The sequence below is a fragment of the Faecalicatena sp. genome (genome assembly GCF_058819085.1).
In genome coordinates, this window is record NZ_JBZUUL010000036.1 from 1 (window position 1) to 115,343 (window position 115,343).

At 46.1% G+C, this 115,343-nt stretch carries 90 protein-coding genes and 2 pseudogenes (1 of these 92 running past the window's edge); 17 read left to right on the forward strand and 75 right to left on the reverse strand.

Going from position 1 to position 115,343, the window contains the following annotated elements; genetic code table 11:
• The 29 genes from nifJ to AC4OGX_RS16380 form a co-directional block, all read right to left on the reverse strand.
• Nucleotides 1-2,969 (reverse strand): pyruvate:ferredoxin (flavodoxin) oxidoreductase (nifJ, locus tag AC4OGX_RS16240; RefSeq protein WP_493331670.1); only part of this gene is annotated, 2,969 nt, incomplete at its 3' end.
• A gap of 186 nt (nt 2,970-3,155) precedes the next feature.
• Entirely contained in the window at nt 3,156-4,106 is a 951-nt protein-coding gene (gene lgt / locus AC4OGX_RS16245) for a prolipoprotein diacylglyceryl transferase (RefSeq protein ID WP_493331672.1), read from the reverse strand.
• A 50-nt stretch (nt 4,107-4,156) separates the two neighbouring features.
• Nucleotides 4,157-5,254 carry a redox-regulated ATPase YchF gene (ychF, locus tag AC4OGX_RS16250; RefSeq protein WP_493331673.1) on the reverse strand — a complete coding sequence of 366 codons (1,098 nt, stop codon included), beginning with the start codon at nt 5,252-5,254 and terminating at the stop codon, nt 4,157-4,159.
• A gap of 71 nt (nt 5,255-5,325) precedes the next feature.
• Nucleotides 5,326-5,979 (reverse strand): thiamine diphosphokinase, encoded by a 654-nt coding sequence (locus AC4OGX_RS16255; protein WP_493331674.1) that lies wholly within the window; start codon nt 5,977-5,979, stop codon nt 5,326-5,328.
• Nucleotides 5,972-6,634, reverse strand: coding sequence for a ribulose-phosphate 3-epimerase (gene rpe, locus AC4OGX_RS16260; RefSeq protein WP_493331676.1), 663 nt, complete (start codon nt 6,632-6,634; stop codon nt 5,972-5,974). The genes AC4OGX_RS16255 and rpe overlap by 8 nt, the downstream gene beginning before the upstream one ends.
• A 3-nt stretch (nt 6,635-6,637) precedes the next feature.
• On the reverse strand, nt 6,638-7,516 hold the full coding sequence (rsgA, locus tag AC4OGX_RS16265) for a ribosome small subunit-dependent GTPase A (protein ID WP_493331677.1): 879 nt from the start codon (nt 7,514-7,516) through the stop codon (nt 6,638-6,640).
• Nucleotides 7,517-7,519: 3 nt separating this feature from the next.
• Nucleotides 7,520-9,685, reverse strand: coding sequence for a Stk1 family PASTA domain-containing Ser/Thr kinase (gene pknB, locus AC4OGX_RS16270; protein ID WP_493331678.1), 2,166 nt, complete (start codon nt 9,683-9,685; stop codon nt 7,520-7,522).
• On the reverse strand, nt 9,679-10,422 hold the full coding sequence (locus AC4OGX_RS16275; protein ID WP_493331679.1) for a Stp1/IreP family PP2C-type Ser/Thr phosphatase: 744 nt from the start codon (nt 10,420-10,422) through the stop codon (nt 9,679-9,681). The genes pknB and AC4OGX_RS16275 overlap by 7 nt, the downstream gene beginning before the upstream one ends.
• Before the next feature lie 65 nt (nt 10,423-10,487).
• Complete coding sequence (rlmN, locus tag AC4OGX_RS16280) at nt 10,488-11,543, reverse strand: dual-specificity RNA methyltransferase RlmN (protein ID WP_493331681.1); 1,056 nt, start codon at nt 11,541-11,543, stop codon at nt 10,488-10,490.
• A gap of 54 nt (nt 11,544-11,597) precedes the next feature.
• On the reverse strand, nt 11,598-12,947 hold the full coding sequence (rsmB, locus tag AC4OGX_RS16285) for a 16S rRNA (cytosine(967)-C(5))-methyltransferase RsmB (protein ID WP_493331682.1): 1,350 nt from the start codon (nt 12,945-12,947) through the stop codon (nt 11,598-11,600).
• Nucleotides 12,948-12,973: 26 nt separating this feature from the next.
• Nucleotides 12,974-13,672 (reverse strand): zinc metallopeptidase, encoded by a 699-nt coding sequence (locus AC4OGX_RS16290; protein ID WP_493331683.1) that lies wholly within the window; start codon nt 13,670-13,672, stop codon nt 12,974-12,976.
• 90 nt (nt 13,673-13,762) lie between these two features.
• The gene (fmt, locus tag AC4OGX_RS16295) at nt 13,763-14,710 is read right to left on the reverse strand and encodes a methionyl-tRNA formyltransferase (protein WP_493331684.1); all 948 of its coding nucleotides are present in this window, start codon (nt 14,708-14,710) and stop codon (nt 13,763-13,765) included.
• Nucleotide 14,711: 1 nt separating this feature from the next.
• A complete protein-coding gene (gene def / locus AC4OGX_RS16300) occupies nt 14,712-15,188 on the reverse strand; it encodes a peptide deformylase (protein ID WP_493331685.1) in 477 nt (158 codons plus the stop codon).
• Nucleotides 15,189-15,310: 122 nt separating this feature from the next.
• Nucleotides 15,311-17,536 (reverse strand): replication restart helicase PriA, encoded by a 2,226-nt coding sequence (gene priA / locus AC4OGX_RS16305; RefSeq protein WP_493331687.1) that lies wholly within the window; start codon nt 17,534-17,536, stop codon nt 15,311-15,313.
• Between the two features lie 14 nt (nt 17,537-17,550).
• Nucleotides 17,551-19,011, reverse strand: coding sequence for a UDP-N-acetylmuramoyl-L-alanyl-D-glutamate--2,6-diaminopimelate ligase (locus tag AC4OGX_RS16310; protein WP_493331688.1), 1,461 nt, complete (start codon nt 19,009-19,011; stop codon nt 17,551-17,553).
• A 216-nt stretch (nt 19,012-19,227) separates the two neighbouring features.
• Nucleotides 19,228-20,274 (reverse strand): hypothetical protein, encoded by a 1,047-nt coding sequence (locus AC4OGX_RS16315; RefSeq protein WP_493331845.1) that lies wholly within the window; start codon nt 20,272-20,274, stop codon nt 19,228-19,230.
• Nucleotides 20,275-20,326: 52 nt separating this feature from the next.
• Nucleotides 20,327-21,097, reverse strand: coding sequence for a DeoR/GlpR family DNA-binding transcription regulator (locus AC4OGX_RS16320; protein ID WP_493331689.1), 771 nt, complete (start codon nt 21,095-21,097; stop codon nt 20,327-20,329).
• A gap of 29 nt (nt 21,098-21,126) precedes the next feature.
• A complete protein-coding gene (locus AC4OGX_RS16325) occupies nt 21,127-22,596 on the reverse strand; it encodes an FGGY-family carbohydrate kinase (RefSeq protein WP_493331691.1) in 1,470 nt (489 codons plus the stop codon).
• Between the two features lie 3 nt (nt 22,597-22,599).
• Entirely contained in the window at nt 22,600-23,421 is an 822-nt protein-coding gene (locus AC4OGX_RS16330; RefSeq protein WP_493331693.1) for a carbohydrate ABC transporter permease, read from the reverse strand.
• A 12-nt stretch (nt 23,422-23,433) separates the two neighbouring features.
• The gene (locus tag AC4OGX_RS16335) at nt 23,434-24,312 is read right to left on the reverse strand and encodes a carbohydrate ABC transporter permease (protein ID WP_493331695.1); all 879 of its coding nucleotides are present in this window, start codon (nt 24,310-24,312) and stop codon (nt 23,434-23,436) included.
• A 13-nt stretch (nt 24,313-24,325) separates the two neighbouring features.
• On the reverse strand, nt 24,326-25,618 hold the full coding sequence (locus tag AC4OGX_RS16340) for an alpha-L-fucosidase (protein ID WP_493331697.1): 1,293 nt from the start codon (nt 25,616-25,618) through the stop codon (nt 24,326-24,328).
• Nucleotides 25,619-25,669: 51 nt separating this feature from the next.
• Nucleotides 25,670-26,986, reverse strand: coding sequence for an ABC transporter substrate-binding protein (locus AC4OGX_RS16345; RefSeq protein ID WP_493331698.1), 1,317 nt, complete (start codon nt 26,984-26,986; stop codon nt 25,670-25,672).
• A 198-nt stretch (nt 26,987-27,184) separates the two neighbouring features.
• A complete protein-coding gene (ulaG, locus tag AC4OGX_RS16350) occupies nt 27,185-28,288 on the reverse strand; it encodes an L-ascorbate 6-phosphate lactonase (protein ID WP_493331699.1) in 1,104 nt (367 codons plus the stop codon).
• A gap of 256 nt (nt 28,289-28,544) precedes the next feature.
• Complete coding sequence (locus AC4OGX_RS16355) at nt 28,545-29,558, reverse strand: acyltransferase (RefSeq protein ID WP_493331701.1); 1,014 nt, start codon at nt 29,556-29,558, stop codon at nt 28,545-28,547.
• Nucleotides 29,559-29,570: 12 nt separating this feature from the next.
• Nucleotides 29,571-30,803 carry a Y-family DNA polymerase gene (locus AC4OGX_RS16360; protein ID WP_493331702.1) on the reverse strand — a complete coding sequence of 411 codons (1,233 nt, stop codon included), beginning with the start codon at nt 30,801-30,803 and terminating at the stop codon, nt 29,571-29,573.
• Nucleotides 30,800-33,397 carry an ATP-dependent chaperone ClpB gene (gene clpB, locus AC4OGX_RS16365; RefSeq protein WP_493331703.1) on the reverse strand — a complete coding sequence of 866 codons (2,598 nt, stop codon included), beginning with the start codon at nt 33,395-33,397 and terminating at the stop codon, nt 30,800-30,802. Before clpB ends, AC4OGX_RS16360 begins: the two co-directional genes overlap by 4 nt.
• 88 nt (nt 33,398-33,485) lie before the next feature.
• A complete protein-coding gene (locus AC4OGX_RS16370) occupies nt 33,486-34,502 on the reverse strand; it encodes a D-alanyl-D-alanine carboxypeptidase family protein (RefSeq protein WP_493331705.1) in 1,017 nt (338 codons plus the stop codon).
• Between the two features lie 96 nt (nt 34,503-34,598).
• The gene (locus AC4OGX_RS16375; RefSeq protein ID WP_493331706.1) at nt 34,599-35,741 is read right to left on the reverse strand and encodes a sensor histidine kinase; all 1,143 of its coding nucleotides are present in this window, start codon (nt 35,739-35,741) and stop codon (nt 34,599-34,601) included.
• A complete protein-coding gene (locus AC4OGX_RS16380) occupies nt 35,731-36,420 on the reverse strand; it encodes a response regulator transcription factor (protein WP_493331707.1) in 690 nt (229 codons plus the stop codon). Before AC4OGX_RS16380 ends, AC4OGX_RS16375 begins: the two co-directional genes overlap by 11 nt.
• 203 nt (nt 36,421-36,623) lie before the next feature.
• Here AC4OGX_RS16380 and pepT point away from each other — a divergent pair, with 203 nt between their 5' ends.
• Nucleotides 36,624-37,841 carry a peptidase T gene (gene pepT / locus AC4OGX_RS16385; protein WP_493331708.1) on the forward strand — a complete coding sequence of 406 codons (1,218 nt, stop codon included), beginning with the start codon at nt 36,624-36,626 and terminating at the stop codon, nt 37,839-37,841.
• 125 nt (nt 37,842-37,966) lie between these two features.
• Here pepT and AC4OGX_RS16390 read toward each other — a convergent pair whose 3' ends face one another.
• The 4 genes from AC4OGX_RS16390 to nudC all read right to left on the reverse strand — a co-directional run bounded on the left by AC4OGX_RS16390 (nt 37,967) and on the right by nudC (nt 44,280).
• Entirely contained in the window at nt 37,967-40,006 is a 2,040-nt protein-coding gene (locus AC4OGX_RS16390) for a hypothetical protein (protein WP_493331709.1), read from the reverse strand.
• Entirely contained in the window at nt 40,003-42,063 is a 2,061-nt protein-coding gene (locus tag AC4OGX_RS16395) for an efflux RND transporter permease subunit (protein ID WP_493331710.1), read from the reverse strand. Before AC4OGX_RS16395 ends, AC4OGX_RS16390 begins: the two co-directional genes overlap by 4 nt.
• Before the next feature lie 375 nt (nt 42,064-42,438).
• Nucleotides 42,439-43,293 (reverse strand): YitT family protein, encoded by an 855-nt coding sequence (locus AC4OGX_RS16400; RefSeq protein ID WP_493331712.1) that lies wholly within the window; start codon nt 43,291-43,293, stop codon nt 42,439-42,441.
• 147 nt (nt 43,294-43,440) lie between these two features.
• Complete coding sequence (nudC, locus tag AC4OGX_RS16405; RefSeq protein ID WP_493331713.1) at nt 43,441-44,280, reverse strand: NAD(+) diphosphatase; 840 nt, start codon at nt 44,278-44,280, stop codon at nt 43,441-43,443.
• A 160-nt stretch (nt 44,281-44,440) separates the two neighbouring features.
• Here nudC and AC4OGX_RS16410 point away from each other — a divergent pair, with 160 nt between their 5' ends.
• The gene (locus AC4OGX_RS16410) at nt 44,441-45,379 is read left to right on the forward strand and encodes a D-2-hydroxyacid dehydrogenase (protein ID WP_493331714.1); all 939 of its coding nucleotides are present in this window, start codon (nt 44,441-44,443) and stop codon (nt 45,377-45,379) included.
• On the opposite strand, the gene AC4OGX_RS16415 is transcribed toward AC4OGX_RS16410, so the two are convergent.
• Nucleotides 45,376-45,855, reverse strand: a complete 480-nt coding sequence (locus AC4OGX_RS16415; protein ID WP_493331715.1) for a signal peptidase II — start codon at nt 45,853-45,855, stop codon at nt 45,376-45,378. The genes AC4OGX_RS16410 and AC4OGX_RS16415 overlap by 4 nt on opposite strands.
• 10 nt (nt 45,856-45,865) lie before the next feature.
• Nucleotides 45,866-46,684 (reverse strand): hypothetical protein, encoded by an 819-nt coding sequence (locus AC4OGX_RS16420; RefSeq protein ID WP_493331716.1) that lies wholly within the window; start codon nt 46,682-46,684, stop codon nt 45,866-45,868.
• A 244-nt stretch (nt 46,685-46,928) separates the two neighbouring features.
• On the opposite strand from AC4OGX_RS16420, the gene AC4OGX_RS16425 reads away from it, so the two are divergent.
• The gene (locus AC4OGX_RS16425) at nt 46,929-48,632 is read left to right on the forward strand and encodes a S8 family peptidase (protein WP_493331717.1); all 1,704 of its coding nucleotides are present in this window, start codon (nt 46,929-46,931) and stop codon (nt 48,630-48,632) included.
• Nucleotides 48,633-48,651: 19 nt separating this feature from the next.
• Here AC4OGX_RS16425 and AC4OGX_RS16430 read toward each other — a convergent pair whose 3' ends face one another.
• The 8 genes from AC4OGX_RS16430 to AC4OGX_RS16465 all read right to left on the reverse strand — a co-directional run bounded on the left by AC4OGX_RS16430 (nt 48,652) and on the right by AC4OGX_RS16465 (nt 58,558).
• The gene (locus AC4OGX_RS16430; protein ID WP_493331719.1) at nt 48,652-49,923 is read right to left on the reverse strand and encodes a cation:proton antiporter; all 1,272 of its coding nucleotides are present in this window, start codon (nt 49,921-49,923) and stop codon (nt 48,652-48,654) included.
• Nucleotides 49,924-50,134: 211 nt separating this feature from the next.
• Entirely contained in the window at nt 50,135-51,607 is a 1,473-nt protein-coding gene (gene clpX, locus AC4OGX_RS16435; protein ID WP_493331720.1) for an ATP-dependent Clp protease ATP-binding subunit ClpX, read from the reverse strand.
• Between the two features lie 86 nt (nt 51,608-51,693).
• A complete protein-coding gene (gene ligA, locus AC4OGX_RS16440; RefSeq protein ID WP_493331721.1) occupies nt 51,694-53,658 on the reverse strand; it encodes an NAD-dependent DNA ligase LigA in 1,965 nt (654 codons plus the stop codon).
• A 92-nt stretch (nt 53,659-53,750) separates the two neighbouring features.
• A complete protein-coding gene (locus AC4OGX_RS16445; protein ID WP_493331723.1) occupies nt 53,751-54,518 on the reverse strand; it encodes a pseudouridine synthase in 768 nt (255 codons plus the stop codon).
• The gene (locus AC4OGX_RS16450) at nt 54,472-55,683 is read right to left on the reverse strand and encodes a DHHW family protein (protein ID WP_493331724.1); all 1,212 of its coding nucleotides are present in this window, start codon (nt 55,681-55,683) and stop codon (nt 54,472-54,474) included. The genes AC4OGX_RS16445 and AC4OGX_RS16450 overlap by 47 nt, the downstream gene beginning before the upstream one ends.
• 8 nt (nt 55,684-55,691) lie before the next feature.
• Nucleotides 55,692-57,104 carry an MBOAT family O-acyltransferase gene (locus AC4OGX_RS16455; RefSeq protein ID WP_493331725.1) on the reverse strand — a complete coding sequence of 471 codons (1,413 nt, stop codon included), beginning with the start codon at nt 57,102-57,104 and terminating at the stop codon, nt 55,692-55,694.
• A 24-nt stretch (nt 57,105-57,128) separates the two neighbouring features.
• On the reverse strand, nt 57,129-57,785 hold the full coding sequence (locus AC4OGX_RS16460; RefSeq protein ID WP_493331727.1) for a DUF4358 domain-containing protein: 657 nt from the start codon (nt 57,783-57,785) through the stop codon (nt 57,129-57,131).
• Nucleotides 57,782-58,558 (reverse strand): GDSL-type esterase/lipase family protein, encoded by a 777-nt coding sequence (locus AC4OGX_RS16465; RefSeq protein ID WP_493331728.1) that lies wholly within the window; start codon nt 58,556-58,558, stop codon nt 57,782-57,784. The genes AC4OGX_RS16460 and AC4OGX_RS16465 overlap by 4 nt, the downstream gene beginning before the upstream one ends.
• Nucleotides 58,559-58,968: 410 nt before the next feature.
• On the opposite strand from AC4OGX_RS16465, the gene AC4OGX_RS16470 reads away from it, so the two are divergent.
• Nucleotides 58,969-59,457, forward strand: a complete 489-nt coding sequence (locus AC4OGX_RS16470) for a DUF5721 family protein (RefSeq protein ID WP_493331729.1) — start codon at nt 58,969-58,971, stop codon at nt 59,455-59,457.
• A 78-nt stretch (nt 59,458-59,535) separates the two neighbouring features.
• Here the strand turns inward: AC4OGX_RS16470 and AC4OGX_RS16475 are convergent, their stop codons facing one another.
• Nucleotides 59,536-59,733, reverse strand: a complete 198-nt coding sequence (locus tag AC4OGX_RS16475; protein ID WP_493331731.1) for a hypothetical protein — start codon at nt 59,731-59,733, stop codon at nt 59,536-59,538.
• Nucleotides 59,734-59,903: 170 nt separating this feature from the next.
• Complete coding sequence (gene htpG, locus AC4OGX_RS16480; protein ID WP_493331732.1) at nt 59,904-61,955, reverse strand: molecular chaperone HtpG; 2,052 nt, start codon at nt 61,953-61,955, stop codon at nt 59,904-59,906.
• A gap of 279 nt (nt 61,956-62,234) precedes the next feature.
• Between htpG and AC4OGX_RS16485 the strand changes: the two genes are divergently transcribed.
• Entirely contained in the window at nt 62,235-62,735 is a 501-nt protein-coding gene (locus tag AC4OGX_RS16485; protein WP_493331733.1) for a GNAT family N-acetyltransferase, read from the forward strand.
• A gap of 54 nt (nt 62,736-62,789) precedes the next feature.
• Here AC4OGX_RS16485 and AC4OGX_RS16490 read toward each other — a convergent pair whose 3' ends face one another.
• From AC4OGX_RS16490 to AC4OGX_RS16560, 15 genes are all read right to left on the reverse strand, one after another.
• Entirely contained in the window at nt 62,790-64,010 is a 1,221-nt protein-coding gene (locus AC4OGX_RS16490; protein ID WP_493331735.1) for a hypothetical protein, read from the reverse strand.
• Nucleotides 64,011-64,373: 363 nt separating this feature from the next.
• Nucleotides 64,374-65,576: a S41 family peptidase gene (locus AC4OGX_RS16495; protein WP_493331736.1), complete on the reverse strand. Its 1,203-nt coding sequence runs from the start codon at nt 65,574-65,576 to the stop codon at nt 64,374-64,376.
• A gap of 78 nt (nt 65,577-65,654) precedes the next feature.
• Nucleotides 65,655-66,830, reverse strand: a complete 1,176-nt coding sequence (locus AC4OGX_RS16500; protein WP_493331737.1) for a murein hydrolase activator EnvC family protein — start codon at nt 66,828-66,830, stop codon at nt 65,655-65,657.
• A 9-nt stretch (nt 66,831-66,839) separates the two neighbouring features.
• Nucleotides 66,840-67,793: a permease-like cell division protein FtsX gene (gene ftsX / locus AC4OGX_RS16505; protein WP_493331739.1), complete on the reverse strand. Its 954-nt coding sequence runs from the start codon at nt 67,791-67,793 to the stop codon at nt 66,840-66,842.
• Nucleotides 67,783-68,469 carry a cell division ATP-binding protein FtsE gene (gene ftsE / locus AC4OGX_RS16510; protein ID WP_493331741.1) on the reverse strand — a complete coding sequence of 229 codons (687 nt, stop codon included), beginning with the start codon at nt 68,467-68,469 and terminating at the stop codon, nt 67,783-67,785. The genes ftsX and ftsE overlap by 11 nt, the downstream gene beginning before the upstream one ends.
• Before the next feature lie 31 nt (nt 68,470-68,500).
• A complete protein-coding gene (locus AC4OGX_RS16515) occupies nt 68,501-69,592 on the reverse strand; it encodes a PucR family transcriptional regulator (RefSeq protein WP_493331742.1) in 1,092 nt (363 codons plus the stop codon).
• Between the two features lie 273 nt (nt 69,593-69,865).
• Nucleotides 69,866-70,537 carry a WecB/TagA/CpsF family glycosyltransferase gene (locus tag AC4OGX_RS16520; protein WP_493331743.1) on the reverse strand — a complete coding sequence of 224 codons (672 nt, stop codon included), beginning with the start codon at nt 70,535-70,537 and terminating at the stop codon, nt 69,866-69,868.
• 60 nt (nt 70,538-70,597) lie between these two features.
• Complete coding sequence (locus AC4OGX_RS16525) at nt 70,598-70,783, reverse strand: alpha/beta-type small acid-soluble spore protein (RefSeq protein ID WP_216238977.1); 186 nt, start codon at nt 70,781-70,783, stop codon at nt 70,598-70,600.
• Between the two features lie 170 nt (nt 70,784-70,953).
• The gene (locus AC4OGX_RS16530; RefSeq protein WP_493331745.1) at nt 70,954-71,142 is read right to left on the reverse strand and encodes a PspC domain-containing protein; all 189 of its coding nucleotides are present in this window, start codon (nt 71,140-71,142) and stop codon (nt 70,954-70,956) included.
• Nucleotides 71,143-71,262: 120 nt separating this feature from the next.
• Nucleotides 71,263-72,210: a DUF4097 family beta strand repeat-containing protein gene (locus AC4OGX_RS16535; protein ID WP_493331747.1), complete on the reverse strand. Its 948-nt coding sequence runs from the start codon at nt 72,208-72,210 to the stop codon at nt 71,263-71,265.
• A gap of 1 nt (nt 72,211) precedes the next feature.
• Complete coding sequence (locus AC4OGX_RS16540; protein WP_493331749.1) at nt 72,212-73,042, reverse strand: DUF1700 domain-containing protein; 831 nt, start codon at nt 73,040-73,042, stop codon at nt 72,212-72,214.
• Nucleotides 73,039-73,359, reverse strand: coding sequence for a PadR family transcriptional regulator (locus AC4OGX_RS16545; RefSeq protein ID WP_493331751.1), 321 nt, complete (start codon nt 73,357-73,359; stop codon nt 73,039-73,041). Before AC4OGX_RS16545 ends, AC4OGX_RS16540 begins: the two co-directional genes overlap by 4 nt.
• A gap of 646 nt (nt 73,360-74,005) precedes the next feature.
• Complete coding sequence (locus AC4OGX_RS16550; protein WP_493331752.1) at nt 74,006-74,275, reverse strand: DUF1294 domain-containing protein; 270 nt, start codon at nt 74,273-74,275, stop codon at nt 74,006-74,008.
• A 93-nt stretch (nt 74,276-74,368) separates the two neighbouring features.
• The gene (addA, locus tag AC4OGX_RS16555; RefSeq protein WP_493331753.1) at nt 74,369-78,076 is read right to left on the reverse strand and encodes a helicase-exonuclease AddAB subunit AddA; all 3,708 of its coding nucleotides are present in this window, start codon (nt 78,074-78,076) and stop codon (nt 74,369-74,371) included.
• Nucleotides 78,066-81,413, reverse strand: a complete 3,348-nt coding sequence (locus tag AC4OGX_RS16560; protein ID WP_493331755.1) for a PD-(D/E)XK nuclease family protein — start codon at nt 81,411-81,413, stop codon at nt 78,066-78,068. The genes addA and AC4OGX_RS16560 overlap by 11 nt, the downstream gene beginning before the upstream one ends.
• Before the next feature lie 454 nt (nt 81,414-81,867).
• Between AC4OGX_RS16560 and abc-f the strand changes: the two genes are divergently transcribed.
• On the forward strand, nt 81,868-83,346 hold the full coding sequence (gene abc-f, locus AC4OGX_RS16565) for a ribosomal protection-like ABC-F family protein (protein WP_493331756.1): 1,479 nt from the start codon (nt 81,868-81,870) through the stop codon (nt 83,344-83,346).
• A gap of 164 nt (nt 83,347-83,510) precedes the next feature.
• Nucleotides 83,511-83,905 (forward strand): annotated as a pseudogene (locus AC4OGX_RS16570) (hypothetical protein).
• An 87-nt stretch (nt 83,906-83,992) separates the two neighbouring features.
• Here the strand turns inward: AC4OGX_RS16570 and AC4OGX_RS16575 are convergent.
• The 9 genes from AC4OGX_RS16575 to AC4OGX_RS16615 all read right to left on the reverse strand — a co-directional run bounded on the left by AC4OGX_RS16575 (nt 83,993) and on the right by AC4OGX_RS16615 (nt 96,910).
• Nucleotides 83,993-85,129 carry a Gfo/Idh/MocA family protein gene (locus AC4OGX_RS16575; RefSeq protein ID WP_493331758.1) on the reverse strand — a complete coding sequence of 379 codons (1,137 nt, stop codon included), beginning with the start codon at nt 85,127-85,129 and terminating at the stop codon, nt 83,993-83,995.
• Complete coding sequence (locus tag AC4OGX_RS16580; RefSeq protein ID WP_493331759.1) at nt 85,101-86,459, reverse strand: glycoside hydrolase family 1 protein; 1,359 nt, start codon at nt 86,457-86,459, stop codon at nt 85,101-85,103. Before AC4OGX_RS16580 ends, AC4OGX_RS16575 begins: the two co-directional genes overlap by 29 nt.
• A 24-nt stretch (nt 86,460-86,483) precedes the next feature.
• Nucleotides 86,484-87,902 (reverse strand): glycoside hydrolase family 1 protein, encoded by a 1,419-nt coding sequence (locus AC4OGX_RS16585; RefSeq protein WP_493331760.1) that lies wholly within the window; start codon nt 87,900-87,902, stop codon nt 86,484-86,486.
• Entirely contained in the window at nt 87,893-90,217 is a 2,325-nt protein-coding gene (locus AC4OGX_RS16590; protein ID WP_493331761.1) for an alpha-L-rhamnosidase-related protein, read from the reverse strand. The genes AC4OGX_RS16585 and AC4OGX_RS16590 overlap by 10 nt, the downstream gene beginning before the upstream one ends.
• A 23-nt stretch (nt 90,218-90,240) precedes the next feature.
• On the reverse strand, nt 90,241-90,573 hold the full coding sequence (locus AC4OGX_RS16595) for a PTS lactose/cellobiose transporter subunit IIA (protein ID WP_493331762.1): 333 nt from the start codon (nt 90,571-90,573) through the stop codon (nt 90,241-90,243).
• A 31-nt stretch (nt 90,574-90,604) separates the two neighbouring features.
• Entirely contained in the window at nt 90,605-93,175 is a 2,571-nt protein-coding gene (locus tag AC4OGX_RS16600; RefSeq protein WP_493331763.1) for a hypothetical protein, read from the reverse strand.
• 73 nt (nt 93,176-93,248) lie between these two features.
• On the reverse strand, nt 93,249-94,541 hold the full coding sequence (locus AC4OGX_RS16605) for a PTS sugar transporter subunit IIC (RefSeq protein ID WP_493331765.1): 1,293 nt from the start codon (nt 94,539-94,541) through the stop codon (nt 93,249-93,251).
• A gap of 23 nt (nt 94,542-94,564) precedes the next feature.
• Nucleotides 94,565-94,867 (reverse strand): PTS sugar transporter subunit IIB, encoded by a 303-nt coding sequence (locus tag AC4OGX_RS16610; RefSeq protein ID WP_493331767.1) that lies wholly within the window; start codon nt 94,865-94,867, stop codon nt 94,565-94,567.
• 129 nt (nt 94,868-94,996) lie between these two features.
• Nucleotides 94,997-96,910 (reverse strand): BglG family transcription antiterminator, encoded by a 1,914-nt coding sequence (locus tag AC4OGX_RS16615; RefSeq protein WP_493331768.1) that lies wholly within the window; start codon nt 96,908-96,910, stop codon nt 94,997-94,999.
• A gap of 226 nt (nt 96,911-97,136) precedes the next feature.
• On the opposite strand from AC4OGX_RS16615, the gene AC4OGX_RS16620 reads away from it, so the two are divergent.
• Both AC4OGX_RS16620 and AC4OGX_RS16625 read left to right on the forward strand, forming a co-directional pair.
• Nucleotides 97,137-98,039 (forward strand): helix-turn-helix transcriptional regulator, encoded by a 903-nt coding sequence (locus tag AC4OGX_RS16620; RefSeq protein WP_493331769.1) that lies wholly within the window; start codon nt 97,137-97,139, stop codon nt 98,037-98,039.
• A gap of 52 nt (nt 98,040-98,091) precedes the next feature.
• Nucleotides 98,092-98,697, forward strand: a complete 606-nt coding sequence (locus AC4OGX_RS16625; RefSeq protein ID WP_493331771.1) for a GyrI-like domain-containing protein — start codon at nt 98,092-98,094, stop codon at nt 98,695-98,697.
• Between the two features lie 80 nt (nt 98,698-98,777).
• On the opposite strand, the gene trxA is transcribed toward AC4OGX_RS16625, so the two are convergent.
• From trxA to AC4OGX_RS16640, 3 genes are all read right to left on the reverse strand, one after another.
• Complete coding sequence (trxA, locus tag AC4OGX_RS16630) at nt 98,778-99,089, reverse strand: thioredoxin (RefSeq protein ID WP_493331773.1); 312 nt, start codon at nt 99,087-99,089, stop codon at nt 98,778-98,780.
• Nucleotides 99,090-99,416: 327 nt separating this feature from the next.
• A complete protein-coding gene (locus AC4OGX_RS16635; protein ID WP_493331774.1) occupies nt 99,417-100,073 on the reverse strand; it encodes a Crp/Fnr family transcriptional regulator in 657 nt (218 codons plus the stop codon).
• A 673-nt stretch (nt 100,074-100,746) separates the two neighbouring features.
• Nucleotides 100,747-102,837, reverse strand: coding sequence for a penicillin-binding transpeptidase domain-containing protein (locus AC4OGX_RS16640; protein WP_493331775.1), 2,091 nt, complete (start codon nt 102,835-102,837; stop codon nt 100,747-100,749).
• A gap of 231 nt (nt 102,838-103,068) precedes the next feature.
• Between AC4OGX_RS16640 and AC4OGX_RS16645 the strand changes: the two genes are divergently transcribed.
• Nucleotides 103,069-103,530: a helix-turn-helix domain-containing protein gene (locus AC4OGX_RS16645; RefSeq protein ID WP_493331776.1), complete on the forward strand. Its 462-nt coding sequence runs from the start codon at nt 103,069-103,071 to the stop codon at nt 103,528-103,530.
• Nucleotides 103,531-103,624: 94 nt separating this feature from the next.
• Here the strand turns inward: AC4OGX_RS16645 and AC4OGX_RS16650 are convergent, their stop codons facing one another.
• Complete coding sequence (locus AC4OGX_RS16650) at nt 103,625-104,998, reverse strand: MATE family efflux transporter (protein ID WP_493331777.1); 1,374 nt, start codon at nt 104,996-104,998, stop codon at nt 103,625-103,627.
• Between the two features lie 762 nt (nt 104,999-105,760).
• Between AC4OGX_RS16650 and AC4OGX_RS16655 the strand changes: the two genes are divergently transcribed.
• Both AC4OGX_RS16655 and AC4OGX_RS16660 read left to right on the forward strand, forming a co-directional pair.
• On the forward strand, nt 105,761-106,819 hold the full coding sequence (locus AC4OGX_RS16655) for a hypothetical protein (RefSeq protein ID WP_493331778.1): 1,059 nt from the start codon (nt 105,761-105,763) through the stop codon (nt 106,817-106,819).
• Between the two features lie 142 nt (nt 106,820-106,961).
• Nucleotides 106,962-107,816 carry a helix-turn-helix domain-containing protein gene (locus tag AC4OGX_RS16660; protein ID WP_493331779.1) on the forward strand — a complete coding sequence of 285 codons (855 nt, stop codon included), beginning with the start codon at nt 106,962-106,964 and terminating at the stop codon, nt 107,814-107,816.
• 210 nt (nt 107,817-108,026) lie between these two features.
• On the opposite strand, the gene AC4OGX_RS16665 is transcribed toward AC4OGX_RS16660, so the two are convergent.
• Nucleotides 108,027-108,788, reverse strand: a complete 762-nt coding sequence (locus AC4OGX_RS16665; protein WP_493331780.1) for an ABC transporter ATP-binding protein — start codon at nt 108,786-108,788, stop codon at nt 108,027-108,029.
• Complete coding sequence (locus AC4OGX_RS16670; protein WP_493331781.1) at nt 108,785-111,331, reverse strand: hypothetical protein; 2,547 nt, start codon at nt 111,329-111,331, stop codon at nt 108,785-108,787. Before AC4OGX_RS16670 ends, AC4OGX_RS16665 begins: the two co-directional genes overlap by 4 nt.
• 226 nt (nt 111,332-111,557) lie before the next feature.
• Here AC4OGX_RS16670 and AC4OGX_RS16675 point away from each other — a divergent pair.
• The 5 genes and pseudogenes from AC4OGX_RS16675 to AC4OGX_RS16695 all read left to right on the forward strand — a co-directional run.
• Nucleotides 111,558-112,247, forward strand: a pseudogene (locus tag AC4OGX_RS16675) (ABC transporter ATP-binding protein); the annotation flags it as partial.
• Between the two features lie 28 nt (nt 112,248-112,275).
• Nucleotides 112,276-113,022 (forward strand): ABC transporter permease, encoded by a 747-nt coding sequence (locus tag AC4OGX_RS16680; RefSeq protein ID WP_493331783.1) that lies wholly within the window; start codon nt 112,276-112,278, stop codon nt 113,020-113,022.
• A 6-nt stretch (nt 113,023-113,028) separates the two neighbouring features.
• Nucleotides 113,029-113,787, forward strand: coding sequence for an ABC transporter permease (locus AC4OGX_RS16685; RefSeq protein ID WP_493331784.1), 759 nt, complete (start codon nt 113,029-113,031; stop codon nt 113,785-113,787).
• 98 nt (nt 113,788-113,885) lie between these two features.
• Nucleotides 113,886-114,560, forward strand: coding sequence for a response regulator transcription factor (locus AC4OGX_RS16690; protein WP_493331785.1), 675 nt, complete (start codon nt 113,886-113,888; stop codon nt 114,558-114,560).
• On the forward strand, nt 114,536-115,343 hold the 5' portion of the coding sequence (locus tag AC4OGX_RS16695; protein ID WP_493331787.1) for a sensor histidine kinase. 572 nt of this gene lie beyond the right edge of the window; only the first 808 of its 1,380 coding nucleotides appear in the window; it begins with the start codon at nt 114,536-114,538; its stop codon lies beyond the right edge, outside the window. The genes AC4OGX_RS16690 and AC4OGX_RS16695 overlap by 25 nt, the downstream gene beginning before the upstream one ends.

The window sequence follows — 115,343 nt, forward strand, 5'->3', positions numbered from 1 at the left end:
CCACTTGCTAATACGTGGTCAACACCGCCGAATCCGATATCGTAAGCCCATCCGTCACCACCGAAGATCCACTGTGACTTCTTAGCGAGGAAGTCTTTGTTCTTCAGTAAGTCAACTTTTTCTGCTCTGTCACATCCGCATGCTTCCAGAGCTTTCACTAATTTGTCTGTAGCTGTTCCGTTGGTAGCTCCGCATGAGAAAGTATCCAGGTATTCCTGTGCAGCAGCTTTTACGTCTGCATTCTCAGCTGTCTCAGCAAGCGCTTCAACTTCGCCTTTCAGTCTCTCTCTGATAGTGTTCTGAGCAAGCAGCATTCCATATCCGAACTCTGCGTTATCTTCGAACAGAGAGTTGCACCATGCCGGTCCTTTGCCTTCTGGTGTTACTGTGTATGGTGTAGACGGTGAAGAGTTACCCCAGATAGAGGAGCATCCTGTTGCGTTTGCAATATACATTCTCTCACCGAATAACTGTGTGATCAATTTAGCGTAAGGTGTCTCACCACATCCTGCACATGCTCCTGAGAACTCAAGCAGCGGCTGTTTGAACTGGCTTCCCTTAACGGTTGTCTCTTTGAACTTAGCAACAACTTCTGGCTTCACCGGAATCTCTGTACCAAAGTCAAAGTAATCCTGAGCGCCTGCGTTTGCTTCCATGTTCTCCATAACAAGTGCTTTCTCACCCTTCTTACCTGGGCAGACATTCGCACATGATCCACATCCTGTACAGTCATAAGCTGATACAGTGATTGCAAACTTCATTCCCGGCATACCTGTCATATCAAGTGTAGTAAGTCCTTCCGGAGCCTTTGCCATATCCTCTTCTGTCAGAGCAATCGGACGGATAACTGCGTGCGGACATACATATGCACAGCGGTTACACTGGATACAGTTCTCTGGCTTCCAAACCGGGATATCAACTGCGATACCACGTTTCTCGTATGCAGATGTACCGGATGGTGTAGAACCATCAACATATTCTTTGAATGCAGATACCGGAAGTGAATTTCCTTCCTGAGCATTTACCTTAGCCTGGATGTTCTTAACGAAATCTACAACATCTTTTCTTCCGCTCTCATCAACGTGCGGTGTTGTAAGGCCTTCGTCCGGAGCGCTCTTCCAGCTCTCTGGTACAGCTACTTCTACAACCTGCTTAGCACCGGCATCGATTGCATCGTAGTTCATCTGTACGATCTTGTCACCTTTTCTTCCGTAAGTAGCCTTAGCTGCTTTCTTCATCAGGTCGATTGCTTCTTCTTCCGGAATGATAGCTGCCAGTTTGAAGAATGCTGACTGAAGAACTGTATTGATACGTCCGCCAAGTCCGATCTCTTTACCGATCTTGATACCATCGATCGTGTAGAACTTAATGTTGTGGTCTGCGATATATGCTTTTACCTGTCCTGGTAAGTGTTTCTCAAGGCTTTCTGCATCCCATGGGCAGTTCAGAAGGAATGTTCCTCCGTCAACCAGCTCCTGAACCATGTTATATTTGTCAATATAAGATGGGTTGTGGCATGCTACAAAGTTAGCCTGTCTGATCAGGTATGTGGATTTGATCGGCTTCTTACCAAAACGTAAGTGAGACATTGTCACACCGCCGGACTTCTTGGAGTCATAGTCAAAGTAAGCCTGAGCGTACATGTCTGTGTTGTCACCAATGATCTTGATGGAGTTCTTGTTCGCTCCAACAGTACCGTCAGCTCCAAGTCCCCAGAACTTACAGTTGATCGTTCCTTCCGGAGTTGTAACAAGCGGAGCGCCTGCATCCAGAGACAGATTAGTCACATCATCGTTGATACCGATCGTGAATTTCTGTTTCTCTGTGTTGTGGAATACAGCAACGATCTGAGCCGGTGTTGTATCCTTGGAACCTAATCCGTAACGTCCTGTGAATACAGGAACTGCATCGAACTTAGAACCTTTCAGTGCAGCAACAACGTCCAGGTATAATGGCTCTCCAAGAGCTCCCGGCTCTTTTGTTCTGTCAAGTACGGAGATTCTCTTTACTGTGTCAGGAATTGCATTGATCAGTGCTTCTGCACAGAATGGTCTGTAAAGGCGAACCTTAACAACTCCGACTTTTTCTCCTGCTGCGAGCATGTAATCGATGGTCTCTTCGATCGTATCACAAGCAGATCCCATAGCAACGATTACGCTCTCTGCGTCCTCTGCTCCATAGTAGTTAAACAGCTTGTAATCTGTACCGATCTTAGCGTTCACCTTGTCCATGTAATTCTGAACGATTCCCGGAAGAGCATCGTAATATGGGTTACATGCCTCTCTTGCCTGGAAGAAGATGTCAGGGTTCTGAGCAGAACCTCTGTGGCATGGGTGGTTCGGGTTCAGTGCGTGTGCACGGAACTCATCGATAGCGTCCATGTTCACTAAGTCTTTCAGGTCTTCGTAATCCCATGTCTCGATCTTCTGGATCTCATGAGATGTTCTGAATCCGTCGAAGAAGTTGATAAATGGAATCTTTCCTTCCAGTGCTGCACAGTGAGCAACTGCTGTCAAGTCCATAACTTCCTGAACACTGGATTCGCAAAGCATAGCAGCACCTGTCTGGCGGCATGCATAAACGTCAGAGTGATCACCGAAAATTGACAGTGCGTGACTTGCGATCGCACGTGCGGATACGTTAAATACACCTGGTAATTGTTCACCTGCTACTTTATATAAGTTAGGAATCATCAGCAATAATCCCTGTGATGCTGTAAATGTAGTGGTCAAAGCTCCGGCTGCTAAGGATCCATGCACAGCTCCGGCTGCACCTGCTTCGGACTGCATCTCTGTTACCTGTACAGTTTGTCCGAAAATGTTCTCTCTGCCCTCGGTAGCCCATTCATCGATATGTTCTGGCATAACGGATGACGGTGTAATTGGGTAAATTGCTGCAACTTCTGTATACGCATAGGAAACATGAGCTGCTGCCTGGTTACCATCCATGGTCTTCATTTTTCTTGCCATTTTTTGTTCCTCCTTAAAATTACATTGTAAAATTAATTTTTTCACATGTGTTTTAATTATATCGCCAAAAAGTCCAAAAGTCTATAGAGGGGGTGACACTTTTTTGTTTATTTTCCCGTACATAAAAAGAGAAAACGCTGCCGGACCAGAACGTTTTCTCTCCTTATTATTCACTCTGCTTTTTGCTTACTTAAAAAGCCTGTCCTTCCCTCTCGGACGCTTCTTTCCCACCGGCTTATCAGGCATCGGCTCATAGACCCTGCCGCTGGCTGTCAAAAAGGGCATTCTTTTATGGTTCTTCCTGAGGTAAAGCAGCATCACGCCTGTTACTACGACGATCACACCTGCTAATACCTGTGATACAGGCAGGCCGATTCCCGGTATCAGAAGCTGATCCGTTCTCAGTCCTTCGATCCAGGCCCTGCCCAGCCCATATCCAAACAGATACAGAAGGAACAGCTCTCCTTCATATTTTTTATGTTTTCTGTAAACAAACAGAATCAGAAAGACCGCAGCGCACCAAAGGGACTCGTACAAGAAAGTCGGGTGCACCTGGATATAGCTGACCCCGTCGATCACCTGGATATGCTTACGCATCATTTCCGTCACATCACCGCTTCTGACTGCATCGAGCGGCAGCTGCATCGCAAACAGCCCATCCGTATACTCTCCGAATGCCTCTCTGTTAAAGAAATTTCCCCAGCGTCCCAGCATCTGCCCGTTCACAAGCGCCATCGCAATGGTATCGAATATCTGCGGTGCATTCAGGTGCTTCACTCTGGCACATATAATGACCGTGATCACTGCCGCTATGACACCGCCGTATATTCCAAGACCGCCCTCCCGCAGATTCAGGATTTCCAAAAGATTATCCTTATACATATCCCAGGAAAAGGCCACATAATAGAGCCTGGCCCCGGCGATCCCGCAGATCACTCCGATGATCCCCATATCCAGATAGTCCTCAGGGTTCTGCCGTGTGCGCTTCGCCTCAGACGCTGCAATCAAGAACCCGAGCAGGATAGCTGTCCCGATGATGATTCCATAGTAAGCGATCTCAAATCCAAAGACCGAGACCGATTTTCCCACATGCTCCAGATGAATGCCCAGATGCGGGAAATTAATATCATAATGCATACTGCATGCTCCTTCCAATCGGATCGAATTTCAAAAGGGTCAGACCCCTTTTATACGTTAAAGCGGAACAGTATGATATCTCCGTCCTGAACCACGTAGTCTTTCCCTTCCAGTCTGACAAGCCCTTTCTCTTTTGCCGCTGCATGTGTGCCGCACGCCATCAGGTCATCGTAGCTGACCACCTCCGCGCGGATGAACCCGCGTTCGAAATCTGTATGGATCTTGCCTGCTGCCTGCGGTGCCTTGGTTCCTCTTGTGATGGTCCATGCACGCACCTCCGGCTCTCCGGCTGTCAGGTAGCTGATCAGGCCGAGAAGGTGATAGCTTGCCTTTATCAGTTTTTCCAATCCTGACTCTTCTAAACCTAAATCTTCCAAAAACATCTTTTTCTCTTCGTCATCGAGTTCTGCGATCTCCTGCTCGATCTGAGCACATACAACGAATACCTCACAGTCCTCCTGTGCCGCATACTCACGCACAGCCTGCACACCCGCATTCGATGCGCCGTCATCCCCCAGGTCATCCTCGGTCACATTCGCCGCAAAGATGACCGGCTTATAGGTCAGCAGGTTGTAGCTCAAAAGCCATCCCTGTTCATCCTCATCATCCGTGGTAAAGCTCTTTGCCATCTTATTCTCTTCCAGATGTGCTTTGATACGCTCCAGAAGAGCAAGCTCCTTCGCCGCTGTTTTATCGTTCCTTGCCACCTTCGTAGTCTTAGCGATCCTTCTCTCCAGGATCTCCAGGTCAGAGAAAATAAGTTCCAGATTAATTGTCTCGATGTCGCGCAGCGGATCGATATTTCCATCTACATGGACAATGTTACTGTCCTCAAAACATCTCACAACATGCACGATCGCATCCACTTCACGGATATTTGCAAGAAACTGGTTGCCCAGGCCCTCTCCCTTGGACGCGCCCTTTACCAGACCCGCAATATCCACAAATTCAATTGCCGCCGGAACGATCTTCTTGGTGTGATACATCTCTCCTAAGACATCCAGACGCTTGTCAGGCACGGTAACAACACCCACATTCGGGTCGATCGTACAGAATGGGTAGTTCGCAGATTCTGCACCTGCCTTTGTCAGTGAATTAAACAGTGTACTTTTTCCCACATTGGGGAGTCCAACGATTCCTAATTTCATAACCTCTGATTCTCCTTATATTTCCAACATTATTTATTAACAAAATTACAAGATTCTTTGCTATTACTGCCCTAGTCCCGCGTCTCCATCAGCACCACGATCCCATAGGGGAACGTGATCTCCACTTCATCCCCTTCGATCTCGTTGCTCACACACAGACTGTCAAACGGGGTGAGTGCATGATAATTTAACGGATACTTTGCCCCCTTTAAGCTAAAGTTCTCCACGGTCCCGTTCAGCGGAAAAACGGAAAAATAAGGGCCAAAGGCCTCCTCCTTTTTCAGCACGAAATCCTGGTCCAGAAGACGGATCTGGTTATGCCTGTCCACGATCCTGGCATCCGCCCCCGCATCCAGGGCAATCTTTAAGCTCTGTACATTTGCCCATGCATGGTCCATCCTTGTCCCGGTCCCTCCCAGGATCAGGATATTCTGCCTGCGCAGATCCAGACATAGACGAAGTGCGATCTCCGTATCAGACGCATCCTTGACCGGATTAAATTCCCTGATCGGGACTTTCGTCTCTTCTTTATAATACGTGATCACATCCTCTGGTGCACTGTCAAAATCGCCTACGATATAATCCGGCAGGATCCCATGCTCATGCAGGAAGATAAGCCCTCTGTCCACACCGATAATAAATTCTGTTTCTTCATCCTTTAATATATCCAGGGCAAACTCCTCTTCCAAAAGCCCGCCGCTGACTATGACTGTCCGCCTACTCATATTCTTTAAAAATCTCCATAAATCCCTTTACATTATCATCGATACTGCCCTTAAACACAGCAGAGCCTGCCACGATCACATTCGCGCCTGCATCCAGCACTTCTCTGACATTACTGTGATAAATGCCTCCGTCCACTTCAATATTGGCATCCAGGCCCTTCTCATTGAGCAGTCCACGCAGCGTCCTGATCTTATCCAAAGATTCCGGTATAAATGCCTGTCCGCCGAACCCAGGTTCTACGCTCATGATCAGGAACATTTCCACCTCATCCAGGATCGGAAGCAGCTCCTCCACTGGTGTCGCCGGCTTGATCGACACACCTGCCTTCATGCCGCATGCGTGGATCTTATCCAGCACAGCCTGAATGTCTTCACACGCTTCCAGATGAACGGTCAGGAAATCTGCACCTGCCTCATGAAATGCTTCTACATAACGGATCGGATCTGTCACCATCAGGTGAACATCCATCACCTGCGGGCTGACTCCCTGGATCGATTTCAGGACAGGCATCCCAAAGGAAATACTCGGCACGAACATCCCGTCCATCACATCAAAATGGAGATACTCGGCCCCATTTTCGGATGTCGTACAAATCTGCTCACCTAACACTTTAAAATCTGCTGATAATATGGATGGTGCTAAAATTCTTTTCATAACCTAATACCTCTTCTTTTCCTGTAATTCCCGGTACATCTCCAGGTAATCCTCATATCTTACCGGGTGGATCTTTCCTTCTTCCAGCGCTTCCTTAACCGCGCAGCCAGGCTCATGGACATGATCACACCCATTGAACCTGCATTTCCCCTCGTAAGGGGCAAACTCACGGAAATAGTATTTCAATTCCCCTTTGTCAAAATCATTGACGTAAAGAGAACTGAATCCCGGAGTATCCATGATGTAGGAATCCTCATCTATTGTGATCAGTTCGGAATGTCTGGTCGTATGCTTCCCCCTGGCGATCTTCTTACTGATGCTCCCGGTCTCCATCTCTACCTCTGATTGGAGCAGATTGATCAGGGAGGACTTTCCCACACCTGACGGGCCTGCGATCGCTGTCGTCTTACCCGCAAGCAGGCCTTTAATGCACTCCACATTTTCCTGTTTTAAGGCACTGGTAAAGACCACTTTATAGCCGCAGGCTCTGTAGATCTCCTCCAGCTTTGCAAGCTCCGGTTTCGTTGCAATATCTTTTTTATTAAAACATAGTATGACCGGGATCTCCTTCGTCTCCATCATGACCAGAAACCGGTCCAGAAGATTGAAATGCGGTTCCGGTTCTGTCACCGCAAATACGACCAGCGCCTGATCGATATTTGCCACTGCCGGACGGATCAGCTCATTCTTCCTTGAGAATATTTCGATTATATTCCCTGTCTTCTCCGTCTCATCCAGCACCTCGATCTCTACATTATCACCGACAAGAGGCTTGATCTTTTCCTTGCGGAACACCCCTTTTGCCTTACACTCATAAACACCGGATTCTACTACATGAACGTAGTAGAATCCGGCAATTCCTTTTATAATCTTTCCCTGCATAAATTATTGACCTTCTGTACTATTCCCGGGATCAGTTCCCGGATCACTTCCTTCGCCATCCGGTACCTCAGGAGCCGGCGGTGTTACAGGTTCGGGCCCTTTACTTACAACAAAGTCTACATAAGACCCCTTCTCCATCTCACTTCCCACAGAAGCAGACTGGGAAATCACATACCCCGCCATCACACTGTTGTATTCATAAGATATATTTCCGACCTGCAGTCCTGCATCTATCAGCCTCTGTGTTGCCTCTGCCTCTGAGTATCCGTTAAGCCGCGGTACCTTCACCATCTCAATCTCGGGACCTTTACTAACTACATAATCAACAGCGGTTCCTTTTTTCACCTTCTTGCCTTCCGCGGTCTTCTGAGAGATCACCGTTCCGGCCTCCTGGTCATCGCTGTATTCCTCTGTCACATTTCCGCTCTTTAATCCGGCTCCGACAAGAGCTGCATCGGCATCCCCCTGGCTTAAGCCTGTGATCGACGGAACAGACACCTTCTCCGCGCCCTGGCTGACCACCATGGTCACCTTTGAGCCTTCTTTTACAGTAGCACCGGCACTTGGATCGGTGGAAATAACGGTTCCTTCTGCAACGGTATCACTATATTCTGATTTAAAGTCCACTACCAGAGTCTTATCTTCCAGCGTCTGCTGTGCTTCATTCTCAGACAACCCTACAACATTTGGTACGGTAGTTTCCTTCTCCTCTTTTCCTTTACTGATCACAACCTTGATCTCAGTATTCTTATTGACTTTTGTATCCTCTCCCGGGTCCTGACTGATGATCAGGCCTTTCTCATATGTGTCTGATGTCTTCTGGTCAACTACCTTTATGCCAAGCTTCTTCTTGTTTAAGACCTCTATAGCTTCTTCCTTAGTCATCCCTATTACATCCGGTACTTTGACCTTGGTTTCTGTCTGTGTCGTTGTGACCTCCGGTCCTTTTTTAAACAGACCGGCAGCCTTTCCAACCATAAAAAGAACGATAAATGCAATGATGACGGCAGCAACGATCATCAATATCTTCATGATCTTCTTTGTATTTGGATCTACATCGCCACTCTTTCTTCGCCCATTTGGGTAGTCATCATCATAGTCTCCGTCATAATCCCCATCGTCATCATCATAGTCGTAATCATCATCCGCATAGTCATCCTCTGCGTCATAATCGTCATCTTCATAACCATCGTCATAATCATCTTCATCATCATAACCATAGCCGTCGTCATAATCATCCTCGTCATCATAACCGCGTTCCTGAAACCGTTCCATCTCTTCTGTCGGCATGATAACCGTCTCATCCATATTGGTCGCATAAGGAGACAAATGCACAAAATCGCCCTCCGGGCTGACCAGTGATCTCTTTAGATCCAGAATCAGCTCCTGGCAGTTCGGATATCTCCGATCCGGATTTTTCTGGGTACACTTCATAATGATCTGTTCCAGGCTGTACGGAATGTCCGGTACTTCGACTGCCGGTGATACGATCTCCTCCTGCAGATGCTTGATCGCAACAGACACCGTGGAATCCCCGTCAAACGGCACATGTCCTGTCACCATCTCATACATGGTGATCCCGGCGGAATAGATATCGCTCTTCTCATCCACCACACTGCCTCTCGCCTGCTCCGGTGAGGTATAGTGGACAGACCCCATGACACTCGAACTAATGGTCTTGGTGGACGTCGTTGCCCGCGCAATACCAAAATCGGTCACTTTTACTTTTCCTTCCTTGGAAATGATGATGTTCTGAGGTTTGATGTCCCGGTGAATGATATGCTGGTTATGGGCAGCCTGAATACCAGTCACCATCTGAATAGAAATGCTGATTGTCTCTTTTGCGGTGAGTTTTCCCTTTTTCTCGATATAATCCTTTAAAGTGATCCCTTCCACCAGCTCCATGACCATATAATAAAGCCCGCGGTCCTGCCCCACATCATACACATTGACCACGTTGGGGTGCATCAGGCCCGCTGCTGCCTGTGCCTCACTTAAGAACTTCTGGATAAAGACTTCATCCGTGCGGTAATCACTCTTCAATACCTTAATGGCCACGTAGCGGTTCAGCTTATGGTCCTTGCCCTTATAGACATCCGCCATCCCCCCTGAACCGACGCGCCCTAAAATTTCATAACGTTTCCCTAAAAATACTCCTTCTTTTAACATATACTCACCTCATCCGCAAACGGCTCCACCAGGATAATCCCTATATTATCCGTACCGCCGTTTTCTTTTGCTGTTTCTACCAGAGACTCTGCGGCTTCCACAATGTCCCTGCCTCCCTGCACGATATGGAAGAGCTCCTCATCCTCTACCATATTACTGAGTCCGTCTGTACACATCAAAATGATGTCTCCCCGTTTCAGACGGTGCTCATAAAAATCTACTTCAACGCTGTCCTTTGCACCGATCGCCCTGGTAATGATATTCTTGTCCGGGTGGTGCTTCGCCTCCTCCGGCTTGATCCCGCCGAGGCGTACCATCTCCTCCACGAGGGAATGGTCTTTGGTCAGCTGTATAATGCCCTGATTGATCAGATAAAGCCTGCTGTCCCCTACATTCGCAAAGTACATCATCTGATTCACGATCGTGGCGGCCACGACTGTGGTCCCCATACCTTTTAGGTGCGGATCCTGTGATGCCTTCTTTATGATCTCCCGGTTCGCAGTCTTGATCGCGGCAACAAGCGCTTTCTCCACGTCCTCCTCGCCGCTTTGCTTTAATTCTCTTTGTAAAACTTCTACTGTATATTTTGAAGCATAATCGCCGGCCTGATGTCCGCCCATACCGTCAGCAACCACAAACAGGTTTGGGAGAGGTCCTAATGGATTATCTGTCGTATAGACATAATCTTGATTCACTTGTCTAACCATTCCTACGTCAGTAATGGAAAATGTCTTCATAGCATATCTCCTTTATTCACACCTTACCCTGCTGCATCACCGTCTATCCCATGAAAGGGCCTCTGTCACGAAATATCAGCAGTAGTTTCGTTTGTCTGCACATAACGTCGTCTGAGCTGTCCACAGGCTCCATCGATATCTGCACCCATTTCCCTTCTTATAGTAACATTTATTCCGCTTTTTTCAAGTTTATTTTTGAAATTCAACGCATTTTTCCTGCTCGGCTGCTCAAATGAACGCTCTTTTATCGGATTTACCGGAATCAGGTTCAAATGGCAGTTGCGCGGTTTTAAGATGGATATCAGCTCTTTTGCATCCTCATCACGGTCATTCACACCATGGACGAGGCTGTACTCAAATGTGATCCGCCTTCCCGTCTCACGAAAATATGCATCACACGCTTCTAACACCTCCGGCAGTTCATATTTATTTGCCACAGGCATCAATTCCTTCCGCTTATCCTGTGTAGCCCCGTGAAGCGAGAGTGCAAGCGTGATCTGTAACTGTTCCTTAGCAAGCTCCTTCATTTTCGGGACGATCCCGCAGGTAGATACCGTCACATTCCTCTGGCTGATATGAAGCCCGTGTTCATCCGTCAAAAGCTTGATAAACCTCAGGAAGCTGTCATAATTGTCCAGGGGCTCCCCGGTTCCCATGATCACCACATTGGAGATCCGTTCCCCGATGATCTTCTGGATCTGGTAGATCTGTCCCAGCATCTCAGAGGGAGAAAGATTTCTGACCAGGCCTCCGATGGTCGATGCACAGAAGCGGCATCCCATCCGGCAGCCCACCTGGGAAGAAATACAGACCGAATTGCCATGCTTGTACCGCATCAGCACGCTCTCCACAACATTCCCGTCATACAGCTGAAACAGAAACTTATTTGTTCCATCCAGGGCCGATTCTTGTCTTTCCAGCATTTTCACCGGAAGGATCACATACTCTTCCTCCAGCTTTTCCCGAAGCCCCTTTGAAAGATTCGTCATCTCATCAAAACCATCGGCCAGCTTCACATGAAGCCATTCATAGACCTGCTTTGCGCGGAATTTCTTCTCCCCAAGATCTTCCAGCTCATTCTGTAATTGCTCATATGTATATGCACGAATATCTTTTTTCATTCTAATCAGTGCCCTTCCCTTATCTTTCCCGGATCCAGCCCTTTGGCCGGATCTTTATCTTTCCCTCTGAAGCTTCGCAATAAAAAATCCGTCACTCTCATGTATTCCCGGCAGGAGCTGCAGGCATCCCTGCTTAGTCACACTGTCTTTCAGTTCATCACACAGGCTGTCTTGGACAGGCAGCAATGCAAAATTGGGATGCTTCTCCAGAAACCAGTGTACATTCTCTATATTCTCAGCCTTGTTGATTGTACAGGTGCTATAGATCAATGTGCCGCCGGGCTTCACATACTGCCAGACCACATCCAGGATCTGCCTCTGGAGCAAGACCAGCTCCTCCGCCTGACTGGCGGTCGTCTTATATTTCAGATCCGTCTTCCTTCCCAATACTCCCAGACCGGAACAAGGCAGGTCTGCGATCACAATATCGGCTTTCTGAAAGGAAGCTTCATCCGGCACAGCCGCATCCATCACCTCCGCAGAAATATTCTTAAACTGCATCCGGTCTATATTCTCCCTGATCAGCTGTACCTTATACTCTGTCAGATCCCGGGCCCTGACATGTCCGGTACCGTTTAACTTGTCTGCAAGATGGATGGACTTGCCTCCCGGAGCCGCACATACGTCAATGATATCGTCTCCTTCCTGCGGATCCGCGATCTCTCCCACCAGCATGGAGCTGATGTCCTGGACAGCGAAAAGTCCTTCCCGAAAGCTTTCCAGCTCTCCCAGATGATCATATCCGGTAATCATATATGCATAAGGCAGGTACGGATGTCTGACTGCCTTCACGCCTTCCTGCCTAAGCCTGGCCTCCAGGTCCTCAGGCAGAATCCGGCTTGTGTTTAAGCGGATCGTTACAGGCTTCTCCTTCTGGAAATCAGCCAGCATCCTCTCCACCGTATTGATGTCATACTCCTCAAGCCACAGATTTAAGATCCATTCCGGCATAGAATACGCAACAGACAACGCGGCCTTTTGCTCACTCGGATATTTCACCTGGTCCAGATTACGTGCCGTATTGCGCAGCACGCCGTTTACAAATCCTTTCAGTGTACCAAAGCCTTTCTTTACCGCCAGCTTGACCGCCTCATTGCAGACCGCAGAATCCGGCACACTGTCCATATATTTCAATTGGTAAACTGAGCACCGCAGGATATTGCGGATGACCGGCTTCATCTTTTTTACCTTTACCTTGGAAAACTGATCGAGGATATAATCGATTTCTATCATATGCTCAAGCGTCCCCTCTGTCACCCTTGTGATAAATGCACGCTCCTTCTTATCCAGATACTGATATTTGCCCAGCACATTCCCAAGTGCGATATGGCTGTAAATGTCATGCTCTGTCACATCCATCAAAATACCGAGCACGATCTCCCGCTCACTTAACGGTTTTGTCATGTTATATCCTCCATCTATTTCCCTTATTAGTCGTTTCTTCTATTTCCTGTCAGTATAAACAGCCTCAAGAGCTGTAAGATCATAGATGCCGCACTTGCCACATAGGTCAGCGCCGCCGCACCTAACACCTTTTTCGTTGCATCGACTTCCTCCGGATAGAGCATCCCCGTATTTTCAAGAACCCTCACAGCCCTCTTGGATGCGTTGAACTCTACCGGAAGGGTCACGATCTGGAATAATACCGCTGCCGAAAACAGCAGGATCCCCAGATTGATCAGCAGCAGTGAGGAACGGCTATTGATGACCAGCCCCAGGATGATCAGCGGCCATGCCGCCATCGAACCCAGATTTGCAACAGGGACTAATGCCCCTCTGATCTTTAACGGCGCATATCCCATATGATGCTGTACTGCATGGCCGCACTCATGTGCCGCCACTCCGATGGCTGCTACAGATGCAGACTGATAGGTCGCATCCGAAAGCCTTAATACCTTACTGCGCGGGTCATAATGGTCCGTCAGGTTTCCTGACACATGTTCTACCCGCACATCATAGATCCCATTTGCGCTGAGGATCTTCTCCGCCGCCTCGCGTCCGGTCATGCCCGAATGGCTGCGGACCTGTGAATAGCGGTTAAAGACGCTTCTCACCCTTCCGGATGCCGCAAGGCAGATGACCGCCCCTATTAATACAAGTATATATGTTGGATCATAATAAAAAAACATACGATTCCCTCCTGTCTTTGTAAGGCACATCCACGGGCAGATAAAGGGGCATTACACTCTTATGTCTAACTCCCTGGTGCCGGCTCCTTGTTAAGAGCCGCTTGTGAATACTGTGCCTGTTTCCAGTGTATATCCCCTCAGAAATGCACTTGTCTCCATTCTCTTCTTCCCAGGAATCTGCAGTTCATTGACTTTGAGCACACCGTCTCCGGTCTGCACATGAAAGAAATCCTTCCCCGTTTCCAGGACTGTCCCCGGCTCCTTTGCATCTGCTCTGGACACATCCTTAACGGCTTCTGCCCTCCAGATCTTAAGCACTTTATCTCCCCAGTGGGTATAAGCACTTGGCCAGGAATTCAACCCCCGTACCAGTCTCTCGATCTCGATGGCAGACTGCTTCCAGTCAATATCTCCCATTTTCTTATTCAGCATCTTTGCATAAGGGGTGGTTGTCTCCCCCTGATGTTCGAACACGGCTGTGCCGTCCTCCAATGCCTCTAATGTCTCCACACACAGCTTTGCACCTGCCTGTGCAAGCTTGTCATGCAGACTTTCTCCTGTTTCCTCTTTTGTGATAGGAACCTCTGTCTTTAAGATCATATCTCCGGTGTCCAGTCCCTCATCCATCTGCATCGTTGTGACTCCTGTCACCTCTTCGCCGCTTATGATCGCCCACTGGATCGGTGCAGCCCCTCTGTATTTCGGAAGCAGGGACGCATGGACATTGATGCACCCATACGGTGTCATGTCCAGGATCTCCTTGGGCAGGATCTGGCCGAAGGCTACGACAACGATCACGTCTGCCTGATAACTCTTTAACCTGGCCACACACTCCGGCTGTCTGACCTTTACCGGCTGGTATACAGGGATATCATGCCTCAATGCTGCCTCTTTGACCGGGGTGAACTGCATCTCTTTTCCTCTGCCCTTTGGCTTATCCGGCTGGGTCACAGCCAGGCAGACATCGTGTCCTGCTGCCACCAGTGCTTCCAGTGTTCCGACTGCAAAATCAGGGGTTCCCATAAAAATGACTCTCATCTTACTCTTCTTCCTCCTCATACTTCACATCATGAAGTCCGTCTTCCACTAAGTCCACATACAGATTTCCCGACAGATGATCGATCTCATGGCAGAATGCTCTTGCCAGAAGCCCCTCACCCTCCATCTCGAATTCTTCCATCTCCTCATTCAGCGCACGCACCTTCACATGATCCGGCCTGGTTACAGTCCCCCATTTTCCCGGCACGCTCAGGCAGCCCTCCTCACCGGTCTGCTCACCGCTCGTCTCGATGATCTCTGGATTGATCAGTACGATCGGCCCTTCGCCCACATCGATCACCACGATCTTCTTGAGCACACCGACCTGCGGTGCCGCAAGTCCCACACCAAACCTCTCATACATTGTATCAAACATGTCTTCAATCAGTACTCTTGTACGAAGAGTCATCTTTGTGACTTCCTTACACTTCTTTGTTAAAATCTCGTCTCCGATTTCTCTGATCTCTCTGATCGCCATAACAACCTCCACATTATTATTCTACTTTTTTCAAAATATATGAAAATACCTGGACCAAAAGCTCATGATTTTCATATCCTCATGAAAAAGCATGACATTTGGCCCTCAGTATGGTCTCCATTCTAAAACACATTCATCGGGTTAAAATCAAATTGGATCCTCATCTTTAAAAACCCCGGATTCACCTCGATGTACTGTTCCAGATAATTTTTCATCTTTATCAGTGTATCATATCTTTCCGCTTTCAGGTAGAGTACTTTCCGATAAACATCATTGATCCTTCCGATCCCCGGACTTGCCGGACCAATGATCTCAAGCGGGGCATCTCTCTTGATCCGAAGCGCATATTCTTTCAGATACCGGCAGCCTTTTTCCAGGAGCAGCTCGTCCTCACAGCTTACCAGCACTGCCAGCAGGTTCTCCGCAGGCGGATAGCCCATCAGCACCCGGTAGCGGATCTCCTCCTCATAAAACGCATCATAATCCTGCGCCGCCGCTGTAACGATCCCGTAATGCTCAGGGCTGTATGTCTGTATCACAGCCTCGCCCTTCTTCTGTCCGCGCCCTGCACGGCCCACAGCCTGGGTCAAAAGCTGGAAGGTGCGCTCCCCGGCCCGGTAATCATCCGAATACAGCGACATATCTGCCGCCAGAACACCTACCAGTGTTACATTGGGGAAATCATGTCCCTTCACGATCATCTGCGTCCCCACCAGAATATCTGCCTCTTCATTCGCAAATGCCGCCAGGATCTTCTCATGCCCGTCCTTCTGCCGGGTGGTATCCATATCCATCCTCAGCACCCGGGCCTGCGGGAACTGTTTCTTCACGATCTCCTCGATCTGCTGTGTCCCGGCCCTGAATTCCCCGATATGCCGGGATCCGCATTCTGGACAGACCGCCGGCTTTGGCTCTTCATATCCGCAGTAATGGCACACCATCTTCCCGCCCCGGTGGGAAGACAGGGAGACATCGCAGTGCGGACATTTGATGACATGGCCGCATTCCCGGCAGGAAATAAAACCTGCATAGCCCCTCCGGTTCAAAAACAGCATGATCTGCTCTCTCTTTTCCAGCCTGTCTGCCATCAGCTCCTGCAGCTTCAAGCTGAGAATCGACCTGTTTCCGCTTTTCATCTCTTCCCTCAGATCCACCGTATACACCGCTGCCATCTCCTGCTTCCGGGAACGGTTTCTCATCTCCAGCAGATGATATTCCCCGTTCCTTGCCCGAAACATGGCCTCCATGGACGGCGTTGCCGATCCAAGAACGACACTTGCATCCTCCATCTTGGCCCGCGCGATCGCTGTCTCACGGGCATGGTATCTGGGCACCTGCTCGCTCTTATAGGTCGTCTCATGCTCCTCATCGATCACGATCAGCCCCAGATCGGGAAACGGTGTGAACAGAGCCGACCGGGGGCCGATCATCACATCGATCTTCCCCTCCTTCGCCCGCATCATCTGATCGTAGCGTTCCCCGGCGGACAGTCTGGAATTCATGATAGAAACCCGGTCCCCGAAATTCCTGTAAAAACGGATCACAGTCTGGTATGTCAGCGCGATCTCCGGGATCAGTACGATCGCCTGTCTCCCCCGGGCCGCCACACGGCGGATCATCTCGATATATACCTCTGTCTTACCGCTTCCCGTCACTCCGTGGATCAGGTAGGTTCCTCGTCTTCCCTGCCCGTAGTCATCCCAGAACCTGTCAATAGCATACTTTTGTTCCTCTGTAAAAGTGATCCCATTTTCCTTTTTCACACCTTTGACCGGATTGCGGTAGACCTGTTCGGATTCCAGAACTACGATTTTCTGCTCCTCAAGCGCCCGTATCACCGTCAGTGTGATGTTCAGCTTATGGGAAACTAATTCGTAGTCCAGGACCGGTTCATCTAAAAGCGCAGCCAGAAGCCTTGCTCTGGCCCGCTGGTTCTTCTCCAGGAAGTACTCCAGCTTTTTTCTGCCCTCCTCTTCATTCAGAAGCAGGCGGACACGTTTTTTCACCTTGGCATTCTCCTTCTGCTTGATAGGAAGAACTGTCTTTAGTGCCTGGATCATGGTCCCGCCGTACTGCTCCTTCATCCAGGCCGCCAGTGCAACGAGCTTCCCTTCGATGGCCATGCCGCTTTGGGAAATGGAAATCAGCTCCTTCACCTTTGATTCTTCATAATGACAGGTATCTGAAAGCCCGACTATATACCCCCTGGTCTCACGGTTACCACGCCCAAATGGCACCAGAACCTCCATCCCAACAGAAAGTTCCCCTTCCAATCGGGAGGGGATCCTGTACTGAAAGACTCTGTCCAGTTTTTCATGTGTAATATCTACTATGATATCCGCATACATGTAAATGTCTTCACCTACTTTAATTCTTCCAGGATCTCACGGATCAGCACGCGTTCATCCATCGGATGCTTCACCCCTTTGATCTCCTGGTAATCCTCGTGTCCTTTGCCAGCCAGAACAATGACATCCCCTGTCTGCCCGTGCTCGATCGCATACTTGATCGCTTCTTTTCTGTCACAGATCTCCACGTATTTTCCTTTTGTCCTGCCGATCCCGGTCTTAATATCATCAATGATCGCCTGGGGCTCCTCGAATCTTGGATTATCCGAGGTAATGATCGTCAGATCTGCAAGGCGCCCTGACACCTCTCCCATCTCATACCTGCGCTCCTTTGAACGGTTGCCCCCGCATCCGAACAGGCAGACGAGCCGCGCCGGGTCATATTCTTTTAAAGTCGTCAAAAGACTTTCCAGACTCATGGCATTATGTGCATAGTCGATCATCAATGTAAAATCATCGGATACCTTGATCATCTCGATACGGCCTTTTACCTTCGCCACCTTCAGCGCCTTCTGGATTTTTTCCACCGGAACCTGGAAATGCCTGCACACAGCAATGGCTGTCAGGGAGTTATATACGCTGAATTTGCCCGGCACATCGATCTCCACATCAAAATCCATCAGCCCGGTCACATGATAAGCAACTCCAAGGTATCCGGGCCTGGATACCAGGTGTGTATCTACTGCCCTTAAATCCGCCTTCTCAGAAAAACCATAGGTCTCGGTCTGGCAGGAAGCCTGAGAAAATACATCTTTAAAATATTGGTCGTCAACGTTCGCGATCCCAAGCTTACACTGCTTAAACAAAAGACCTTTACATCTCTTATAATCTTCAAAATCCGCATGTTCATTCGGCCCGATATGATCTCTTCCCAGATTCGTAAAAATCCCGATCTCAAAAGGGATCCCTGCTGTCCGGTGAAGCATCAGCCCCTGGGAGGACACCTCCATGACAACACAGTCACATCCTGCCTCCACCATCTTCGCAAAATACTGGTGGATCGTATAGGATTCCGGCGTTGTATTCGCTGCAGGAATCGTCTCATCCCCGATGACTGCCTCAATGGTACCGATCAAGCCGACTTTATGGCCAACCTCCTCTAAAATGGATTTAATCATATAAGTTGTGGTCGTCTTTCCCTTTGTCCCTGTGATCCCAATGATCTTCATCTTATCTGCCGGGTAACCAAAATAAGCTGCTGACATCAGCGCCAGTGCGTATCTGGTATCCGCCACTTTGATGACCGATACATTCTCCGGCGCCTCAACCTCCTTCTCAACGATCACGGCTACGGCGCCCTTTGAAGCCACATCGGCAACAAACTCATGCCCGTCGACTACCGCTCCGCTGATACAAACAAAGGCGCTGCCTGCCTGCACTTTCCGGGAATCATTGATCAATGTCGTGATCTCTATATCTGCACTGCCCTGTACTACTTCATATTCCAAACGTTCTAATAACTCTGTTAACTTCATCTACACTCCTCCTGATTGGAAACTCCTTTTTCGGCATCCCTTCCGCCTGCTACTCCCAACAGGGCATGCCCAGCGGACTCTCTGGGGATATACTCTTATAGAATATCACAAACTCCTCCCTGATGCAAAGTATGAAAAGTAAAAGCACAGGATTCCTCCCGTGCTTTTTTTCCAGAGAACTTCATACCGGACTGTTCATTTTGTCCAAGATACACACTATTTCTCGAATATATACATTGCAACCTCGTTGATCTCGCGGTTTGTAGAGATTAAAATCTCTTTCCCATCCTTATCATATTTAAATACATTCGCAGGACCGCAGTCTTCATCCAAAATCGTCACTTCAAACTGCCCTTTCTCCTTATCAAATGTAAACAATAATAGGTTTCGGCTTCCTTTTCTATGTCCGATAATAACAGATGGCTTCCCCAGAAATTCACCTCCCCATATTGCATGAGCAAACTCTGCCTGGTCATAGCTGTATACTCTTTTGTACCCTTCATCTGTTTTTTTATAAATAAAAACGGTGTTCCCGTGGAAAGGGGAAATCGTGACCAATTCCTGTTCCCCGTCCTCATCTAAGTCCACCAGAACCGCATCGCTTCCCGCATCCTTTGTTAATTGTTCAATCTCCCAGTCTTTCTCCGGGAAGGATGGTGGTGTAAAGCGATAGACTCCGTCTTCACAGGATATGATACATGCTTCCCCTTTCTCCCCTTGTATTTTACAAAAACCGTGGTTTTTTAACAGCCCTTCCTTAATCACCGTAAGCTGCAGCTGATTTCCTTCATGAAAGCTGCTCAAATCGTCCGGCAGGACTCCTGCATAGACCTTCCCGGGCTTGGACCAGTCATCCTGATATTCATGTCCCGATTTCAGGGTACACGCAATCAGATAGTTCGTCCCGTTGCATGCTATGATCTCAAAACGGTGTACATGCGGCAGGTCTGCCAATGTCTTGATCCTCCAGCTTCCATCTGCTTTAGGAACAGCTAACACAATTTTTGCCTCTTTGGAATCATTAGGTGAATAAAACTTGTGTGTTGCCAAAAAAATGCCGTCACTGCCGGGTACCTGAACCATGCTCATAACGCCTCCCGGCTCCGTCCATACGGTGTTCTCCAAATTTCCTTCTTCATCAAACAGACAGCAGGGGGCATGCTTTTCTGCGGCAACCAGAATATGCCTTCTCCCCTGATATATAAGCGGTGCTATGGAATAACATTTTTCCAGATCTGAAATTACTTTTTTCTTTCTCCTCACGCTTCTCCTCCTGTAATTTTAAAACACAAGTATCAAACGCGGACTCTTTCTCCTAGAAATCCTCTTTATGCACCTGGTGTACTTTCACCCCCAGATTCTCCAATTCCTTTAAAATCTCTTCCGGTGCCTTCTCATCTGTGATCAAATGACCGATGCGCTGGACAGAAGAGGTCGTAAAGCTGCTGTTTTTCCCAATCTTTGTATGATCCGCCAAAACATAAACATCCTTAGTTGCATTGCGTATCATCAACTCATTGATTCTTACCTCGCCTGAAATTTCTGTTGTCACTCCAGAAACAGGAGAGATTCCTGAGCATCCCATAAAAGCCTTTTTCGGGAATACTGTCTGGAGATTCCTGACTGCAAAATCCCCCACCATTGCATTTTTCGGATAGCGCAGTTCCCCTCCTGTGATCAGGATGCTGATTCCCTCATAATAGTCCTTTCCGATCGCTTTTCCATTGTTCGTAATGACAGTCACATTATTCCGCTCCACATAATCCAGCATCTGTAATGCATTGCGGCTGGTATTAATGAACAAAGAATCCCCGTCCTCTACTAAGGCAGCTGCATATTTTGCAATCAGAGTCCGGTACATCTGTATCTCATCCTCCTCAGAGTATACAGGTGTAATCACCGAGGCTCCTCCATAAAACCTCAGAAGCAGCTTCTGCTCTTCCAGATACTGCAGATCTCTGCGCACTGTAATTAATGATACATTCAGTCTATCGGCCAGTTCATCCACCCTGACTGTAGGATTTTCCTTCATAATCTCCAGAATCTCATTCCTTCTGCCATCTACATATGCACGTTTTCTTTTCATACGCCACCTCGCCCGGATCACATATCCTTCTAGTATATCGTCTCGTATCTTTTTCGTATCTCAGCTATCCCTCTATACATCTTTGTTACTTCCTCATTCGGAAGCCATACTTTTTTCCTGACTGTCTTGTCATACTCTCCAAAAGCATCTTCGTACGACCTATAATTTCCAAGAGCCGTCTCTGCTGAGATCCAGGCTCCTATGCCTGTAACCTCACGTACTTCTGGCTGATCTATTATTTTCCCAAACATGTCAGAAAGGATCTGACCGTATGTCTGATTTTTTAAAAGACCTCCTCCTGCCTTTATATGCCTGCATTCTACACCCGTCAGCTTTTCCACAGCATCAACACAGTCCCATAGCTCTGCGGCGATTCCTTCTAAGAGGGCTCTTGCAAATTCCTCTTTTTTGTTTGAAAAGCTTAAATGTATAATACCGCCGCGAATCTTCGGATTCCAATCCGGGGTGCCTTTTCCTGCCAGTGACGGCGAAACAATGACCCCATTTGCACCTGGCGGCACTTGTTCACAAGCCTTCATAAATGTCTCATAGTCCTTCTCTTTCCCGTTCGCGAAAAATTCTTTCACGAACCACTCCACAGACCTTCCTGCACTCAGTACAGCCCCTTCTACGATCCACTTTCCCTTTATAGCCGAGACATTGCAATTCAGGCTCATATCCGGATGGAAGACCGGCCGGTCCGATATACCGATCGCATATGCACCTGTGCCAGAATTTACTTCTATGCTCCCCTGCCCGATGCATCCCATCCCCAATGCTGCACACTGCTGATCGCCTCCTGCTGAAATTACAGGAATATGCCCCTGCATCCCGAGAAGACCTAACACCTCATCTGCCGCTTCCCCCATTATCTCCCCCACATCTACAAGCGGGCATAATTTATCTTTCGAAAGTCCAAATAATCTTATCAGATCGTCAGACCATTCTATTCTGCGGATGTCAAACAGACTTGTCCTGCTGGCGATCGAGGTGTCTGTAGCAAATTCATGCGTCAGATGGAAGAGGATATATTCCTGAAATCCGACCAATTTATAGGCTCTTTCATACACATCTCTATTATTTTGCTTTAAATACATCATCTTGGGTGCAGAGAAAACCGGCGACAGCTTCATACCCGTGATCTGGTAAATCTCCTTCCACTGGGACTGAAAGCTGCTGCATATGCCGCCGCTTCTTCTGTCCTGCCAGGAGATCGCCGGTGCCAGAACCTTTCCATCCTCCATAACAGGTATGACGGAGGAGCGCTGTCCGGTGACTGAAATCGCCTCTAACCTGTTTTTTGTCTCTCTGAACCATTCTCCTGACAGCGTTAAGATTTTAAAAACATAGTTTAAGATTACTTCCGGGTCCTGCAGCGCTGTTTCTCCATCCAGAACCTGAACACAGTACTCATACTGGATACTTTTTCGGATAGTACCCGCATGGTCCAGGATAAGCCCCCGGACACTGGAGGTACCTATATCTATTACTAAAATCATAATCTATCCTTTCACAGAACCTGCTAACATTCCTTCCTGAACCTTTTCATGGAAGAGCAGGTAAATAACCGTTAACGGCAGTACTGCCAATACAATAGAAGCAAAGATCGGTCCCATCCTCACAGAAAAATCCCCCTTGAAATACATCAGGCTCCTGGAGACTGGATATTTTTCCGGCGATGATAACAAAATAACCGAAAATACAAGTTCACTGTATGCATATACAAATGAAATGATCGAAACTGTTGCTATGATCGGTTTTGATATAGGCAGTATGATCTTAAACAGAATCTGTATCATACTGCATCCATCGATCACCGCCGCTTCATCCAGTTCCCTGCTGATTCCCTTGATGTATCCGGTGATCAGGAAAATGGCCTGCGGAAGCTGGAACGTTGTATATGTCAGGATCAGCAGCCAGTATCTGTCATATCCTCCGAGATCTGCTGCAATTTTTGAGATCGGAATGATCGTAGTATGGATCGGGATCATAACCCCCAGCATAAACAACATAAAACAGGGAGTCAGAAACCGATATTTCATTCTTGCAAAAGTGTAAGACGCGAGCAGAGCCACGACCACTACCAATATCGTAGTACATATTGCCAAAAATAAGGAGTTGATGATGGCCCGGAGCATATTCGCTGAAAACAAGGCATCCTGATAGTTGCTGAAATGCCATGTTTTGGGCAGAGCGAACATACTTCCGTAAATATCATTATTTTCTTTAAAAGAGCAAAACACCGTGACGATCAAAGGATAAAGCGTAATCAGCGCCCACAGCCATGCAAAAACTTGGAATACTTTATTAGACATTCTTTTCATATTAATCGCCCCCTAATCATCCGATTTCAGGATTTTATTCAATCCCAGGCTCAAAGCCAGTCCTAACACCAGGATCACCACGCCCACCGCATTTCCTCTGCCGAAATTCTTAGAACCAAAGGCTTCCATATACAGAAGAGTTGCAGGCACCTCCGACGAATGGTTCGGGCCTCCGCCCGTCATTGTGAACACAAGGTCGAATGTCTTTAGACATCCACAGACACACAGTACGGAGAACACCTTAAATGATTCCTTCATCAGGGGCAGTGTAATATAAAATAATGTCTTTGTTTTATTGGCACCGTCTATCTTAGCTGACTCATATACATCGGAAGGAATTGACACCAGACCTGCCGCGAAGATCAGCATATTGAATCCGGCAAAGATCCATTCATTTACCAGTACGATGCAGATGACGTTCACTGTTTTTTCTCCCAGCCAGTTGACTGCCCAGGCAGACAGTCCTATTTTTTCCAAAAGCGAATTGACCAGCCCCCAGTCTGGCTGGAGCATATATACCCAGATCAGACCTACCGCTGCAACAGGAAGCATGACCGGCAGATAATATGAAACTTTGAAAAACCTTACACCTCTGATCTTTGACGTAATAATTTTTGCAAGCAGAAAGGAGAGCGGCATGAGTACCAAAAATCCTCCTGCCATAAAAATCAATGAATTGCGCAGTGAAAGCCAAAAATTTGGTGAATGGAAAATCCTTACATAATTATCCACACCGATGAATATTGGTTTCGCGCTCGCTATTCCGGTCCATTTGAAAAAGGACAGATATACAGCCTGGCATACTGGATATAGCAAAAAGACACATAACAGGGCCAATGCCGGCAGGATAAAAGCAATTGACCAGACTAATTTCTTACTTTTTTTCATCATACATCTGCCTTTCCTACTTTAATTCAATTTCTAAAACAGTATCTATCTCATTTTCTAATAAAAATGTACCCTGGATCGGTTCCTGGAAATTTATAAAAGTATAGCCTGGAAACAGTTCCGTCACCCATGGTTTTACAATCAGGACTTCTGAACCATCCGACACTCTCCTGATCTTTTTGATCTCAGAAGTTGGGATATTAAGTGCGATCGGTCCGATCTCCTGCTGCAGCAGATGTACATATACAAATCTGTCATTTCTTGTATAATATCCCCAGTCTGGTTTCCCTAATCCGGCTTTTCCACAGCCATATATGGACTTCCCGTAATCCTCAAACCATTCACTTAGATCTTTTAACACCTTGATGGCTGGTTTCGGGAATTTTCCCCGGGCATTCGGACCTATATTGACAAGCAGATTTCCTCCTTTGCTTGTACATTCCACCAGCTTTCTGACCAGACATTTTGCATCTTTATAGTTATATGGATTCGGTGTATAGCACCAGCTGTTATTCATTGTACAGCACGCTTCCCAGGGAAGATCCTGTCCCATGTCATCCAGAATCCCTTCTGGAGGAATGATCTGTTCCGGAGAGACAAAATCTCCGGCATATACCGTCGGATTTAATGTACTTAAACTGCCTTTTGCCGATGCATTACATTCCAACCTGTTGTTCATCACGATCTTTGGCTGTAATTTCCGGATCATCCTAACCAGTTCGGATGCTTTCCATTTTTCTCCCCGCATATCTCCGTAAGAGTTGTCAAACCAGAGAATGTCTATCTTCCCATAATTTGTACACAGTTCCCTTATCTGGTTATGCATATATTCCAGATATCTGTTAAAATCGTATTTGTAATCCTTATATTTTTCATTATCCCTCATCGGATGATACAGATCACCATAGTGATGATAGTCCGGGTGATGCCAGTCAAACAAGGAATAGTAAAATCCAACCTTCATTCCCTCTGCCCTGAACGCCTCGACGAATTCTCGCGCCAGATCTCTTTTACACGGTGTATTTGTTGATTTATACTCCGTATACTTTGAATCAAAAAGGCAGAATCCCTCATGATGTTTTACCGTCAAGATGGCATAACGCATTCCTGCCTCTTTTGCCATCCTTGCCCATTCTTTAGGGTTATAATCAACAGGATCAAATTCTTCAAAATACATTTCATATTCTTCTGCTGACAGCCGTTCATAAGAACGTTTCCATTCTGTCACGCCGTTAATGCAATAGAGTCCCCAATGGATAAATAAACCAAACCTGGCATCCATCATCCACTGTACATTTTTTCTATCCATCTTTGTCTCCCCCTAACGAAAAGGGGACCTCTTAAAAGATCCCCTGTATGATTATTTTACTTCTTCTAATGAAACGATCTCCTTACCGCAGTCCTCTGGTGAGCTATCCACAAAGAGTCCCTGTAGAGCAGTTCTTACTGTATTGAGCATATGTGTTTCCGGATCGACCTCCTGCATGTCTCCACGAAATACGGTTGCCTCTCCTACTATTTCTTTTACCTTTACAGTCATGTCATCGATCTTAGTTTCCGGATCTGACTCAAATTTTACAGGATAGATTCCTCCGTTGCTTGCTTTTTCAAGCCCCGCATAGTAATCCTTAGAAGTAAGATATTTTACAACCTCAACCGCTGCGTCATTTACCTTTTCGTCCCCGCTGTCTGTAATAGAGAAGCCCTGTCCTGAACCACCCTGTACATTTGTTTTTAAATCCTCTTTATCTGCAAAATAAGGAAATGCCGTTACATCAATAGAACCTTCTACATCGGTACCCGGAAGTTCTCCGACAAACCATGCTCCGTCATATCTAAAGGCACTCTTTCCTGATAAAAATGCTGCTTTCTCACCATTGTTATCTACACTGACTGGATTTTCTCCGAAATAGCCCTTTTCGTTCCATTTCTTTATGATCGCATACATATCCGTCATTTCTTTTGAATCATAGTTTACTTCTCTCGATGCAAGCTTATCACAGATCTCCCCGCCGTAAGCTTTATAGCACAGGTTGTTCAATAAATGTCCTGCCCTGAAATTACTTCCTTCCCCTAACTGGAACGGAGTAACACCTGCTGCCACTAAGGTATCACACACTTTCTCGAGCTCTTCAATCGTAGCTGGTGCTTCCAGATTGTTCGCACTTAAAATATCCTTGTTGTAGTACAGAAGGATCTGATACAGCATAACCGGAACGCCATAGGTGGCATCGCCGTCCTGCCAATTTGCGAATAGAGGCATAAATGAATCTTTCCATTCCGGGTCTTCTTTAAAATAAGGTTCCAGATCCAAGAGAACCCCGCCTTCAATATAATCCTTGATACCGGTTCCTCCATAGTTGATAAATACATTCGGCTGGGTTCCTGCACCAAACTGTGAGCTCAGTTTATCAAAATACTGCTGTTCGTCTGTCACGTTATCAGCAACAATTTTAATTCCATTATCCATCTCATTAAATTCATCAATCTTAGAATTAAAGTACTGGGATAATGTCTCCTCGCCTCCCCATCTGGATGTAAGACGGATCTCAATCGTCTCATCTTTCTTTGTTTCCTTTTTTTCTTCCTTTCCACTGCTTCCACATGCTGCCAGTGATAATACCATAGATGCTCCAAGTGCGACTGCAAGACTTTTCTTCCACATTTTCTTATTCATCTTTTCCCTTTCCTTTCACATACCTTATGAAATTACATGGCTTTATCTCTATTTATCTTAATCACCGTCAGAATCACAGTATTTAGTTCATAGACTCCCGGGTGTCTATGCTTCGTACTATGTCCTCCGAAAGTAATTCTTAATTTGTCTGACCTGCTTCCTGCAATTTACTTATCATATGTAGTACTTTTCATCGGTTTATAAAAGAGAGCGGAACGGTATGTTCTGAGGTGCCTCGAAACAATCCTCAAACCCTCTTCTATGATGGTATGCACGTTTATCACGGTCTGCAGGGTATATGTATTTTCCTCCTACTTCCCAGAAAAACGGATGAAACTGATAATCCAGCCTATCCTTTTTCATTTGATACAGCACCCTGATCTCATTAATGTCAGCCATAAAGTTTGTCCATACATCATAATGGATAGGAATCACTACTTTACAGCGCAGCGCTTCCGCCATTCGAAGTATATCAACAGAAGTCATCTTATCCTGCATCCCCACCGGGTTCTCCCCATAAGATCCGAAAGCCACATCGATATCATAGTCCTTTCCATGCTTTGCATAATAGATCGAATAGTGCGAATCTCCGCTGTGGTAAATATTTCCTCCGGGAGTCCCGATCAGATAGTTTACCGCTTTATCATCCATATCTGTCGGACATACCCCAGTCAGTTCTTCTCTGTCCTCCCCTTGAGAATCTGTCGTCACGATACAAGTACGGTCGAAAGAATCCAGAGCTGTGATTTCAATGTCTTTAATCTTTATCACATCACCCGGCTTCACTGTAATACATCTTTCTGCCGGTACTCCCCACTTCTGCCATAACTCCACAGACTTTTTAGGTCCGATGAAGGGAACCGGAATGACTTTTCCCTCCTGATCCACAGTCATCATGCCGCTTTTTATGACATGGGCTGCAAATTCTGCGCTCATATGGTCCTGGTGATAATGTGTGGCGAGCACAGCATCCACACTTTTCACTGCAAAAGGATCCAGTACAAAAGGGACTGCTCTTAAATTGGGCTGCATGTTCCTCGCTCCGCACATATTAGCCATCTGGTGTCCCGCCTTCATGTTCCCATCCCCATGAGTGCGCTTTCCGTTCCCACACCAAAGATCTACGGTAAGATTACAGCCGCCCGGTGTCTTGAACCATATCCCGGTACATCCCAGCCACCACATTGCAACTGTTCCCGGCTTAACCTCCTCATTTTCAATTTCCTCATTCAGCCAGGTTCCCCATTCAGGGAAAGTAGACATGATCCATTTTTCTTTTGTGATTTCATCAACTTTACTCATCCGGACACTCCTTATATGATTTTTATTATTCATCTATTCGAATCATATCACTTTGTTTTCATTTAAACAATGGGTTTTTATGTTTGTTTTCTATTTTATATGTTCTTTTTTCGTTTTTGATTGTTTTTATGAACGTTTCCCCATATTTTTCTGATATTTTAATAATAAACTCAATTTTGAACACAAAAAGTGCAGATAGAAGTTCTTTCGTTCTATCTGCACTTACAATATTATTTATGAGAATGATCTTTTACGTTTATGATATATATTTCCCAAACGGAAGTTTCCTGATAAAGTATATGCACACAAAGGACACTGCCAGAATCGCGATCGTCAGGACGGGAACCGCGATCCACGCTGAGACATCCTCCGGATCCACGAATTTCTTATACTGATCCAGAAAGAGAATGTGAATCAGATAGATTCCAAAGGAACAGGAGCACCATCTGTCGATCCACTTCCTTGTGTTTTCTTTCAGCTTCACATGCCCGCCTCCGATCTGCATGATCAGGACAAAGAAGGAAACGCCGCTGATGACGACAAGCGGGCAGCCATATTCCAGAAACCGTTCGTAATGATTGCCTTTTTCGTACGTTACCCATGCAGTCAGGATAATATTCAACGATGTACTGGCGAGAAAGATCCCGGCGATCTGCCAGATGCTGCGTGTGATCTTTTCCCTGTATTTACACACAAAATACCCAATGAAAAAGTAGAAGGTATAAATTTTATCGCCAATGATCGGCACATCGTAGTAAGCCTCCTCATGGAGAAGAGAAGAAAAGTAGAGAAATAAGGCTGCCACACTTCCCATCAGCAGGAAGGCTTTATCCATATTGGCACTCATTCCCCTGCACATGATCTGGAAAAACGGCAGCACCATATAAATCGGAATGGTGGCATAGAGATACCAGAGGTGTGGCTCTGTAGGCTCAAAAAAGAGCGATCTTAAGTCATAAGGAGTGTCCATATAGTAAACATTAAAAAAATAATAGACGATACTCCAAAATATCAGAACGATCAAAAAGCGCAGCAGACGTTCTCCATTTTTCCGCAGACGCTCCGTCCTTCCCAAAAGCAATGCCCCGCTGAGCATAAAAAAGCAGGGAACACTGACTCTGGAAACTGTATCCAGGATCAAAGAAAACAGATATTCGCCCCTGCTGATATCCACATACGCCCTGCAGTAATAATTTGTTACATGTATGATAATGACCATCACAAAGGAGATGGTTCTAATTAATTCCATATTATAATTCTTGGCCTTCATCTTAGTTTTTCCTTACTTATCTTCTTGTTCTTTTGGCCTTCCTGCACTTTTTTTCATCAGGCTGGCCTTCATAACGGCATCTTTTCCAAACCTGGTACGGATCTCCTCCATGGCCTGGTTCAGCTTCTTATGCTTTTCATCCGGCGGTTTCGGCAGCTCAATATCGAAAATAGAAAGCTGCACCGGTTCTGATGCATCCACCAGCTTTGCCGTGCGGATACCCAGCAGACGGACAGGCTCCCCGTCCCAGGTCTCTTCAAACAGCTGACAGGCCGTCTCATAGAGCATGTGATCCTCACTGGAGGGCTTGTCCAGCTGTTTCTGGTGGGAGACAGTATGGAAATCGTGATACTTGATCTCCATGCTGACCATATTCGCCTTCTGTCCGGCCTTCCTCAGCCTCCTTCCCACACTCGCAGCAAGCTCTTTGAACACCTCCATTGCCTCTTCTGCCGTCCGGGCATCCTCTGACAGTGTGGTGGAATTCCCGATCCCTTTCGCCTCTGCCTGCTCGGACTGAACATGGGAATCCCCTTTTCCATTCGCAAACTCCCACAGCATCTTTCCGTGGCTCTTCATATGGAGAAAGATCAGGTTCGGGTCGGCCTGTGCCAGATCCCCGATAGTATGTATCTCCAGCTTCTTTAATGTCTCCACACTGGAACGTCCCGCCATATATAGCTCTCCAATGGGGAGGGGCCACATCTTCACCTGTATCTCCTCCGGGAACAGGGTGTGCACCTTATCCGGCTTCTCAAAATCAGAGGCCATCTTTGCTAAAAGCTTATTGGAGGATATCCCGATATTCACGGTGAATCCAAACCGTTCCCTGATCCCGTCCTTGATGATCAGCGCCGCATCCACCGGAGAAGGAAACTTATCAGTGATCCCGGTAAAATCCATATAGCATTCATCCACGCTGACCTGCTCGATCTCTGTAGTAAAGCTTTTTAAATAGTTCATTAACTGATCGCTTTTCTCACGGTACATCTTATGGTCCGGAGGGACGCTTACAAGATTCGGACACTTACGAAAGGCATTCGCAACAGGTTCCCCCGTGCGAATGCCGTATTTTTTAGCAGGGATCGACTTTGCGAGCACCACGCCATGACGGGACTTTTGGTCACCGCCGATGATGGATGGGATCTCGCGCAGATCCTTAACAGCACCATTTTTCAATTGTTCTACCGCAGTCCAGCTTAGGTATGCGGAGTTGACATCAATATGGAAAATGATCGGCGTCATGAAATCAGCTGTCCTTTCACTCTTGCTTCTAATTTTCCGTCAACAACATCGATTAAGATCACGTCTTCTCTTCCTACGTTGCCTGCCAGGATCAGCTTCGCAGCCAGTGTCTCCACATTCTTCTGCAGATATCTCTTTAAAGGCCTCGCCCCGTACATCGGGTCATATCCGCCCTCCACGATAAAGTTCTTAGCCGTCTCGGTCAGTTCAATAGAAAGCTCCTTGTCTGCAAGCCGTTTGTTGACGTCAGTTACTAATAAGTCAATAATTGCATAAATATTGCCTTTCGTCAACGGTTTAAACATAATGATCTCATCCAGACGGTTCAAAAACTCCGGTCTGAAGTGGGCACGCAGTTCGTTCATGACCATGCTCTGGCTTGCCTCGTCGATCGTTCCGTCCTCCTTGATCCCTTCCAGAAGATAATTTGCCCCGATATTAGAGGTCATGATCAGGATGGTATTCTTAAAGTCCACGGTACGTCCCTGTGAATCCGTGATACGTCCATCGTCGAGCACCTGGAGAAGTACGTTAAATACATCCGGGTGTGCCTTCTCGATCTCATCAAATAATACAACTGAGTAAGGTTTTCTTCTGACCGCCTCCGTAAGCTGTCCGCCTTCATCATATCCCACATATCCCGGAGGCGCTCCGATCAGTCTGGATACCGAATATTTCTCCATATACTCACTCATATCGATACGGACCATGTTATTCTCATCGTCAAACAGGCTCTCAGCAAGCGCCTTTGCAAGCTCTGTTTTACCAACACCGGTAGGTCCGAGGAACAGGAAAGAACCGATCGGCTTGGAGGGATCTTTGATCCCTGCTTTAGAACGGATGATCGCCTCTGTTACCAGCTCCACGCCTTCGTCCTGGCCGATCACACGCTTGTGCAGCTCATCCCCAAGATGCAGAGTCTTGCTTCTCTCGCTCTCATTGAGCCTGGCAACCGGAATTCCGGTCCACCGGGAAATGATCTTAGCGATCTCCTCATCTGTGACTGCCTCGTGTACCAGGGATAATTCCTTTTCTTTTACCTTCTCCTCTTCTTCCTCCAGATGCTTTTGAAGCTGTGGAAGACGCCCATACTGAAGCTCTGCAGCTTTATTTAAGTCATATTCTCTCTGGGCTTTCTGTATTTCTTTATTCACCTGCTCGATCTCTTCGCGGATCTTTTGAACACGCTCTACAGACGCTTTCTCATTATCCCACTGAGCCTTCCTGCCTGCAAATTCTTCTCTCAGACCAGCCAGCTCTTCCTGCAGATGTTCCAGGCGTTCCCGGCTTAACCGGTCTTCTTCTTTCTTTAACGCTTCTTCCTCTATTTCAAGCTGCATGATCCTGCGGCGCAGTTCATCCAGCTCTGTCGGCATGGAATCCAGCTCCGTCTTAATCAGAGCGCACGCCTCGTCCACAAGGTCGATTGCCTTATCCGGCAGGAAACGGTCGGATATATAGCGGTTTGATAAAGTCGCGGCAGCTACCAGCGCGCTGTCTGTGATCTTCACTCCATGGAAGACCTCATACCGCTCTTTTAGCCCACGAAGGATGGAGATTGCATCCTCCACGGTCGGTTCCTCCACCATGACCGGCTGGAAACGGCGTTCCAGTGCCGCATCTTTTTCGATATACTGACGGTACTCGTCCAGAGTCGTTGCACCGATACAGTGCAGCTCTCCTCTGGCAAGCATTGGCTTTAACATGTTGCCCGCATCCATCGCACCGTCTGTCTTACCTGCACCTACGATCGTGTGCAGCTCATCTATGAACAGGATGATCTTTCCGTCGCTGTTCTTCACTTCCTCCAGAACCGCTTTCAGACGCTCCTCGAATTCACCTCTGTACTTCGCACCCGCTACCAATGCCCCCATATCCAGGGAGAAGATCGTCTTATCCTTTAGCCCTTCAGGGACATCGCCTCTGACGATACGCTGTGCCAGACCTTCTACGACCGCCGTCTTACCGACCCCAGGTTCACCGATCAGAACCGGATTATTCTTCGTCTTACGGGACAGAATACGGATCACATTACGGATCTCCTCATCCCGGCCGATGACCGGGTCAAGCTTCTGATCCCTGGCACGTTCTACCAGATCCTGGCCGTACTTATTCAATGTATCATAGGTTGCCTCCGGGTTATCGCTTGTCACCCTCTGGTTTCCCCTGACGGTAGACAACGCCTGTAAAAATGAGTTGCGGCTGATGCCGAATTCCTTATATAAGCCTTTCAGATCACGGCCTGCATACTTCAAAAGTGCCAGGAACAGATGCTCCACAGAGACATACTCATCTCCCATCTGCTTAGCCTCATCCTCTGCATGGATCAGCACATTGTTCAGATCCTGACCAACGTAGACCTGGCCGCCCTGTACCTTCGGACGCTTGGAAAGAGCTTCCTCCACACGGTTTTTAAATAAGGTTCCCTGGATATTCATCTTCTCCAGTAATTTCAAGATCAGACTGTCGTCCTGTGTCACTAATGAGTATAAAAGGTGCTCCTGCGCAATTTCCTGATTGCCGTAATCATAGGCCACCTTCTCACAATTCTGGACTGCCTGGAGTGAATTCTGCGTAAACTTATTTATGTTCATAGAAAGACCTCCTTTGTCGTTTCATGTGTTTTGTTCTACTAACAATATAACAATAACACCGACTATTAGCACTGTCAAGGCTCGAGTGCTAATTATTTATTAAAAATTTGTAAAGCTGCATAGCATCCTCAAAACGCATGTCTTCCGTGCTGCCCATAATAACACCTATATAGTGCTTATCATGAACCGTGAACGACATCACCAGACAGGCTCCCGCACTCGTACTCGTGCCGGTTTTCAGGCCAGTACAGTCAGGGATATAATAAGGGCTTTGGGATAAGAGCATCTCATTTGTATTTTCATATTCTGCGGTCTCTCCTGTTAACCATGTTTCACTGGAATACGCCATTCCTGCAATTTCGCTTATCAGCTCGTTTTCTAAGGCAGCCTGTCCGATCAGCGCGAGGTCGTACGCGGTGGTATACTGCCCGTCTGTATCATAACCGTCCGGAGAGATGAATTTTGAATCAAGAGCTCCAAGCTCTCTCGCCTCAGCATTCATTTCATCCGCAAATATTTCCAGGGCTTCGTCTATGCTCAGATCTTCATCCGAGGCGATCTTACGCCCCGTGTAAACAGCGAGCGCATAGGCTGCATCGTTTCCGGAGGGTAAAAGCATCGCGATCAGAGCCTGCCGCACACTCATCTGTGCGCCAATACTTAAATAAGCGCGGGAAGCATCCTCTGCGATCCTAAACACTTCCTTACCAGCCTTTAAAGTTTCTTCTTCGTCACAAAATTTCAGGACTGTGAGAGCACTTAGAAGTTTCGCGCAGCTGGCTGGTGCAGTAGACATCCGGCTCTCTTTTTCCCATAAGATTTCATTGGTATCTGAGCAGATTAAGATTCCCTTTGGAGCAGTCACCGGAATCGAACTCTGCCCGGCAGACTTGGCTGGGTGAAGCTGTGAAGACTGTGCCTGCTGCGCATCTTTGCCCACATCTTTTTGGAATCGATCATCCCGGATACTGCCGCCATAAAAACCAACGGCCAGCACAATGACCAGAACAACTGCCAGCCCAGAACAAATCAGAGCCCCTATCCTCCCCCTCCTGCGCCGAATCCTCCGTGCAGAAGTTCTTCTTTTCTTATTATTATATGGCATAAAGCACCTCCTTATCTGATAGCTTCATACTATCAAACGAAAAGGTGCCTTATGCTGAGAGTTCCTCAACAGTTTCTTGAGATTTTCTGTATTTTTTCATGATTTTACGGATACATTGTCTGCCGGGAGTATGACTCTCAATATGATCTGGCCGTCTTTACAGTCAGCCGTAATAGTGCCTCCATGAGCCTGTACGATCTCCCTCGCGATCGCCAGGCCAAGCCCTGCTCCTCCGGTCTTGGTCTGGCGCGCATTGTCCAGACGATAAAACTTTTCAAAGATGTGCTCAATGTCCTCCCTGCTGATCTCTCCGGCATTTGAAAATACAATGCTGACAGTCTGATCTTCCGCCGCAGCCAAAATACAGATCGGAGCTGCCCCTGCACTATAGTAAATCGCATTTTTCAGAAGATTGGTAAATACGCGGGCTATCTTCTGCGCATCCACATTCACCCGGATGGTGTGAGGAATATCCGTTTCCACCGTTTTCCCCGCCTTCTGAAAAAGCGGATAAGCCTCATCCACCACCTGCTCCATCAAATATGCCAGACTTACTACATCTTTATCCAATACGATCTGCTGGATATGGGCGTGTGTGATCTCAAAGAAGTCATTGATCAGTGTTTCTAATCGCAGCGCTTTATCTCTGGCAATTCTTAAGTAACTTTTCTGCTGCTCTGCCGTTATCTTCGTGTTCTCGACTAATAGATCCAAATACCCGATCACAGAGGTCAGAGGAGTCTTTATATCATGGGCAAGATAAACGATCAGCTCGTCCTTTCGCTTTTCGGCCTCTTCCTTTTCCCGGGTACGCTGTGTCAGGTCATCCTTTACCTGCTGCAGCTTTGCTTCAACAAAGCCGAGCTCTTTTGACATTTCAATTTTTCTCTCTGTTCCGTCCGCAAGTGTATTGATCCCGTCAATGATCTCGTCAAAATAGTGTGTAAATCCAGAGAGGAGAATACGGAAAAAGATAAGAAACAGAACAACGATTGCGAATCCCATAAGGTAAACATAGTTCTGCCGCACATAGTGCCAGTAAAGGATGAGACCTTCCTCCCATCCAACATCAAACAGCCGGCACAACAAATATGTGATCCCATTTCCTATAAACCCCTTTCCGGCAGACCGAATGAATAGCACTCCTAAGATCACGACTCCCACAACAAGCAGAGTCTGCATATACATTTTCCGAATGATCTGTTGATATGGTTTTTGACGCCAATTTCTATCTTTCAATTTTATACCCCACTCCCCATACAGTTTTGATATAGCGCGGCTGCTCTGTATCATTCATTTTTTCGCGCAGATGCCGGATATGTGTCGTGATGGTGTTTGTGCTTTTCTCAAAATATTCATCCTTCCAGATCCCGTGAAACAGTTCTTCGGCACTGACCACTTCCCCGCGATGCTCATATAAGATCTGTAAAATAGAAAATTCCGTTGGGGTCAGGTTAAGAAGGTTCCCATCGACATAACACTCATGGGCTTTCACATTCAAAACCATTCCGTTCTTTGTATAAGTATCTTCCCTCCGCCCCTGGGGCTGATCGTAACGCGTCGTTCTCCGAAGCTGAGCCTTTACACGTGCAACTACTTCCATCGGACGAAATGGTTTTGTTACATAATCATCTGCCCCAAAGGTCAGGCCCGTGATCTTATCCATCTCCTCATCTTTTGCGGTCAGCATGATAACGGGAAATAAGAACTGCTCCCGGATCTTTTTGCACAGCGAAAATCCATCCCCATCCGGCAGCATGACATCTAAAAGCGCAATGCTGACCGGTTCACTCGTAATCTTTTTCCACGCCTCCTCGACCGTAGCTGCTGTGGATACGGTAAAGCCCTCGTTCTGAAAATATACCCCCAGAAGATCGGCGATCTCCTTTTCATCATCTACCACCAAAATCCGCTCCATTGTTCTCCTCCTTTGCAAATATATCACGCACGATATTAATTTCAATTATAATCCTATTCTAAAACTTGTTTATTGGAAAACTATAAAGAAATTCTTGAGATTATATAAAGGTTTCTTTCGAATAACAGCCGGAAAAAGATTCCCCGCCCTTCTCCTATTGTGTTATAATAGTAATCAGCAATTTATAAAAAGGAGATGTCATTATGAGAGCTTATGAAAGACTTTTGAAGTACGTCGTTGTGCGTACACCGAGTGACGAGAACAGCGAGACCGTTCCCTCCTCATCCTGCCAGTTTGACCTGGCACATTTACTCGTGCAGGAGTTAAAAGACCTTGGGGTGTCTGATGCACGGGTAGACGAACAATGCTATGTTTACGGGCACATTCCTGCAACGAAAGGATACGAGGACAAGACTAAATTAGGGTTTATCGCCCACATGGACACCGTGTCCGATTTCTGCAGCCACGACATCGTACCTGTGGTAACTGAGAACTATGATGGGAAAGACTTTGTTCTGGGGACAAGCGGACGTACCATCAGCACTGATACCTTTAAGCACCTTCCTGATCTAAAAGGCCGCACCCTGATCACCAGCGACGGCACGACCATTCTGGGTGCCGATGACAAGGCCGGGATCGCCGAGATCATGACTATGATCGAGCGCCTGAATACGGAAAATATCCCTCACGGCCCATTGTCCATCGCATTCACTCCTGATGAGGAGATCGGTACCGGAGCCTCTCATTTTAACGTGGAAGAATTTGGTGCAGAGTTCGGATACACATTGGACGGAGACACCGAAGGCGAGATTCAGTTTGAGAATTTTAATGCCTGCAAAGCGCTTTTCGAGATCGAAGGCGTCAATGTACATCCCGGCTCCAGCAAGGATACGATGGTCAACGCAAGCCTGGTAGCCATGGAGATCAACTCCATGCTCCCATCCGGTGACACTCCGCGCGGCACAGAGGACTACGAAGGGTTCTTCCATCTGGTAAGTATGTCAGGTGAGGTCGGACACGCAGAGCTCAATTATATCGTCCGCGATCATAATGCCGCCACCTTTGAGGTCCGTCAGGAAACTCTGCGCCACATTGAGAAGCTGATGAACGAAAAGTGGGGAGAAGGAACCGTGAAGCTGACCATTACCCAGCAGTACCGCAATATGGCGGAGATCATCGACGGATGCAGACATCTGATCGATAACGCTAAGAAAGCATGCGAAAATGCCGGTGTTCCTGCGCTTGTGATCCCAATCCGCGGCGGTACAGACGGGGCTCAGTTAAGCTTTATGGGGCTGCCCTGCCCGAACCTGGGAACAGGCGGTCATGGATACCATGGACCTTATGAACATATCACAGCAGAGGGAATGGATCTGGCTACAGACATCACTGTTGAATTAGTAAAGATTTACGCTCAGTAATATGAACGGAACCCGATGGAGAACGATAGAAAGACCGTGTCTTTCAGAATGTTCACTCACGGGTTCCGTTTTTCATCATGGAAAACATACTCACTAAGTTCGGACGTCCGAACTCCTTCTCTTTTCTATGGCTGCTGAAACAGTCCGGTAAACTTTTCCCATACACTCTCCTTTGGTTCCTCAACTGCTTTCTCTGTCTTTTCCTTTTCCTTTTTGATTTCCTCGGTTGAAAGTACAAACTGCACGGATACGACATTCTTGTTCTTAGACGAGGTAAAGGATACAGGTTTAAAATCTGCGTTTGTATACTTCTCCATCATCTCATCAATTTTAGTCTTCATCTCTTCTGGCATCTTTTTGGTTTCTTGATTTAACGTGCCTAATCCATCTGCAAGCTGTGATACTCCCTTTGATAAGTCGCTGGCACCTCCATTGAGGCTCCCCACACCATCTAAAAGTCCCGCTGCACCATCGATACTCTGTCCCATTCCATAGGATAACCCTGCTGCACCATCGGCCAGATCTTGTAAACCGCCGTCTATTTTTTCGTATTCAGAGGACATCTTCTTGATGCCATCCATGTATTCTGACAGCCCCTGATGAAACCCAGCATACTTATCTGCCAGAGTACTGATGCCGTCTGCCAGCTTCGTCAGACTGTCAGGGGAGAGATCTTCCAGCGGTTCTAGCATTTCTGCCGTTCCCCGGATATTTTGGACTATGTCTCCTATACTATTTACTAATCCATCTATCTGATCTCTTACCGCCTGGTAAGTTCCCAGGAAAACCATAGCCGACTGATAGCTGCCCAGCATTTTTTCGTAGGCGGCCTGTGCCTCCGGTGATGCCTCACTGACGGCCTGTCCAAGCTCTCCTAGCTCTTCCTGTGTAAGCACCTGGACCGGATTAGAATCCAGAGATTCATTCAGAGTCTGGAATATCTGTACAAAGCCTGCCTGCATCCCTTCTAACCCATCCGCCAGACCGTTCAGTCCGGCTGGCAGTGCTGTGAGTGCTTTCAAATCCAAACTTCCCATATCTGCTGTTCCGGCTTTCAAGCCCTGCATGGCCTGGTCGATCTGTCCGGAACCGCTTAAAATTTCATCCGACAGAGCCGCAGCCCGATTCAATCCCTCCTGAAATTCCCCGGAACCAGAGCATAAAAGACTGGCACCGCCGCTCATCTCATCCGCTCCTGTTTTTAATTGAAGAACGCCGTCCTGAAACTCTGAAACTCCGCTTTTTAGTTCATCCGTTCCATGCTTAAGTGCCTCTGCACCGCCCTTTAGCTGCTGTGCCCCTCCATTCAGCTGTGAGATCCCAGAACTCAGCTGTTCCAGCCCTTCTGTGAGCTGGTCGATCTGGTTCACATCCAGCATATCCGCCCCTGCCGAAAACGGGACCGCAGCGATCGAGATCCCTTTCATGGCGAAGTCCTTTGCATCCAGCGTCACCTCCAGCCTCCCATTCTTTTCCGGCATGACAGTAAATGTGACCTGCTTGTCCGACCCGGCATTTGCAATTGTTGCATCCTTTGCCTGAATATTTTCACAGATCGAGGTATCCAAAGTCACGGTGACTTGGAGCATATATTTCTCATAGAATATAGGATCTGCCTTCTGATTTTTAGCGGTTAAAATGCTGATCCCCACCTTCCCCGCGGCCCCCGCAAGCTGTTGTGCACTCACCGTTTTTTTGTCCAGAGTGTAGCTCACCTGCACATTCCATGGGAGCTTTCTGCCCACCATGTTGCCCTGATAATAGAAACGGCCTTTTTCTGCCTGGGTGCTCACATGACCGTCCTCATATGACAGTTCTTTGGTGTCCGTCAGATTTTCCAGAAGAGAATACTCTCCATAATCAGAGACTTCTCCTGCCTTTGGAAGATTAAATGCATTCACAACATAGATCTCTTTTACCCGTCCGTCCGCGGCCAGGGATGAATATATGACCTCTTCCTTCGAAATCTGTGATTCCCTGATCTCCTTTTTGTCTAAAGAGGACTGTTTTTCACCTGTATTTTTTTCCTTGGCCGCTGCCTGTACATTCCAGATCCCTGTGGGAAGAGACATCATACACAGTGTGGATGCCAAAAGCAGCGGTAATCCGATACTAAATTTGTGCTTCCCCGCTCTGCGGCTTTGATTTTTGTTCCACTTCCTCATCTTTTCACCTCCCTGTAAAACGATGAATGATATGTTGTTACCCCGATCACACGATCCAGCATAAGCAAGAGGATGGGCAGGATCGCAGCTACCATGGCCAGAGAAAGAAATGTCCCCCGCCCCAGCAAAAGCCCCAGCTCTGCAACGATCGGATTCGATGAGGTAAATTTCAGGCAGAACCCCGCCGATGCCAGGATCAATGCGGAAGTCAGTATGGCGATCAGATTTCTGTTTAGAACCCCTTTCATTGCATCCTTCTTCCCCATTTCCTTTCTCCGGTTCATATAGTTGCTGGTGATAAAAATCGCATAATCGATAGTGGCACCAAGCTGTACCGTATTGATTACAAGAAATCCAATGTAAACGAGAGAGTTTCCTGCAAAATAGGGGACAGACAGGTTGATCCAGATTGCCGCTTCGATGATAAACAAAAGGATGAAAGGAAGCAGCAGTGACTTAAATGTAGCAAGCAGCACCAGCGCGATCGCCGCAATCGCGATCGTATTGACCAGCTTTGTATCCGAGGAGACGACCTCCTTCATATCATATAGATTTGCACTCTGTCCACAGGAATAGTATTCGCTATAATATTTTCCTGCTGCCTTTCTGACCTGGCTTACAAGAGCGAAGGCCACTTTTCCTTCCTCCTTTGTGTCCGTATCCACAACGATCCTGGCATAGTGCTTTGAATAAAAATTCCCGGAAATCTCAGGATCAAGATACCCCTGAGGGATCGTGCTGCCTACGCTGACTGCATAGGAAACTACGCTCTTTACATGCTCCATATCCTCAATATCCCTGCAGAGAAGAAGTTCTTTTGCGGGCTCCCCCTTCGGTACCAGCAGCACAATGGATGTTGACTGCCCGAACACCTGATTTATTTTTTTACTGTCCTGTCCCAGTTTCAATGCCGCATTCGCCTCTCCCATGCCATAGATAAAGTTGGAGCGGGCCTGTGCCCGGTAACAGGGAATGATCACCAATAGAACGAGAGCCAGAGCCGGAATCCCTGCTCTTAACAGGACACTGCCAGCCCTTTTCAGATCCGGGATCAGTTTTCTATGTTTTGTCTTATCGATCAATGGACAGCATAAAAGTGTCAGTGCCGGCAAAAATACCATAACAGACAGATAGCTAAAGATAATGCCCTTCACCAGGTTTAAGCCCAGGTCCGACCCGATCCCAAAGCGCATGAACATCAATGCCATAAAGCCAAACAAGGTAGTTGCAGCGCTGGCAGCAACGGATGGGAATGCCAGCTTCATTGCTTTTACCATTGCTAAGTCTATATCCTCATTGAGTTTTCGCTGTTCCTCAAAGTTATGCAGCAGAAAAATCGCATAATCCAGTGACACTGCCATCTGCAGAATCGGGCTGATCGCCTGGGTGATATAGGATATCTCACCCAGAAAGAGATTACTTCCCATATTGATCAGCACAGAAATCCCGATCGTTGCCAGAAAAAGAATGGGTTCGATCCAGGAGGTGGTAGTCAGAAGCAGGATAATAATGATGAGAGGGATTAGGATCAGCATTGCATTTGCAGATTCCTTCACCGATATTTTCTGGGAAAATGCATTGGATGCAGCATCCCCGTCCACAGCGTTATCCTCACCGATCAAACGACTGACTGCATTTGTGGCAGCCATCTCCATCCCCTTTTGGATCGTCAGTGTGAACAAGGCATTATGGTCTTTATAATAAGTCTCAACTACCGTCTGATCCTGTGTCTCTAAGGGTTCCTTTAAGTTCACGACATCATCCAGCCACATCACAGAGTCTACGCCGTCGATGTTTTTGAGTTTCTCTTTGTACTTCAATGCCTCGGGCACAGTGACCTGCTTTATCATGACCCGCTCATTCGGAACGGCCTCTTTAAATTCCTTCTGCATCACTTCCAGCGCAATCGTGGACTCGGCATCCTCCGGCAGATAATCGGCCAGGGTATAATTGATCTTTACTCTTGTCATCAAAACGGCGCATATACAGGAAAGCATGAGAAAAATCACTGTCACCAGCTTCTTATGTCCTGTCACCTTACGGGCTATTCGTTCCATTCAGCCACCTCCCGTCGCCTGGGGATATCCCTTGTTTTCCCGGGATATCCTTATGAAACCCATCAAACTTCCATGTTATTTTTCTGTTATTTTCTAAGTATCGATCCGTATTATATATATAATTTTACTCTTTTAGCGATAATGCGTCAATTATATTATTATTTGTCAGACATTTATTTCATCTCATCGATCCGTTTAACAGGTCTCCCTGGAATTTTAGCTTCCCCTTATGAGAACTTTCCCGGAACCAGTATCTTAGAATTTCCATCCGGACAGAAAAAAGGATGCGCCACCCTCCCACTGGAGGATGAAACGCATCCCATTCACAGCCCTGTTTCATTTCTATGCCCTGCTTATTTCCTTTTTTTCTGGCACTTACTCTTCTTTAAACCCTTCGCCGACTACCTCGTTAGATTCCATGATAACCGTAAAAGCAGACGGGTCTACCTCCTTCACGATACGGCGGATGGTATACATCTGTTTGTTATTGCAGGCACACATGACTACCTCTTTTTCGATTCCTGAGTAGCTGCCCCTGCCCTTAAGCAGCGTAGAACCTCTTCCTGAATACTGGTCGATCTTCTCGGCCACCTCCTGTCCCTTTTCCGTTACGATCAGGGTCATCTTTCCCGCATCAATACCATACATGATCTTGTCAATCACCACAGTCAGAAGATAGGTAATAATGAAACCATAGATCGTTCCGTCTACATCCTTAAAGATAATCCCACCGATCGCTACGATGATCGCATCTGTAATGAATACGATCTTCCCCAGCGTCAGATGCGGATGCTTCACCTTGACGGAAACGGTAATAAAGTCCATCCCTCCTGTGGAGGAGTTGTTCATAAAGATCAGCGCATATCCCAGACCAGAGAAAATTCCCGTGCAGATCGCCGCCAGCATCCGGTCCCCTGAATATACCGGAAACAAAGGAACAACATAGTCAATGATCAGTGACGTAATAATGACTGATCTGACGGAGCGCACAAAGAATTCCCGTCCAAGTGTCCGATAGCATCCGATCGCGATCGGAACGTTAAGCAGCATCGTCACCCATCCGATAGGCAGCCCGAATAGATGGTAAAAAATCAAGGCGATACCTGAGATTCCCGCCAGGGGGAAGGCCGCGTTCGCCGCAAAATTATAGATTCCTACTCCGATCAGGATACCTCCTGCCACATCAATAAAAATATCATAAGCCAATTTTTTTATATTTATTTTCTTCATCTGCCTCACCTCTCTTAAAATAGTTTTCCCCGATTAAGCACAAAAAAGAACACCTACAAATTATAAACTATAATTCGCATGTGCTCTTCTCTGTTTCTTAGTCTAATTCAAATCATAGCTTTTGTCAACACCCCCCGGACAAATATTTTATGATATTTCCCCGTTTTTGAACTTCATGATCATCTCATTGGTAAGGCTGTCCCTGGAAGGTTCTACCGGGATAACGTCCCTTTCGAACCACTCTGCCAGTGCCAGCTCCTCCTCATCCAATGTGATCTTATCCTCTCCATCCAGGTCGCAGTAAAATCCCATCAATACGGTATCGCTGAAAGACCACGGCTGGCTCTTATAATAACGGACGTTCTTCACTTTCAGTCCGACTTCCTCCATGACCTCCCTTTTCACAGTCTCCTCCACTGTCTCACCGATCTCCACAAACCCTGCCAGAAGTGCATACTTCTTGTAGCTTCTGCCCGCATATTTGCTCATCAGGATCCGGCTGCCGTCCAGGACGCCGATGATCACAGCCGGGCTGATCTTCGGATACTCCATGTTCCGGCACTGTCCGCAGAAGAGCATCCTCTCCTTTTCATCCTTTTTCATGATACCGCCGCAGCGGCCGCAGTACTTATGGTTCTTGTACCAGTTATAGAGCTGGTATCCCGTGATCCCGGCAAATGCACGGTACTGAGGGTCTGCTGCCCTGAAAACCTCTGTATTTTCCATCGTGAAAGGTGACAGACGCTCCCGGTTGATCTCATCCACCAGATAATAACGCTCACCATCTATGGCAAACAGATATGTATAATCCTCATATATCTCTTCGTTCAAATGCTCTATATCTCCGAATGTCGGATACTCGATCCCCTGGGCAGTCTTTCTCATCAATACGGCATGGTCCTCAAAATAAAGGGCTATACTGTCCTTTTCCGGCGGCACGGGCCTGTATTCATTACTATATTTATGTGGTGCAATATCCTGAATCATATCTTTTCCCTGCTTTCTTTATATTCTTCTCAATCATACCACACTTTTATGCCGGCTGGAACCCAAAATAAAGTCATTTGAGTCCCCTGCTGCATATTGACTTCCCACTGAAACTGTTGAATAATAAAAAGAAACTAGAAACAGATGAAAGGAGCCTCAAATGAAAATTGTATTTTTAGATGTAAAAACGATCGGGGAAGATATTGATCTCTCCTACTTTGACGAGCTGGGAGAGATCGTAAAATACCCATTTACATCCTCCGATGAAGTCCCTGAGAGGGTCCGGGATGCGGATGTCATTGTGATCAATAAGGTGGACATCAATGAGAAGACGATCCATACTGCGAAAAACCTAAAGCTTGTCTGCGTCACAGCCACGGGTACGAACACGCTTGATAAAGATTATCTGGATAAAAGAGGGATCGCCTGGCGCAATGTTGCCGGATATTCCACAGAATCTGTGGCCCAGCATACCTTTGCCATGCTTTTCTATCTTCTGGAAAAGCTCCGCTATTATGATGATTATGTAAAAAGCGGGCAGTATGTAGGAGATACGGTCTTTACACATTTTGGACAGCAGTTCCACGAACTTTCGGGAATGACGTGGGGGATCATCGGACTTGGCAGCATTGGCCGCAGAGTCGCAGATATTGCCGCCTTTTTCGGTGTAAATGTGATCTACTATTCTCCTTCTGGTTCTGCTCCTCAAAAAGGATATCACCAGGTAGATCTCGATACCCTGCTTTCTACCTCCGATATCATCTCCGTCCACGCCCCGCTGAATGAACATACCCAAGGCCTGATGGATCGAGAAGCATTTGAAAAAATGCAGCCGCACGCGATCTTCCTGAATCTTGGCCGGGGCCAGATCGTTGAGGAAGATGCACTTGCCGCTGCATTAACGGAAAATAAAATTGCTGCTGCCGGACTGGATGTCCTGTGCGAAGAGCCAATGTCAAAAGACAGCCCGTTCTTAAAGATCAAGGACAGTAAAAAGCTTTATATCACTCCCCATATCGGATGGGCAAGTGTAGAGTCACGAACCCGGCTGATGAAGATCATCGCCGGACAGATCAAAACGTTTTTCTCACTGACTTAACTCTTCTTTTTCTTACCCTTGAATAAAGAAGAGAGCATCATAAAGACACATCCTGCCATAATGAAAAAATCACCGAGATTATACGTGATTTCTGTGATTTTTTTCCATTTGGTACGGAAACCGACATAATCGATCACATATCCCCGTATCCACCTGTCAAAGGTATTGCTCCATGCTCCTGCCGCCATCAGAGAAAGCCCGATCTTTTTCAGATAATGTTTTCTCCTGACCAGCGTAATCAGCTGGTAGATCGTCACAAGAAATGTCATAATGGCAGAAGAGATCTTTACAAACTCTGGTTCTTTCTCCAGCAGATTCAGACAGAAGCCTTTATTGTAAACCTTGCGCAGGATCACCTTTCCGTCTTTAAATGTCCGCTCCTGTCCCTTTGTCATATATCCTTCCACATAAGATTTGACCGCGATATCAAGCAGCACAAGACTTAAGGTCAGACTCATTAAAACCAGGATTCCCATAATATCACTCCTATTCTTCTGTCATGCTTTTGACCTTTTCCTGTACTTCTCCAGCCATCTCCTTTACAGACTCCACAACATCTGCAGTCTTATCCTTCACTGCAGCTGCGGCGTCCTGTGTTCTTTCCTTCAACGCTTCCATAGCATCTGATGTCTTTTCTTTTACTGTATCTGCGGCATCCGCTGTCTTTTCCTTTACCGTATCTGCGGCATCCGCTGTCTTTTCCTTCACAATATCAGCGGCATCACATGCTTTCTCTTTCATCACATCTGTAACATCCTCTGTCTTGTCTTTCACGGTCTCTGCAGAATCTACAGTCTTCTCATGAAAGATCTCTGACGCTGCATCCACTTTTTCTCTGACCATGTCTGCGGTATTCTCTGCAGTCTCTTTGACCTTTTCAGCCATATCTGCAACCTTTTCCTTCACTGCGTCCGCATAATCTGTACTTTCTGCGCCGGACCTCTCCGGAGCCTTTGCACCGCAGTACGGACAGTAAGCCATCTCTTTGCCCACGGACTTTCCGCATCCCTCACAGGCCACATCTCCTTTTACTGCTGATATCTGCTGTTCGTATTTTTCGATGCTCTCTTCTCTGTTCTTCACTGCCTCACAGATTACGAAAGCCTCCTCCGCCACTTCTTCGCCGTTCTTAAAGAGATCATATACCATCCTTCCAAGCTCTGCATAATCCCTTTCGTTCCCGCGCTCCAATGCACGGATCTGATTCCTAAGACGCTGCACCTCCACAGCCTCACCAGCTTTGTTTGTCACTGTCTCCGCAGTCTCTCCGATCCTTCTGCCCAAATCTTCCAGAAATGATTTCATGTGTTTTAACTCTCCCTTCATATTTGAATCCTGACACTCCCTGAACTTTATTTATTCAGTATAACCTTGTACAGATTCCATATTTATATACATTATACCCTATAATAGGCCGACTTCAACCGATTTACGATTTATTTTATATTAATATAATAAATTAAAACATTCCCGCAATATCTGTACAGACGGTTATAAATTCTCTGGACAATTACATATATTATTTATAAAAAACAACAGGAACATACATATGGAGCAAACTTTATGCAGACAGCGAATCATTTCCGAGGATTACCGTGATTTTGTTGTTTCCAGGACACGGCCTCTGAACATCGGGGATATCCCGCCCGACCAGCTATGTGAACAGGCGGCTGACTTTGATTACCGCTGTGTCTATCTTCCGAAAGTCCTTGGGGATCCGATCAATCTGGATCGTTTTTATTACACTGCCATACCCAAATGTTATACCCTGCTCAGCATGGAAACTATGAACCAGGCCGGAATCCTTCCGATACAGAATTATCCGACACTGCAGCTGAAAGGAAATGGTGTCCTGATCGGTTTTATCGATACAGGCATTGACTACACCAATTCTATTTTTCGGAATCTGGACGGTTCCACACGGGTCATGGGAATCTGGGACCAGACACTCCAGGAGGGCACACCGCCTCCCGATCTGGCCTACGGTACGGAATATACCAAAGAAATGATCGATCAGGCACTGCGAACTGATGATCCAAAGTCAGTCGTTCCCTCAGAGGATACCGACGGACACGGAACCTTTGTGGCAAGCCTTGCTGCCGGGAGCGGCGAGCCCGCAGAGGAGTTTATCGGCGCCGCACCGGAGGCCTCTCTTGCCGTAGTGAAACTCAAGCCAGCCAAGCAGTACCTGCGGGACTATTATTTTATCCCCGATACGGCGCCCTGCTATCAGGAGACAGATGTTTTACTCGCACTTAGATACTTGAACGAACTGGCTGAAAGGCTCAACATGCCCCTGGTGCTTTGCGTGGCGCTCGGAACAAATATGGGCGGGCACATCGGCGTGCTGCCGCTGTCCAATGTGATCGATGGTTACGGAACTTCCGCAAACCGGATTCCTGTCATAGGGGGCGGCAACGAGGCTGACCAGCGCCATCATTTCTCTCATCCTGTCCGCAACGGTTCCCCGATGCAGACCGTGGAGATCAGAGTGGGAGAGAATGTGGAGGGCTTTACGATGGAACTGTGGACAGAGATCCCCAATGTGCTGTCGATCTCACTGATCTCCCCCTCCGGCGAAACCACACGGACCATTCCCCTTCAGACAGCTACAACCTCTGTTCTGGACTTTATACTGGACCGTACCCAGGTCTTTGTAAACTACCGGATCATCGTAGAACGCAGCACCTCGGAGCTGATTCATTTCCGCTTCCGTGCCCCCACCCCTGGTATCTGGAGACTGATCATAGAACCCGTGCGTGTGATCAACGGGCTGTACCATATCTGGCTTCCGGTCACCGAGTTCTTAAGCGGGGAGGTGTATTTTTTAAGTCCTGATCCCTACTACACCCTGACCAACCCCGCCAATACAGGAAGCAGTATCGTTGTCTCCTATTTTGACGGCAGCACCAACAGTATCGCACTGAGCTCCGGCCGGGGCTATACAAGAAACGAGCGGATCAACCCGGATATTACTGCGCCCGGGATCAATGTCAAAGGTGCTCTCCCAAGAGGACGCTTTGCCGTGCGCTCCGGCTCCAGCATTTCCACTGCCATTACTGCGGGGGCCGCGGCTCTTTTAATGGAATGGATCGTCTACCAGCTCGGCACACCGGGGATCGACTCGTACCAGATCAAGAGCCTGTTTATACTGGGAGCAGTCCGCCCGGACTTTATGACCTATCCCAACCGTGAATGGGGGTACGGACAGCTGAATGTTTATAATATTTTTGAGGAGATTAGGAATTTCTAATCATAAAAAAGGACGCCTGTCAGCGTCCTTCTCCACGTATCTCATCTGCATTTTCATAATAACTGGTAACCATCTCGTTCTCCGGGATCTGCTGCTCCGGTGCGGGGGCAGTCCCCGGCCGGAATACGATCTTTAGAAATACCGGTGTGATGATCGTAGTGATCACAACAACGATAATGACCGGACCCAGGAATGCGGAACCAAGAAGACCAAGGCTGGAGCCTTTGCTCGCAACGATCAGTGCCACCTCACCCCGGGAGATCATTCCCACACCGATTCGTTTTGCCTGATAGTTCTGATATCCACACACCTTTGCACCGAGTCCGCATCCCACCACCTTAGTGAGGATCGCCACGACCGTCAGTACCACTGCAAACCCTATGATCGCCCCGGACATTTCCGGCAGGACTACTTTCAGGCCAATACTTGCAAAAAATACCGGGGATACCAGCAGGTAAGAAATAGTATCAAACTTACTCTGCAGGTAAGTCGACCTCCTCACATTGGATATGATCAGGCCTGCAATAAAGGCACCTGTGATATCTGCGACGCCGAAGACCTCCTCCGCGATATACGCCATCAGCAGGCAGAATACAAAGGCAATGATCGTATGCCTGTGCATCTCCTTTTTGGCCGTATCCACCCAGTTTTTATACAGCCGGTAAAAAACAAATCCAACCACCCCTGCAAAAATGAAAAAGCCCACGATCTTGAGCATGACTGTTCCCAGCTTCACGGAAGAGTCTGCCATACTGGTCACGACCGTAAGAGCGATGATACCCAGGATATCGTCTATGATGGCCGCACCCAGGATCGCATTTCCCGAGCGGGTCTTTAACTTTCCAAGCTCCTTTAACGTCTCAACGGTGATACTAACAGATGTGGCCGTCAGGATAACACCGATAAATATATTCTGGAGAAAAATACTGGCAGCCGCATCGGATGTGATCATTCCCGGCCCATTAAAGAAATACGCCGCCGCAAAGCCGCCTGCCAGGGGTACGATCACGCCGCACAGTGCGATCACGAAGGAGGCCTTTCCACTTGCCCGCAGCTCCTTGATGTCTGTCTCCATGCCGGCACAAAACATCAGAACGATCACACCGATCTCCGCCACCTCATGGATAAATGATGTCTCGCTCAGAATCCCAAACCCTGCCGGTCCCAGGATCAGGCCTGCCAGAAGTGCCCCCACTACCTGAGGCATCTGAACTTTTTTGGTCAAAAGGCCCAGAACTTTTGTAAACAACAAAATAATAGCTAAATCCAACAAATAACTGTAGCTGCTCATAGCTTTTTTCCTCACATTCCTTACTCTCATTTATTCGAACAGTAATCAGAATACACCTTTTGCATCATTATTTCAAGCATTTTACGACCTTGTTTATGGAATATCGACAAAACCGTCAGGATACAGCCTTGGTAAGGTAATATAGGAAAAAGGCATGGGAAAACTCACCTCTTCCCATGCCTTATCTGGCATAAATAATATTACTACATATTTAGTTTAACCTTGGGATCGCCTGCCCCCGCAGCTGGATGATCGGACCTCCCACACCATCTATGTATTCTCTGGTAATGGTTACCTGGCCAATGCTGTCATCCTTCGGGATCTCGTACATGATATCCAGCATAAACTCCTCAATAATGGCACGAAGTGCTCTGGCACCTGTGTTCTTCTTCATGGCCTTCTCGGCAATGGCTTCTAATGCTTCATCATTAAATTCCAGATTCACTTCATCTAATGCCAGCAGCTTCTTGTACTGCTTGAGGATAGCATTCTTCGGCTCCTTTAAGATCTTGACGAGCATGTCTTTGTCCAGTCCTTTTAAGGTAAAGATGATCGGAAGACGGCCGATAAACTCAGGGATCATCCCGAATGTCCTTAAGTCCTCCACGGTTACCTTAGAGAGGATCTCCTTATCATGCTCATACTTGTCCTTTAATTCTGCATTGAATCCCATGGATGTCTTGTGTGAGAGCCTCTCTTTGATGATCTCCTCCAGATCCGGGAACGCGCCTCCGCAGATAAAAAGGATGTTCTTTGTATTCACCGTCGTGAGCGGTACCATTGCATTCTTACTGTTGGCGCCGACCGGGACCTCCACTTCACTTCCTTCTAAAAGCTTTAACAGCCCCTGCTGTACGGACTCACCGCTGACATCGCGCTGGCTGGAATTCTTTTTCTTAGCGATCTTATCAATCTCGTCGATGAAAATGATTCCCTGCTCTGCACGCTCCACATCATTATCGGCTGCAGCCAGAAGCTTGGAGACCACACTCTCGATATCATCACCGATATATCCGGCCTCTGTAAGGGAGGTTGCATCCGTGATCGCCAGCGGTACATCCAAAAGCTTAGCCAGGGTCTTGACCAGATATGTCTTACCGCTTCCTGTAGGTCCGATCATCAGCATATTGGACTTCTCGATCTCAATGTCATCCATCGTATCGGTGGCCACACGCTTATAATGATTGTACACTGCAACCGACATTGCCTTCTTTGCATATTCCTGGCCAACCACATATTCATCCAGCTGTGCCTTGATCCTATGAGGTGCCGGGATATTCTTGATGTCAAGCTTATGGAACTCTTTTGGTTTTTCCTTTTTCTTCTTGATCTTCTGGCTCTTTGGAGGCACATTATCCAGATCCGTCATATTTAAAAACTGTACTCCCGGCATATTGAACAGCTTACTATAATCTATGGACCCATTGGTCATAGCATCGAAGCTCTTCTGCATACAGTCGGAACATACGGTGATGTGATTCGGAAGATCGATCATCTTCCCGGCAACACTTTCCGGCCTATGGCAGATCAGGCAGTACTTCTCATAGCCTTCATCGTCCTGGTCCTTTGTCTCCCGGGCGGCTACAGAAGTATCCTTTTTCTCTTCTGCGGCCTTTGTGCCCTTTTCCTCTTCGTTCTCTTTTTCGTCTAATTCATCTATAATTATAAAATCTTTATCTGACATAATTCTCCCTTCTTTCCCACCAAACTATGTCTAACATTATAACGCAGATTCTCGTCATATACAAATGAAGTTTTTCTAAACAGTGCCTAAAGAGGCGCTTCCAGCATACGAAGGAACTCTTCCTCGGAAATGATCGGAATTCCTAAGTCACGTGCCTTTTTATTCTTAGAGGAGGTGGACTGCACATCATTATTGATCAGGTAATTGGTCTTGGATGTCACGGACCCGGTCACCTTTCCTCCCCGCGCCTCAATAACCTCTTTTACTTCATTCCTGTTTGCAAAATGCTCCACACTTCCCGTCACAACAAAATTCATATTTTCAAAGATCTGTGCTTCTCTTTGCACTTCTTCCTCCGGAATGTTCACTTCCTCCAGAAGTCTCTGAAACACCTCTCTATGCCTTTCCTCTGCAAAATAGTCAACGAACGCCTTTGCGATCACTCCTCCCACGCCGGAAATCTCGCTTAGTTCTTCCACTGTCGCATCAAACATCCTCTTAGGGTCATGATCCAGGGCTTTGCAGATCACTTTTGCGTTGGCCAGCCCAATATTCGCGATCCCCAGACTGTACACCAATTTGGGCAGGGTCGTATTCCTTGCGTTTTCCACACTGTTCATCAGATTCACATAGGATTTTTCACCAAATCCCTCCATAGTTTTGATCTGTTCCTCATAACGGTCCAGATGGAAAATATCTGTAAAGTCTTTAATGAAGCCGCGGACAATGAATTTTTCCAGTGTAGCCTCGGAAAGCCCCTCTATATTCAAGGCATCACGGCTTACAAACAGAGCAAAGGCTTTGATCTGCTTTGCCTGGCATTCCGGATTCGTACAATACAGTGTCTTGGTATCATTCTCCATGGAGATCTTTGTCGCACCGCCGCAGACAGGACAGGTACAGGGAATATCCTTTACCCCGCTGCGAGTCAGGTTCTCCGCGATCTGCGGGATGATCATATTGGCTTTATAGACCTGGATCTGATCCCCCACCCCGAGCTCTAGATCCTCCATAATACTGATATTATGCACACTTGCCCGGCTGACAGTAGTTCCCTCCAGTTCCACAGGCTCAAAGATCGCCACCGGGTTGATCAGTCCTGTACGGGACGGACTCCACTCGATCTGAATAAGCGTTGTCTCGCGGATCTCATCGGCCCATTTAAATGCAAACGAATCTCTGGGGAACTTGGCAGTGGTCCCCAAAGACTGTCCGTATGCGATATCATCATAGACCAGCACAAGACCATCGGATGGAAAATCGTTTTCCGCGATCCTTTCTGCAAACCATTCAACCTCCGCCTCGATGGTATCTTTTGTCACCCGGCGGTGCTCCACCACCTCAAAGCCCTGCTGCGCCAGCCATTTAAGCTGTTCATACCTGGAGTTTTGGAAATCAACGCCCTCTGCACGGACAAGGCTGAATGCGAAAAACCGTACATTTCTTCTGGCTGTGATCTCATTATTCAACTGTCTCACAGAACCGCTGCACAGGTTGCGCGGGTTCTTATACTTCGCATCCACATCTTCGATCTCAGCGTTGATCTTCTCAAAATCCCGATACCCGATCACAGCCTCACCGCGCAGGACTAATTCCCCTTTATACGGGATGTAAAGAGGCAGATTTTTAAACACCTTCGCATTATTTGTGATGACCTCTCCAACTTCTCCATTCCCTCTGGTGACTGCCTTTACCAGCGTTCCTCCCTGATAAGACAAAACGATCGTCAGACCGTCCAGCTTCCACGAGATCACTGCCTCATTAGAGCCTAAAAACTCCTTAAGGCGGGAAACCTCCTTTGTCTTATCCAGAGATAACATCGGGCGTTCATGACGTTCCTTCGGAAGCTCACTTAAAACCTCATACCCCACATTAATGGTAGGACTGGATGCAAGAGTCGTTCCCAATTCCTGTTCCAGTCCTAAAAGTTCATCGTATAGTTTATCATATTCAAAGTTGCTCATGATCTCCGTGTCTTCCTGCTCATACGCACGGCGTGCACGGTTTAAGAGCTCCACCAATTCCTGCATTCTTTTCTTCTTATCTGCCATAAATACTCTCCTGCCTGTTCTTTCTATCTTTTAAACTGCCATTTGCACGGCAATGCCTTCTTTCTCAAAATCAAGGCCGCATCACTGCCATCCTAAGACTCTTCCGGTCCTGATACGATCACCGTCTCATTCGAGGAATTCCTGATCAACTCGTAGAGCTTATCAAGCTCCTGATCCGTCAGCTTCCGATAGGTTCCCTCTTTCAGCCTTCCCAGTTCGATATTCATGATCCTGGTCCTTAACAGATCCTTCACCTGATACCCCAGAGCCTCACACATCCTGCGTATCTGACGGTTCAGTCCCTGGGTCAGGATGATGGTAAATGTATACTTCCCGATCTGTTTTACCGTACACGGTCTTGTCACAGTATCTAAAATCGCCACACCGGATGCCATCCTTTTCAGAAAGTCGGGAGTGATCTCTTTGTCCACCGTCACCTTATATTCCTTTTCATGACGGTTTCCGGCGCGCATCATTTTATTGATGATATCCCCATTATTGGTCATAAGAAGAAGCCCCCTGGAATCCTTATCCAGACGGCCTATATAAGTGATCCTGACCGGGTAATCCAGGAAGCGGATAATACTGTTACGCTCCCTGCGCTCTTCAGTACATACGATTCCCTTCGGCTTATTCACCGCCAGGACTACCATATCATCGCTGCGTGATACGACCCGGTTTCCCACCTTGACGGTCTGCCCGGGAGAAACTTTCATTCCCATGTCTGCCCGTCTTCCGTCGACTGTCACCTTCCCGCTCTCGATCAGACGGTCTGCCTCACGTCTGGAACACACTCCGGCCTCACTTAAAAATTTATTCAGCCGGACCGGCTCCTTCTTCTGTATGAACTCCTGTTTCATTCGATTGCTCACTGCTTAACACTCCATTTATATTATTATCCTGGAAAAATGTATTTCCATTGTACAGAAAGAGAACACTTGTAATATGATAGGTCTCCATCACATCCTGGATATTTCCCGTATAATACCTCGGGTCCAGCATCACGATCTCCCTGAAATAAGGAGTCAGAAACGGTACAAAGCTGTTCGCATAGGAATCCTTGATGACCAGAATACGTCCCTGCTCCTGGGACATCGTCTTAATATCGATCAACGCATTATTCCCGCCCAGAAATACCGCATACTTGTCTCTTGTCTTCAGCTTATCTGACTGATACAGGGAAGTTGTCTTGACCTGCTCATCCACATAATTGACGGTCACATCATTGTCCGCATCTTTTGGTACATAGATGTCGATCTCTTCCTTTTCTCCCATCCTGCATCCGCTCTTTGCCGCCAGAGTCCCGTTAAAATCTGTTGCCACCGGATAGGATACATAACCGCTTGAGACATCCTCATCGATTCCAAGCGCAGATGCCGCCTCCTGGAATGTGTAGAATGCTCCCAGTGTGGTCCAGTGATGGTCTGTCTTATAGTATATCTTCTCATCCTTATGCTTATTCATCGCCTTCACGGCATCGATCCACTGCACAGAATCGCCCAGCTCCTTTTTCACCTGGCTGATGCCTGCATTCTGGTCCGCCACCTTCGCAAAAGCAGGAAGCCTGTCACTGAGCACCTCTGCCGCATCCGGCACAAGGATCATGCTGACAGGGATCTCACTGTATTCCTGTGAAAAAGCTTTGATCGCATCCAGGTTTTCCTTGAGCGTGTCCTGCTGCGGCACTGCGATGTCCTCCAAAAGCTGTCCCTTTTTGCCAATGAACACACCGTTCTCCTCACGGCTGCCTCCCAGACGGTTCAGGGTGACTTTCACTTTTCTCAGGAAATTACGCCCGGCAAACTGGTCTGCCTGATAATTTTCATACTGTTCCATATAACTGCCTGACGCAAGATTCCCCACCGTCATCTTCGGCTTCTGTGTCAGCATCCGGTTCTCCTCCTCTGACTTCTCATGCGAAGGATAGAGAAGGTTTACCAGAATCAATATCAGAAGGCAGATGATGAAAGCCTTTCCTACAAAGCTCTCCACCCACCGTTTCTTTTTTCTTGTCTTATTGTCCATACTCCCACCTAAAATCTAAAATATAAAAATGGATTAAATGACTCAGTCACAAGGTACGCCACGGATATCAGAAAAATCCCGATATAGATCACTCCCGCCGTTATCTTGCGTGCTCTGACACTGCCCGGCATTGACATGATCTGCTTGAGCAGATTGATCCCAAACGCGGAGGATCCTGCGATGGCGATCAGATAAAGCAGCCAATGTGTAAAGATATAGAACAATGCCTGCTGATCCGCAAAACCGCTGGCTCCCGGTCCAAACATCACACTCAGATACTGCAGTGCGTAGCCAAGGCTCGGACTTGAGAAAAACACCCAGCCCACCAGTACGAGCACCATGGCATAAATATGCTGCACGATAGACGGCAGGCGCATCAGGGTCTTCCCCCATACATATTTCTCCAGCACAAGCAGTATCCCATAATAAAGCCCCCAGATCAGGAAATTCCAGGCAGCACCGTGCCAGAATCCTGTCAGCATCCAGACAATGAGCAGATTCATGATGTGTCTGGACTGGGTGCACCTGTTTCCGCCAAGAGGGATATACACATATTCTCTGAACCAGGTACTTAAGGAGATGTGCCATCTTCTCCAAAATTCCGTGATACTGGTGGAAATGTAGGGATAGTCGAAGTTCTTACGGAACTCAAAACCAAACATTTTTCCCAGACCGATCGCCATATCCGAGTATCCGCTGAAATCAAAATAGATCTGGAATGCATAGGAAATACATCCCACCCATGCTGTCAGTACAGAGAAGCTTCCCATCTGCTGACGCGCGATCTGTTCATATATCTGTCCCATCGAATTCGCCAGGATGACTTTCTTGGCAAGCCCGATCATAAAATACTCTGCACCAAGTCCGAACTTCCTTAAAGAAAGCACCCTTTCCTTCAACTGCTGCTCAATATCAATGTAGCGCACGATCGGCCCGGCGATCAGCTGCGGGAACATGGAAATATAAAGTGCAAAGTAGAGGATATTCTTCTGTGTCTTCGCCTCACCCCTGTATACGTCAATGATATAGGACATAGCCTGGAAGGTATAGAAGGAGATCCCGATCGGCAGCGGCAGGTCCCTGTATGGGATATTGACAGGCAGCACCGCATTCAGGCTGTCCATCAGGAATCCATAATATTTAAAAAATCCAAGCAGGAGCAGATTGACAGCAACTGCAAAAACCAATGCCCGCTTTTTTCGGCGCGGATCGTCCTGCTTCTCCTCAATATCCAGACCGCAGATATAATTCAGTACGATAGAAAGAATCATCAATACGATATAGATCGGTTCGCCCCATGCATAAAAAATCAGACTGGCGATCAACATGACCACATTTCTGAACTTTTGCGGGACAATATAATATAATGCCATGGTAACCGGCAGAAATACAAATAAAAAAGTCACACTGCTAAATAACATCTTTTAGCTTCCTCTCCCCATTTTCTATAGACTTTTTGCAAAGGCGTCCTTGTACGCTTCTGCCTTTGGAGCAACTGCCAGAAAAACAAACTTTCCCCTGACAGAAAGCTGTGCCTGCTCGATCAGCTTGACCTGCTCAGGCGCATACCCGTCAAAATCTTTTTTTCTATTCTCAAGCCTCTTTAGAACGGCATCCTTTACCTGCCGTACCTGATCCTCATTCTTTACCTTGATCAAAAGTACCTCTTCTGTGGACATACTGACCTCAGAGCTGTACAGCATCACGCCCTCATAGTCCGCACTGTTGAGGCCGTAATAGCGCTTAAGGCCCTGTCCTCCCACCGGTTTCAGGTTGCTCGTATCAAGAGATGCCTCCACCTTCTTTTCTACCTGGGCAAAGGTTTTCGTACTCCCGCTCGTAAAGATCATCAAGACCACGATATATGCGATGATCACAGCAGATACCACATATTTCAAGATCCCGGCACGTCCTGGCCTTCTTTTCTCCTCTTTATAACCCCTGTCTGTACTGCGGCCAATGCTTCCCGTGCTGCGCAGACTGTCCATATCATAACCGGGATACCCTGTATTTGAGATCCCCTCCATATCATGACTCAGATCTCCTGTACCTGGAATCCCCTCCATATCATGACCCAGATTTCCTGTATTACGTTCTATCATAATGAGGCCACCTCCGCCATATGATTCAGCCAGTATGGATAGAAAGCCGCCTTAAAATGGACCCCATCCTCCTCATAATAACTGTCTGAAACCAAATCTGTATTATCAATATAGGCGATCTGCCTCTTATCACATAAATTACGCAGAGCCTCGTTATAATCAGCCAGCTTCTCATATACCGGCTCTCTGTCGATCTCCTGCTGCTGTACCGGGAAAATAGAATTCACGAACAGCTTCGTATCGGGAAGCTTCTTATTCAGCTCCTCTAACAGTGCATCATACTGCTTTACAAACTCCTTCGTATCCCCTCTTGTGGCGATGATATCATTCATCCCATAGGAAAGGAAGATCACCTGCGGATTCAGCTTCTCCACCTTTGCGATCTGGTCGTCCAGCTCATCTAATTCCACACCGATCTTAGCGATCACGCTGGATGCATTGAGTATATCATACTCTGTAAATGCCTCTGAAATAGAATCTCCCATAATGACTGAATTTGCAAAAATCGCCTTATAGTTCCTATCCGTATCTTCCTTCTCCTGTTCTGCTGTCTTGTTCTCTGCTTTGTCCTTCTCCTCCAGCTTCTCGATCTTATTCTCAATAGCAGTCACATCGCTTTTCTCGGCCTGCTTAATGATCTTGATCCCCTTTGAAGTGTCAACTTTTCCCTTTCTGAGACTGCTTACTCCCTCTGCCACCAGAATGCCGATCACAACCACCCCGATCGCAGCACAGCAGTATTTCAACAATTTATGTTTATTTTTCTTCATCATCTATACTTACGCCTCTCCTGCCAACTCTGTTTTATAAGGAAAGGGCATAAAATTATAATGCCCTTCGGATACAATCAATTATATTCAACACAATTACAGACCGGACATTTATCGGGGATATCCGACAAAATCTCCCATCAGTTCACAATTTATCATACTTTTTTTGCCTGCAAAAGTCAACAATTCCAGGGGTTCGGAGACAAAATTTAAGAAAATCACAAAAACCCTTCATATTTTCATAAATTTTTATCCACATTCACTCTTACCGTACCAATGATTTATTCACACTCTTCTCCCCATTTTCCTCCCGGTTGTGCACATTTTACAGCTATCCCTTTGTCTTATTTTGTGTTACAATAAAATCCAGATTTTTACTATAGATTCAACGATACTCACGGAGGTTATTATATATGATCGCATTAAAACTTACCAGCGTCAAAGACTTCATGTCCCACCTGCTCTTATCCGAGACATTTGACAATTTTCTCTTCATAGAAGGCGAGATCGTCACCTTCAACACCTTCACGATAGACGGCTATATCCAAAAAGATTTTTTCCCGGAGGAAGATCCCCCCGGCGAATATTCCTTATGGAAAAGCTTAAGAGAGTACTGCTTCACACTGATAAAAGGCCGTAAGACTCCCCTAAGCTTCAAGTTCATATTCAGCCTGTCCCCGAAAAACATCGCCCGCCTGATCACCCAGAACTCCTTAGATTACTCCCCCGACCAGGTCCAGGGCCTCTACCTCAACATCCGCTACGACGGAACCACCCTCCAGTGCATCACCGGAACCTCCCTCAAAACCTTCACCATGGACAAATCCTTAGAACAGTCCTGGGATACCATGGTCCAAAAATACTTCTCCCAAAAACAAATCCCCTACGAGCGGGACCTCTAGTCCCGCCCGCAGGCGCCTTGCGGTGCCCTTCTCCTTCCCTGGATTTTAACACGGCTCACCCTCACCCTTCCCCGGGTTTTAGGACGGCTCCGCTCGTTCCAAAACCGTCCGTCTCCACCCGTCTGCCCCCCAGCCAAGTAAGAACCTTCCTGCCTGATGCACGCAGCCCGGCGCTCCCGGCAGGGATGCTGTCTGCGGGACATTGGATTTCGTGCCGTAGAGATCCTGAATGGAAAAAGAGCCCTGACCGGGGACAAAACTGTGATACCGAATCACAGTTTTGCCTGGACCCGACACGCGAAATTCATCAGAATTTCACGCGGCGTGTCCGGGCTGCCCCGGTCAGGGCTCTTTTTCCATTTAGGAGATCAAGGTACAAATCCCGTCCCGCAGACAGCATCCCTGCCGGGAACACCGGGCGTCCCTGTTTCTCACACTCAAGCTTCTTACTTCGTAAGCAGCATCATAATCTCGTTACTGCGCTTCACGAATGCAGTCATCTCCTCCGGATTCAGCGGTTTATGAGCCAGCATAGCCAGATCGTAAAGCTGTTTACAGATGATCGGCACACTCTTGCTGCGTTTATGCTCCACAACAAACTGTACCAGCGGATGATTTGCATTCAGGATCAATGTTGCCTGACTTCCGAACATTCCGGCATCCATTCCGCCCATGCCGTACATCTTCATCATTTCTTCCATACGTCTTGACTGCTCCGGAAGAACTGCCATTGATGCAACATTATCATCTTTGAGTTTCTCTACTTTGACATCCAGTTTATCATTACCAAGCTCCTTGCGGAAGATCTCAACCAGATCATCCGTGGTCTTCTTAAATGTTTCTTTTTCTTCCTCTGTCACTTCATCCTTTAAGGAATCATGCACATCGGCATCGATCCTCTGGAATCTGAGCTCTGGATTGCGCTGCTCCAGATAAGTGATAAATGCAGAATCAATATTGTGTGTCAGCAGGATCGCATCCTGTCCGTGTTCCCTGAACATGTTGATGTACTGGCTCTGCTGCTGTTCATTGGTCACATAGAAGATATCCGTCTTCTTCTCTTCTTTGTTCTCATCCGCATTTTCTTCTGCAGTTTCGTCTGCCGTCTCAGCCTTCTCTGTGTTCTCTTCTGCGTCCACAGAAGCCTCATCAGCATTTGCCTTGATACATTCCTCTAAGGTCATGTATTTGTGATCCAGGTTCTTGAAGAGGATAGAATCCTTTACCTTCTCCCCAAACTTCTCATCTTTGAGGCATCCAAACTTGATGAACGGACTGATATCATCCCAGTATTTCTCATAATTCTCCTTATCTGTCTTGAACATTCCGTTCAGCTTATCTGCAACCTTCTTGGAAATGTAATCTGCAACCTTATTGACAAATCCATCGTTCTGCAGTGCACTTCTGGATACGTTCAGCGGCAGGTCCGGACAGTCGATCACACCCTTTAATACCATCAGGAATTCAGGGATCACCTCTTTAATATTATCTGCGATAAATACCTGGTTGTTGTAAAGCTTGATCTTTCCTTCAATGGAATCATACTCTGTGTTGATCTTCGGGAAGTACAGGATTCCCTTTAAGTTAAACGGATAATCCATGTTCAGATGGATCCAGAACAGCGGCTCCTTATAATCCATAAATACCTTGCGGTAGAAATCAATATATTCCTCTTTCGTACATTCGCTCGGACTTTTTGCCCACAGCGGATGAATGTCGCTGATAGAAACAGGACGTTTTACGATCTTAGCCTTTTTCTTAGGCTCGCCCTCTTCGCCTTCCTTTGGCTCCTCTGTGATATGCTCTACCACCTCGTCTGTATCGAGAAGATCTGCTTCATCAATTGTCTCATATTCCGGCTCGGCATTTGCCTTGGACAGGAAAATCTCTACCGGCATGAAGGAGCAGTATTTCTCCAGAACTTCTCTTGCCCGATATTCGTTGGCAAACTCAAGGCAGTCGTCATTTAAAAACAGCGTGATCTCTGTTCCCACCTCTGTCTTGCTGCCTTCCTGCATCTCGTACTCTGTACCGCCTTCACTGACCCAGTGTACCGGCTTAGCCCCTTCCTGATAGGACAGCGTATCGATATGCACCTCGTCAGCAACCATGAAGGAGGAGTAGAAGCCCAGTCCGAAGTGTCCGATCATCTCATCCTCTGTTGTCTTGTCTTTGTATTTCTCCAAAAATTGTGTTGCACCTGAGAACGCGATCTGTGTAATATACTCTTCTACTTCATCTGCAGTCATACCAAGACCGTTATCGATGAACTTCAGAGTCTTTTCTTCTGGATTGACGATCACCTGAATCTTCGCCTTGTAATCATCCGGCAGATCATACTCGCCCATCATATCCAGCTTTTTCAGCTTTGTAATAGCATCACAGCCGTTTGATACGAGCTCACGCATAAAAATGTCATGATCAGAATATACCCATTTCTTAATAATCGGAAATATATTCTCACTGTCAATGGATAAGTTACCTCTTTTTGTTCCCATATATAACACTCCTTTTCATTATAGTACATAATATTGCGACCCAATTATCGTCTAGTAGATATTCTAATACACTGTATTTTAAAAGTCAATAAAAAATTAGCACTCTTTTAAAGTGAGTGCTAATAAAATTATTAAAAATATAAAAATTCTATAAACTAATTGGCTTGATTCTTCAAAGCTTCCCATTTTTAGCCTTACGCTCATATTTACGTTATCCTATAAAAAATGGTATACTGATTACACAAGACATCAAAATTTATACCTAAAAGGAGTATCATCATGACTGACACATTTCAGACGCTCAAAGTAGAAACTAATACACAAATCCAAGAAGTCGCCGCTTTGGCAGATATCATCTGGCATGAGCATTTCACACCTATCATTGGAATCGGGCAGGTCGAATATATGGTAGACAAGTTCCAGTCCGTACCTGCTTTAAAGACCCAGCTGGAAGATGGTTATGAATATTATCAGATATTTGATAACGGAGAATTCTGCGGATACTGCGGCATCCATCCAAAGAAGGGCAGACTGTTCTTAAGCAAGCTTTATGTAAAGAAAGAATACCGGGGCAGACATCTTGCCACAAAGGCATTCCAATTTCTGAAGGACTTATGTAAGGAACGCGGGCTGACTGCCATATGGCTTACCTGCAACAAGCATAATGACAACAGTCTGGCTGTATACCGCCACTTAGGATTTGAGACCATCGATACCCAGGAGGCGGATATCGGAAACGGTTATATCATGGATGACTACATCATGGAATACAGACTTTAGCAAATGACCGGGAACCTTTTTGGCCCCCGGTCATTGTACATCTCATAAAACTCATTATCTATACTGATCATAATAAGAATCATAGTCATTTGAGACAATGAACTCACTCGGCTTTAGTATCACCGCTGCATCCTGGGATGATACTTCCGTTCCTTTCGGTATGACCAGATTGCGATATGTAGCTTCATATCCGCTTTCTGATATCCATTTTGACCTCTTTAAATAGTTCAGCTCTTCATCCTCAAAATCTGTGTAGAGAGGTATCTTATACTCGATGGCAGACCATCCTCCGGCAGATTCGACATCATAGACCCCTTCCGGGAAATCCTCCCCTGCAACGACCTGCTCGCCCTTTTTCAGTAAGATCTCCTCAGTGAGCGGGTTTTTGACAGGGGGATTCATCGTATCATTCCTTGCATTCTCTGTTTTCAATTTGACCTTCAGATCCCCTGTTATTTCGAGCACTGCTCCTTCATAGATCCTGACATCCTCCCATTTATCTATTTCATCATATTCGGCATCTTTCCCAATGGACTGCCACAGATAAATGGAATTTTCCGGATCGTTCACCGTTGCCGAACCACTGCCATCGCTTAAGAGCACTTCATAGTTTCCCTCCGGGATATGTACTCCTCCCAGGTACTCACCGGGTGTCAATATTGTCTCATAGCTGTCTCCCTCTGCCGACAGCTCCCGCTGCACGAATTCATATGGATCGAACTTATCCACCGGTTGTACCGATTGGCTGACAGATTCCACACGGCTGGAATATGGATGCTCTAGTGCATATTTCCCAACAAAACCGATTACAGCAATAATTAAAGAAAGGACTACTCCCATAATTTTTATCATACCTGCTTTATTCGCCGGATCATTCCCTCTCTTTATTCTTGGAGCAGTCACAAATCCTTTGTTTGTGGCTTTGCTCCTGCCGCCCTTGTTACTGTATGCCCCTGAACTCCCCTTCTTTCCCGAACCGGATGTGCTCCCATAACCTTTTGCGCAGGCTCTGTTCAGATCAGCCTCTCTTGTCACACGTGCCTTCGCTAAATCCTCATTCTTTGCTGTATGCTTCCTTTCAACCTCAAGCCGCCTTGCTGCGCGTGCATTACCTGAATCTCCATTGGCCATTGGTCCTTCACTGTCCATCCAGTTCTCTAAGCTGCTGCTGTTCAAACGGTATGTTTTTTTCTCGATCCTTAAATTATCAAGTCCGCAGTCTATGCAGCGTCCGTCTGAAAGCCTGCCTCCACATAAATAACATCTCTTCCCCATACTTGCCATCTCCCACCTATTTTCTCATCATCTCACTTATTCTATATTCTTCTACTTCGACTGTATCAGTTTCTGCCCGATTGTTCAAGTAAAATCGACATATTCCCCGTATCCGTCTTCCCTGTTTCGCTAAGAACAAATCGGGCAGGCCCACTTCAATTGCCCATCCCCTCACTCATGGGGAGGCTTGCACACTTTGGCGCCGCCGCGAAAGGGGCTGTATACCTTATCGCGTCGTATACATTCCCCGGAGGGTTTTTATGATATAGGAAATTCCAGAGGAATATCCTATATTATAAAATAAGGCTGCCGTAATATGAGCTTTCTCATCCTTACGGCAGCCTTGCAAAAATCCTGCATCTGCTATTTCTGCTGCACAATCTCCAGAGCCTTCTCTAATTGATTGTCTGCATCCTGATTATCCGGGTCGGCTTTGTATTCCACTTCTACATCCGGTGTAATTCCCTTCTTGTGGATACTCCTTCCGCTCGGTGTAAAATACTCAGAAATCGTTACCTTTAAGCTGGTTCCATCCTGCAGGTCAAAAATCTGCTGAACGATTCCTTTCCCATAGGTAGTCATTCCTACGATCTGACCGACACCGTAATCCTGTACTGCACCGGAAAAGATCTCCGATGCGCTCGCACTGTATTGATTCACAAGCACCGCCAGAGGTTTTGTAAACTTATGATCCTCGTCATTGGTATACTCCACTTCCTCGCCGTATTTATCCTTTGTAGAAACAATGGTGCCCTTCGGCAGGATCAGCTTTAACATATCCACAGTGGTGTCCAGATTTCCTCCCGGATTCCCCCGAAGATCGATGACCAAGCCTGTCATTCCCTGATTCTCCAAATCTGTCAGAGCATTCTTAAACTGCTCATATGTCACAGAATCAAATTCCGTGATCCTGATATATCCGGTATTCCCCGATTTCATGGAATACTCGACCGTCTGTGCCTCTATCCTGCGGCGGGTCGCCCTGCACTCAACAGCCTCATGCTTTACGCCTCTGTAGACATGCAGCACGACATCTGTCCCTTCCTCACCTTTGATCCAGCTTACCACTTCTGTCAGGTCCTCGCCGCTGACATCCTTATCATCTACCTGATAGAGGATATCTCCTTCCTTAAGGCCGGATTCCTCAGCGGGTGAATCCTTGTATACTCCTGTGATCGTCACAAGACCTGTCGTAAGATCCTGGGAAAGAAGCGCCCCCACACCTGAATATTCGCCGGCGGTGGATTCGAAAAGCTCATTGGTCTGTTCTTCATTATAGTATACAGTATAAGGATCACCCAGGCCGCTTACATATCCACTGTACAGTCCATCCTGCAGATCCTTCTCCTTGATCTCGTCTGAATAGAGATACTGCTCATCGATCAGCTCCCCTATCATCTTCAGCTTCTGTTCTGTCTCATCGTCCGCTTCCGCCTGCACCGCCGGGGAATCCTTAGATAATATCTTCTTTTCCACGGCTCTTAATGCACAGCCGCCGACTGAGACGACAGATAGCATAATGAGGGCGCCTGACAGCGCCCCCTTTATAAAACTCTTATTCTCCATGCCTGTTCTCCAAATCCTGAGATTTTCATTCCGTAAGCCCCCACAGGACTCCTTTATCTTACATACATGTCAGCCCGTCTATAAATATCCCAGCGGGTCAACCGGTGAACCGTTGAGCTCTACCTGGAAATGCAGGTGCGCACCGAAAGAATTTCCGGTATTCCCCACATACCCGATCTGCTGGCCTCTGGAAACTGTCTGTCCCTGTGACACAGCAAGGGCGGAATGATGCATATACTTTGTCACCAGCCCATTTCCATGGTTGATGACCACCCAGTTTCCGGCACTGTCACTCCATCCCGCAATGACTACATAACCGTCTGCTGCCGCATATGTAGGTGTTCCTTCTCCTGCAGCCAGGTCAAGACCGTTATGGAAAGAGCTGTCAAAATCACGATAGCCGAAGGTACTGGAAATCACAGCTCCCGGACACGGATGAGTAAACTGTCCGCCTCCGCTGGATGTATTACCGCTGCTTGGTGGAACATAGCTGCCTGAGCCCCCTGAATTCTGGCTCTGCTGTTGCTGCTGAGCCTGCTGGGCTGCCTGCTTAGCTGCCTCTTCGGCCGCCTTCTGCTGCTGGATCTGCCTCTGGCGTTCCGCCTCAGCCTCCTTGATCAGCTTTTCAAGTGTCGCTGCATTCTCCCCGATCTGTTTATCCAGTCCTGAGATCTGGATATCCTTCTCCTCCAGCAACGCCTGAACCTCATTCTGTTTTGCGATCAAATCATTCTGAAGCCCTTCCAGTTCCGTATATTCTTCCTTGAGTGCTGCTTCCTTTTCCTCGACCTCTTTTACGATGTCCTGGAACTGCTTAAGCATATCTCTATCATATGCAGAAATCTGGGAAACATACTCCGCTTTATTCAGAAAGTCACCAATACTTTCACTTTCAAGCAGGATCTCGATCAGCTGGGAATTTCCGTTCTCATACATGAACTTGATCCGCTTCTTCATACTTTCATACTGGTCATTCTCATCGACCTTGGCCTGAACAAGATCGTTCTCCGCCTTTTCGATCTCGCCCCTTTTCTTATCCAGCTTTTCCTTCATCTCATTCATCTCACTGATGATGGTATTCAGCTGTTCAGAAAGAGCATTTTTCTCTTTCTCGGCCGCCTTTTTCTTTTCTTCCAGCTCCTGCGCCTTTTTCTTGGCATCATCCACCGTCGTTGCATTGACATTCATAGCCATACCAAGACTTAAAGCGATCACCAGTACCGCACTTATTATACTCCTCTTTCGTCTGTTCATAGGCGCCCCCTATACCTTTAAGTGCTTGCGTACAGTAAAGAAACTTCCGATGAAACCAATTCCCACACCAAGCAGTAAGCCGATCGGGAGAAGGAATTTGTAAACATAGGATGCCGGAAGGAACTCGATGATGTTATTCAGAATCTGGAACTTCGTCAGAACATACTCCACAGCCTTTCCATACAGTGCATACAATAACGCCAGCGGTATGATCGCACCGATCACACCCATGATCAGACCTTCAATAACGAACGGTGAGCGGACCACAAAATCCTTGGCACCGATATACTTCATAATTGCGATCTCTTCCTTACGCACGGTAATACCCATGGTTACTGTATTACTGATCAGGAAGATAGAAACGCCGAACAGGATAATGATGATGGCAATGGATACATATGCGACCAGCACATTCACACTGGAAAGCGTATTCGCCACAACATCAGACTTATTGACCTTCCTGACTCCGTCCAGACTCTTTGCAAACTTTACAAGATCCTGCTGGGTCGCTGCCAGTGATTTACTCCTGACGGAAAGGCTCGCCTTGTTATCCTCACTCGTCTTCATATAGACTTCATAGTTATCTGATCCTGCCAGAGGGTTGTCATTCTTAAATCCTTCTGCCAGGTCTGCATTGTCACCAAAATAGTCATTCTTAAACTTGTCCCATGCATCATCTGCAGAAACATAACTGACCTTTGCAACATCATCCCTGCCCTTTAATGCAGTTCCGATATCATCGATCTGCTTCTGTGTGACATCATCATCGAAAAATACCGTGATCGCCACGCCTTCCTCCGCTGTCTTTATAATATACTGAAAGTTCAGCAGGATGGAGAAGAACAGACCAAACAGGAAGATACAGGCTGACATCGTTGCAATGGATGCAAGCGAGAACATCTTATTTCTTCCTATATTCTTAACCCCTTGTTTTCCTACGTATCCTAATGTACTAATCCTCATCGAAATACCCACCTTTTTGTTCATCACTGACGATAACGCCTTGTTTCATCGTTATGACGCGCTCGTTCATCTCGTTTACGATTTCCTGGTTGTGAGTTACAACCAACACAGTTGTCCCTCTCTCATTCGCCTCCTTCAACAGACTCATGATCTCCCATGAATTCGTTGGATCCAGGTTACCAGTCGGCTCGTCGGCCAACAAAATAGCAGGTTCATTCACAATCGCCCTTGCAATCGCTACACGCTGCTGCTCTCCCCCTGACAGCTCCTTCGGGAATGACTTATACTTCTGAGCCAGCCCTACCAGTGAAAGCGCCGCCGGCACTTTCTTTTTGATCACACGCGGCGGTGTCTCTGTAACACGCAGTGCAAATGCAATATTTTCATAGATATTGCGGTCTTTCAGGAGTCGGAAATCCTGGAAGACTACTCCTAAGCCTCTTCTGTACTTCGCAATGTGACGATGTCTCATTCTGTTCAGGTTCTGCCCGTTGACGATGATCGTTCCTTCCGTAGGATCCAGCTCCTTCATGATCAGACGGATCAGGGTTGACTTACCTGAACCACTGTCACCTACGATGAAAACGAATTCGCCCCTCTCGATCTTAACGGATACACCGTTCAAGGCGGCATTGCCTTTAGAGTACTCCTTCGTTACATTTCTTAATTCAATCATATGCTCCTCCTAATTATTCATACCCCTGGTATTAGTATTCTAATGACTCCATATACTTCATGTACTTCACTACCATCAGAGCAATCTTGAAGGTGATCGCATCTTCAAAGACACGCAGGTCAAGACCTGTACTCTTCTGGAGCTTATCCAGTCGATATACCAGTGTATTTCTGTGAATATACAGCTGTCTGGACGTTTCTGATACATTCAGGCTATTCTCAAAAAACTTATTGATAGTCGTGAGTGTCTCCTCATCAAAGTCGTCCGGAGATTTCCCCTCGAAGATCTCCTTGATAAACATCTTACAAAGCGGGATCGGCAGCTGATAGATCAGTCGACCAATACCAAGCGTGCTGTATGCCACTATGTCTTTCTCATCAAAGAAGATCTTGCCTACATCCAGTGCAAGCTTTGCTTCTTTATAGGACTTGGAAACTTCCTTGATATCATTCACGATGGTGCCGTATGCGATGTGGATGTGCTCTTCACCGCTCTCATCCTTTAAGGTGTCCAGCATATCCTTAGCCATCTTCTCCAGCTCTCTGCCGCCGTCTTTCTCTGAAAGCTCCTTTACAACAATGATATTCTTCTCGTCCACAGCTGTAATGAAGTCCTTGGACTTCCCGCCGAGAAGGTTCCTTACATTGTCCAGTGCCACGCTGTCTTTTTCATGAGATGTTTCAATAATAAAGATAACACGTTTTACTTCTGTGTCAATATGTAATTTTTTAGCCCTGTTGTAAATGTCCACCAACAGCAGGTTATCCAACAGGAGATTCTTGATGAAGTTATCCTTATCAAATCTCTCCTTATAAGCAACCAGCAGGCTCTGCACCTGGAAGGCTGCGATCTTGCCGACCATGTAAACATCTTCGCTCTCACCGCCGGCAAGCAGTACATACTCTAATTGCTGCTCATCAAAAATCTTGAAAAACTGGTTTCCCTGAATCACCTGGCTGTCAGCAGGAGACTCTACAAAGGACAGGATGGCGCTCTCATATTCCTTCGCATCCTCAAACGTAGTGGCAAGTGCCTTGCCTTCTGTATCCAGCACGCAGAAATCAATCCTGGAAATTCCCTTTAGGCCTTCAATTGTGTTCTGAAGTATCTGATTAGAAATCATACTTTATCTCCTCCGCTCATCCGCTCATTTCCATGTGCATTTTTCACAAAGATTAGGTTGACATAAAATCTTGAACGCACATATATAAATTATATATTAATGCATAACGTCAAAAAAATAAAGAGGAAATCCACTATTTTTATGCATTTCCTCATATATTTTACAAAAAATTCATATTTATAAAACTATACATAGTTCACAAATTTTATTTCAGGGGGATTCCTGCCGGTCCTTTCCGTCTCCCGGATCACAGGCCTTGAAGGACACAGCCTGTCAGATTTCCTTCCTCTGCCGGCCTACCCGGTAACGGAATACCTTTTTCAGAAAAAAACGCCGTAGACAGCCTCTGCTGTGCTCCCCGTACATCCGGGACAGCGTTTTACCGCACCCGAGCCACATCCTGGCATTTAAAAGTGCGCTGTTCCTGACGATGAATTCCTCCTGCTGCGGCGAAGGCAGAACGGACAAGATGCAGTCTGTCTCCACACCGTTTACCTCATTGATGATCTCCTCCTCGGCTCTGCCCTCGGGATCCAGGATGCCATGTCCGACGATCACGATCCCTCTGTTATACTTTGCCAGAGCGGGCTCAAGGCTTTGAAGTTCCTGTTCAGAACCTGCGATCAAAAAGATCTTCTTTCGGTTCTTCTGCAGGAAACGGATGAACATTTTCAGAAAAAGCTCATTCGTAACATCCTTCAACAAGTTCCTATCTTCTACTTCTGCAGCCTCCAGTATCTCTTTCTCACCCGGAAGCACCAGATCTATCTCTTTTGTTTTCTCTATCCATTCAGGACTGTCCTGTCCCTGCATGAGCATATCCAATGTAACAATCTCGATCGTGTTGATGGACTCACTCTGCATATACTCAACGGCCGCCTGCATGGCAGCCTTTGCTGTGAAGCCGTCAATCTCCACATCAAAGATATTAATCTTCTTTTTCATTCACATCACCTATGCTTCTTCTCCCCAGGCGTATAATTGTATCAAAAAATCAAGGACTTTTCAACTCTTTCGCTTTCTTTTCGTAATCAGTCCTCCGATCCTCCCTGTCTCCTTGGAGGATAAAGACCGCCATCCTTCTGTGACTACTTTATCGAGAAGCCCCAGTTCCTCGGCAATTTCATACTTTAATTTTTCTTCCGGCTCCAGATTTTTCAAGTCGATCGGTTTTATTTTTTTTGTGGACATTTTTTTAACCTACCTTTCCTTTTGGTAGGAGTATTGCCCGAATAGGGGGAGACATTCACATAAGCTCATAAAAAATCCGCCGCACACGGACGTTTCCCAAAACGGCATCGCGGTGTACGGCGGTTGTTATTTCGATTCCCGCACTTTAATGCGGGTCTCCGTCAAATGATCTAGATCGGTTCATCCGGTATGATGATCGCTGCGATAAAATATGCCAGGATACCGGAACCTGTGCACCCTAAAAGAACCAGTAAGAGACGCACCAGGGTGGCATCTATGTTGAAATATTCCCCAACGCCTCCACATACTCCGCAGATCATACGGTTACTTCTGGAACGATATAATTTTTTCTGTGACATAATGACTCCTCCTTTTTGAAACCACATTTTGAATTTCATTTTGTTCTGTTACTCTTTATAACACAGGATGTGACGCTGTTTTATTATTTATTTTATGGACCTTGTTTTTAAAGGTTCTGCTTAAAGGTTCTTCGCAAAAGATACCTCCGCCGTTCCGATACTGCAGTCGATGGTCAGACTTTTCCCGGCGTTATTCGTGATTTTTTTATCCACTCCTAAGCCGCTGTATCTGCCACCGCCGAGCCGGATCTCTCCCATCCCGCTTTTCAATACATAATCATAGTCCTCTTGTGTACCAGAAAGGGTCAGGTCCAATTCTCCCACACCGCATTCGATCTCCGCACTGCGTGTAAAATCTCCGTTTAGCTTTGCCTGCCCGGCTCCGCAGTCGACATTCAGGTCCTTGGTCTGAAACCGCTTTACAACTGCTCTTCCGGCTCCTACATTCAGATCCATGCAGCCGGCCCTGATATTTTCAATCTCAATCTCCCCGGCACCGATCTTTAGAGAAACATCTTCTAACTCCCGGTCCTTTGGGATCTCAATAACAAGCTTTCCTGCATCCTTCCTGCCGATCCTCTTCCATAAAGCGCGGTCAAAATCCTCTTCGATCTTAAGTGTCCCTTCCTCCTGCCAGTATGAGATATAATCCCGGCATCCTTCGTAGATCCCGCTTGTATCTATTCTGATCTTGTCTCCGGCAGCTTCTCTTACAGCCAGCTTCAAATAATCGAGTTCTGCATCTACTTCCCGGATCCCTGAAAAATCAGAGAGATTCTCCTCGGCTCCATGTCCCTGGTCAGCCAGATCGTCATAATCGTCTAAATCCTCATACTCATCCAGATCTTCATACTCATCCCACTCATCCGGATCATCGCTCCAGTCGTACTGATCGTCCCAGTCGTTCTTAAGCCAGATTAAACCATGCTTATAATGCAGATCACTTCCGTATTCTCTTGCTGCTTCTGAGAATGTAGCTCCCATTGCGGCACCTGCGACACACAGAACAAGACCGGCCCCTAGGACAGAAGAACATATGATCCAAAAAATCTTCCAACCCTTTTTCATTTTATGACACCGCCTTTCTGTGGAACGGCCATCTTATGATCTCCACGATCATTCTGAAAATAGCCGGAAACATAACGATACAAAGTTTAACTGCTGCCACTGTAGCGATCAGGCCGATTATGAAAATGATCAAGCCTGAACCACTGGTCAAAAGCGCGATCGGAAGTGCTGACAATATCTTCGTAAGTCCCAGAATAAAAATCACAAATCCGATGATCATCAATGCCACGGCCCCCACGGCGATCCCTGCAAACAATCCGAATGCTGCAAAAACAATTCCTGCCACAACACAGACAAGAATAAGTAAAAGCGGCCATGCAAACGAAGTCACTGCCAGTGCGATCAGGATCACAAGTACGATCTTCAATGCCTTGCTTGTTCTGGGCTGCTCCTGATACTCATTGTCCGTCCCGTACGAATCATCTCTGTCCGTCTCATCTTTGTAAGATTTACTGCCATAAGGCCCGCGCTCATAGGAACTGCCTCTATATGATGAGTATCCATTCTGTGTACTGTGATAAGTATACCCTCCTTCTGCTCTTTTATAACGGTTGGGTCTCGGTACCGGATCTGCCCTCTGTTCAAATCTGGAATCGCTGTATCCATTCTCCGTAAACTCACCGCTGTCACTATCTTCTCCCTTGAGATCTGCCTTGATAAACGCCGCCACATTCTCAGGACTTCCCAGCTCCCTGATGACTTGTGCTTCGTTCTCCTCTCCGGCATCTTCAAAATAATCTGTATAAAACTTGAGCGCTTCCTGCCGCTCCTCTTCCGGAATTACCGCAAGCAGCACCTCCAGCCTCTCCATGAATTCCTTTCGATTCATCATATGGCACCTCCCTCAAAAATCTCATTGATCTTACCCGAATATTTCTTCCACTCTACCCTGTACAGGTTCAGCTGCACCATGCCCTTCTCGGTCACCTTGTAGTATCTTCTGTTCCTGCCGTCAAACTGCCTGTCATATACTTCCAGACACTCATCCTTCTGCAGCCGCCGAAGCACGGGGTACAGTGTCGACTCCGATACATCAATGGCCTTGCGGACATCCTGGGTGATCTTGTACCCATAAGTGCCTTCGTTCTCTCTGGAGACGACCGCAAGCACGATCGCGTCCAGCAATGCCGCACCAGTATTAAATACCATGTTATCACTCCTTTTATGATATGATCATACCTTAATCTGCGGCTTGCCGCAGACCCGCCCGCAGGGCATGAGTTACGGGATGCCCTTTGGGTATAAACGCTGTATCATTATCATGTCCTTAATGTTGTAGATTCATTGATATTGCTATTTGTTTAATATTGTTTTGTTTTCTATATTATATGTTGTATAATATCTTCTGTCAACCATTATTATAAACCTTAAGAGATTCTTTAGAAATGAGGGACGCCCGCCGTGAGATCCGGGCGTAAGTGCAGGGGAGTGTTTTCGAAAGCTTGACACTTGCGAAGAATTGCTAACAGTAAAAGTGCGGCGGAATGTGGAACCGCCGGGATTCACCGGATAATCCTGATGATGATCCGGCTCAGCCCGGCTAAAAATTTGTTTTGGAAAACAAATTTTTTCCTCATTCCGCCGCGCTTTTACTGCAAGCAATTCTAACGCGCGTTTTATGCTTTTGAAAACACTCCCCTGCACTTACGCCCGGACCTTACGGCGGGCTGGGAGGCTCAAAACGGGAAGGGAGAAGGGCTGAGTTTGTTGGGGGGATGAATGAAAAAAACGGGCATTCTATAAAAAGGGAAATATGAAAATGCGAATATATGTTTAGGCTAAATTAACCTTATCGCTAAGATAAGGTTAATTTGGCCGACAGGGCAAGCTGGCAGAGGAATATTAGGGGGATGCCTATTTTGAAGAGGGGTTTCTGGGTCTTATGGCGGAAAAAATGCATTCCGGCATAAGCTCCTATGCTGCCGCCGCAGAGGGCGAGCAGCAGCAGGGTCTTTTCGGGGATGCGCCACTGGCGGGTGCGGGCGCGTTTTTTATCGGCTCCGTAGATCAGGAATGTGACTATGTTTAGGATGACAAGAAAAATGAAGATATAGGTATGCAGCATAGGGCCTCCTTTTCTATGGTGTTCTTTTTTATTGGTTTCTTTTTGATGAGCTGTTATTGATACAAGGGCTAAGGGTGATGTATCAGCTAACGGTTATACTGTAATTTCTTGTTTTAAGGTGAAGGAATAGATGATTTTTTCTTTCACTTTTTTATCCAGCAGCTGCTCTAAGGCCTGGGCATAATAGTCGAGCTGGGCATGGTATTTTTCTTTGAGCTCTGCCGGGGTGCGCACATGGTCGGTCTTGTAGTCCAGGACCACTAATTCTCCGTTTTCCTCGAAGTAGACGTCTATGATTCCCTGCACCAGAATGGTCTCACCGCTTAGTTCTTCCGGGTAGATTTCTTTCGCATCCACACCGAGAACGAAGGGCTGTTCTTTTTTAAGCAGGTTTTTCTGTGCTGCCATGTGCATCCTTATTCCGCTTGGGCCAGATAAGAATGCGAGAATGTCCCGGGGACGGATGGACTCTGCCATGTCGTGGGCCAGGCGGCCTTCGTCTTCGAGTCGTTTGATCTCCGATCGTAGTGTTTCCTCTGTGTACTCTCTGGTGAAATCCAGAAGTTCCAACAGTTTATGGTATGCACTTCCCCGGGAAGCTCCGGTAAGAGCCGTCTCTTCTTTCAGAAATTCGGGCAGAAGCGGGACTACCTCCGGCTCTTCATACATTTCTTCGCCTGATTCTTCTTCCAGATAGGCCCGTTTCTTTAACTCGGAAACGGTAAATTTCAGTTTCAGCTTTCCTTCCTGCTCGTAGGGATATGTGTATCCCAGCTGTTCCTTAAGCTGTCTGCCAAGCTGCTCGTGGTGGATTTGCTTCGTATCCCAGTGCTCTAACACATCCCTTGCGATGGCCTCCGCTTTCCTGTCCGCGCTCTCATTGGCCGCCAGATTCCAGACATCTTCGATACGAACCTCTAAAGGGATCTCTTCTGTGATCCTTGGAATGAGCGGCAGCACCCAGTCCAGATAGCTTCTCGCCCCTGCCAGGATATGATAAGGAAGAGGTTCTGCCGTTCCTTTTTTTCCGGGGACATCTTGTGCGGCATACTGTTCCAGCACTGTCTGAGCATTGGCAAGCTGTCCTGTCATGATCAGTTTTTCCTTAGCCCTGGTCAGTGCAACGTAAAGCACACGAAGCTCCTCACCCAGATTTTCTCTCGTAATCTCCTCCTGGATCACTTTTTTCAGGATCGTCGGGATCTTTGTCCTTTTTTCCAGGTCGATGGAATCGATTCCCACACCCCACTCCGGGTGGATGACCAGACTGCCCTTTGTATCCTGGGTATTGAACTGTTTTCCCATCCCCGCCACAAAGACGATAGGGAACTCCAGCCCTTTACTTTTGTGGATCGTCATGATGCGGACCGTATCAGACTGTTCATCCGCGATATTGGCCTCACCGTAATCCACATCGTATTTCCGGAGCTGTTCTATATAACGCACAAAGTTAAATAATCCTTTATAACTGGTTCCCTCAAACGCGGATGCTTTTTCCACCAGCATCTCCACATTTGCCATGCGCTGTGCGCCTCCCGGCATGGATGCGATGTAAATGCCGTAACCTGTTTCTTCTATAATATACCAGAGCAGATCATGGATGGCTGTATAGGGGACCATCTTACGAAAATGCCGGAGCGTGGAAAGGAATTGCTGCAGCTGCGTACAGATCTTAGCATTGAGTTCTGCATTCTGTTCTTCTCCATCTAAATATGCATACTGACTTACTGCCTCATAAAATGGAATCTCAGGGAATGTATTCCTGATCTCGGCGAGCTCCTGCGCGTTCAGCCCCGCAAACGGTGAGGTCAGCACTGCCGTCAGCGGCAGCTCCTGCCTGAAATTGTCCAGGATACGCAGATAATCCAGCAGGATACTCACCTCGTAAGTCTCAAAATATCCCTCCTGGCTGCCTGCGTACGCGGGAATTCCTTCCTCTCCCAGCACCTCTGCAAAGGTATCCGCCCAGCCCTTGATGCTCCGGGTCAGAATGACGATATCTTTATACTGGGGAGCGCGGTATTTTCCCGTCGCCTTATCTAAGACGCGCCCGGCCGCCAGCAGCTCTTTGATCCGCTTTGCGACCGCCTTGGCCTCCAGCTCCTTCCCGGTCCTCATTTTCCCGGAAGTAAGCCCGCTTTCCGCGGAATCATCTGTGCCACCGGCATCCTCTGTGCTATTGGCATCCTCTTCCCTGGCTGACGATGTATCCACCAAAAGCAGCTCCGCCTGGTTGATGGAACGGCCTGTCCCGTCCACCTGAGGCTCATAAGCCGCCCCGGGGTATAAAGCCGCCTGCTCATCATAGAGGATACCGCCCAGTTCTTTTCTCATAATATGTTCGAAAATAAAGTTGACACTGCTTAGCACCTCTTTTCTGCTTCGGAAGTTTTTATGCAGGTCGATGCGCTGTTTTTCGCTGTCCTCCTGGCTGTAGGTATCGTATTTCTCCATGAACAGCTCAGGCCTGGAAAGCCGGAAACGGTAGATGCTCTGTTTCACATCCCCCACCATGAAAATATTATACTTCCCTCTGCTTACTGTAGACACGCTGGTCAGTATTGCCTCCTGGATCAGGTTGCTGTCCTGATACTCATCGATCATAACTTCTGCGAACTGTTCCTGATATTCTCTGGCAACAGGAGACGGAACCAGCCGTCCCTCTTCCTCCACGGTCAGGATCCTTAGAGCAAACTGCTCCATATCGTTAAAGTCGATCATATTTTTGCTCTGCTTTTTCTCCGAAAAATCCCTTGCAAACTGTTTGACAAGTCCGGTCAGCACCTCCATTGTACCCGCGGCAGCCTCCATATCCTTAAGGATCTCTTCCGGCTCCTCATAGAAATACATCCCGGTTAAGTCTTTCATCATTTTCTTGACTTTTTCACGCAGAGTCTTGACGCGGTCCCTTTTATCCACATCCACGGTCTCATCCTTCTTCGCAGAGAGCCGTTTCCACGAAGCCCCAAGCGCAGCCTGATACATCGCTTCAAACGACTCTGCCTTTGCGATCCTGGAAACAACTTCCATATCTGTCTCCAGCATATCGCCATACATATACGGGCCGTCCGGAAGGTCGCAGACCGCCAGGGCCTCTTCCAGGATCGTAAGCATATCCGCCGCTTTCTGGTGGACCAGTTCCTTCACCCGCTTCATGCAGGCGGACTCCCCGAACTCAGGCTCTGCCCCGCCATCCTCGCTTTTGTAACTTTGTGCACACTCATCGAGCCACGCATCCGGCTGTGGATAACTCCGGGAATATTCATACAGCTTGAGGATCACGTCCTCCATCTTCTTATCATTGCGGCCCGCGCCAAACTTTTCCACAAATTCCAGGAAGGGCACATCTCCATTTATATAGCATGCTTCCAATAATTCGTCTAAAACATCCTGTTTTAGGAGCTTAAGTTCTCCCTCCTCCGCGATCCGAAATCCCGGATCAATATCCAGCACATGAAAATGATCCCGGATCACGGACAGACAGAAGCTGTGGATGGTGGTGATCTGTGCACTGTGGATCAGGGTTGCCTGCCGCTGCAGATGAACATTCTCAGGCTGCTCTTCCAGTGACTTCTCAATGGCTTCCCGGATACGCTCCTTCATTTCTGCCGCTGCCGCCTCTGTAAACGTCACGATCAGGAGACGGTCCACATCCACCGGGTGCTCTGAGTCTGTCAGCATCTGGATGATCCTCTCTACCAGGACCGCAGTCTTTCCGGAACCTGCTGCCGCCGAGACCAGGATATTCCGGTTTCTCAGGTCGATGACTTTCTGCTGCTCTTTTGTCCACTTAACGCCCATTGTCCTGCACCTCCTTCATCTTCTCCACAACTTCCTCCTTACTCAATTTTTCCAGACTCTGATATTCATATCCCTCAAGTCCCGGCTCGAAACCGCAGATATCCCGGAAATCACAGAAGTCACAGCCTGTACTGTTTCCCATTTCAAAAGGCCTTGCATGAGCCTCTCCGTCCAGGATGCGCTGTTTTAGCTCCTGTTCCTTGCGTTTCGTATATTCCAGAAGCGTGTGAAATTCGTCCGGTGCTAGAACCTTGGAATAACGGCTCAGACTGCCGTCCTTATTTTTCCCTACCGGGATAAAGTTAGAATTCCCGGTCAGGTCCTTTTCCAGATGTCCGATCACAGCCTCATCTGCATTCACAAGCCCGTCCAGCTTTAGCTCTTTTAAAAGTTTTTCCTCCAGAAGAGCTTCGTTCTTCTCTTTATCCACAATCGGATCCTTCATGCGGTAATAAAAGATCCCCGCCGGAAGGATCTCCTGATCAGGATGCCGTCTCTGTTCAATATCCAGCGCCGCATTCAGATAGACCGGAAGCTGCATCTGCAGACCGTGATAAAACGAGGTGATGTCAAAGCTTTTCGCCCCGGTCTTGTAATCCGTGACCTTCACATATACCTTGTTCTCATCCTCACAGGTGTCGATCCGGTCAATCTTCCCGCTGCCGAACTTCATCTCATATCCGCTCGGCACAAAATCACCCTTTCTAAGCTGCTCCGTCAACGCCCATACCGAGCGGTGGATCAGCTTTTTGATCCTGGTGACCATATATTCATTGCGCGCACTGCTGAACAGAACCGTATTTCCATAGTCTACGATACTTTCCTCCACGCTCTCCTCGATCAGCTGCGTGCGCATCTCCTCCCCCATCTCGGTCCATGAGATCTGATTGATATCGGCCTTCTTAGCAAAACGCTCCATGGACTGATGGGCGATATTTCCTAAGTCCATCGCCTCAAACTGGTACTGCTCCCGCTCCGAAAGGCGCAGTCCATAAGTCAAAAAGTGAGCATATGCGCAGGATGCAAACCTCTCCAGCCTGGTGACACTGAATCTGGAGGCATCTCCATACATCAGTCTGGCCGCCTCTTTTGTCAGACGGTCCGGCTCTTTCCGAAAGAAGGCCGCATCCAGCATCTTCTCCCCAAGAGAGTTTTGCTTCTGATCTTTCACATACCAGGAAAATAATTCCTTCCACTCATCAGACAGTCCCATAGCGCGGCTGCGCAGGCCGTCGATCAGATATTCCATAGCCGTCTTTTTCGTCAATTCCTGTCCTGTAATACCAATCTGCTCCTCATCCACGATCTTAAGCAGAGGGAACAGCCGCCGGATATCCTGCACCAGATAAGCCGGGCGCAGACTTTTCCCGTCCGCGGAAACCTTGCTGAAAGAAAGTACCAGATAATGGGTCGGCTTCGTCAGGTTCATATAAAGGTAAAACTTCTGAATATAAGTCTTCTCCTTAGATCCCGGAGAGAGCGCGATCTTCTGTTTCGTAAAATGCTCTCTGTCCCGTTCGGACAGAAGCCCCCCCTGTCCTAATTTTCCCGGAAGGAGGGTATCGTTTGCCCCCACAAAAAACAGGGCTTTTATATCCTTGAGGCGGGTTCTCTCCACATCCCCGACGACCACCTGGTCCAGACTCGGCGGGATGACGCCGACCTTAGCCTCCTCCAGCCCGGCATCTAAGAGCTCACAGTATTCTTTCAGGGAAATCTTTTCCTCGCCAAGTAATTCTACGAATTTATCAAACAATTCGATCACGATCCGGTACACCTGAGCATACTCTTTTGCCAGGGCCAGCTCGCCCTCGGCCTGAAACTGCTCTTCCATTTCTTTCAGACGCACCTGGCACTGCTGCCCTGCAAGATACTCATAGACAGCCAGGGTAATGTCCTTTACCGTCTTCGAACGCTGCTTAAGCACAAACATCAGTGCATCGATATTTTCCACAAACCGCACCCGAAGTCCGTTCAGTACAGCGAGTTCTTCCTCTTCCACCCCGGTTGTGCGCCGCACCCAGGCGCCCTGCCATTTCTTATAGCCTTTCAGTCCCAGCGCCAGAACATAGTTCTCCATCTTGTCCACCTCATCACGGGTAAACCCGGTCATTCCCGTGCGCAGGAAACGAAAGACACTCTCGTAAGAAAAATTCTGCTCTGCCATGGCAAGAAGGCTCCTTAGATATTCCACAAATGCATTCAGAAGGATACTCTTCTTGTTGTCCATAAAAACAGGGATCCCATAGGTATCACAGGCTTTTTCCATGTGGACAGCATAGGCATTCAGGTCGCTTGAAATGACCGCGATATCCCGGTAACGCAGTCCCTTCTCCCGCACCAGATACCGGATCTTAGAAGCCACAAACTCCGCCTCCTTCTTCGGGTTCCTGGCTGCATGTACCGACAGAGCATCCTGTTCCTTTTCATACTGTCTCTTGGAATAACGGAACAGCTCCGATTCCAGAAAGCCCAGCACCTCATTTTCTCTAAAACGGTAAAAAGGCCTTTTATACAGGCAGACTGCGTCCTCGATCTCCACCCGGCACTCCTTCGCGATCTTCACCAGACTGGTGACCATCTGCTTGCTCAGCGCAAAAAGCTGATAGGGGTGCTGATAGACATAAGGGTCCTCCCTTTCGTCCATGACCGCCGTAATCATGACCTTTTGGCAGGCGCGCATCAATTCCCCCAGCAGCTGATTCTGCACCGGAGTGAACCCGGTAAAACCGTCCAGTACGACCACACTTTTTTTCAAAAGAGCAGACTTTGGCACTGCGGCGCTTAAAACATCCAGAAGCTCCTCCTTCGTGATGTATTTGTCCGCCAGATAATTTTCAAAGCCTTCGTAGACCTTGCGGATATCCATCAGCTTATAATGAAGGTAACTCTCCGGCTCTAGCTCCTCCATGAACTCGTCCAGCTTCTCGAAGCCGATCCCATACTGGGTGAACTCCGAGATCACGGACTTCACCTCGCTGATATACCCCTGCTTCTTGAGATTTCCACGCAGGACCTTTAGATCCTCCTCATAATCCCCCGCGATCTTGCGCAGGATCAGATTCTTACCCTCGTCATCCAGGACCCGCTTCGTATCTCCTCCGGTCTCCTCAAAGATCCGGTGCGCAAGCCTCCCGAAGCTTAACACATCAATGTTCATGATCCCGTGCTTCGGATGCATCATGCACAAGTCCTTCTGCGTCTGCATCGTAAACTGCTCCGGCACAAGCACAAGGTAATTAAGATCCGGATGCTTCATCGATTCCCCGATCACCGTCTGATATAAATAATGGGACTTTCCCGAACCGGAATTCCCGAAAATAAACTGTAATGACATGCGAACCTCCTGACAAATATTTAACAACCACGTGCAAAGGGGTCTGACCCTTTTGCATTTCTCCCTATTTTATCACACTTCCTCAAATTTAAAAATCCCTCATTGACTTCCAGTTTTTTATCTGCTAATATATCAACAGAATGAATAGATTGGAGATGAAAAGATGAGGAATTTATCCTGCTAATTATAACCGCATAACAAAACAGACTGACGAAAGGACTCTGTCCGTTTTTTTGTTGTGCGATCGCAGGAAGGTTCATCCTCTTTTCTTGACATATACTGTTATGATCTTGCCTCATGTGCGGGTGTCTGATTTTTTTGGCGCGCACTTATCCTAAGCAGGATGATAAAAGATGTGTAATAAGAAGCCGCAGGAATTAACTTTTCTGCGGCTTTTATTGTGCCTGTCACAGGACTTATTACACACCAAAAGACAGACAAGGAGGTATGCTATATGTCAAGAATCCAGGTAGCGGATTTAACCTTTGCTTATGACAGCAGTTTTGATTATATTTTTGAACATGTATCTTTCCAGATCGATACGGACTGGAAATTAGGCTTTATCGGGAGAAACGGGCGCGGGAAGACTACGTTTCTGAATCTCCTCTTAGGGAAATATGAGTACAGCGGGACCATTTCGGCCAGTGTGGACTTCGAGTATTTCCCGTATCCGGTAGAAAATCCGGATGATCTGACACTAAATATCGTGGAATCAGTCAATCCTCATGCCGAGACCTGGCAGATTTTTAAGGAACTGAATCTGATGGATACGGACCCGGAACTTCTGTACCGCCCTTTTTCCACTCTCAGCAACGGTGAGCGTACCAAGGTTCTGCTTGCCGCCCTCTTCCTGAAGGAAAATGCATTTTTACTGATCGATGAGCCGACGAACCATCTGGATGTCAATGCCCGCGAGAAGGTGGCCCGGTATCTGAATTCCAAGAAGGGATTCATCCTGGTCTCACACGACCGTACTTTTTTGGACAAATGCATCGACCATGTGCTGTCCATCAATAAGACCAATATCGAAATACAAAAAGGGACCTTCTCCTCCTGGTTTGCAAATAAAGAGGCCATGGATCAGATGGAAATGGAGCGCAATGCCCAGCTAAAAACTGACATCCGCCGTTTAGAAGAGGCCGCCAAAAGGACTGAGCGGTGGTCAGATAAGGTGGAGAGCACAAAAATCGGACAGCGTGTGGCAGGCCTCCGCCCGGACCGGGGACATATCGGCCATCAGGCCGCCAAGATGATGAAACGTTCCAAGTCCACCCAGAAACGTCAGCAGAATGCGATCGCTGAGAAGGAGACGCTGCTGAAAAATATTGAGACTATGGACGAACTGAAACTGAATCCGCTCACTTATCACACGGATCTGATCCTGTCTATGGAGGATGTGGGAATCTCCTACGGGAAAACGCCAGTATTTGAGAAACTCAGTTTTTCTGTGCGAAGGGGCAGCCGCGTCTGCCTGCGTGGGAAAAACGGCTGCGGCAAGACAAGTCTGATCAAACTGATCCTCGGTGAAAAGATCCCCTATACCGGCAGTTTTCATCTGGGCAGCGGGGTCAGGATCTCCTATATCTCCCAGGATACTTCCTGGCTGAAAGGCAGCCTCACTAAGTTTGCCAGAGAATATGAGCTGGATGAAACCATTTTTAAGGCACTCCTTCGGAAACTCGATTTTGACCGGGTACAGTTCGAGAAGAAAATAGAGGAATACAGCGAAGGCCAGAAAAAGAAGGTTCTGATCGCCAAAAGCCTGTGTGAGCCCGCACACCTGTTTATCTGGGATGAGCCGCTGAACTTCGTGGATGTGTTCTCAAGGATGCAGATCGAAAACCTTCTGCTAAAATATCAGCCCACAATGCTTTTCGTGGAGCATGATGAGGCATTTCAGGAAAAGATCGCAACACAGATCGTGAACCTATAAATGTTATACGTGTGCCAAAAATTCCGGTAACGATTCAGCCATGCGGTCGAGCCTGCATGGCTGAATTATTACACTTTCCTTTCCTGGAGATTTGAGGTAAAATAAACACTAGTATAAGGGACAAAAAAAGACCTGGATTTTTTATCTTTTGAGGAGGGGCCTAAATGCTGGGAGGAGAACCACAAAAGGAAAATGTCCTTTTTTTCACCTGCAGTCTGATCGAATACATTTCGTGGAAAACAAAGAACAAAAGATCAGATGTAGTAAATGCCCTTGGGTGGTCAGCGACGATTTTATAGAATCCGCCGGAATTAAAAACGGTACTTTTGATAATATCTCTTCTGCGAAGTATGTGATCCCGAGCCACTGGGATATCAGCAAGGTTTATAAACGTCTGATCCTTGGAATTGCCCAGGAAAAAGAGATGGATATCATTGATGCATTGTTTGCCGCCTATCATTCTTTTGTCAGCGACAAAATCGATGATTATAACAGCAGTTTTTATTATGATGCCCCACAGAATATTCTAAATGCTTTCTTATATGGAGTAATAGAATAGCACTGGAAGATATTTTCAAATCTATTGCACCGTTACCTCATAGCAGTGCTGACTGCTATGAGGTAATCGCCTGCCAATAAATTATAATCAAACTCTTAACGCTGAGAATGGTTCCGGACGAACACATCCCGATATAATTTTTTGACGTCCCCCCTTTTCCCCACACCTGTTGATTGCATCTATCACCTCAAAAATATGATAAGCAAAACTATGATCAAGTCTACTCTTTTTACCTTTTTTAATGGCCTCTGCCATCTCTGCTACTCCGATTCCTCTGTTGTTTTCGCTGAACTCTGACACAGGTTCAAGTATCTGTATACGCTTATCCTTTTCGATTCCATACATAGTAGGAATAAATGTAATCTCTCCTCCAAACCGGTTCGCATCACCTAATTTAAGTACCCCCTTTGTCCCATATATGACAAAGTTTGCAAGATCTACAAAATTCGTATCACCTTGAATAGAAAAAGTACCTGCCACGCCTGTTCTCATAGAGATGATTGCCGCAATCTGGCTCTCGTTTTGATAGAAATATTCCTGTCCATATCCTGATGATTTTGGATAAGTGTTTGTACGGACCGGTCTGTTATTTCTGGAAATAGCACTAATCTCATTTATGCCTCCCAGCAGGCTGCACAGTGCAGTAAGATAATAAACACCGTAGTCCTGACATATACCTCCTCCGGGCTGTCTTAAGTATCCCGCCATTGCAGCCAGACAATCCAGATCCCTATTAGCGGATATCGAAAACGAGTAGATATCTCCGAGCATTCCCTCGTCAATAGCCCGGCGTGCAGTTTGCAGAGCTGAACCTAGAAATGTCTCTGGTGCTGAACACAGATAAAGCCCCTTGTGTTCTGCCAGTTCAGACAATTCTTTTGCCTGCCAGAGTTCCTGCGCCATTGTTTTTTCAGTAAACACATGTTTTCCCTGGAGTAATGCAGCGCGTATTACGCTATAATGCTGTTTTATCCCTGTAAGAACAACCACAATTTCTATCTCTGGATCTGCAAGCATTTCTTCATAGGTGCATGCTTTTATTCCATATTGCTCTGCCTTTTGTTCTGCATGTTCTATATGCCTTGCACAGCAGGACACGACTTCAAGATTGGTGAATTTTTCTGTCATATTTTCCAGATAGATATCGCTGATCATACCAGTCCCAACTACACCCGCTTTCATAGCATCCTCCCTTTCAATTGAACTTGTCTGTCTCAATTCCATTATCTGCAATCACTTTTGCATACCATCCCGCACTTTTTTTAGGAATACGTTTACGCGTCTCATAATCCGTATAGAGCAGACCAAATCGTTTGTAGAATCCACCAGACCACTCAAAATTGTCTAAAAGAGACCAGACATAATATCCTCTGACATCAATTCCGTCTTTGATGGCACGATAAAGCCAATATAAAATTTTTTCAATATACTCAATCCGTTTCTGATCATCCAGTATGATTTCCAAATCTGTTTCACCCTCTGTGCAGTATCCGTTTTCTGTCAGATAAATCGGAACGTGAATCTTATATTTTTCAACGAGCATATGCAGAACATCATACAGTGCTTCCTGGTGATATTCTCTTCGATCCTGAAAGTTACCACCTTTCTTATCTTGGGAGCGCTTCTTTTCCGGCTTCTCTGCATCATCGATCAATCCATTATAGAAATTCAACCCATAAAAATCAACTTTCTGACATATTGTCTCGTAATCACCTTTTTCTATCTGTGGCATTAGATCATTCTCCTGCATATATTTCATAAGAATTTCTGAATAGCCTCCTAAAAAGAGCGGGTGAAGAAACATGCCATAACCCGTAATTTCATTTTTATAAAGTGCCATCTGTTCATCATTTTCCCTGCCTGGATGCGCCGGTTTGTGAGGCCATACATCGACCACAATACCAATTTTCGCATGATTCAGATGCTTTCCCCGGAACAATTTCACTGTCTCTCCATGACATACCATAAGATTATGGATACACTGTCTCGCATATTTTTCGTCTTTCAGTCCGGGCGCAAAAAAACCATTTGCATGTCCAACGTAGACCGCGATTGGTTCATTGAATGTCGCCCAGATATCCACATCATTTCCAAAGTTATCTAAGAGTACCTCCGCATACTCCAAAAACCATTTTATAATATTTCGATTCCCAAATCCCCCTTGAATCTGAAGTGCATATGGCAGATCCCAGTGATACATCGTAGCATTTGGAACGATCCCATTTTCTTTCAGACAGGAGATCAGTCTTCTGTAATAATCAATCCCTGCTTCATTGACCTTTCCTGTTCCCTCTGGAAGTATTCTCGACCAGGAAAAAGAAAAACGGTAACTTTTTATCCCCAGCTTTTTCATTTGTCTGACATCATCTTCATATAGGTGATACTGGTCACATCCTACATCTGGCAGATCGCCATTTAATATTTTCCCTGGTATATGGCTGAATGCATCCCATATGGACGGCCCCCTTCCATCTTCATACGCTGCTCCTTCTACCTGTGCTGCCGCTGTAGCAACTCCCCACAAAAAGTTTTCCGGAAATTCATATTTAGTCATTTTTCTACCTCCATAGCCTATTTTCTATAACACCTCTCCATTACTCTCAATTACTTTTTTATACCAGTAAAAACTCTTTTTTCTATATCTTTCCAGTGTTCCGCTCCCATCATCGTTCCGGTCCACATATATAAAGCCATATCGTTTCCGAAGCTCAGCAGTAGATGCGCTGACAAGATCAACACATCCCCACGCTGTATATCCAATCAGTTCTACTCCGTCTTTTACAGCTTCCCTCATCTGTCTGATATGCTCCCGAAGATATTCAATGCGATAATTGTCATCTACCGTTTTGTTTCCGGATTCATCCTCTACGAGTTCATCTACTGCCCCCAGACCGTTTTCTACTACAAAAAGCGGCTTTTGATATTTGTCCCAGAACTGATTGAGCACGTAGCGTAGTCCCTGAGGGTCGATCTGCCATCCCCATTCAGTTGCTTTTAATGTTGGATTCGTTGCTCCTGCAAGCAGATTTCCTGTTCTTTGAATCCCTTTTTTAGGATCAGCAGAAGCGCAGGAGCTTGAATAGTAGCTAAAAGCTATAAAGTCCACTGTGTTTTTTAGAATCCTTCTGTCCTCTTCTGTTATATTGATCCTGATTCCATATTCCCGGAAATAGCGTTTTGCATATCCCGGATATTCTCCTCTGACATGCACATCTGTGAATATTGAATGTCTATGTTCTTCTTCCATCACATGTATCACATCATTTGGATCAGGCGTGAGTGGATAGACCGGTCTGCTCAGGATCATGCATCCCACCTTTAATTCCGGATCAATCTCATGGGCAATACGTGTTGCAAGAGCGCTTGCAACAAGCTCATGGTGGATCGCCTGATAAAGCTGTGTCTCTGTTAACTGATCCTTTGGTGTATTGATTCCTCCGCTCATAAATGGTGAATTTAGAATGGAATTGATCTCATTGAATGTGAGCCAATATTTCACTTTCGATCGGTATCTTGTAAAGACAGTGCGCACATAACGTTCATAGAACCCGATCAACCTTCGATCCATCCAGCCATCATATGTCTCGGATAAATAAAGCGGTGTCTCGTAATGTGAGAGTGTGACAAGCGGTTTGATTCCGTATTTCAGACATTCATCAAACAGATTATCGTAAAACTTAAGCCCCGCTTCATTCGGCATCTCTTCATCTCCTTTTGGAAAAATGCGGCTCCATGCGATCGAAGTCCGAAATACCTTAAACCCCATTTCTGCAAATAGTCTGATATCTTCTTTATATCTGTGATAAAAATCAATTCCTATCAGCTTTAAGTTATTTTCCGCAGGCTTTGACGTTCTTTCTCCCCGAATCCCCTGCGGCAGTACATCCTGAATAGACAGCCCTTTTCCATCTTCCAGATATGCTCCTTCGCACTGATTAGCTGCTACTGCTCCGCCCCATAAAAAATCTTTGGGAAATATCTGTTCTGTCATATGCATTCCTCCTCTTCTATCGCCAGACCTTCAGGCAGAAGATAGTCTATATGTATTTTCCTTTCAATGATTCTCCATGACACCTTCACTGTACCTCTCGGTGTAATCACGTATCCTTGTGCCCATTTGAGATATCCAGGCACCGGACGGATCCTGACCTTCCCATATCCCGGAGCCGCTGGTTTTACGCCTAATACCACCGACGGCAGCTCATAGAGGGCGAGTGCTCCCCATGCATGACACTCACTTCTCGGCGTTTCATCTGATTCCGCACAAGTTGTCATATTGTTCCTTATCATCCTGCGCCACGGTTCCCAATAAACATCTGTATACTCATACAGCCCCGTCTCTTCTAACGCACGGAAAAGATAAAGCGCCATGGAGACTGTACACTGTGGGTACTTTTCTCTTTCCCTCACTGTTTCGAGTAGATTTTTTTTGCCCTCTTCTCTGGAAAGAGTGCCCGAAAGTATTCCAAATACCTGGCAGTGCTGGCTGTATTCGTCACACTCTGCTCCGTCTTTTATCATGCCGTTTTCTCCCATGCAGTGCTTCCGCACAGCATTCCTAAGTAAAACACCTCTTTCCCAATATTCTTCGGCAGCTTCTTTTCTCCCGATAAATTCCGCAAGGTCTCCCGCCGCTTTAAGCCCCATCAGATATAGTAAACTTTCCATCGTAATATTTCCCGTAGCAGCCGCATTCGGTACTCCGGATATCCACTCCGGCACCCAGTCGATAAAAGACCAAAATCTATCTTTTCCATGAACATCTCCTATTTTTCCTACAAATCCTTTCTCCGTCAGGCAGCTGTCAAAATAGTATAGAATATTTTCTACTGCCGGCATATGTCTGCGGATAAGCTCTCTGTCTCCAAAGTACATCATATGGTCATGCAGCATCAGGATATAATAAATTGAAAATCCCGGTATCACATTAGGTTTTGTATTAGGATATGCGCTGCAAAGCAGTCCGTCATATCTCTGGGACCGTCTGAAATCATCCATACATTTTCTTGCAAGACGATCGTCTGCCGCTACAGCATAGGTATACAGTATCTGTGATCTGGAATCCATCACATACTGAAGCTGTTCGTAAAAAGGACAGTCTTCATAAGTCTCATGCATACAACGCTTTAGTGTTCTTTCACTAATATCCCAGATATCACCAAGGGACGAGTCAGAAGTCTTCACATAAGAACAAACCTCAAGCGGATAACCCGTCTCTTCATAAGTAAATTCATGTAAAACAAGGGGAACTTCGTGACATATGATATGAAGTCTTATAAATCGAAAAGTTCGGAACCAGAAAGGCTCAAAGACCTGTCTCTCTTCTACTGTTTTGCCGGAAGGACAGTAGATATCCACATACCCCTCTAAATGACCGTTTATACTGTCTGTGCGATTTTTTTTTAACGGCACCCCAGGCTGATTCTGACTCACATTTCCTTCTATATACCGGACATATGACTCTGACTGAAGAATCTCTATTCTGGAGTCTTTTCCTCCTGAAACAATCAATTTTAAATATCCTGTCATCTCTTCCCCGGCATCTATCTCTACAATTGCTTCTGTACCTGGATTTAACGTAATGGTATCTCTGCCTGCCAGAAATCCCTCCCACTTTTCTATCCCAGCCTCTCCACATACCAGTCTTTGAATCCGGTCAAACCTCCGGGATTGTCTATACATAAAAGGGATTGTCCGGCTGTTGAGGTTTCCAGGACTGACCGCTTTTCGTATGCTGCGCTCCAGATAGGGTACTGCCTCGTCCCATGCACTGTCATCATACTCTGCCGTTTTCCACCCGGATATCCCCGAATCCTCAAAGACCTCTTCATAAAAGTGCAGAGGTGCAAATCCATCGCTCTCTGCCATCACTTTTTTTCTTTTATCCAGGATACATTTCCATGTAGAGTCTGCAGATATATGATATTCCTTCTCCTCTGAATCCACACATTTTCCTCGGAAATACATTCCCGGAAAAGAGGTTGTCATCACACTCTGGTTGCCCTTGAACGGATTCTGTGGAAAACGCAAAACTTCTACTGCGATCACATTCGTTCCTTTTTTCAAAAAGGAAGTGATATCCAGTTCATCCTGAAACCAGATTTGGTGATCTCCCTTACTCGGACCAACCTCAGCCAGCCTGTCGTTAATATATAATTTGTAGCGTGAGTCAGCTGATATTTCTATATATGCCGAGACTGGTACCGCCATAAGATTTATTTTTTTGCGAAACAGAACAATAACCGGGGATTCTGTACTTTCAATCCGTTCGTTTTGCGTCCATATCCAATTAGAATATTGCATCTCACCCATATATGCTCTCCCACTCTTTTTTCTTATTTATCACCCATTTTTTGATAAACATCAATCAACTCCTGCGAGATAAGGCGGAATGTCTCTGCGCTCATCATCTGATCCTCTGCATGTACAAGGATTAAACTGACTGTTGAGTCTTTTCCGTTTGCTTCTATCTTTGCTGACTCGTCTGCCAGCATCTCTGCATGTATATTATGCGCAGCAAGAAAACATTTTCCACCTTCCGTAATAAGCTCTTGCGCTTCTGCGAACAATCCTTCTTTTGCTTTACTGACAGCCTGGATATATTTACTTCTGGCAGTGCCCGCAGAACTGATCATTTCAAAAATTTTTCCTATAAGTTCTTCTGTCATATTCTGTTCCTCCAAATAAAAATCGTTATTTTTAGTTCTCATATATATACAGCCTCACTGGTCCTAGTATACCGAAAGGCTCGATTGCCTGATAACTGCTGATTGCATCTCTTACCGCAGTTCCGAGTGTATTCGTCACTTCAACTGCAAGTTTGTTTTCTCCGTCTTTCAGCAAACCCGTCAGTTCAAATCTATATGGCCCACACAGCCGTACACCTGCTGAGACACCATTGACAAATACTTCTGCCGTCTCATAGACGTTTCCAAGATCAAGAATCATTTCCGAAGCTTCAGAAGCATGTATGACTGTTTCATAGCAGAGAGTTCCGGTTTTATCCTCCCAGCCTTCTACCTCCTGGATACATCGAAGCTGACTAACCGGCACCCTGCTGGTCCATACCGGATAAGAGAAGCTGTCCGTATACAGTACGCTCCATTGATCCGGAATGCATTCTTCTCTCCAGCCACTCTCTCCTTCGCAGCCACCGCACAGCATTCTCTTAACGCTCTTGGTCGGAACATAGCACTTAAGTTCTTCCATACTTACAGCAAACACGGCTGATTCGTATGGCGCAAGATGAAGCTCTGTTTCATGCTCTTCCCGATAGAGTTTATCCGCGAACGCATCATATCGATACACATTCCCTTCTCCCGGTATGACTATTTTTGTATGAATGGAATTTCCTATATTCTCATTAAAAAGAACATAATATCTTTTTCCGCGCTGTTCATATTCACCAAGCACGAGTTCCGGCTGCTTTTCTCTGCAGATAACACCCCTGTAATCAGAAAGTACACTGTCAAGCATATCAAGCGTAATACCTTCATTACCTGCACTTTCTTCCTCTTTTATAAACAGGACATCTACCCCCTCTTTGCGGAAACTTTCTATAACTTCCAAAAGATCTGATGGATATCTCTCTGCCCATGGTATAATAAGAACATAAAATTCCTGTCCATTGATTACATATTTTTTTTGTGAAAGATTCGCCGACTTTAAATAGTCCAGACAGATAATATCGAAGGATATCTGATTTTGAGTAAGCACCCTCGCCGGTTTTTCCACTGGCATACACCTGCCCATCCACTCTGTCTCCGCCGGATAATAAATTCCCACTTTCGCCGGGTGTTTTCCCTTTCGAAATAGACCTGCCATCCTGCTGACATATTTTACAAAAATGCTAAAATACCGAAATTGCGGATTATGACCATGAGCATAAAAGTGCGGTGGGCAGTCCGAGTCAGGAAATTCCTTCGGATTAAACGCATGTGGAACAAAATAATTAATTCCTCGCGCCAGAAGATGGTCTGCAATCCATTTCATCATCTTGAGTCCCTCATTCCACCCATAGAGCCCGAATGCCTCACACATCGCTCTGCCTTTTTTCTCCGGCTCCAGATGTGCCGCAGATGCTGCCAGTTTTGCAAGCGCATAATGATAGAACTCCCCATTGCTCCCGCCAGTTCGATAAGAATCATGATGATAATTCATTCCCGGTACGATCTGTCCCCCGATCTCGTCAATACCAGCAATATCCATTCCCCTCTGTCCACGAAAAAAATGACCTGTTCCATACCCAAGACGGGAATGCGCACCATTATCTTCTATCGTATGTCCGGTATAGATAACCCCATGTTCTCTGCACCATGTTCCGATTAGATTCGTAAAATTCTCGCTATAAATACTGGTGATAACATCCATATACTTCCGGCGTATCTCAGCCTCTTCACCTAAAGCAGGTATCCACAAAAGTGGAAGAAACCGTTCCTCGAATCCAAGTTCCCTTTCCAGGCCTTCCCTCCATGGAAGAGCCATATCCGTCCCTATTTTCGCATCAGTTCCTCTTGCATTTCCAAATCTAGGCTCATCTGAAAAAAATCCGGTAATCGTCCTGCCGAACTCTTCTCCGTACCGCTTGAAATGAGGTTCATAAACTTCATCAATAAGCACCTGTGTTGCTTCTTTTACCAGTGGATTCAGATAGTCTTTTGTATTCTCCTCTCCTCCTTCTCTTGTAAGATATACAACAAAAATACTCCACGCCCCGTCAGGAATGTCCAGCGTCAGAAGCCGTGTCTCCATATCCATCTGGTCTGTAATAGAAACAAATGTCTCTGCTTTGACCGGATCACCGGAAATGTACTTTTTTTCCTGCCTTTGTGCAAGATAAACTCCTAATACTTTTCCTTCACTTTCCTTATGCATAATCCGTTTCCCAAGCGTCCGAAAATCGACTCTTGCGCTGAACAGCGGACCTTGCACATCGAACCGCCTCATATCCAGATACCATTTCAGATACTCCGGATAATCCTTTTTGACCCTTCCATTGGCATATCCTGTTGGAAAATGTGAATCATCAAGAACCCAAATCTTCATTCCCAAATTCTTAGCTTTTTGCACAATAAAGTCCATATCAGACCACCATCTGTCTCCTACAAAATCAGGATGGGGCCTTGCCTCGATACATATCCCCTTTATACCACATCCGGCGATTTTTTCCATATATTCACCCAGGATGCTATGCTCTTCACCGTGCTGCCAGAAAAAGGGAAACAAAACATCCGGCATCTGCTCTCCTGTCAGTGTTACATAACCGTTCATAACTGCTCCTCCTATATGAAAGGAAGGGGAATTTATCTGTTAATTAACCCCTCCCTTTAATAAATGATAATAATTATTTTTCTTCTTCCAAAACTAAAGTTCTGCGGTCCGCATTTCTCATGAATGGAAGCCACACCAGTGTGGCAATAGCGAGTAGGACAATCTGCAGAATAGCTCCTCTAATGCTTCCGGTGACAAGCAAACCACTTATAACCGGAGGTGTTGTCCACGGAAGCTGTATCAGTCCTGTGGGAATCGGCACCAGTCCTGCAGCAAAAGCAACATAAGAGATTACTGCTGAGATCGGCGGTGTTAAAACAAATGGAATGAGAAGATCGAAATTCAGCATCATCGGAAATCCAAACAGCGCTGGCTCTCCGACTCCGAACACATATGGCACTGCAGATATCTTTGCAATTTCTCTGTAGTGCTTACTTTTTGCAATGATCAGTGCTGCTATAACCGCTCCCGGAATTCCCATTGCTGCAAAATGCGAGAAATAACTCTGTCCGATAATATTTACCGGAAGATCTCCTGCCATGGACAGGTTTTTATTCTGATCTTCAAGAACCTGTAAAATAGGGGTCATAACACCAGTTACAATACTTGTACCATGGATTCCAAAGAACCACAGTATCTGTTGGAATATTTCAGCAAAAACCACTCCAAACAGAGAACCACCTACAAGAACCAACGGCAGACCAAGAGTATTGTTGATCAATGCTACTGCATCTGTCCCGAACGCATCAAAGATTAAACGCGCAATCCAAAATATTGTAATCGAAAAAAGTGATGGGATCAGCGACTCAAACGGGGCAGATACTGCCGGCGGGACCGATGAAGGCATTTTAATTTTAATATTTTTACCATCCACAAACTGGTAAATCTTCGCAGTAAAGATTCCTGTCAGTATTGCGCAAAACATCGACTGTGCACTGATCGCCGTAAGAGCGATCGCATCGCCTGCTTCTGATGTAGTAAGCGGCGTGATAATCAGATATGCAATCAGCGCTGTCACTGTCACCTGGAGCTGGTTCAGTTTTAGCTTTTCAGCCATTGTATGCGATGAAGTGATTGAAACAAGCAGTCCTCCAATTGCAAGACTCGCATTGTATACATAGAGCAGTTTTCCCTGCCATACTGCCGTTTCACAGTGAAGTACGGACGATACAAAATCATTCACACCCTCTACCGGAAAACATGCAAGGATCAAAAAAATGGATGCTATGAACGTGAAAGGCACATACGCCAGCATTGCGTCACGTATCGTTGTTACATAAATATTGGCTCCCATTTTACCGGCAAATTTTCCCAGACCTCTTTGTAGACGCTCACTAAACTTCTTTTTTTCTGTTGTCTCAGACATATCAATTCCCTCCTCAATCCTTTTTAATCCCCCAGTACTTCTTTTACATGGTTCAGTACTTTTTCTCCGTCCATTCTTCCATAATCCAGCATCTCAATCGCCTCTATTTTTTTGTCAGGATATTCCTTCTTCAGACGGTCGATCTCAAAGGCAATCTGCGGTCCCACAAGTAGGATATCTGCTTCTGGCGCGATCTCTTCCGCATGCTGGAGAGCGTATGCATTGATCTCGCTCTCATATCCCTGGTTTTCTGCTGCTTCCCGCATCTTACTAACCATCAGGCTTGTTGACATCCCCATGTTGCATAACAGCACTATCTGTCTCATTTTCATTTCCTCCTAAAAACTTAATTTACTTATTTCTATAATTGATATATCAATATCTGATGGTACTATCTTATCCTCATTTTCAATGTCTTTCCACCCATTTATTTACCGCTATATAACGGTAAATATTTATCCCTTTTTGCTCTTGTCAGTATGTCTGAGAAGCTGTTGAAACTTTTCAAATACAGGTGTATTGATCAGGTTATTAACCGCATTCCGGTTCATAAGAAACGCTGATGTCACATCATAAAACTTATGAACATCTTCTGAATCTTCTTCTGATAAGGATGTCAGAATGACCACTCTGACTTTCTGGGTAGACCACAATATTTCTTTTGTCAATATTGCTACAGCAACAATCGTCTCTTTCGTCATGATCCTGCATGGGTGAGGTATCGCGGTAAGATTCCCAAAATCTGTAGGACCAAATGACTCTCTTCTTAAAACAGACTCTTCAAATCCATCCGGCAGCTCTGCATCGCTTTGTATTCTAGTACATATTTCATGGATCACCGCCTCCTTACTGTCGGAAGCAATATCCGTGTAGAAGTATTTCTTCTTATAATATTTATCAAGAAAATCAAACTCACCGACTTCCAAAAGACGTCTGGCATCCATGATCTCCCCCGCCTCGAGAAAATCATGTATTTCCATGACAGGCACTGGAACTTTTTTATAGATCGGTACTGTTGAAAAAATAAAATCGATCCCCATCAGATCATAATCATCAAAATCATACATGCCGCACACATGGAGCGACTCTATATAATCCGCAAACTCCTTTTTCAAACGATAAATCAGCATTCTTGAACTTGCTTTCCCACTGACGCAGACGAGAAGGATATTTTTCTTCTTCTTTTCTTTCGATTTTTCCTCTTCCAACGCCAGTTCAAAATATACGGCAAGACAGGCTGTCTCATTTTCTGAGACACCTTTTCCACAATCTTCTGCTATCACTCGTGCCGCCTGCTGCGCCATTGTATAAGAAAAGACATATTTGTCCCGTATTTCATCTGCATGCCAGTCCTCAATTGCAATTCCATATTTCAGTCGAATCCCCATAGGAATCATATGCTGGCTAAGCATGATACGAAGGTTCAGGTTATCTCTCAGTTCTACATGGTAAGTCTCATAAATTGAATCAAGTATCTTAGTGACAAGAATATTGGTTTTATCAGACATCACAAAATTACTCCCTGCTCCTGTCTCGTTTCCTATATAACGTTTCCCTGCAATATAAATACCTGCATATTGTATTTCCGCATATGTAATCCCATCTTTGAGTTCGCTCTCAAACATAGAGAAAATCCGCTCTGCCAGACTTTCTTCCTCCCGTCTGTCATTACTGCTTCTCTGAATGTCCGTAATATACAGACCTCTTTTCATCCTTGTAATACTCACATATATATACAATGCTGTATCCTGGAAAGCAATTTCTGAAAATCTGACCCTTTGTTCCGCGGAAAATTCTTTCAGTCTGTCTGCAATCTTCATCAACATCTTTTGCTGTTCTCCGTGTATTTCCCCAAAAGGTCTTACCCTGATAAAAAAATGCTGAAGAATGCACTGTCTCTTGTTAAATTCCAATCCGGCAATACGTATCCCATAATGCGGACGTCGTTCAAGACAAAGTGAAAATTTCGTCAGTATATACTCTACCTTTTTCATTTCATTCGACAATGTTTTTGGCGAGACATACAAAAATTCACTAATATCCTCTAGTTTCTGATATACATCACGATTCAAAAACATAGCAAGCAGGTAATCAACCCGCTCCTCTGAATCTTCCGGAATGACATCATCCTGCATCCCTTCTGTTTTCATAAAACAATCCCAGGCTGTTCGGTCGCTTACTTGAAGACTGTAACCATACCGGGGCCTTGATATCACCGAAGCCCCGTGACTTACAATTTCTTTGTTAAGTTCACCGATTCTCTTTCGGACCGTCTTTTCACTCACTCCCAGCTTTTTTCCGAGACAGACAGATGTTCTATACTCTCCCTCTGAAAGTATTTTTACAATCTCCCATAATCTGCGATTCATATCATCAGTACCTTTCCTGTATTCAGACAACCCCTATGATCTGATTATTTTTCATTATTATATTAACAAAATTTTCTTATATGTTCCACGGCAGTTTCTTCCCTATTATTACGGTAAAATATTTCTTTTTGAAACTGGCAAAAAAGATTTTTTTCTCTCTTTTCTGTTAACCTGTCATACTGATGTCAAGTTTTAAATGCTATAATATCCAAAAGGGGGGAAAAAAATGAACGAAAGCCGGTTATTTAAAATCGTCTACTATCTTTTAGAAAAAGGAAAAACTACGGCCCCGGAGCTTTCTGAAAAATTCGAGGTCTCCATCCGGACGATTTACCGTGATATTGATGTGCTCAGCAGTGCAGGCATTCCCATCTATGCCACTCAGGGGAAACATGGGGGTATCTTTCTTGTTGAGGATTATACACTGGATAAATCTCTGTTTTCAGACACCGAAAAGGAACAGATACTGGCCGCCTTACAGGGTATTGCCGCGGCAGACAGCAGCAGACATTCTGATGAACTGCTGACCAAGCTTGGTGCTTTGTTTCAAATGAAATCTACCGGCTGGATCGAAGTTGATTTTTCGGACTGGGTCCAGAATAATCCGGAGCAGAATATCTTTCATTCCATCAAAAGCGCGATCTTTAGCAGGAACGTCATATCGATCAAATATTTTGGCAGCGACGGAAAAATGACTACACGCAGTGTTCAGCCGTACAAGCTGGTATTTAAAAGCAAGGCCTGGTATTTATATGGCTATTGTCTTTTGAGAAAGGATGATCGCTATTTTAAACTGACCAGGATCAAATCACTGGAAATCCTCCCGGATACTTTTCAGCCGCATCCGATTCCCCCCACGATCAAAAAGCAGATCCGAGCCGGGAAAACCATACGTGTGACATTAAAGTTCGATCCACATGCCGCATTTCGAGTGTATGATGAATTTTCGGATCACGTAACAGAAGATGAACAGGGAAATCTATATGTACAGACGGATCTGCCTGACAATGACATTCTATACAGCTATCTCTTCTCTTTTGCCGATCATGTAGAAGTGATAGAGCCCCAGATGATCAGAGAACGCATCGAACATAAGTTAAAAGAAATGCAGAAAAAATACAGAACCTGACACTGGATGTCATGTTATGCAGCGTATAATGGGGCTTATAGGAGGTGTTCAAATGAAACACGAATGGAAAAAGCAGGAAAAGGAATTATACGGAGTAAAAACAAAACCAGTCATACTGGATGTTCCATCACAGAAATTCATTATGATAAGCGGCAGGGGCAACCCAAATGATCCCGCATTTTCAGACAAGGTAGGTGCCTTATATTCGCTGGCTTATGCTGTCAAAATGGGATATAAATCAGCGCCCACATCAAGTGTGATATCTGACTTTACCGTTTACCCACTGGAGGGGATCTGGAGGTTAGCCGAAGGTACGGAACTGGTAAAAGAAAACTTAGAATACACGATCATGATCCGCCAGCCGGATTTTATTACAAAAGAAATGGTGGAGAAAGCATTAGAAAAGATACGGATTAAAAAGCCGAATCCGCTCTATGAAGATATCCGCTTTGATGCGATGACCGATGGGAACAGTGTTCAGATCCTGCATGCAGGGTCCTTTGATGACGAACCTGCCTCATTTGAGAAGATGGATCAGTTTTTGCAGGCACAGGGGTTAGAGCGTTTTGAAGGCTGTCATCGGGAGATCTACCTGAATAATGCGAACCGGACTGAAAAAAGTAAGCTCAAGACCATTCTTCGGTATCTGTTAAAATAAAATTCCATCACCCAAAAACAGCCGGCACTTTCTCTTTCCAGAAAGCCCGCCGGCTGTCATATCTTCCAATCCTTCTTTTCCTACTTATCAAACAGGGCAAGAATATCACTCTTCGGCTTTGCACCCATATCTCTGCCGACCGCTTCTCCGTTCTTAAACACGATAAAAGTCGGAATGCTCATTACGCGGTACTGACGTGCAATCTCCATCTGCTCATCGATATTCAGCTTGCCGACCTTCACATCCGCCTTTTCCTCTGCGATCTCATCTATAACAGGAGCCATCATCTTGCATGGTCCGCACCAATCTGCATAGAAATCAACCAAAACCGGTTTATCTGACTTTAATACTTCCTGCTCAAAATTTTCTGTTGTAAGCTTTAATACTGACATCTTTATTTCCTCCTTTGATATATGAATTTCATAATTGTTTTAACTGGTATGTTTACAGTATATCAGAATATTTTTATCCTTCTGTGACAAAATCACAAACCAAGCCCATATCTTACATCTATTCGTTCCTAGTATAAGCTATACTAAATACCTTAATGTTTCACGCAGGATAAATTTTCAGCCTGCAAGGCGGAGGAATGAGGCGTAGCGGTGGCTACGCTGATTGACGACAACGCAGCAGATGAAAATTTAGCCAAGTGAAACAAAAGGTTATTTAGTGTGGCTTATACTAGTCCCCGGACTTTTGGTAAACAGATCTGTCTTCTTTTATACTTTACCCAGTTTCCCTGCATCCAATACCTCAATATGTCCACGGGTCAGCTTCACCAGCCCATCCATCTGGAACTGCTTCAAAAGCCTGGTCACCACTTCCCTTGCGGAACCGATGTCACGAGCCAGCGCATCATGTGTGATCGGAAATGTATCTTCTCCGGCCAGCGCCCTGTGCTCCAAAACTGTATCTGCCAGTCTGGAGGCCACATTCGAGAATACATACTGATTAAACAGCCACATAATATCCGAAAACTTCTCGGAAATCATCTCCAGAGTATAATCCTTCACTTTTGTATTCTGATCACTGATATCCTTATATAATGCCTTTGGAATCGTGCAGATCACGGAATCCGCCTCAAGCTCCATGTCCAGTTCTATGTCCAGCCCTTTCATCATACAGGCAGCACTCAAGATGCTCACATCTCCCTCCACCAGGCGAAACAGCGTAATCTCCCCGCCGCCCGGTGATGTGATAAAGACCCGCGCCTGGCCTTCTTTGATGATCTGTACCCCTGCACATTCCCTGCCGCCGTAATGAACCATCGTTCCCTTTTTATAGGAACCTTCCGTCACTCTCTCTGCCAGTGCATCCTGTTCCGCTTTCGTCAGATCCTTCCAGAAAGGAAGGGTTTGCTCTAATAATTTTCTCATTTAAACCTCACCTGTGTCAATTCTTCAACATGTACAAAAGCATTATACCACAAATACTAGGCTCGTGAAATACCTCGCCAAGGATTGTAACCAGTAAACTACAAAACTAAAAAATATGTTTGCATTTTTTTCTTCCGTGTTATACTGAAAATAAAGAAGAACAACCGTAATAGTTGACTTCTCTTAGTTAAGAAAATCCACCCAGAACTGGTCAAGAGTAGTGGGTGGTTTTTCTATGTGCTAATTACAGATTAAATAAATAAAAGTCAGCAGTGCAATAAGGAACTTGCCAAATTGCATCAGATCCTTAAAGTCAAACGGCTTTTTATCCATATGCACCACCTCTTATCTATGTAGGATAAGGAGGTCAGCCACCCTGATTACGGTTGTTCTTAGTAATGATTCCAGCACATGTATTTTGTCTGCTCAATTCATCCTTTCCATAATACACACTTTTATATAATATCACATAATTCCCATTTTAAAACTATACAAATAATCCTTTAAAAATTTTGATAAAATGCCTTACTCGATTTTTAATCTTATTCCTAAAGTGCCTGCCATAATTTATCACCTCCAGATTCTTCCTAGTCACATAATGTAAAGTAACGTCCAGGACTGCTGTCAAAAAGGAGGAGGTATCCCCTCCCCCTTGACAACCTATACTATTATACTATTCATAAGCCGCCACGATCTCGCGCACCTTCTCTGTCACATAATTGCTCCCGCCTTTGTCTTTCACATCCTCGACCATTCCCGCAGCAACTACAGGTTTTTCAACATCCCCAACGGTCTCACATACAAACCATCCGCGCTCCACACCTGTGGTATCGTCCTGGCTTTCCTTGATCTCAGCCGTTCCGGTCTTTCCCAGCATCATAAGGCCGTCAATCTTTGCTTTGGCCCCTGTTCCGGATGGATTCTCGATCACCTGGACCAGATCATTCCTCACGATTTCCGCCGTCTCGGCAGAAACCACGTTTTCCTTCCAGACCTTTCCCTGGGGATTATCCTGGTAAAGAATAGTAGGCTGTATCATATTACCGTCATTTACAAACATCGTATACATAGAAAGCATGTGGATCGGATTGACAAGAAGCTGGCCCTGTCCGTATCCGGTATCGGCAAGCTGGATGTCCGAGTCAATGTGATCATCATCGTCATATGTGGAGCTCACGATCCCCATCTCAAACGGAATATCCTCGTTGAATCCCATCGCCTTAAAATACTTCTTCTCGATCTCTTCTCCGATTTCCAGGGATGCTCTGGCAAAATAAATATTATCTGAATAGACAAGTGCATTCTCCAGATTCACTTCCTGGCCATAATCGGTAAGAGTCGTGACAAAGTAATCGCCCCAGCCTGCATCCTTCTGCCATTTTAAGCCCACATAGCCCATGTTTTCATCTGGCTTTATTTTTCCGCTGTCCACGCCGATCGCCGCAGTAACCGCTTTAAAGGTAGAACCGGGAACCCAGGTCGTGTACCAACGGTTCGTCAGCGGCTTATTCTTATCATCGTTCAGTTCATTCCAGCGCTTATCCGACATTCCCAGGATAAATTCATTCGGGTCATATCCCGGTGTACTGACGAGGGTCAGCACCTCCCCGGTCTTCGGATTCATAGCGACGGCAGTTCCCGGATCAGAGGAAAACTGTTCATACGCAGTCCTCTGCATCTTGGAATCAATGGTCACCTTGATATCCCTGCCATTTTGTGCCGGTTTGAACGCCAGATTCTCGATCTTCACCCCGGCTGCATCCACGATATCGATGCTGTGGCCGTCAACCGCCCTGATCTCATCCTCCAGTGCCCTCTCCAGTCCGGCTTTTCCGATCACGCTGGTTTCACTGTAGCCTTTTCCTTTCAGCTTTTCCAGATCCTCCGCCGTCACAGACTGGACATAACCTGTCAGATGCCCTGCAGCTGCCCCCAGGGGATACACACGCTCTTCCTTATCATTGATCATGATGCCGGGGATCTTAAGAAGCTGCTCCTCCACTGTAGTGTTATCCTTTGCAATTTCCTTAACCGGGACAAATGAATCATCCTGAACATAAGACGCACCTAATTTTCCGTTAATATCATCTGCTGTGATTCCCAGGATATCTGCGATCTTCTTCACAGATTCCTCCTTGTTATCCCCCAGTTTTCCAGGAACGATTCCGACCTCTGATACGGTCCCCTGCCCTGCAAGGAGCTGTCCGTTCCGATCCAGGATCGAACCGCGCACAGCCGGATCTGTACTGATCTGAACTTTGTACTCGTCCTTTAAGGCTGGAAAGATCAGAGTAGAGTCCCAGTCGATCCGATATGCTTTCTCTTCCTTGACCATCTTCATCTTATTCTCGAAGGAAATCTCATCCGCAGAAGTATTCATGTCCGTCAAATAAGAGACATAGGCCTCCTTCTTACCGTCCTTATACTCCGCCTCCCCTTTCAGCTTCACCTTAATATCCGTCGCTTCGATCCCCTCATAAATATTCTGGTTACGGGTGATAAAGTCCTCCCTGGAAATCTTTTTTTGAGATTCTGCACTCAGCATGCCATACATGTCTTCATACTTTCCTTCCTTCACAAGAGAAAAGTATTCCTTTACCGTATCCTCCGGCGCTACCTTGACTCCGAATCCCTTCCACACAGCAAAACAACCTGCTGCCGCGATGACTGCCACAACCACAATGCTTACCGGGACGATCCATTTCTTCTGACTCCCGCGTTTCCTGTGGCGCCGCTTCCTCTGAACTTCTTTCCTGTCAGCCAAATAACTCCCCTGCCTTTCTGCACGATTATATCTTTAATATTACATATGTAAGCTATATATGTCAATCCCCGATCATACATGATAAATTCCTGTTTATACCTTCTGTGAAATGAAAAATCCGGAAATATGATAAAATTCGGTTGAATTCCCCCAATATTCTCCCGATAATGGGTGTGGTTCCGGCAAATAAAAGGATATAATACCGCTATAAACCAATTGGAGGTAAGTAAAATGGATCAATTAACGACGGGCAGATTCATATCGAGAAAAAGAAAATCAAAAAATCTGACACAGGAGCAACTGGCAGAAATACTCGGTGTATCTAACAAGACTATTTCCAAATGGGAAACCGGAAAATGTATGCCGGACTATGCAATTGTTAAAAACCTGTGCGAGACCCTAGAAATTACAGTTGCAGAATTAATGGATGGTGAAGATGATGACAAAAAAAGTGTCCGTACATATGATAGCGAACAAATTATGGATCTGCTGCGGAGGACTCAGGAATTAGAAAAGCAAAAAAATATACTGTACGGAATTATACTGGTCGTAATGGGGATTGCCTTGCTGGCTGTCTCACATACACTTGGCGGTTCCGATTTAAAAGACTTCTTTTCGGGAATTCTTTTTGGGGTATCCATCGGCGAAATGCTGGTTGGTGTTTATGTGATGGGAAGAGGGATAAAAGTATAAGCATTCAAAGATGATTGTGTCAATATACTAGACTGGGGGAGCTTCAAACAAGCTCCCCCATAAATAGATATCCATCTGTCCCCGTTCAATTATTTTATGAAGCCGTCTGCTCCTGATACTCCACCTGTGTTTGTGCATTTTTCTTTGACAGCTTATGCATCGTTGCAAAGTAAGCTGCCGCAAGCGGGATACATGCCCCGATCCATGCAAGCGGGCTTGCCCAACAGGCACCGGCGAATCCAATACTGGACGTAAGAAAAATTGCCGCAAAAGTCCTCATAACCAGCTCCATGATCCCCGCCACGGTTGGCATGAATCCTTTTCCGAGTCCCTGCAGTGTAAATCGGAAGATAAATAACAACGCCAGCACAAAGTACAGTGCCCCGTTGATCTGCAGATAGGTCTGGGCCATGCTTAAAACTCCGGTTTCGCCGCTGCCTACAAACAGGCCGGCCAGCTGATACCCTGCAAAAATATTGACCAGTCCCATCACGATACTAAATCCGACGGAAATCAAACTGCACTGGAAAACCCCCTTCTTGATCCGGTCGATCCTGCCTGCGCCATAATTCTGTGCCCCATACGTTGCCATCGTCGTACCGAAAGAATTCATCGGCTGTGCTGCGATCTGGTCGATCCTCTGTGCCGCCGAGAAGGCAGCAACCGCGACAGATCCCAGTCCGTTCAGCACAAACTGCAGTACGACAGCTCCGATTGCAATAATCGACATCTGGAACCCCATCGGCAAAGCAACTTTAAAATGCTGGCTGATATCCCAGCCGGTCACCTTCCAGTCTTCCTTTTTCAGATGCAGGATCGGCAGTTTCTTCTTAATATACCATAAACACATCAAGGCAGATGCCATCTGTGCGATGATCGTGGCCCACGCGGCCCCTGCCACTCCCATTTTAGCTCCCAGGATCAGACCAAAATCAAGCCCGATATTTAAAATACAGGCTATGATCAAGAACAAAAGCGGTGTCCTGCTGTCTCCTAATGCCCTGATGATATTGGACAGGAAGTTGAACAGCATACTCGCTATTATTCCCCAGAATATCACTACAATATAATCATATGCAGAATCAATAATCTCCGGCGGAGTCCGCATCAGCTCCAGGATCTTCCTTGCCAGCGGTACAGAAAGGATGGTCAGAACCGCCGTAACTCCAAGGCTGATCCATGCCCCTGCTGCCACACTCCTCCTAAGTCCTGCTTCATCTTTAGCGCCAAACCTCTGTGCCGTGATAATCGCCAGCCCGGCACTCACTCCCATTGCAAATCCAAGGATCAAAAAACTGATACTCCCAGTGCATCCAACCGCCGCCAGCGCGTGCACCCCCAATGTCCTTCCTACGATCAAAGTATCAACCATGCTATATAACTGCTGAAAAATATTCCCGATCAATAAGGGAATCGTAAACATTACAATCAATTTCGCCGGACTGCCTTCTGTCATCTTCTTCGTCATGTCTTGTTACCTCCTGCTTATAAAATTTGTCTGCCGCACTATGAGATCTATGCATCCATATATAGCCCCACTTCCAGCAAACATGTTCTATTATAATCCTTTCATTCAAAATCAGAATGTAATATGTTGTACATTAGATGTCATATTTTGTACACTATCCAGCCATGCGGTAAGAAAGATATAAGGGGTGCGTGGGAGCTTGCTCACTAAGCACCCCTTATAGCTTTCTTACCATACGGCGTTTAGCCGAAGCGAGATGGAGCGCTCCTGCGCGCAATCGAGCTTGCATGGCGGAAGTTTTCCTCCTCCCTTCCATGCGGTAAGAGACATAAGAAGTGCGTGGGAGCTTGCTCACTAAGCACCCCTTATAGCTTTCTTACCATACGGCGTTTAGCCGAAGCGAGATGCAGCGCTCCTGCGCGCAATCGAGCTTGCATGGCGGAAGCTTTCCTCCTCCCTTCCCATATGGCCTTTACCCAAAGCGAGAAGTTTATAAAATTTTCATTTGCTATCTCAAAAGATCTATGTAAAAATATATTTATATCTACAGAAAGCAGTTTTATTTGGACTGTTTTATGATTGTTCTGAGTATCACATCTGGCATTAGGATTCTGGGCACGGCAGACTTGCCATCAAAAAGGTTATGTTCTATAATATTCTTAAACTATCCCCAAAGATTCCATAGAAGTAAGAACCAGAAAAGGTTAAGTTTCAGAGTTCATAGGACTGCTTTCTGAATCATTATAATTCAGGAGGAATTTTATGAACACAAATGAAACATTGGAACCAAACAGACTGTACAAGGACAAGGTATTTCGGATGCTGTTTTCAAAGAAGGAGCATCTGCTGGAGCTGTATAATGCTCTCAATGGAACGAAGTATGGTAATCCGGAGGAACTGGAAATTATGACCTGGGATGATGTCTTGTATATGCGTATGAAGAATGATGTCTCCATGCTGATTGACGGGCGTCTAAATCTTTATGAGCACCAGAGCTCATGGAATCCCAACATGCCACTTCGCGGACTGATCTATTTTGCGGAGCTTTATAAGGATCTAACGAGAGAAAAGAATATCTATGGGCCAAAGCTGATCCCTCTTCCCACTCCAATTTATATCGTATTTTACAATGGAGAGCGCAAGATGGGGGACTTCGAGGAAATGAAGCTGTCCGATGCTTTCGTGTATGGAAATGAGCAGTCAGGGATGGAGCTAAAGGTCAAAGTGATTAATATTAAATACGGAATGAACCGGGAACTGATGGAGAAATGCAGGACACTCGCGGATTATGCATTTTTTGTGGGACAGGTTAAGACATATCTGAAACAAATGGAGTTAAAAGCTGCTATCCACAAGGCTATTGAGGATTGTGTACAAGAGGATAGACTGGCAGAATTTTTGAAATCAAGGAGGGATGAAGTGATGTGTTCATTACTGACGGAATATGACGAGGAAAAGACGCTGGCTATGATGCGGGAAGAGATGAAGGAGATAGCAAAAGAAGAGCTGCGAGACTCTGTGGTGGAAGAGGTACGGAAAGAGGTAAAGAAGGAAGTAAAGGAAGAGGTACGAAAGGAGATAAAGGAAGAGGTAAAGAAGGAAGTAAAAGAAGAGGTACGGCAGGAAGTAAGAAAAGAGGCATTTGAAGATGGCGTTGAAGATGGGATGCGCAAAGGTGTACTAACAGGCGGAATTTCTACCTTGATACAAGATAACATAGAGGACGGGAAATCAAGAGAACAGATTCTCACGAAGCTGATGAAGAGGTTTGGATTAACCGGCAGAGAAGCCGAAATGTATTATGATCAATATACAAAATAAATAATCCAATAATCACAGATATTCATTGAATTCTCCACCTCTAAGGGAGTATAATCTCTTATACACGCGATAAAACGATTGATTTTCTCTTTTTTACTTAAGAGATCTCGAATCGTTATTTACATTTTCCGGAGGTGACCCTATGCGCAGACAAGAATATGATCTTACCTATGATGACTTGAACCCTGCTTTTTTATTTATCTGTAATCTGAAACGTACAGAGACAGAGGAGAACTATCATTGTCACGAGCATCTGGAGATTTCTGTGATCACCAAAGGATATGGTACCTATTATATAGATGGAAAAGAGTATCCCTTAAAGGCCGGGGATCTCGTGATCCTTAATCCAGGAACTTACCACAAAAGTTTGGTGACCTGCCCTGATTACTGTACAACGGAATATTACATAGGCTTTACCGATATCCACATCCGGGATCTGCCGCCTAACACCCTGCCTCTTCCAAATGGAAACGTTGTCGTATCCATGAAGGACGGTATGCGCCAGGAAATCTTCCGGCTGTGCTCCTTTATGGGGAAGGAATTCCACACCTGCAGGCCCGGGCGTTACTTCATGCTGAAATCCTACCTGATCCAGCTCATCCTCCTTTTGCTGCGCGATCAGCAGGAAACAAAAGAAGAATCCGATGGCTGTATCTTCGAATCACCGAACCGAAAATACGTGGTGAAGCAGATGATCCGATATTTTAACGAACACTACCACGAAAAGATCTCTCTCGACCAGATCGCCAAGAACATGTACCTAAGTACATTTTATATTTCCAAGATCTTCAAAGCCGAGACCGGAGACACCCCTATCAACTACCTGATCGAGCTGCGCATGGAAAAAGCCCGTGAGCTCATGGAGGCCTCCCCTGACTTAAGCATCCAGACCATTGCATCCATGGTCGGCTACGAAGATGCCTACCATTTCAGCAAGCTTTTTAAAAAACACTTCGGAACTGCCCCAAGTAAATACAGGGCAGCCGGGAATTCATAAGTTGATCTATCAAACCTAAAAAAGCATCAGAAGAGGCGCTCAAACCAGAGCCTCTTCTGACTGCAGACAGTATCTAAACAATCACCTGCACTTTTCTTTTACAGTTGTCCATACCTGGATCTGGACATTTTTTATACTAAAGAGGCTAAAGAATGGATCCCTCAGCCGACTTCGGACTATAGCTTTTTAAAGGAGATCCACAAAAAGTTTCTACATTCTCTCCAGTATCTCTCTGTAATATGTATTACTGTTACCACACTGCTCCAATGTCTCTGCTATTATCCCATCCTTTATCATATATAATTTTTTACTATTTCCTGCCAGCTTCGGGTTATGTGTGACCATGATAATGGTTTTTCCCATATTTGTGTTAATATCCAGCAAGATATCAGACACAATATTGCCTGACTTTTCATCCAGATTTCCTGTCGGCTCGTCAGCCAATATCAATTCAGGATCATTGATAAGTGCTCTGCAGATAGCAACACGCTGCTTTTCTCCTCCTGATAGTTCATAAGGCGCTTTTGCCAGTAGTTCCTCTTTTAAATCTAGTTTTACTGCCAATGCCCGAGCTTTTTCTTTGGCCTCATCCAGAGGTCTTTTATCGATAATTGCCGGAAGCATGATATTATCTAATATGGATAGGCTGTCTATCAACTCAAAGTTCTGAAATACAAATCCCATTTTCCGCCTTCTGATATCTGCCAGCTCGTCCTTCCACAGACTTTGTATATTTTTTCCCCTGAAAAAAACTGTTCCTTCATCCGGACGTAAGATCAGCCCCAGTATTTTTAAAAGTGTCGTCTTACCACTGCCAGAACGTCCCATAATCGCTACATACTCGCCTGAGTTCACTGTCATATCAATTCCTTTGAGAACTTTGACCTTTTGAATTTTCTCCTCCTGCATACTTTTTATCTCATAATCTTTTTTAATTCCCTGCAGTGCCAGGATCGTCTCTTCTCCCGTCATCTCTGCTTCCCTCCCTCTTCTATTGACTCGGTCAGATGATATAGTTTTCTTTTTATAGCTTGGTAAAATACAAACTGTACGATAAAATATACAGTCCATATGATCGCTGCATACTTTATATAACCTATTCTCTGCAAGATTGTGTACATGCGCAGCTGAAACATGGCAGCAGTAAACCAAACCGCAGAAACACCTGCTGATCCAATCGGAATAATAAAAAAGGGATAGAGTTCTTTTCGCAGGAATTTTTTACGTTCCTTCTCATACATGCCTATTTTAAATAACAATTGATGGCGTTCCTTTCTTTCCTCCCGCTCTGATATAAACTTCAGCGAAGCGATCAAAATGCTGCAGACAGTAAGCATCAGCAATTCAAAGACATTGACCACAAGTTTTAAAGTTCTCTCTGACTCTGTATTACGAACCATCTGGCGCTTCTCATAATATGGCTGGATATTCTCATCCCAGGATGAATCCTCTTTATGTACTTCTGCAAACTCCTCCATTTTTTCACTTACTGTCGAATAAGTCTCACTGTTAACCCGCAGCAGATAATACTTTGTAGGTCCCTCTGGCGTCAGGCTGTTAAAATATTCATCTGAAAATACAACGATATCTTCCTGCATCCCTCTGTCAAACATACCGGACAAGATCTGTATCTTTTCTCCTTTCACGTCCCTTGGCGGATATAGATTCTCCCTGTCCGGATAGTAATAATCTCTTAATGGCTGACCGATCCTGAGGTAGGGCTTATTCCTGAATAAATACCAGTCCAGAGGATGTGCCTTGAAAGAAGAGTCCTGCTGATATACAATAAAAATCTCTTCCCCCGAAAGATGCGGTTCATAAACCTTGTTTCCAAGCTTTCTCTGCAGCTCAATATAAGTAGACTCTGCTATACCTATGTGCTGTCCCTGGGGCCAGAGCACATGCAAAAAGTTATTATTCGCTGCATCTGATAAATCAAAAGCGTCTCCCTCTACAGAAGTAACGCGAATCATTGGATAACTTTCGATCATTACACTTTCATCTTCTAAACTTTCAAAAAAGGAACTGTCATCAGGGTATGCCATGCATACAAAATCATAAGGGTATAGCTCCTGCGGCGGAGGAGCGGATAACAGTCCGCCAAGCTGCATTGTATATACTGATAAAATCAGGAAATGGATCGCAAATAATATGGCCAGAGTTCTGGTACTCCCCCGGAAGTGATAGGTAAATGATATCGTCTCTAATATATATCTGGAACGGCCTACTTTCGTCTGCTTTCTCCGAACCCATGCTGCAGTGAGATAAATCAAGATCAAAGCAGCTCCCATCAGAAACAGGAAAATATAAATCATTCTTTCCGCAAATCTTCTCTGTCGGTAGCAGAGACACGCAGTCCCTATCAATACGATCCCCAGAACTGTTCCCACCAGGATGCCTCTCATCTTAGGAATTTTTTCCTTTTTTACCTGGATGGACGCGCTATACTTTTCCCATGTATAGACTTCATAATTAACGGCAAGAGACACAAGAGAAATCACTAAAAATATGAGAATAGTTTGGAAGCATATTTTCACGGCATTCCCCTGAACGATGTCCGCCCGTAAAAATTTTCCTACAATCCAGCGAAATCCCACGGCATTTAATCCGCCGCAAATACCCCCTGCAATAACCGCAAAGAACAGGGAAATACCATACTCTAATATCCAGTCATATTTTAAACGGCTGCTTCTGGTACCGAGCAGGCTCATAATCTCCTCCTGAGATAACTTTTTCTTCACAAAGTAAGACAAAGAGAACCCCATAATAAGCATATTGATTACAACTGCCACCAGGACGGCCTCCTTCATAATCGCCTGCATCCCACTGCCTAATAAGAAGCGCTCCTCTGAATGGATCCCGTTCATCATATCCTGCACTGTCATCATGGTAAATAAAAACGTAACCGAAACAGCACCGCCAGCTATCAAAAGTAGATATTCCCACTTATGATATATGATATCTTTTAATATCATTCGATAATAATAGGCTGAATATTTGCCAGGGAAAGAAAGCCTGCGTTTTCGCTCTTCCTTTTCCCTCATTTCTTTGATTCTCAATTCCCTGCTCTTTTTCGTAAATTCTTTGTATTCCTCCAAATATTTGTTGATCAAAAAATCAACTAAAATAAGCAAGATACTTGCCATCGCAAAAACCGTAGGCAGACCTCCGGCAAATAGAAATAAAATGCATATATATATGCAGTCTAATCCATATATAAAATAGCTTAATATTTTAATCCGTCCTTTGAAAATCAGCAATATCGTTTTTAATCCTGACAAAATACCTGCAACAAACGGCATGAATAAAGTTCCATAAGTGATATATGCACTCCCCGATCCGTTGTCAATTTGACTGAGACCGCCGTTTATTTTTACCGCACGGTAAAACCCCAGAATCGTATAACTCTTCCCTTGATAGAAAAGCCATGGTGCAAAAATATTTATGAAAAGCAGTATGCTTATCAGAATACATATTCCATATAATATCTGTTCTTTTTTATTCTTCGATTCCATCTGCTTCCTCCAAGAATGTGATGTTTACTAAGTTATCATTATTATATCACTCTTTTAAAGGAACGGTTTCATGAGTTCTTAATCCGTCAGGTTAAACTCCTGAATTAAATATGAAGTTTCTCGTGCTCTGCCAAGGCAAAATTTTCTAAATTTGATAAAATCTTTAAAATTACCCGTTAACATAACTATGTCAGATAAAAATCAATCAAAAGGAGGTATACATTTCATGAATGAATTTGTGATTGAAACCAAACAATTGACCAAAATCTATGGAGACCAGACCGCAGTCAGCTCCGTGGATCTACATGTAAAAAGAGGCCGGATCTATGGTCTGCTGGGACGCAACGGAGCCGGAAAGACCACAATTATGAAGATGATCTTAGGGCTGACCGGCATCTCTTCTGGGGAGGCAGATGTATTCGGCCACAATATCAAGGGTTATGAAAAACGGATCTATCCCCATATCGGGGCGATGATCGAAGCGCCGGGATTTTATCCAAATCTGACAGGCACAGAAAACCTGGAGATTTTTGCAAAGCTGCGCGGCATAACAGACCGCCATGCCGTAGAAAGCGCTCTGAAAGTGGTCGGGCTGCCTTATCGGGATAAAAAGCTGTTTTCCAAATATTCCCTTGGGATGAAACAGCGTCTTGGCATAGCAAATGCGATCATGCATAACCCGCAATTGCTGATCTTGGATGAACCGACAAACGGCCTGGACCCGATCGGCATCGCCGAGGTAAGGAATTTTATTAAGAATTTGAGTGTGAAGCGCGGAAAAACGATTCTGATCTCCAGCCATATTCTTCCGGAAATCTCTTTACTGGCTGATGACATCGGGATCATCGACCATGGTGTCCTTCTGGAAGAAAGCAGCATGGAAGAACTGAAACGTAAAAACAAGAACTTCAGCCTGGAAGACTATTTCAGAAATATTACGGGAGGTGAGGGCATTGCTTAGATTGATCCAAACGGAATTCCTAAAGCTGCGCCGCAGAAAACTTGTCTGGGCCATGTTGGCCTCAGCCCTCATCATGCCGTTTATGGCACTGTTATACTTTCAATATCCGGGGAAAACAGGTGCTGACCCTCTCCTGTTTTATAAATGGTCCGCGTTTGGTTTTTCACTGTGGGTCATCCTGCCTGTCGTTTTAGGAATTCTTGGCACCATGCTGATGCACGAAGAAACGGAATGTGATATGCTCAGACAGCTCTGGATCGTGCCTGTGAATAAAATAGGATACTTTTTCAGTAAATTTTTCATTACCCTGATCTACTCCGTCTGCTTCATGCTGATCACGGCCGTTTTTTCCGTCTTGTTCAGCGTCCTTTCCGGATGTGTTGTATTCGAATGGGGAAGTGTCTTATTTCTATTGAAAAAATGTTTCGAAATGGGCCTCGTTACCGCTTTTGTCATGATGCCGGTCCTGGCAGTGGCTGCATCGCAGAAGGGATACATTTTTCCTGTCTGCCTCACGTTAGTTTATACAGTCCTTGGATTTTTTCTGGTGACTGTCAACCAGTATCTGCACCCGCTGTCCAGTCTGAGTGTCATCCTTATGCAAAATAACGAGATTCCCGGCATTACATTTACCCGGACGCCGAACCTGGCACTGGCAGTTCTTTGCATCTGTATCTGGGATATTGCAGCCGTGTTACTTGCAGGCTTTACGCTAAGCAGGAGAAAGTGAGGGAAAATGATGCAGCATTTACTTTGGGCGGAGTGCCGAAAGCTCCGCCGGTCTCATATCATCTGGGTTTCTGTTTTTGCTGTTGTAATGACAGCAGTCATTGTATTTGCCGCCGGACAGGAGGTGTATTATGGTTCCCAGGAAGTCTATTACGGCTCCCGCTTTGTAGATCATCCGGGCTGGTATATGAATGTGGCCCAGACATTGGCAGCCTTTTTCGTGCTTCCTGCGGTGACCGCCCTTTTGGGCAGTTATATGATCTGCCGTGAAGAACAGGAGGACACCCTGAAATCACTGCAGCTGATCCCCATAGATGAAGCAAAATTAAATGCAGCAAAGATGGCGGTGTCTTTCGTGTTGTGTGTCCTCCTTTATTTGCTGCTTTTTGTCATCACATATTCCACCGAGGCTGTACTTCATTTTTCTGAATTACCCCGGAGAATGGTTCTGGGCTTTCTGAAAGAATATTTTCTGGACGGGATCGGCACTTTTTTTGCCATCTCCCCTATCATTGCCTTGGTATCGCGTATGAAAAAGGGGTACTGGCTTGCGCTGGTATTCGCCGAAATCTATTCATTTACAGGATTACTCGCGAATATGTCCCGCGTCTTATCCATCTTCTATCCGGTCACGGCCGTATTCAACCTTTCCGGCCATTATACCGCAGATGCCGGACAGATGACAGGAAGTATACTCAGCCTGCTGCTTTGCGGCTGTCTTTCACTCTTCCTGCTAAAAGGCCTGAAACATCGTGGAAAAATGTGATACTATAGAATGTATGATATCCGGGGAAAAGCTCTTAGAAGCATTGCTTACATGCACATCATATCGCTTTGATCCCCGGAAAAACAGGAGGATAGACTATGTCAAAACTACTTGTGGTCGATGATGACCTTGATATGCTGGACCTGGTAAGCGCAGCCCTTAAAAAGGACGGCCACCAGGTAGACACCGAACCGGATGCCGCTTCCCTCCTGCCTGACCGGTGCCGGCAGTATGATCTTCTGCTGCTGGATGTGATGATGCCCGGCGAGGACGGATTTTCCCTCTGCAGCCGGATCCGGGGGGAGGTGGACTGTCCCATCCTCTTCTTAACCGCCAGGGCAGAGGATGCGGCTCTTGTGAAGGGCTTCGGCCTGGGTGCGGACGATTATATCAAAAAACCCTTCAGCATTGCGGAGCTTCGCGCGCGGGTGAATGCCCATCTGCGGCGGGAGGTGCGCCAGCCCACCCGCACGCTAAAACGGGGCGGAATTCATTTTGATCTGCTGGCAAAGGAGGCTTTTGCAGACGGACAAACATTGCCTTTCACCAAAGGGGAATATGCCATTTGTGAACATCTTGCCCTGCACGCCGGACAGGTATTTACCAAAGAACAATTATATGAGGTCGTTTTCGGATTTGATGCCGAGGGAGACCCAGCTGTCATTGCAGAGCACATCAAGAATATCCGGGCAAAATTAAAAACCGTCGGCCTGGGGCCGATCGAAACAGTCTGGGGGGTGGGATACAAATGGCGAAAAGACAACGTTCTGTAAGTCTTTCTTTTATACTGCTTCGTTTTGCCGGAGGAATCCTTGGCTGTATGCTGTTGTGCGGCCTGATCTGGTATGTCTGTGATCTACAGCTCAAAAAAGCCGGGGTGATCTACCATGGTTCCGTTTCCAACCGGCAGGTAGAAGAGATGCTTGCCGGGAAGCCCAAAAACTTTGTCTCTCCCGGGGAGGATTTTCTGCCGGAATATGCCTTGTTTGCCCCGGATGGCAGCGTATTAGAAAGCAATGTAAAGGGGAAGAAATTAGAAACCCTTTCCGGGTTTTTACAACTCCCCCCTGATGACGTCCATGTTTCACGCTATACTTATGCGGACAACACTACTATCGTTCTTAGCTGGTATTTTCGGACGGAGTTTGTAAACCCGAGGCTGCGCAGTCTTTTGCCGCCTTTTGAATACCTGTGGATTGCCGCACTTGGCATTGCCTGGGTGCTCTGCCTGATGTGCAGCACCCTGCGGCTTCGCCGGCACCTTGCATCCAGGCTGGATCTGTTCCGGGAAGTGAGTGAAAAAGTCGGCGCACAGGAATTGGATTTCATCATTCCACACGCAGGCATAAAGGAGTACGACCAGGCACTCGATGCTATGGACCATATGCGTAAGGCTTTATACAGTTCCCTCTCCTCGCAGTGGGCCGCCCAGCAGGAACGTGAAGCGGAAATCGCAGCACTCGCACATGATCTAAAGACACCGCTCACATTGATCGGAGGCAATGCCGAACTCCTGCTGGATGAAGAACTGCCCCCGGACTTTCGAAGAAGACTGG

Excerpts from the sequence above, each read along its gene's own strand:
- AC4OGX_RS16420 (WP_493331716.1), bottom strand. The coding sequence starts at position 46,684 with ATGAAATCATTTCTGGAAGATTTGGGCAGAAGGATCGGAGAGACTGCG.
- AC4OGX_RS16615 (WP_493331768.1), bottom strand. The coding sequence starts at position 96,910 with ATGAATCGCAGATTATGGGAGATTGTAAAAATACTTTCAGAGGGAGAG.
- AC4OGX_RS16685 (WP_493331784.1), top strand. The coding sequence starts at position 113,029 with ATGATGCAGCATTTACTTTGGGCGGAGTGCCGAAAGCTCCGCCGGTCT.
- ftsE (WP_493331741.1), bottom strand. The coding sequence starts at position 68,469 with ATGATTGAATTAAGAAATGTAACGAAGGAGTACTCTAAAGGCAATGCC.
- ychF (WP_493331673.1), bottom strand. The coding sequence starts at position 5,254 with ATGAAATTAGGAATCGTTGGACTCCCCAATGTGGGAAAAAGTACACTG.
- AC4OGX_RS16355 (WP_493331701.1), bottom strand. The coding sequence starts at position 29,558 with ATGAAGGCCAAGAATTATAATATGGAATTAATTAGAACCATCTCCTTT.
- AC4OGX_RS16610 (WP_493331767.1), bottom strand. The coding sequence starts at position 94,867 with ATGAGACAGATAGTGCTGTTATGCAACATGGGGATGTCAACAAGCCTG.
- rpe (WP_493331676.1), bottom strand. The coding sequence starts at position 6,634 with ATGAAAAGAATTTTAGCACCATCCATATTATCAGCAGATTTTAAAGTG.
- AC4OGX_RS16520 (WP_493331743.1), bottom strand. The coding sequence starts at position 70,537 with ATGAAAAAGAAGATTAATATCTTTGATGTGGAGATTGACGGCTTCACA.
- AC4OGX_RS16655 (WP_493331778.1), top strand. The coding sequence starts at position 105,761 with ATGAACACAAATGAAACATTGGAACCAAACAGACTGTACAAGGACAAG.
- htpG (WP_493331732.1), bottom strand. The coding sequence starts at position 61,955 with ATGGGAACAAAAAGAGGTAACTTATCCATTGACAGTGAGAATATATTT.
- AC4OGX_RS16450 (WP_493331724.1), bottom strand. The coding sequence starts at position 55,683 with ATGGACAATAAGACAAGAAAAAAGAAACGGTGGGTGGAGAGCTTTGTA.
- pepT (WP_493331708.1), top strand. The coding sequence starts at position 36,624 with ATGAGAGCTTATGAAAGACTTTTGAAGTACGTCGTTGTGCGTACACCG.
- AC4OGX_RS16275 (WP_493331679.1), bottom strand. The coding sequence starts at position 10,422 with ATGAAGACATTTTCCATTACTGACGTAGGAATGGTTAGACAAGTGAAT.
- AC4OGX_RS16635 (WP_493331774.1), bottom strand. The coding sequence starts at position 100,073 with ATGAGAAAATTATTAGAGCAAACCCTTCCTTTCTGGAAGGATCTGACG.
- ulaG (WP_493331699.1), bottom strand. The coding sequence starts at position 28,288 with ATGAGTAAAGTTGATGAAATCACAAAAGAAAAATGGATCATGTCTACT.
- AC4OGX_RS16665 (WP_493331780.1), bottom strand. The coding sequence starts at position 108,788 with ATGACGGGAGAAGAGACGATCCTGGCACTGCAGGGAATTAAAAAAGAT.
- AC4OGX_RS16545 (WP_493331751.1), bottom strand. The coding sequence starts at position 73,359 with ATGGTATTTAATACTGGTGCGGCATTGCTGGACGCGATCGTGCTTGCG.
- AC4OGX_RS16390 (WP_493331709.1), bottom strand. The coding sequence starts at position 40,006 with ATGAGGAAGTGGAACAAAAATCAAAGCCGCAGAGCGGGGAAGCACAAA.
- AC4OGX_RS16650 (WP_493331777.1), bottom strand. The coding sequence starts at position 104,998 with ATGACGAAGAAGATGACAGAAGGCAGTCCGGCGAAATTGATTGTAATG.
- nudC (WP_493331713.1), bottom strand. The coding sequence starts at position 44,280 with ATGATTCAGGATATTGCACCACATAAATATAGTAATGAATACAGGCCC.
- AC4OGX_RS16290 (WP_493331683.1), bottom strand. The coding sequence starts at position 13,672 with ATGTTTTTTTATTATGATCCAACATATATACTTGTATTAATAGGGGCG.
- AC4OGX_RS16670 (WP_493331781.1), bottom strand. The coding sequence starts at position 111,331 with ATGGAATCGAAGAATAAAAAAGAACAGATATTATATGGAATATGTATT.
- ligA (WP_493331721.1), bottom strand. The coding sequence starts at position 53,658 with ATGGCAGATAAGAAGAAAAGAATGCAGGAATTGGTGGAGCTCTTAAAC.
- trxA (WP_493331773.1), bottom strand. The coding sequence starts at position 99,089 with ATGTCAGTATTAAAGCTTACAACAGAAAATTTTGAGCAGGAAGTATTA.
- lgt (WP_493331672.1), bottom strand. The coding sequence starts at position 4,106 with ATGCATTATGATATTAATTTCCCGCATCTGGGCATTCATCTGGAGCAT.
- AC4OGX_RS16310 (WP_493331688.1), bottom strand. The coding sequence starts at position 19,011 with ATGAAGTTAACAGAGTTATTAGAACGTTTGGAATATGAAGTAGTACAG.
- AC4OGX_RS16500 (WP_493331737.1), bottom strand. The coding sequence starts at position 66,830 with ATGAACAGACGAAAGAGGAGTATAATAAGTGCGGTACTGGTGATCGCT.
- AC4OGX_RS16590 (WP_493331761.1), bottom strand. The coding sequence starts at position 90,217 with ATGGGTGAGATGCAATATTCTAATTGGATATGGACGCAAAACGAACGG.
- AC4OGX_RS16330 (WP_493331693.1), bottom strand. The coding sequence starts at position 23,421 with ATGAAAAGAATGTCTAATAAAGTATTCCAAGTTTTTGCATGGCTGTGG.
- AC4OGX_RS16345 (WP_493331698.1), bottom strand. The coding sequence starts at position 26,986 with ATGAATAAGAAAATGTGGAAGAAAAGTCTTGCAGTCGCACTTGGAGCA.
- AC4OGX_RS16460 (WP_493331727.1), bottom strand. The coding sequence starts at position 57,785 with ATGATAGAACGTAATACAGGAAATCTGGGTCATGATATGGAGGGGATT.
- AC4OGX_RS16380 (WP_493331707.1), bottom strand. The coding sequence starts at position 36,420 with ATGGAGCGGATTTTGGTGGTAGATGATGAAAAGGAGATCGCCGATCTT.
- AC4OGX_RS16425 (WP_493331717.1), top strand. The coding sequence starts at position 46,929 with ATGGAGCAAACTTTATGCAGACAGCGAATCATTTCCGAGGATTACCGT.
- AC4OGX_RS16530 (WP_493331745.1), bottom strand. The coding sequence starts at position 71,142 with ATGTCACAGAAAAAATTATATCGTTCCAGAAGTAACCGTATGATCTGC.
- clpX (WP_493331720.1), bottom strand. The coding sequence starts at position 51,607 with ATGTCAGATAAAGATTTTATAATTATAGATGAATTAGACGAAAAAGAG.
- AC4OGX_RS16430 (WP_493331719.1), bottom strand. The coding sequence starts at position 49,923 with ATGAGCAGCTACAGTTATTTGTTGGATTTAGCTATTATTTTGTTGTTT.
- AC4OGX_RS16340 (WP_493331697.1), bottom strand. The coding sequence starts at position 25,618 with ATGGATAGAAAAAATGTACAGTGGATGATGGATGCCAGGTTTGGTTTA.
- AC4OGX_RS16400 (WP_493331712.1), bottom strand. The coding sequence starts at position 43,293 with ATGAAGAAAATAAATATAAAAAAATTGGCTTATGATATTTTTATTGAT.
- AC4OGX_RS16335 (WP_493331695.1), bottom strand. The coding sequence starts at position 24,312 with ATGATGAAAAAAAGTAAGAAATTAGTCTGGTCAATTGCTTTTATCCTG.
- AC4OGX_RS16410 (WP_493331714.1), top strand. The coding sequence starts at position 44,441 with ATGAAAATTGTATTTTTAGATGTAAAAACGATCGGGGAAGATATTGAT.
- addA (WP_493331753.1), bottom strand. The coding sequence starts at position 78,076 with ATGGGCGTTAAGTGGACAAAAGAGCAGCAGAAAGTCATCGACCTGAGA.
- fmt (WP_493331684.1), bottom strand. The coding sequence starts at position 14,710 with ATGAGAGTCATTTTTATGGGAACCCCTGATTTTGCAGTCGGAACACTG.
- AC4OGX_RS16580 (WP_493331759.1), bottom strand. The coding sequence starts at position 86,459 with ATGACTAAATATGAATTTCCGGAAAACTTTTTGTGGGGAGTTGCTACA.
- abc-f (WP_493331756.1), top strand. The coding sequence starts at position 81,868 with ATGTCAAGAATCCAGGTAGCGGATTTAACCTTTGCTTATGACAGCAGT.
- def (WP_493331685.1), bottom strand. The coding sequence starts at position 15,188 with ATGGCGATCAGAGAGATCAGAGAAATCGGAGACGAGATTTTAACAAAG.
- AC4OGX_RS16620 (WP_493331769.1), top strand. The coding sequence starts at position 97,137 with ATGAACGAAAGCCGGTTATTTAAAATCGTCTACTATCTTTTAGAAAAA.
- pknB (WP_493331678.1), bottom strand. The coding sequence starts at position 9,685 with ATGTTAAAAGAAGGAGTATTTTTAGGGAAACGTTATGAAATTTTAGGG.
- AC4OGX_RS16370 (WP_493331705.1), bottom strand. The coding sequence starts at position 34,502 with ATGCCATATAATAATAAGAAAAGAAGAACTTCTGCACGGAGGATTCGG.
- AC4OGX_RS16585 (WP_493331760.1), bottom strand. The coding sequence starts at position 87,902 with ATGCATATGACAGAACAGATATTTCCCAAAGATTTTTTATGGGGCGGA.
- AC4OGX_RS16395 (WP_493331710.1), bottom strand. The coding sequence starts at position 42,063 with ATGGAACGAATAGCCCGTAAGGTGACAGGACATAAGAAGCTGGTGACA.
- AC4OGX_RS16600 (WP_493331763.1), bottom strand. The coding sequence starts at position 93,175 with ATGAACGGTTATGTAACACTGACAGGAGAGCAGATGCCGGATGTTTTG.
- AC4OGX_RS16485 (WP_493331733.1), top strand. The coding sequence starts at position 62,235 with ATGACTGACACATTTCAGACGCTCAAAGTAGAAACTAATACACAAATC.
- AC4OGX_RS16495 (WP_493331736.1), bottom strand. The coding sequence starts at position 65,576 with ATGGAGAATAAGAGTTTTATAAAGGGGGCGCTGTCAGGCGCCCTCATT.
- AC4OGX_RS16255 (WP_493331674.1), bottom strand. The coding sequence starts at position 5,979 with ATGAGTAGGCGGACAGTCATAGTCAGCGGCGGGCTTTTGGAAGAGGAG.
- rlmN (WP_493331681.1), bottom strand. The coding sequence starts at position 11,543 with ATGAAAAAAGATATTCGTGCATATACATATGAGCAATTACAGAATGAG.
- AC4OGX_RS16320 (WP_493331689.1), bottom strand. The coding sequence starts at position 21,097 with ATGAAAAGAAAACGTGCATATGTAGATGGCAGAAGGAATGAGATTCTG.
- AC4OGX_RS16415 (WP_493331715.1), bottom strand. The coding sequence starts at position 45,855 with ATGGGAATCCTGGTTTTAATGAGTCTGACCTTAAGTCTTGTGCTGCTT.
- AC4OGX_RS16490 (WP_493331735.1), bottom strand. The coding sequence starts at position 64,010 with ATGGGGAAGAGATGTTATTTATGTGGAGGCAGGCTTTCAGACGGACGC.
- AC4OGX_RS16645 (WP_493331776.1), top strand. The coding sequence starts at position 103,069 with ATGGATCAATTAACGACGGGCAGATTCATATCGAGAAAAAGAAAATCA.
- AC4OGX_RS16560 (WP_493331755.1), bottom strand. The coding sequence starts at position 81,413 with ATGTCATTACAGTTTATTTTCGGGAATTCCGGTTCGGGAAAGTCCCAT.
- AC4OGX_RS16360 (WP_493331702.1), bottom strand. The coding sequence starts at position 30,803 with ATGACGCCGATCATTTTCCATATTGATGTCAACTCCGCATACCTAAGC.
- AC4OGX_RS16550 (WP_493331752.1), bottom strand. The coding sequence starts at position 74,275 with ATGCTGCATACCTATATCTTCATTTTTCTTGTCATCCTAAACATAGTC.
- AC4OGX_RS16605 (WP_493331765.1), bottom strand. The coding sequence starts at position 94,541 with ATGTCTGAGACAACAGAAAAAAAGAAGTTTAGTGAGCGTCTACAAAGA.
- AC4OGX_RS16325 (WP_493331691.1), bottom strand. The coding sequence starts at position 22,596 with ATGATTTTAGTAATAGATATAGGTACCTCCAGTGTCCGGGGGCTTATC.
- AC4OGX_RS16625 (WP_493331771.1), top strand. The coding sequence starts at position 98,092 with ATGAAACACGAATGGAAAAAGCAGGAAAAGGAATTATACGGAGTAAAA.
- AC4OGX_RS16515 (WP_493331742.1), bottom strand. The coding sequence starts at position 69,592 with ATGATTTCTAATCAGATACTTCAGAACACAATTGAAGGCCTAAAGGGA.
- rsmB (WP_493331682.1), bottom strand. The coding sequence starts at position 12,947 with ATGACAAAACCGTTAAGTGAGCGGGAGATCGTGCTCGGTATTTTGATG.
- AC4OGX_RS16575 (WP_493331758.1), bottom strand. The coding sequence starts at position 85,129 with ATGGAATTGAGACAGACAAGTTCAATTGAAAGGGAGGATGCTATGAAA.
- rsgA (WP_493331677.1), bottom strand. The coding sequence starts at position 7,516 with ATGCAGGGAAAGATTATAAAAGGAATTGCCGGATTCTACTACGTTCAT.
- ftsX (WP_493331739.1), bottom strand. The coding sequence starts at position 67,793 with ATGAGGATTAGTACATTAGGATACGTAGGAAAACAAGGGGTTAAGAAT.
- AC4OGX_RS16535 (WP_493331747.1), bottom strand. The coding sequence starts at position 72,210 with ATGAAAAAGGGTTGGAAGATTTTTTGGATCATATGTTCTTCTGTCCTA.
- AC4OGX_RS16470 (WP_493331729.1), top strand. The coding sequence starts at position 58,969 with ATGATCGCATTAAAACTTACCAGCGTCAAAGACTTCATGTCCCACCTG.
- AC4OGX_RS16455 (WP_493331725.1), bottom strand. The coding sequence starts at position 57,104 with ATGTTATTTAGCAGTGTGACTTTTTTATTTGTATTTCTGCCGGTTACC.
- AC4OGX_RS16525 (WP_216238977.1), bottom strand. The coding sequence starts at position 70,783 with ATGTCCACAAAAAAAATAAAACCGATCGACTTGAAAAATCTGGAGCCG.
- AC4OGX_RS16690 (WP_493331785.1), top strand. The coding sequence starts at position 113,886 with ATGTCAAAACTACTTGTGGTCGATGATGACCTTGATATGCTGGACCTG.
- priA (WP_493331687.1), bottom strand. The coding sequence starts at position 17,536 with ATGTATGCGGATATCATAGTAGATATTACACATGAAAAACTGGACAGA.
- AC4OGX_RS16540 (WP_493331749.1), bottom strand. The coding sequence starts at position 73,042 with ATGATGAATCGAAAGGAATTCATGGAGAGGCTGGAGGTGCTGCTTGCG.
- AC4OGX_RS16660 (WP_493331779.1), top strand. The coding sequence starts at position 106,962 with ATGCGCAGACAAGAATATGATCTTACCTATGATGACTTGAACCCTGCT.
- AC4OGX_RS16445 (WP_493331723.1), bottom strand. The coding sequence starts at position 54,518 with ATGAAACAGGAGTTCATACAGAAGAAGGAGCCGGTCCGGCTGAATAAA.
- AC4OGX_RS16465 (WP_493331728.1), bottom strand. The coding sequence starts at position 58,558 with ATGATGAAGAAAAATAAACATAAATTGTTGAAATACTGCTGTGCTGCG.
- clpB (WP_493331703.1), bottom strand. The coding sequence starts at position 33,397 with ATGAACATAAATAAGTTTACGCAGAATTCACTCCAGGCAGTCCAGAAT.
- AC4OGX_RS16595 (WP_493331762.1), bottom strand. The coding sequence starts at position 90,573 with ATGACAGAAGAACTTATAGGAAAAATTTTTGAAATGATCAGTTCTGCG.